Source organism: Streptomyces cyaneofuscatus (genome assembly GCF_033109485.1).
Taxonomy (GTDB): domain Bacteria; phylum Actinomycetota; class Actinomycetes; order Streptomycetales; family Streptomycetaceae; genus Streptomyces; species Streptomyces cyaneofuscatus.
The window spans coordinates 4,158,412-4,271,574 of record NZ_CP137002.1; the positions used below are offsets into that span (position 1 = coordinate 4,158,412).

Annotated in this window: 98 protein-coding genes and 2 pseudogenes (2 of these 100 cut by a window edge); 43 read left to right on the plus strand and 57 right to left on the minus strand. The window is 71.4% G+C overall.

All coding sequences use genetic code 11. The annotated features are described in order from the left end of the window. A protein-coding gene (locus tag R2B67_RS18415) for an acyl-CoA dehydrogenase (RefSeq protein ID WP_018513957.1) crosses the window boundary here: on the minus strand, positions 1 to 1,321 show its 5' portion. It extends 506 nt beyond the left edge of the window; 1,321 of the gene's 1,827 nt are visible here — the first part of the coding sequence; it begins with the start codon at positions 1,319 to 1,321; its stop codon lies off the left edge, out of view. A gap of 195 nt (positions 1,322 to 1,516) precedes the next feature. Between R2B67_RS18415 and R2B67_RS18420 the strand changes: the two genes are divergently transcribed. The 3 genes from R2B67_RS18420 (at position 1,517) to R2B67_RS18430 (ending at position 4,325) form a co-directional block, all read left to right on the plus strand. Beyond that, positions 1,517 to 1,984 (plus strand): SseB family protein, encoded by a 468-nt coding sequence (locus tag R2B67_RS18420; RefSeq protein ID WP_007447855.1) that lies wholly within the window; start codon positions 1,517 to 1,519, stop codon positions 1,982 to 1,984. A 188-nt stretch (positions 1,985 to 2,172) separates the two neighbouring features. Beyond that, positions 2,173 to 3,129 (plus strand): pirin family protein, encoded by a 957-nt coding sequence (locus R2B67_RS18425; protein ID WP_317819580.1) that lies wholly within the window; start codon positions 2,173 to 2,175, stop codon positions 3,127 to 3,129. A 101-nt stretch (positions 3,130 to 3,230) separates the two neighbouring features. Continuing rightward, positions 3,231 to 4,325 carry an AI-2E family transporter gene (locus tag R2B67_RS18430; RefSeq protein ID WP_317819581.1) on the plus strand — a complete coding sequence of 365 codons (1,095 nt, stop codon included), beginning with the start codon at positions 3,231 to 3,233 and terminating at the stop codon, positions 4,323 to 4,325. A 56-nt stretch (positions 4,326 to 4,381) separates the two neighbouring features. Here the strand turns inward: R2B67_RS18430 and R2B67_RS18435 are convergent, their stop codons facing one another. Beyond that, positions 4,382 to 6,490, minus strand: coding sequence for an ATP-binding SpoIIE family protein phosphatase (locus tag R2B67_RS18435; protein ID WP_317819582.1), 2,109 nt, complete (start codon positions 6,488 to 6,490; stop codon positions 4,382 to 4,384). Between the two features lie 163 nt (positions 6,491 to 6,653). Between R2B67_RS18435 and aspS the strand changes: the two genes are divergently transcribed. From aspS to R2B67_RS18450, 3 genes and pseudogenes are all read left to right on the plus strand, one after another. Then, positions 6,654 to 8,468, plus strand: coding sequence for an aspartate--tRNA ligase (gene aspS / locus R2B67_RS18440; RefSeq protein ID WP_018513962.1), 1,815 nt, complete (start codon positions 6,654 to 6,656; stop codon positions 8,466 to 8,468). A 236-nt stretch (positions 8,469 to 8,704) separates the two neighbouring features. After that, a complete protein-coding gene (locus R2B67_RS18445; protein ID WP_317819587.1) occupies positions 8,705 to 9,493 on the plus strand; it encodes a L,D-transpeptidase family protein in 789 nt (262 codons plus the stop codon). A 72-nt stretch (positions 9,494 to 9,565) separates the two neighbouring features. After that, positions 9,566 to 10,132, plus strand: a pseudogene (locus R2B67_RS18450) (Uma2 family endonuclease); the annotation flags it as partial. A gap of 86 nt (positions 10,133 to 10,218) precedes the next feature. On the opposite strand, the gene metG reads toward R2B67_RS18450, so the two are convergent. After that, on the minus strand, positions 10,219 to 11,832 hold the full coding sequence (metG, locus tag R2B67_RS18455) for a methionine--tRNA ligase (RefSeq protein WP_317819589.1): 1,614 nt from the start codon (positions 11,830 to 11,832) through the stop codon (positions 10,219 to 10,221). A 183-nt stretch (positions 11,833 to 12,015) separates the two neighbouring features. On the opposite strand from metG, the gene R2B67_RS18460 reads away from it, so the two are divergent. After that, positions 12,016 to 12,669 (plus strand): response regulator transcription factor, encoded by a 654-nt coding sequence (locus R2B67_RS18460; protein ID WP_026241818.1) that lies wholly within the window; start codon positions 12,016 to 12,018, stop codon positions 12,667 to 12,669. Continuing rightward, complete coding sequence (locus R2B67_RS18465; RefSeq protein ID WP_317819590.1) at positions 12,666 to 13,946, plus strand: sensor histidine kinase; 1,281 nt, start codon at positions 12,666 to 12,668, stop codon at positions 13,944 to 13,946. The genes R2B67_RS18460 and R2B67_RS18465 overlap by 4 nt, the downstream gene beginning before the upstream one ends. Here R2B67_RS18465 and R2B67_RS18470 read toward each other — a convergent pair. Next, positions 13,880 to 15,499 carry a VWA domain-containing protein gene (locus tag R2B67_RS18470; protein WP_317819592.1) on the minus strand — a complete coding sequence of 540 codons (1,620 nt, stop codon included), beginning with the start codon at positions 15,497 to 15,499 and terminating at the stop codon, positions 13,880 to 13,882. The two genes, R2B67_RS18465 and R2B67_RS18470, sit on opposite strands and share 67 nt — an antisense overlap. A 293-nt stretch (positions 15,500 to 15,792) precedes the next feature. Between R2B67_RS18470 and R2B67_RS18475 the strand changes: the two genes are divergently transcribed. Together R2B67_RS18475 and R2B67_RS18480 are read left to right on the plus strand one after the other, a co-directional pair. Continuing rightward, positions 15,793 to 17,862, plus strand: coding sequence for a PhoX family protein (locus R2B67_RS18475; RefSeq protein ID WP_317819594.1), 2,070 nt, complete (start codon positions 15,793 to 15,795; stop codon positions 17,860 to 17,862). A 65-nt stretch (positions 17,863 to 17,927) separates the two neighbouring features. Then, positions 17,928 to 18,329, plus strand: a complete 402-nt coding sequence (locus tag R2B67_RS18480) for an Hsp15 family ribosome-associated heat shock protein (RefSeq protein WP_026241820.1) — start codon at positions 17,928 to 17,930, stop codon at positions 18,327 to 18,329. A 142-nt stretch (positions 18,330 to 18,471) separates the two neighbouring features. On the opposite strand, the gene R2B67_RS18485 is transcribed toward R2B67_RS18480, so the two are convergent. Then, positions 18,472 to 19,395: a hypothetical protein gene (locus tag R2B67_RS18485; protein WP_381074291.1), complete on the minus strand. Its 924-nt coding sequence runs from the start codon at positions 19,393 to 19,395 to the stop codon at positions 18,472 to 18,474. A 131-nt stretch (positions 19,396 to 19,526) separates the two neighbouring features. On the opposite strand from R2B67_RS18485, the gene R2B67_RS18490 reads away from it, so the two are divergent. From R2B67_RS18490 to R2B67_RS18505, 4 genes are all read left to right on the plus strand, one after another. Further along, on the plus strand, positions 19,527 to 19,934 hold the full coding sequence (locus R2B67_RS18490; RefSeq protein WP_109978534.1) for a hypothetical protein: 408 nt from the start codon (positions 19,527 to 19,529) through the stop codon (positions 19,932 to 19,934). Positions 19,935 to 20,077: 143 nt separating this feature from the next. After that, entirely contained in the window at positions 20,078 to 20,686 is a 609-nt protein-coding gene (locus tag R2B67_RS18495) for an NADPH-dependent FMN reductase (RefSeq protein WP_317819597.1), read from the plus strand. 77 nt (positions 20,687 to 20,763) lie between these two features. Next, positions 20,764 to 21,735 (plus strand): efflux ABC transporter ATPase subunit, DrrA-related, encoded by a 972-nt coding sequence (locus R2B67_RS18500; RefSeq protein ID WP_109978533.1) that lies wholly within the window; start codon positions 20,764 to 20,766, stop codon positions 21,733 to 21,735. After that, a complete protein-coding gene (locus tag R2B67_RS18505) occupies positions 21,732 to 22,589 on the plus strand; it encodes an ABC transporter permease (protein WP_018513975.1) in 858 nt (285 codons plus the stop codon). Before R2B67_RS18500 ends, R2B67_RS18505 begins: the two co-directional genes overlap by 4 nt. A 98-nt stretch (positions 22,590 to 22,687) precedes the next feature. Here the strand turns inward: R2B67_RS18505 and R2B67_RS18510 are convergent, their stop codons facing one another. The 5 genes from R2B67_RS18510 to R2B67_RS18530 all read right to left on the minus strand — a co-directional run bounded on the left by R2B67_RS18510 (position 22,688) and on the right by R2B67_RS18530 (position 30,502). Beyond that, positions 22,688 to 26,074: an ATP-binding protein gene (locus R2B67_RS18510; RefSeq protein WP_317819599.1), complete on the minus strand. Its 3,387-nt coding sequence runs from the start codon at positions 26,072 to 26,074 to the stop codon at positions 22,688 to 22,690. A 60-nt stretch (positions 26,075 to 26,134) separates the two neighbouring features. Beyond that, the gene (locus R2B67_RS18515) at positions 26,135 to 26,557 is read right to left on the minus strand and encodes a universal stress protein (protein WP_317819600.1); all 423 of its coding nucleotides are present in this window, start codon (positions 26,555 to 26,557) and stop codon (positions 26,135 to 26,137) included. Between the two features lie 163 nt (positions 26,558 to 26,720). Beyond that, entirely contained in the window at positions 26,721 to 27,380 is a 660-nt protein-coding gene (locus tag R2B67_RS18520; RefSeq protein WP_109978531.1) for an FMN reductase, read from the minus strand. A 5-nt stretch (positions 27,381 to 27,385) separates the two neighbouring features. Then, on the minus strand, positions 27,386 to 28,495 hold the full coding sequence (locus tag R2B67_RS18525) for an LLM class flavin-dependent oxidoreductase (RefSeq protein ID WP_317819601.1): 1,110 nt from the start codon (positions 28,493 to 28,495) through the stop codon (positions 27,386 to 27,388). Positions 28,496 to 28,669: 174 nt separating this feature from the next. Then, positions 28,670 to 30,502: an alkyl/aryl-sulfatase gene (locus tag R2B67_RS18530; RefSeq protein ID WP_317819602.1), complete on the minus strand. Its 1,833-nt coding sequence runs from the start codon at positions 30,500 to 30,502 to the stop codon at positions 28,670 to 28,672. Between the two features lie 306 nt (positions 30,503 to 30,808). Here R2B67_RS18530 and trpS point away from each other — a divergent pair, with 306 nt between their 5' ends. After that, positions 30,809 to 31,864 carry a tryptophan--tRNA ligase gene (gene trpS, locus R2B67_RS18535; RefSeq protein WP_317819604.1) on the plus strand — a complete coding sequence of 352 codons (1,056 nt, stop codon included), beginning with the start codon at positions 30,809 to 30,811 and terminating at the stop codon, positions 31,862 to 31,864. A gap of 64 nt (positions 31,865 to 31,928) precedes the next feature. Here the strand turns inward: trpS and R2B67_RS18540 are convergent, their stop codons facing one another. Further along, positions 31,929 to 33,971: an NAD-binding protein gene (locus tag R2B67_RS18540; RefSeq protein WP_381074287.1), complete on the minus strand. Its 2,043-nt coding sequence runs from the start codon at positions 33,969 to 33,971 to the stop codon at positions 31,929 to 31,931. A gap of 30 nt (positions 33,972 to 34,001) precedes the next feature. Then, positions 34,002 to 34,736 (minus strand): annotated as a pseudogene (locus R2B67_RS18545) (DNA repair ATPase); the annotation flags it as partial. Between the two features lie 456 nt (positions 34,737 to 35,192). On the opposite strand from R2B67_RS18545, the gene R2B67_RS18550 reads away from it, so the two are divergent. Further along, entirely contained in the window at positions 35,193 to 36,266 is a 1,074-nt protein-coding gene (locus R2B67_RS18550) for a PucR family transcriptional regulator (RefSeq protein WP_317819608.1), read from the plus strand. 37 nt (positions 36,267 to 36,303) lie between these two features. Here R2B67_RS18550 and R2B67_RS18555 read toward each other — a convergent pair whose 3' ends face one another. The 5 genes from R2B67_RS18555 to R2B67_RS18575 form a co-directional block, all read right to left on the minus strand. Beyond that, entirely contained in the window at positions 36,304 to 36,759 is a 456-nt protein-coding gene (locus R2B67_RS18555) for a tellurite resistance TerB family protein (protein WP_317819609.1), read from the minus strand. Positions 36,760 to 37,046: 287 nt separating this feature from the next. Continuing rightward, positions 37,047 to 38,315 (minus strand): cation:proton antiporter, encoded by a 1,269-nt coding sequence (locus R2B67_RS18560; RefSeq protein ID WP_161268457.1) that lies wholly within the window; start codon positions 38,313 to 38,315, stop codon positions 37,047 to 37,049. Between the two features lie 2 nt (positions 38,316 to 38,317). Further along, positions 38,318 to 38,788: a cation:proton antiporter regulatory subunit gene (locus R2B67_RS18565; RefSeq protein WP_317819611.1), complete on the minus strand. Its 471-nt coding sequence runs from the start codon at positions 38,786 to 38,788 to the stop codon at positions 38,318 to 38,320. Between the two features lie 214 nt (positions 38,789 to 39,002). Further along, positions 39,003 to 39,638: an ankyrin repeat domain-containing protein gene (locus R2B67_RS18570; protein ID WP_317819613.1), complete on the minus strand. Its 636-nt coding sequence runs from the start codon at positions 39,636 to 39,638 to the stop codon at positions 39,003 to 39,005. Positions 39,639 to 39,660: 22 nt separating this feature from the next. Then, positions 39,661 to 40,218, minus strand: coding sequence for a hypothetical protein (locus tag R2B67_RS18575; protein WP_317819615.1), 558 nt, complete (start codon positions 40,216 to 40,218; stop codon positions 39,661 to 39,663). 1,366 nt (positions 40,219 to 41,584) lie between these two features. Between R2B67_RS18575 and R2B67_RS18580 the strand changes: the two genes are divergently transcribed. Further along, positions 41,585 to 41,794 (plus strand): DUF6199 family natural product biosynthesis protein, encoded by a 210-nt coding sequence (locus tag R2B67_RS18580; protein ID WP_317819616.1) that lies wholly within the window; start codon positions 41,585 to 41,587, stop codon positions 41,792 to 41,794. A 22-nt stretch (positions 41,795 to 41,816) separates the two neighbouring features. Here the strand turns inward: R2B67_RS18580 and R2B67_RS18585 are convergent, their stop codons facing one another. Beyond that, positions 41,817 to 42,659, minus strand: a complete 843-nt coding sequence (locus R2B67_RS18585; RefSeq protein ID WP_317819617.1) for an NAD(P)-dependent oxidoreductase — start codon at positions 42,657 to 42,659, stop codon at positions 41,817 to 41,819. A gap of 233 nt (positions 42,660 to 42,892) precedes the next feature. Between R2B67_RS18585 and R2B67_RS18590 the strand changes: the two genes are divergently transcribed. From R2B67_RS18590 to R2B67_RS18620, 7 genes are all read left to right on the plus strand, one after another. Next, positions 42,893 to 44,122: a helix-turn-helix domain-containing protein gene (locus R2B67_RS18590; RefSeq protein ID WP_317819618.1), complete on the plus strand. Its 1,230-nt coding sequence runs from the start codon at positions 42,893 to 42,895 to the stop codon at positions 44,120 to 44,122. Positions 44,123 to 44,405: 283 nt separating this feature from the next. Further along, the gene (locus R2B67_RS18595; protein ID WP_317819620.1) at positions 44,406 to 44,624 is read left to right on the plus strand and encodes a hypothetical protein; all 219 of its coding nucleotides are present in this window, start codon (positions 44,406 to 44,408) and stop codon (positions 44,622 to 44,624) included. A gap of 302 nt (positions 44,625 to 44,926) precedes the next feature. Beyond that, positions 44,927 to 46,159, plus strand: a complete 1,233-nt coding sequence (locus tag R2B67_RS18600) for an SIR2 family protein (RefSeq protein WP_317819621.1) — start codon at positions 44,927 to 44,929, stop codon at positions 46,157 to 46,159. A gap of 107 nt (positions 46,160 to 46,266) precedes the next feature. Then, the gene (locus tag R2B67_RS18605; RefSeq protein WP_317819622.1) at positions 46,267 to 47,589 is read left to right on the plus strand and encodes a UDP-glucose dehydrogenase family protein; all 1,323 of its coding nucleotides are present in this window, start codon (positions 46,267 to 46,269) and stop codon (positions 47,587 to 47,589) included. Between the two features lie 26 nt (positions 47,590 to 47,615). Then, positions 47,616 to 47,945, plus strand: a complete 330-nt coding sequence (locus tag R2B67_RS18610; RefSeq protein ID WP_317819624.1) for a MazG-like family protein — start codon at positions 47,616 to 47,618, stop codon at positions 47,943 to 47,945. A 362-nt stretch (positions 47,946 to 48,307) separates the two neighbouring features. Further along, positions 48,308 to 49,804, plus strand: a complete 1,497-nt coding sequence (locus R2B67_RS18615) for an nSTAND3 domain-containing NTPase (protein ID WP_317819626.1) — start codon at positions 48,308 to 48,310, stop codon at positions 49,802 to 49,804. 212 nt (positions 49,805 to 50,016) lie between these two features. Further along, the gene (locus tag R2B67_RS18620) at positions 50,017 to 50,757 is read left to right on the plus strand and encodes a hypothetical protein (RefSeq protein WP_317819627.1); all 741 of its coding nucleotides are present in this window, start codon (positions 50,017 to 50,019) and stop codon (positions 50,755 to 50,757) included. A gap of 481 nt (positions 50,758 to 51,238) precedes the next feature. On the opposite strand, the gene R2B67_RS18625 is transcribed toward R2B67_RS18620, so the two are convergent. Beyond that, the gene (locus R2B67_RS18625) at positions 51,239 to 51,679 is read right to left on the minus strand and encodes a pentapeptide repeat-containing protein (protein WP_317819628.1); all 441 of its coding nucleotides are present in this window, start codon (positions 51,677 to 51,679) and stop codon (positions 51,239 to 51,241) included. Between the two features lie 268 nt (positions 51,680 to 51,947). Here R2B67_RS18625 and R2B67_RS18630 point away from each other — a divergent pair, with 268 nt between their 5' ends. After that, a complete protein-coding gene (locus R2B67_RS18630; RefSeq protein WP_317819629.1) occupies positions 51,948 to 53,024 on the plus strand; it encodes a hypothetical protein in 1,077 nt (358 codons plus the stop codon). Between the two features lie 121 nt (positions 53,025 to 53,145). Here the strand turns inward: R2B67_RS18630 and R2B67_RS18635 are convergent, their stop codons facing one another. From R2B67_RS18635 to R2B67_RS18645, 3 genes are all read right to left on the minus strand, one after another. Next, positions 53,146 to 54,606 (minus strand): flotillin family protein, encoded by a 1,461-nt coding sequence (locus R2B67_RS18635; RefSeq protein ID WP_317819631.1) that lies wholly within the window; start codon positions 54,604 to 54,606, stop codon positions 53,146 to 53,148. A 158-nt stretch (positions 54,607 to 54,764) separates the two neighbouring features. Further along, positions 54,765 to 55,274, minus strand: coding sequence for an NfeD C-terminal domain-containing protein (locus R2B67_RS18640; RefSeq protein WP_317819634.1), 510 nt, complete (start codon positions 55,272 to 55,274; stop codon positions 54,765 to 54,767). A 104-nt stretch (positions 55,275 to 55,378) separates the two neighbouring features. Beyond that, the gene (locus tag R2B67_RS18645) at positions 55,379 to 55,879 is read right to left on the minus strand and encodes a peroxiredoxin (protein ID WP_018514004.1); all 501 of its coding nucleotides are present in this window, start codon (positions 55,877 to 55,879) and stop codon (positions 55,379 to 55,381) included. A 167-nt stretch (positions 55,880 to 56,046) separates the two neighbouring features. Between R2B67_RS18645 and R2B67_RS18650 the strand changes: the two genes are divergently transcribed. Further along, on the plus strand, positions 56,047 to 56,787 hold the full coding sequence (locus R2B67_RS18650; RefSeq protein WP_317819635.1) for an alpha/beta fold hydrolase: 741 nt from the start codon (positions 56,047 to 56,049) through the stop codon (positions 56,785 to 56,787). Between the two features lie 135 nt (positions 56,788 to 56,922). Then, positions 56,923 to 58,620 (plus strand): SpoIIE family protein phosphatase, encoded by a 1,698-nt coding sequence (locus tag R2B67_RS18655; RefSeq protein ID WP_317824901.1) that lies wholly within the window; start codon positions 56,923 to 56,925, stop codon positions 58,618 to 58,620. Between the two features lie 21 nt (positions 58,621 to 58,641). On the opposite strand, the gene R2B67_RS18660 is transcribed toward R2B67_RS18655, so the two are convergent. From R2B67_RS18660 to R2B67_RS18670, 3 genes are all read right to left on the minus strand, one after another. Next, positions 58,642 to 59,502 carry a GNAT family N-acetyltransferase gene (locus R2B67_RS18660; RefSeq protein ID WP_317819637.1) on the minus strand — a complete coding sequence of 287 codons (861 nt, stop codon included), beginning with the start codon at positions 59,500 to 59,502 and terminating at the stop codon, positions 58,642 to 58,644. A gap of 85 nt (positions 59,503 to 59,587) precedes the next feature. Further along, positions 59,588 to 59,836, minus strand: coding sequence for a hypothetical protein (locus R2B67_RS18665; RefSeq protein WP_317819639.1), 249 nt, complete (start codon positions 59,834 to 59,836; stop codon positions 59,588 to 59,590). Positions 59,837 to 59,956: 120 nt separating this feature from the next. Continuing rightward, the gene (locus tag R2B67_RS18670) at positions 59,957 to 61,429 is read right to left on the minus strand and encodes a hypothetical protein (RefSeq protein WP_381074272.1); all 1,473 of its coding nucleotides are present in this window, start codon (positions 61,427 to 61,429) and stop codon (positions 59,957 to 59,959) included. 141 nt (positions 61,430 to 61,570) lie between these two features. Between R2B67_RS18670 and R2B67_RS18675 the strand changes: the two genes are divergently transcribed. Beyond that, complete coding sequence (locus R2B67_RS18675; RefSeq protein ID WP_317819640.1) at positions 61,571 to 62,827, plus strand: molybdopterin-dependent oxidoreductase; 1,257 nt, start codon at positions 61,571 to 61,573, stop codon at positions 62,825 to 62,827. Between the two features lie 391 nt (positions 62,828 to 63,218). Here the strand turns inward: R2B67_RS18675 and R2B67_RS18680 are convergent, their stop codons facing one another. The 3 genes from R2B67_RS18680 to R2B67_RS18690 are packed head-to-tail and all read right to left on the minus strand — an operon-like array spanning position 63,219 to position 65,568. Further along, a complete protein-coding gene (locus tag R2B67_RS18680) occupies positions 63,219 to 64,115 on the minus strand; it encodes a class I SAM-dependent methyltransferase (protein WP_317819642.1) in 897 nt (298 codons plus the stop codon). Continuing rightward, entirely contained in the window at positions 64,112 to 64,798 is a 687-nt protein-coding gene (locus R2B67_RS18685; protein ID WP_317819643.1) for a TIGR04282 family arsenosugar biosynthesis glycosyltransferase, read from the minus strand. Before R2B67_RS18685 ends, R2B67_RS18680 begins: the two co-directional genes overlap by 4 nt. Continuing rightward, on the minus strand, positions 64,795 to 65,568 hold the full coding sequence (locus R2B67_RS18690) for a glycosyltransferase family 2 protein (protein WP_381074268.1): 774 nt from the start codon (positions 65,566 to 65,568) through the stop codon (positions 64,795 to 64,797). Before R2B67_RS18690 ends, R2B67_RS18685 begins: the two co-directional genes overlap by 4 nt. Positions 65,569 to 65,806: 238 nt before the next feature. Between R2B67_RS18690 and R2B67_RS18695 the strand changes: the two genes are divergently transcribed. Continuing rightward, complete coding sequence (locus R2B67_RS18695; protein WP_317819647.1) at positions 65,807 to 67,342, plus strand: ParB/Srx family N-terminal domain-containing protein; 1,536 nt, start codon at positions 65,807 to 65,809, stop codon at positions 67,340 to 67,342. 9 nt (positions 67,343 to 67,351) lie between these two features. Here R2B67_RS18695 and R2B67_RS18700 read toward each other — a convergent pair whose 3' ends face one another. The 5 genes from R2B67_RS18700 to R2B67_RS18720 all read right to left on the minus strand — a co-directional run bounded on the left by R2B67_RS18700 (position 67,352) and on the right by R2B67_RS18720 (position 71,796). After that, positions 67,352 to 68,503, minus strand: a complete 1,152-nt coding sequence (locus R2B67_RS18700) for an NAD-dependent epimerase/dehydratase family protein (RefSeq protein ID WP_317819648.1) — start codon at positions 68,501 to 68,503, stop codon at positions 67,352 to 67,354. Positions 68,504 to 68,641: 138 nt separating this feature from the next. Further along, positions 68,642 to 69,238, minus strand: coding sequence for a hypothetical protein (locus R2B67_RS18705; protein WP_317819650.1), 597 nt, complete (start codon positions 69,236 to 69,238; stop codon positions 68,642 to 68,644). Next, the gene (locus R2B67_RS18710; protein WP_317819652.1) at positions 69,235 to 70,542 is read right to left on the minus strand and encodes an MAB_1171c family putative transporter; all 1,308 of its coding nucleotides are present in this window, start codon (positions 70,540 to 70,542) and stop codon (positions 69,235 to 69,237) included. Before R2B67_RS18710 ends, R2B67_RS18705 begins: the two co-directional genes overlap by 4 nt. Beyond that, complete coding sequence (locus R2B67_RS18715; RefSeq protein ID WP_317819654.1) at positions 70,539 to 71,153, minus strand: toxin; 615 nt, start codon at positions 71,151 to 71,153, stop codon at positions 70,539 to 70,541. The genes R2B67_RS18710 and R2B67_RS18715 overlap by 4 nt, the downstream gene beginning before the upstream one ends. Before the next feature lie 10 nt (positions 71,154 to 71,163). After that, positions 71,164 to 71,796, minus strand: a complete 633-nt coding sequence (locus R2B67_RS18720) for a hypothetical protein (RefSeq protein ID WP_317819656.1) — start codon at positions 71,794 to 71,796, stop codon at positions 71,164 to 71,166. A 384-nt stretch (positions 71,797 to 72,180) separates the two neighbouring features. Here R2B67_RS18720 and R2B67_RS18725 point away from each other — a divergent pair, with 384 nt between their 5' ends. The 5 genes from R2B67_RS18725 to R2B67_RS18745 all read left to right on the plus strand — a co-directional run bounded on the left by R2B67_RS18725 (position 72,181) and on the right by R2B67_RS18745 (position 75,537). Beyond that, positions 72,181 to 72,507, plus strand: a complete 327-nt coding sequence (locus tag R2B67_RS18725; protein WP_109978499.1) for a MerR family transcriptional regulator — start codon at positions 72,181 to 72,183, stop codon at positions 72,505 to 72,507. Between the two features lie 297 nt (positions 72,508 to 72,804). After that, a complete protein-coding gene (locus R2B67_RS18730) occupies positions 72,805 to 73,008 on the plus strand; it encodes a cold-shock protein (protein WP_003967653.1) in 204 nt (67 codons plus the stop codon). Positions 73,009 to 73,264: 256 nt separating this feature from the next. After that, positions 73,265 to 74,836: a DEAD/DEAH box helicase gene (locus R2B67_RS18735; RefSeq protein ID WP_317819660.1), complete on the plus strand. Its 1,572-nt coding sequence runs from the start codon at positions 73,265 to 73,267 to the stop codon at positions 74,834 to 74,836. Between the two features lie 91 nt (positions 74,837 to 74,927). Further along, on the plus strand, positions 74,928 to 75,269 hold the full coding sequence (locus tag R2B67_RS18740; RefSeq protein ID WP_018514025.1) for an SCO5918 family protein: 342 nt from the start codon (positions 74,928 to 74,930) through the stop codon (positions 75,267 to 75,269). 64 nt (positions 75,270 to 75,333) lie between these two features. After that, positions 75,334 to 75,537: a hypothetical protein gene (locus tag R2B67_RS18745; RefSeq protein ID WP_317819662.1), complete on the plus strand. Its 204-nt coding sequence runs from the start codon at positions 75,334 to 75,336 to the stop codon at positions 75,535 to 75,537. 50 nt (positions 75,538 to 75,587) lie between these two features. Here the strand turns inward: R2B67_RS18745 and R2B67_RS18750 are convergent, their stop codons facing one another. Both R2B67_RS18750 and R2B67_RS18755 read right to left on the minus strand, forming a co-directional pair. Beyond that, positions 75,588 to 76,703: an acyltransferase family protein gene (locus tag R2B67_RS18750; protein WP_317819664.1), complete on the minus strand. Its 1,116-nt coding sequence runs from the start codon at positions 76,701 to 76,703 to the stop codon at positions 75,588 to 75,590. Between the two features lie 9 nt (positions 76,704 to 76,712). Further along, a complete protein-coding gene (locus R2B67_RS18755; RefSeq protein ID WP_317819666.1) occupies positions 76,713 to 79,022 on the minus strand; it encodes an MMPL family transporter in 2,310 nt (769 codons plus the stop codon). Between the two features lie 205 nt (positions 79,023 to 79,227). Between R2B67_RS18755 and R2B67_RS18760 the strand changes: the two genes are divergently transcribed. After that, entirely contained in the window at positions 79,228 to 80,748 is a 1,521-nt protein-coding gene (locus R2B67_RS18760) for an alpha/beta hydrolase (protein WP_317819667.1), read from the plus strand. A 100-nt stretch (positions 80,749 to 80,848) separates the two neighbouring features. Continuing rightward, positions 80,849 to 82,075 (plus strand): cation:proton antiporter, encoded by a 1,227-nt coding sequence (locus R2B67_RS18765; RefSeq protein WP_317819668.1) that lies wholly within the window; start codon positions 80,849 to 80,851, stop codon positions 82,073 to 82,075. Positions 82,076 to 82,088: 13 nt separating this feature from the next. Here the strand turns inward: R2B67_RS18765 and R2B67_RS18770 are convergent, their stop codons facing one another. Beyond that, a complete protein-coding gene (locus R2B67_RS18770) occupies positions 82,089 to 82,514 on the minus strand; it encodes a universal stress protein (protein WP_018514031.1) in 426 nt (141 codons plus the stop codon). Between the two features lies 1 nt (position 82,515). Continuing rightward, positions 82,516 to 84,054, minus strand: a complete 1,539-nt coding sequence (locus R2B67_RS18775) for an APC family permease (RefSeq protein WP_317819670.1) — start codon at positions 84,052 to 84,054, stop codon at positions 82,516 to 82,518. A gap of 172 nt (positions 84,055 to 84,226) precedes the next feature. Here R2B67_RS18775 and R2B67_RS18780 point away from each other — a divergent pair, with 172 nt between their 5' ends. Further along, a complete protein-coding gene (locus tag R2B67_RS18780) occupies positions 84,227 to 84,997 on the plus strand; it encodes a peptidoglycan recognition protein family protein (protein WP_317819672.1) in 771 nt (256 codons plus the stop codon). Positions 84,998 to 85,020: 23 nt separating this feature from the next. Here R2B67_RS18780 and R2B67_RS18785 read toward each other — a convergent pair whose 3' ends face one another. The 15 genes from R2B67_RS18785 to R2B67_RS18855 all read right to left on the minus strand — a co-directional run bounded on the left by R2B67_RS18785 (position 85,021) and on the right by R2B67_RS18855 (position 100,228). Further along, positions 85,021 to 85,386: a PH domain-containing protein gene (locus R2B67_RS18785; RefSeq protein WP_018514034.1), complete on the minus strand. Its 366-nt coding sequence runs from the start codon at positions 85,384 to 85,386 to the stop codon at positions 85,021 to 85,023. A gap of 121 nt (positions 85,387 to 85,507) precedes the next feature. Further along, positions 85,508 to 87,478 (minus strand): ABC transporter permease, encoded by a 1,971-nt coding sequence (locus R2B67_RS18790; protein ID WP_317819674.1) that lies wholly within the window; start codon positions 87,476 to 87,478, stop codon positions 85,508 to 85,510. A 71-nt stretch (positions 87,479 to 87,549) separates the two neighbouring features. Continuing rightward, entirely contained in the window at positions 87,550 to 88,374 is an 825-nt protein-coding gene (gene modA / locus R2B67_RS18795; protein ID WP_317819676.1) for a molybdate ABC transporter substrate-binding protein, read from the minus strand. 132 nt (positions 88,375 to 88,506) lie between these two features. Beyond that, on the minus strand, positions 88,507 to 88,902 hold the full coding sequence (locus R2B67_RS18800; protein ID WP_026237824.1) for a TOBE domain-containing protein: 396 nt from the start codon (positions 88,900 to 88,902) through the stop codon (positions 88,507 to 88,509). A gap of 117 nt (positions 88,903 to 89,019) precedes the next feature. After that, positions 89,020 to 89,823: a VOC family protein gene (locus R2B67_RS18805; RefSeq protein ID WP_317819682.1), complete on the minus strand. Its 804-nt coding sequence runs from the start codon at positions 89,821 to 89,823 to the stop codon at positions 89,020 to 89,022. A gap of 243 nt (positions 89,824 to 90,066) precedes the next feature. Next, positions 90,067 to 91,053, minus strand: a complete 987-nt coding sequence (locus R2B67_RS18810; protein WP_317819683.1) for a TerC family protein — start codon at positions 91,051 to 91,053, stop codon at positions 90,067 to 90,069. Between the two features lie 24 nt (positions 91,054 to 91,077). After that, positions 91,078 to 91,908 carry an enoyl-CoA hydratase/isomerase family protein gene (locus tag R2B67_RS18815; protein ID WP_317819684.1) on the minus strand — a complete coding sequence of 277 codons (831 nt, stop codon included), beginning with the start codon at positions 91,906 to 91,908 and terminating at the stop codon, positions 91,078 to 91,080. Beyond that, positions 91,905 to 93,035: a cytochrome P450 gene (locus tag R2B67_RS18820; RefSeq protein WP_317824903.1), complete on the minus strand. Its 1,131-nt coding sequence runs from the start codon at positions 93,033 to 93,035 to the stop codon at positions 91,905 to 91,907. The genes R2B67_RS18815 and R2B67_RS18820 overlap by 4 nt, the downstream gene beginning before the upstream one ends. Positions 93,036 to 93,325: 290 nt before the next feature. Beyond that, positions 93,326 to 94,735, minus strand: a complete 1,410-nt coding sequence (locus R2B67_RS18825) for a cytochrome P450 family protein (protein ID WP_317819685.1) — start codon at positions 94,733 to 94,735, stop codon at positions 93,326 to 93,328. A gap of 76 nt (positions 94,736 to 94,811) precedes the next feature. Continuing rightward, the gene (locus R2B67_RS18830) at positions 94,812 to 95,402 is read right to left on the minus strand and encodes a GTP-binding protein (RefSeq protein ID WP_237326738.1); all 591 of its coding nucleotides are present in this window, start codon (positions 95,400 to 95,402) and stop codon (positions 94,812 to 94,814) included. After that, positions 95,377 to 95,751 carry a DUF742 domain-containing protein gene (locus R2B67_RS18835; RefSeq protein ID WP_128847492.1) on the minus strand — a complete coding sequence of 125 codons (375 nt, stop codon included), beginning with the start codon at positions 95,749 to 95,751 and terminating at the stop codon, positions 95,377 to 95,379. Before R2B67_RS18835 ends, R2B67_RS18830 begins: the two co-directional genes overlap by 26 nt. Beyond that, positions 95,748 to 96,152 (minus strand): roadblock/LC7 domain-containing protein, encoded by a 405-nt coding sequence (locus tag R2B67_RS18840; RefSeq protein ID WP_018514044.1) that lies wholly within the window; start codon positions 96,150 to 96,152, stop codon positions 95,748 to 95,750. Before R2B67_RS18840 ends, R2B67_RS18835 begins: the two co-directional genes overlap by 4 nt. Continuing rightward, entirely contained in the window at positions 96,149 to 97,411 is a 1,263-nt protein-coding gene (locus R2B67_RS18845) for an ATP-binding protein (RefSeq protein ID WP_018514045.1), read from the minus strand. Before R2B67_RS18845 ends, R2B67_RS18840 begins: the two co-directional genes overlap by 4 nt. Before the next feature lie 374 nt (positions 97,412 to 97,785). Beyond that, the gene (locus R2B67_RS18850) at positions 97,786 to 99,012 is read right to left on the minus strand and encodes a cytochrome P450 (RefSeq protein WP_317819687.1); all 1,227 of its coding nucleotides are present in this window, start codon (positions 99,010 to 99,012) and stop codon (positions 97,786 to 97,788) included. A 148-nt stretch (positions 99,013 to 99,160) separates the two neighbouring features. Further along, positions 99,161 to 100,228 (minus strand): LacI family DNA-binding transcriptional regulator, encoded by a 1,068-nt coding sequence (locus R2B67_RS18855; protein WP_317819689.1) that lies wholly within the window; start codon positions 100,226 to 100,228, stop codon positions 99,161 to 99,163. A gap of 153 nt (positions 100,229 to 100,381) precedes the next feature. Here R2B67_RS18855 and R2B67_RS18860 point away from each other — a divergent pair, with 153 nt between their 5' ends. Together R2B67_RS18860 and R2B67_RS18865 are read left to right on the plus strand one after the other, a co-directional pair. Beyond that, the gene (locus tag R2B67_RS18860) at positions 100,382 to 101,326 is read left to right on the plus strand and encodes a carbon-nitrogen hydrolase (RefSeq protein WP_317819690.1); all 945 of its coding nucleotides are present in this window, start codon (positions 100,382 to 100,384) and stop codon (positions 101,324 to 101,326) included. Positions 101,327 to 101,459: 133 nt separating this feature from the next. Beyond that, positions 101,460 to 102,401, plus strand: coding sequence for an aldo/keto reductase (locus R2B67_RS18865; protein ID WP_317819691.1), 942 nt, complete (start codon positions 101,460 to 101,462; stop codon positions 102,399 to 102,401). A 38-nt stretch (positions 102,402 to 102,439) separates the two neighbouring features. Here R2B67_RS18865 and R2B67_RS18870 read toward each other — a convergent pair whose 3' ends face one another. Together R2B67_RS18870 and R2B67_RS18875 are read right to left on the minus strand one after the other, a co-directional pair. Further along, on the minus strand, positions 102,440 to 103,159 hold the full coding sequence (locus tag R2B67_RS18870; protein ID WP_317819693.1) for a permease prefix domain 1-containing protein: 720 nt from the start codon (positions 103,157 to 103,159) through the stop codon (positions 102,440 to 102,442). Next, positions 103,156 to 103,509 (minus strand): PadR family transcriptional regulator, encoded by a 354-nt coding sequence (locus R2B67_RS18875; RefSeq protein ID WP_109978481.1) that lies wholly within the window; start codon positions 103,507 to 103,509, stop codon positions 103,156 to 103,158. The genes R2B67_RS18870 and R2B67_RS18875 overlap by 4 nt, the downstream gene beginning before the upstream one ends. Positions 103,510 to 103,661: 152 nt before the next feature. Between R2B67_RS18875 and R2B67_RS18880 the strand changes: the two genes are divergently transcribed. Then, a complete protein-coding gene (locus R2B67_RS18880) occupies positions 103,662 to 104,195 on the plus strand; it encodes a hypothetical protein (protein WP_317819695.1) in 534 nt (177 codons plus the stop codon). 72 nt (positions 104,196 to 104,267) lie between these two features. Here the strand turns inward: R2B67_RS18880 and R2B67_RS18885 are convergent, their stop codons facing one another. The 3 genes from R2B67_RS18885 to R2B67_RS18895 all read right to left on the minus strand — a co-directional run bounded on the left by R2B67_RS18885 (position 104,268) and on the right by R2B67_RS18895 (position 108,354). Continuing rightward, positions 104,268 to 105,521, minus strand: a complete 1,254-nt coding sequence (locus R2B67_RS18885) for an LLM class flavin-dependent oxidoreductase (RefSeq protein WP_317819697.1) — start codon at positions 105,519 to 105,521, stop codon at positions 104,268 to 104,270. Next, positions 105,518 to 106,957 carry an NtaA/DmoA family FMN-dependent monooxygenase gene (locus R2B67_RS18890; RefSeq protein WP_317819698.1) on the minus strand — a complete coding sequence of 480 codons (1,440 nt, stop codon included), beginning with the start codon at positions 106,955 to 106,957 and terminating at the stop codon, positions 105,518 to 105,520. Before R2B67_RS18890 ends, R2B67_RS18885 begins: the two co-directional genes overlap by 4 nt. Before the next feature lie 137 nt (positions 106,958 to 107,094). After that, a complete protein-coding gene (locus R2B67_RS18895) occupies positions 107,095 to 108,354 on the minus strand; it encodes an MFS transporter (protein ID WP_317819699.1) in 1,260 nt (419 codons plus the stop codon). Between the two features lie 116 nt (positions 108,355 to 108,470). Between R2B67_RS18895 and R2B67_RS18900 the strand changes: the two genes are divergently transcribed. The 3 genes from R2B67_RS18900 to cseB form a co-directional block, all read left to right on the plus strand. Beyond that, the gene (locus tag R2B67_RS18900; RefSeq protein WP_317819700.1) at positions 108,471 to 111,926 is read left to right on the plus strand and encodes an AfsR/SARP family transcriptional regulator; all 3,456 of its coding nucleotides are present in this window, start codon (positions 108,471 to 108,473) and stop codon (positions 111,924 to 111,926) included. A 112-nt stretch (positions 111,927 to 112,038) separates the two neighbouring features. Beyond that, on the plus strand, positions 112,039 to 113,061 hold the full coding sequence (locus tag R2B67_RS18905) for an endonuclease/exonuclease/phosphatase family protein (protein ID WP_317819701.1): 1,023 nt from the start codon (positions 112,039 to 112,041) through the stop codon (positions 113,059 to 113,061). An 84-nt stretch (positions 113,062 to 113,145) separates the two neighbouring features. Continuing rightward, positions 113,146 to 113,163, plus strand: partial view of a two-component system response regulator CseB gene (gene cseB / locus R2B67_RS18910; RefSeq protein WP_030571077.1) — the start only. Its footprint extends 693 nt past the window's final position; only the first 18 of its 711 coding nucleotides appear in the window; the start codon lies at positions 113,146 to 113,148; its stop codon lies beyond the right edge, outside the window.

Sequence of the window (113,163 nt, forward strand, 5' to 3'; positions counted from 1 at the left end):
CGATCTTGGCGTCCCGGATGTACTGCTCGACCGGGTACTCCTGGAGGTAACCGGAGCCGCCGAACGTCTGGAGCGACTGCGCCAGCTGCTCGTAGGACTTCTCGGAGCCGTAGCCCTTCACGATCGGCAGCAGCAGGTCGTTGAGGCCGTTCAGCGCCTTGGCGTCCTCGCCCGCGGCCTCCTTCTCCTGGATCGCGTCCTGGACGGTGGCCGTGTACAGCACGAGGGAGCGCATGCCCTCGGCGTACGCCTTCTGCGTCATGAGCGAGCGGCGCACGTCGGGGTGGTGCGTGATGGTGACCTTGGGCGCCGTCTTGTCCATGAACTGCGACAGGTCCGTGCCCTGGACGCGCTCCTTGGCGTACTCCAGCGCGTTCAGGTAGCCCGTGGAGAGGGTGGCGATGGCCTTCGTACCGACCATCATGCGGGCGAACTCGATGATGCGGAACATCTGGCGGATGCCGTCGTGCTTGTCGCCGATGAGCCAGCCCTTGGCCGGGTGGCGGTCGCCGAAGGTCATCTCGCAGGTGTTGGAGGCCTTGAGGCCCATCTTGTGCTCGACGTTCGTCGCGTACGCGCCGTTGCGCTCGCCCAGCTCACCGGTGGTCCAGTCGAAGTGGTACTTCGGGACCAGGAAGAGCGAGAGGCCCTTGGTGCCGGGGCCGGCGCCCTCGGGGCGCGCCAGCACGTAGTGGAGGATGTTCTCGGACATGTCGTGCTCGCCCGAGGTGATGAAGCGCTTCACACCCTCGATGTGCCAGGAGCCGTCCTCCTGCTGCACGGCCTTCGTCCGGCCGGCGCCGACGTCGGAGCCGGCGTCCGGCTCGGTCAGCACCATCGTCGAGCCCCACTGCTTCTCGACGGCGATCTCCGCGACCTTCTTCTGCTCCTCGGTGCCCTCCTCGAAGAGGATGCCCGCGAAGGCGGGACCGGAGGAGTACATCCACACGGCCGGGTTCGCGCCGAGCAGCAGCTCCGCGTAGCCCCAGATCAGGGAGCGCGGGGAGGTGGTGCCGCCGATCTCCTCGGGCAGGCCCAGGCGCCAGTACTCCGAGTCCATGAAGGACTGGTACGACTTCTTGAAGCTCTCCGGGACCGGCGCGGTGTTGGTCTCCGGGTCGAAGACCGGCGGGTTGCGGTCGGCGTCGGCGAAGGAGTCGGCGAGCTCGTTCTCCGCGAGGCGGGCGATCTCCTCCAGGATGCTCTTCGCGGTGTCGACGTCCATTTCCGCGAACGGACCGGTGCCGTACAGCTTGTCGCGCCCGAGGACCTCGAAGAGGTTGAACTCGATGTCGCGGAGATTCGACTTGTAGTGCCCCATGGGAAGGCTCCGTAATCAATAGCAGTGGCGCACAGCGCCCCGGGGAGTGATGCGGGTCGGGCGACAGGCAGGCGGCGGTACAGCGTTCGGTACAGACAGACGCGGGTGTATCAGCTGACCTCTACGATGATGCTACCCGTCAGTAATAAGGCGCAACCCCTCAAGCCGTAGATGTGTCCGATTACTCTTTGCAGCATGTACGGCTACGACCAGAACCCTGGTGCTCAGCAGCAGATGGGTCAGATGGGCCAGATGGGGCAGATGGGTGGCGGCTACGGCGAGCAGCCGCTCTATCCCGAGCCCTCCCCGCCCTCCCTGGCCGACGCGGTACGGGCCTTCACCACCGGCTCCCTCTCCGCCGAGGACTTCCAGCAGATCTTCGCCACGTCGAAGGTCTACTGCCCGCGCGGTGACAACCCCGGTTTCCTGGCGCTGCACAACACGCAGCAGCCGGTGATCCCGATGTTCACCACGCTCAAGGAGCTGCGGCTCTACGCGGGCAAGGAGTCCAAGTACTTCGTGATCACCGGCGCCGAGGTGATCGACCTGCTCCCGACCGGATACGGCTTCGTCCTGGACATGGAGGGCGATCACCGGATGGTCTTCGACGCCAAGGCGGTCGAGCAGATGGTCGACTTCGCGATGCGGCGGATGTACGGGTAGGGGTTCCGGGGCCGTGGGTCGCTGACCTGCGGGTTCATCGTTCGGATCAGGGTCCGCGCCAGGAGTGGCGCGGACCCTTTGCGCTGCGGGGGGCGAGCCGGGGGGCGGGCCGGGAATGCCGCACGCCTTGCAGGATGTTCACCATTCAACTAAATTCATTGCAGAAGACTCGCCCGGAGGTGGCTCCCATGCCCGCAGTGACCGTCGACAACCCGCTGACCCTGCCCAAGGTGGCCGCTTCGGGTGACGCCGTGGCCCGCCCCGTGCTCGCCGTCACCACGGCGCCGAGCGGATTCGAGGGCGAGGGCTTCCCCGTCCGCCGCGCGTTCGCGGGGATCAACTACCAGCACCTCGACCCGTTCATCATGATGGACCAGATGGGTGAGGTGGAGTACGCCGCAGGCGAGCCGAAGGGCACGCCCTGGCACCCGCACCGCGGCTTCGAGACGGTCACCTACCTGATCGACGGCACCTTCATCCACCAGGACTCCAACGGTGGCGGCGGCACCATAGAGAACGGCGACACCCAGTGGATGACCGCCGGATCGGGGCTGCTGCACATCGAGGCGCCGCCCGAGTCGCTCGTGCTGTCCGGCGGGCTCTTCCACGGCCTCCAGCTCTGGGTGAACCTCCCCAAGGCCGACAAGATGATGAACCCGCGCTACCAGGACATCCGCGGCGGCGAGGTGCAGCTCCTCACCACCCCGGACGGCGGTGCGCTGCTCCGGGTCATCGCCGGTGAGCTCGACGGCCACCAGGGCCCCGGCATCACCCACACCCCGATCACGATGATCCACGCCACCGTCCGGCCCGGCGCCGAGGTGACCCTGCCCTGGCGCGAGGACTTCAACGGGCTCGCGTACGTCCTGGCTGGGCGCGGCTCGGTCGGCGAGGAGCGCCGGCCCATCCGCCTCGGGCAGACCGCGGTGTTCGGCAGCGGCTCCTCGCTGACCGTCCGCGCGGACGAGAAGCAGGACGGGAACACCCCGGACCTGGAGATCGTCCTCCTCGGCGGCCGGCCGATCCGGGAGCCGATGGCGCACTACGGGCCGTTCGTGATGAACAGTCAGGCCGAGCTGAAGCAGGCCTTCGAGGACTTCCAGGCCGGCCGCCTCGGCACGGTCCCGGCGGTCCACGGCATGTGACATCGCGGCGTACGGCCCGCCCGGCGTCCTTCATGACGCTCCGTCACCCGTACGGTGGCGGCGGGCGGGCCCGGCCCCGTACACCGTGATCGGGTGGGAGGGTGCCTGCTTCCAAGCCCCTCCTGCCCGACGGCGCCCGGCGTGCGGCCGCCTGGTGCGGTGTCGTCCTGCTGGTCGCGGGGGTGGCCGCCGTCGCGATCTGGCTGGTCGTCGCGCTCAAGACCGCCGTCACACCGGTGCTGCTCGCCCTCCTCGGCACCGCGCTGCTCGGCCCCGTGCACCGCTGGCTCATCGCCCGCCGGCTCAACCGGTCGCTGGCCGCCGGGCTGACCTGCGCGGCGCTCGTCGCGGTGGTGGGCGGCGCCGGGTACATCGTGGTCACCGCCCTCGTCGACTCCGGCGACCAGATCGTCCGCTCCCTGAAGGACGCCGGGCAGTGGGTCGTCGACCACCTCGACATCGGCGGCAACACCGACGTCGACAGCCTCGCCGAGAACGCCAGGAACCTGGTCGAGAAGTTCGGCGCGAGCGCCGCGGGGGGCCTGCTCAGCGGGATCAGCCTGGTCGGCACGCTGGTGGCGACCAGCGTGCTGGCGCTGCTGCTGACCTTCTTCTTCCTGCGCGACTCCGACCGGGCGGTGGACCTCGCGCACGCGGTGGCCCCGCGCGGGACCGGTGACCTGGTGGAGGCGATGGGGCGCCGGGCGTTCGAGGCCGTCGAGGGCTTCATGCGCGGCACCACGTTCATCGCGCTGATCGACGCCGTGTGCATCACGGTGGGCCTGCTGATCCTGGATGTGCCGGGGGCGGTGGGGCTGGGCGCGCTGGTCTTCGTCGGCGCCTACATCCCGTACCTCGGCGCCTTCCTCTCCGGCGCCGTCGCCGTACTGGTCGCGCTGGCCGACCGGGGGTTCGTGATCGCGCTGTGGGCGCTGGGGGTGGTGCTCGCGGTCCAGGTGCTGGAGGGCCATGTGCTCCAGCCGATGATCCAGAGCCGTACGGTGCAGATGCACCCCGCGATGATCATGATCGCGCTGACGGCGGGAGCGAGCGTGGCCGGCCTGATGGGCATGCTGCTGGCGGTCCCGATGTGCGCGGCGGCATTCGGAGTCCTGGGCGAACTACGCCGCCGCCACTCCAGCCCGGACAACCCCAGCCCGTCCGGCGGTGACCATCCCAGCCCGTCCGGCGTTTGAGGACGGAACCCTCACGAGGGAGACCCCGCACGTTTGGAGCCCCGCACCACGACGGGCTAGGCCTCCGCCCCACCCCCCTCGTACAGCTCGAACCAGATCGACTTCCCCTCCCCCCGCGGATCCACCCCCCACGCATCCGCCAGCATCTCCATCAGCACCAGCCCCCGCCCGCTGGACGCCATCTCCCCCGGCCTCCGCTTGTGCGGCAGCTCGTCGCTCGCGTCGGCCACCTCCACCCGCAGCCGCCGCTCCCCCCGCTCCCCGGAGACCTCCGCCGCCATCAGCGCGTCGCCGTCCGTATGGACCAGCACGTTGGTGGCCATCTCCGAGACCATCAGGACCGCCGAGTCGACCTGCTCCGGGTCCTTCCAGTCGTGCAGCAGCTCCCGTACGAGCTGGCGGCCCACCGAGATCCGCTCGGGCTCGGCCTGCGCGATGGTCAGCACGCTGCGGCGCATCGGCGTCTGAGGCACCCGCGCCCTCTCCCGCCGCAGCACCAGCACCGCGATGTCGTCCTCGCGGCGGTCCGCGAGCGGCCCGGTCGTGTAGTGCGAGGTCGGCCCGTGCACGGCCTGGACCAGGGCGTCGGCCATCTCCTCCAGGTCCTCGGTGGGCTCCTCCAGGACCGGGCGCAGCCGGGTCCAGCCGGTGGCCATGTCGTGGCCGCCGGTCTCGATGAGGCCGTCCGTGCAGAACATGATCGTTTCACCGGGTTCCAGGACGACCCGGGTCGTCGGGTAGTCGGAGTCCGTCTCGATGCCCAGCGGCAGCCCGCCCGCCGTCTGGCGGATCACCGCGGTGCCGTCGGCGCTCACCACCACCGGGTCGGGGTGGCCCGCGCGGGCGATGTCCAGGGTCCCGGTCTCCGGGGCCACCTCCGCGTACAGGCAGGTCGCGAAGCGCGGCGCCGAGGGCTCGTCGTCGCCCGCCACACCCTCGTACGCGTCGGTCAGCCCGGCGAGGAAGCGCGAGGCCCGGGCGAGCACCGCGTCCGGGCGGTGCCCCTCGGACGCGTACGCGCGCAGGGCGATGCGGAGCTGGCCCATGAGCCCGGCGGCCCGTACGTCATGGCCCTGGACGTCGCCGATGACCAGGGCGATCCGGCCGTTGGGCAGCGGGATCATGTCGTACCAGTCGCCGCCCACCTGGAGCCCGCCGCCGGTCGGCACGTACCGCGCCGCCACCGTCATGCCCGGGATGTCCGGCCCCAGCGTCGGCATCATCGACCGCTGGAGTCCGAGCGAGAGCTCCCGCTCCGTCTCCGCGACTCCGGCCCGGGCCAGCGCCTGGGCGAGCATCCGGGCGACCGTGGAGAGCACCGCGCGCTCGTCGGGCGAGAACCCCACCGGGTGCTGGAACCCGGCCATCCACGCGCCCATCGTGCGGCCGGAGGAGACCAGCGGGAGGTACGCCCAGGACTGCCGGCCGAAGCGCCGGGCCAACGGCCAGGTGGCGGGGTAGCGGCGGCGGTACTCCTCGGGGGAGGGGAGGTAGATCGCGCGGCCGGTGCGGACGACCTCGGCGGCCGGGTAGTCGGTGTCCAGCGGCATGTCGGTGAACGGGTCCTCCTCGCCCGGGCTCTGCCCGTGGTGGCCGATGATCGTCAGCCGCTCCCCGACCGAGCCGAAGACCGCGAGCCCGTCCGGCGAGAACCCGGGCATGGAGAGGGACGCGGCGACCCGCAGCACCTCCTCCGTGGACCGGGCCTCCGCCAGCGCCCGCCCGGCGTCCAGCAGGAAGGCCTCCCGTGACCTGCGCCAGTCGCCGGTGATCGGCGTGTGGGCGGCGTCCGTGGAGCCCAACTGCGGCTCGGCCACCTCCTGGAGGGTGCCGATGAGCACGTAGTTCTCCCGGTCCCCCGCCGCCGCGACGACCGGCTTGGAGCGGCTGCGTACGGTACGCAGCACCTTCCCCCGCTCGTCCACGATCCGCAGCCGGGCCTCGGCCAGGGTGCCCTCGGCGACGGCCAGGTTCACCACCCCGTAGATCTCGTTCCAGTCGACCGGGTGGAAACGGGAGCGCACCGCTGCCTCCCGGTAGCTGCCGGGCTCGGCGGGCAGCCCGAGCAGCCGGGCCGCCTCCGCGTCGAGCGTGACCGTGCCGGCGGCGTTGTCCCAGCGCCACAGGCCGGTCGCGATCGCGGCCAGGACTTCCTCGGTGCGCATTGCCCCACTTTAGGAAGATGTGCTCTCCGTACGCCACCGAGGGGCGGCCGAGTGCGGGCCCGGGCCCGGAGCGGGCGGGAAAGGGAAATGAAGAGGCCCGGCGCCGGGCGGTAGCCTGGGGAGGCTCAATCCACCCCCAATTGCGAAGACTGGATGAACGACGATGCATCGGTACAGGTCCCACACCTGCGGCGAGCTCCGCGCCTCTGACGTCGGCACCGACGTCCGGCTGAGCGGCTGGCTGCACAATCGCCGAGACCTGGGTGGCATCCTCTTCATCGATCTGCGCGACCACTACGGTCTGGTGCAGCTCGTCGCCCGTCCCGGCACGCCCGGCAACGAGGCCCTGGCGAAGCTGACCAAGGAGACCGTCGTCCGGATCGACGGCAAGGTCTCCGCGCGCGGCGCCGAGAACGTCAACCCGGAGCTGCCGACGGGTGAGATCGAGATCGAGGTCACCGAGGTCGAGGTGCTCGGCGAGGCCGGCCCGCTGCCCTTCACGATCAACACCGAGGACGGCGTCAACGAGGAGCGGCGCCTGGAGTACCGCTTCCTCGACCTGCGCCGCGAGCGCATGCACCGCAACATCCTGCTGCGTTCGGCCGTGATCGCCTCCATCCGCTCCAAGATGGTGGCCCTCGGCTTCAACGAGATGGCGACCCCGATCCTCACCGCGACCTCCCCCGAGGGCGCCCGTGACTTCGTCGTCCCGTCCCGGCTGAACCCCGGCAAGTTCTACGCGCTGCCGCAGGCCCCGCAGCAGTTCAAGCAGCTGCTGATGATCTCGGGCTTCGACCGCTACTTCCAGATCGCGCCCTGCTTCCGCGACGAGGACGCCCGCGCGGACCGCTCGCCGGGCGAGTTCTACCAGCTCGACGTCGAGATGTCGTTCGTCGAGCAGGAGGACGTCTTCCAGCCGATCGAGAAGCTGATGACCGAGCTCTTCACCGAGTTCGGCAACGGCCGCGAGGTCACCTCGCCGTTCCCGCGCATCCCGTTCCGCGAGTCGATGCTGAAGTACGGCAACGACAAGCCGGACCTGCGGGCCAAGCTGGAGCTCGTCGACATCTCGGACGTCTTCGCCGACTCCGGGTTCAAGGCGTTCGCCGGCAAGCACGTCCGCGCACTGCCCGTCCCGGACACCGCGGGCCAGTCCCGCAAGTTCTTCGACGGCCTCGGTGAGTACGCCGTCGAGCACGGCGCCAAGGGCCTGGCCTGGGTGCGCGTGGGCGAGGACGGCACGCTGGCCGGTCCGATCGCCAAGTTCCTCACCGAGACCGACGTCAAGACGCTCACCGAGCGCCTCTCGCTGGTCCCGGGCCACGCCGTCTTCTTCGGCGCGGGCGAGTTCGACGAGGTCTCCAAGATCATGTCGGTCGTCCGGGTCGAGGCCGCCAAGCGCGCCGGCCACTTCGAGGAGGGCGTCTTCCGGTTCTGCTGGATCGTCGACTTCCCGATGTACGAGAAGGACGAGGAGACCGGCAAGATCGACTTCTCGCACAACCCCTTCTCGATGCCCCAGGGCGGCCTGGCCGACCTGGAGGAGAAGGACCCGCTGGACATCCTGGCCTGGCAGTACGACATCGTCTGCAACGGCATCGAGCTGTCCTCGGGCGCCATCCGTAACCACGAGCCCGAGCTGATGCTCAAGGCCTTCGAGATCGCCGGTTACGACCGCGAGACCGTCGAGCACGAGTTCGCGGGCATGCTGCGCGCGTTCCGCCTCGGCGCCCCGCCGCACGGTGGCATCGCCCCGGGCGTCGACCGCATCGTGATGCTGCTGGCGGACGAGCCCAACATCCGCGAGACGATCGCCTTCCCGCTCAACGGCAACGCCCAGGACCTGATGATGGGCGCCCCGACCGAGCTGGACGAGTCCCGGCTGCGCGAGCTGAACATCCAGCTGCGGAAGCCGGTCGCCGCGAAGGGCGCGGGCGCGTCGGAGAAGTCCGCTCAGGAGAAGCCCTCCGCCACGTAGTCCGTACGGTCCGCTCTGCGGATGTTTCACGTGAAACAGCCCCCGATCACCTGATCGGGGGCTGTTTCGTTGCGGGAGCGCGCGAGCCGGTGACCGGCGGGCGACGCGGTACAGCCGGATGGCCCCGGTTCGGATTCGACGGCGCCGGGTGCGGCAAAGACTGGCACCGAGACACCCCTCTCGCGCCGCGTGCCGCCCCGCCACGCCGTCCGCCGTCACCCGAGGAGCCCGCCACCGTGTCCGTCCCGCTCCGCCCGCCCGCCCTGCTCGCCGCACCGCTCCTCGTCCTGGCCCTGCTGCTCACCGGCTGCGCCTCCTCCGGCCCCGTGAAGGCCCCCGTAGGGGCCCCGGGGCAGGGCGCCGCGGGCCCGGAGTCCGACGCCGCCTCCGTACTCCGCTCATCGCCCTCCGCCGAGGCGGTGCCGAGCCCCGCGGAGATCCCGGGCCTCGGGCCGCAGACGCGGGCGGAGATCCCCGAGGACGCCCGGCAGGCGTTCGTCGTCACCGGGGAGGACGAGGACGCCAACCGGTCCAGCGCGGTGCTCTACAGCCGCGAGGACCCCGCGGAGGGATGGGTCGCCGTCGCCGGTCCGTGGGACGCCCACAACGGCATGGAGGGCTGGACCGACCACCACGTGGCGGGTGACCTGAGGTCCCCCAAGGGCGTCTACTCCCTCACCGACGCGGGCGGCCGCCTCCCCGACCCGGGTGCGCTGCTCCCGTACGACGAGCACCCCCGGTTCGCGGTGGACGGCGAGGGGTTCTACGGGGAGCCGCTGGAGGGCTCCTTCGACTACGTCGTAGCGATCAACTACAACCGCACGGAGGGCGTCACCCCCCTGGACCGTACCCGCCCCCTCGGCCTCGAACGCGGCGGCGGCATCTGGATCCACGTCGACCACGGCGGCCCCACTCAGGGCTGCGTCTCCATCCCGGAGGAGCGCATGGAGGACCTCCTGCGCACCCTGGACCCGGAGATGGACCCGGTGATCGTGATGGGGGACGCGGAATCGCTGGGGCGGTGAGCGCCTGTCCGTACGCTGAGGACGTTCCCCGGTGCACGTGACCCGGTGTGCCCCAGCGAGGAGGGGACCGTCGTGAGCAAGGGCAGGGACCGCGTCCTGACGCAGGACGTCTTCGAGGAACTGGCCCGTTACGCACTGCGGATCGAGGAGGCGCCACGGCTGGAGTTCGTGTACGGGAAGCTGGGCGTCAAGGCGCCGGCGGACGGGAATCTCGGACGGATCATCGCCTGGTTGACGCGCCTCTGCACGCAGGCGGACCCGGATCGATGGCTCTACGCCAACCAAGGGCTGCGGATCGAGGCCGACCGTGAGGGCAACGCCCGACCCGATGGCAGCTTCGCCCGCAGCGGCGCCTTCGCAGGCCAAGGCGAATGGGCCAGCCCCGATGACGTCCTCATGGTCGTCGAGGTCACCTCGTACGACGAGGACACCGACCGCCGCGACCGCGTCGAGAAGCCGCGGGCGTACGCCGAGACCGGTATCCCCGTCTACCTGCTGATCGACCGGGACAGCTGCGAGGTGAAGGTCCACTCGCAGCCCGACGGCGTGCGCTACGAGCAGGTCGTGACGGTGCCGTACGGCAAGACCGTCACCCTCCCCGACCCGGTCGGGATCGAGCTGGACCCCGAGCCGCTCAAGACTGGACGCGCTGACCTGACGTCGTATGCGAGGAGCCCGGGACCGTTGTTCGTGGTCCTGGGCTCCTCACGTACGTACGTCTGCGGTTACGCCGGCTTCTCCTCCAGGCGGGGGAACAGCACCGCGCCCTTCGTCACCGTCGCGCCCGCGGGCAGGGTGCCCCACGTGCCCGCGTCCTGGACCTTCTGGTCGGCCAGCGCACCCAGGGACTCCTCGGCGCCGAGGGACTCCCACAGGCTCTGCGAGGTCTCCGGCATCACGGCGTTCAGCAGGACCGCGACCCCGCGCAGCGCCTCGGCGGCCGTGTAGAGGATGGTCGCCAGGCGGGCCTGGCCCTCGGGGGTGGTGTCCTTGGCCACCTTCCACGGCTCCTGCTCCGTGATGTAGCCGTTGACCTGCTTCACGAAGTCGAAGATCGCCAGGATGCCGGACTGGAAGTCCAGCTCCTCGCCGATCTTCTGGTCCGCCGTGGCGACGGCCTTCGCCAGGCCCTCCTGCACGGCCCGCTCGGCGTCACCGGCGGCCGTGGCCTCCGGCAGCGCGCCGCCGAAGTACTTGCCGACCATGGCCGCCACGCGCGAGGCGAGGTTGCCGTAGTCGTTGGCCAGCTCGGAGGTGTAGCGGGCGGTGAAGTCCTCCCAGGAGAACGACCCGTCGCTGCCGTAGGCGATGGCCCGCAGGAAGTACCAGCGGTACGCGTCCACGCCGAAGTGCGAGGTCAGGTCCTGCGGCTTGATGCCGGTCAGGTTCGACTTGGACATCTTCTCGCCGCCGACCATCAGCCAGCCGTTGGCGACGACCTTGCCGGGGAGCGGGAGGCCCTGCGCCATCAGCATCGCGGGCCAGATCACCGTGTGGAAGCGGAGGATGTCCTTGCCGATCAGGTGCACGTCCGCCGGGAACGTACCGTCGAACTTCTCCTGGTTGGCGCCGTAGCCCACGGCCGTCGCGTAGTTCAGGAGCGCGTCGATCCAGACGTAGATGACGTGCTTGTCGTCCCACGGGACCGGGACGCCCCAGTCGAACGTGGAGCGCGAGATCGACAGGTCCTGGAGGCCCTGCTCGACGAAGTTCACGATCTCGTTGCGGGCCGACTCGGGCTGGATGAAGCCCGGGTTCGCCGCGTAGAACTCCAGCAGCTTCGGGCCGTACTCGCTCAGCTTGAAGAAGTAGTTCTCCTCCTTGAGGAGCTCCACCGGCTTCTTGTGGATCGGGCAGAGCTTCTGACCGGCGAACTCGCCCTCGCCGTCGAGCAGATCACCGGGGAGCTTGTACTCCTCGCAGCCCACGCAGTACGGGCCTTCGTACCCGCCCTTGTAGATCTCGCCCTTGTCGTACAGGTCCTGCACGAACTCCTGCACACGGTCGGTGTGCCGCTTCTCCGTCGTCCGGATGAAGTCGTCGTTCGCGATGTTCAGATGCTCCCAGAGGGGCTTCCACGCCTCTTCCACGAGCTTGTCGCACCAAGCCTGCGGAGTGACGTTGTTCGCCTCGGCCGTGCGCATGATCTTCTGACCGTGCTCGTCCGTGCCGGTGAGGTACCACACCTTCTCGCCGCGCTGGCGGTGCCAGCGCGTGAGCACGTCGCCTGCGACGGTCGTGTAGGCGTGGCCCAGGTGAGGAGCGTCGTTGACGTAGTAGATGGGGGTCGAGACGTAGTACGCCGTCGCCCCCTGCTTCTCGGATCCAGTGGCCGCCATGGTCGAAATCCTAACGGTCCGTTGAAGATCCACTCACATCGATAAACGGCGGCTGCGCGCGTAGGCGGAGTGCCGCCCTCCGGTGGAGAGCTTTGCGAAACATCCCTTCCCGTAATGGTTCCCCCAGGAAAGTCGCATCCTGGGAGGGAGCGGACAAGCGTGCACGAGGCAGGGGACATCACCATGCGGGTACTGGTCGCCGAGGACGAGGAGATCCTCGCGGAACTGGTCGCGACCGGGCTGCGCCGGGCCGGCTTCGCGGTCGACACCGTCTACAGCGGGGACGCGGCCCTCGCCTACCTCGGGCTGCACGACTACGACGTCGTCGTCCTCGACCGCGACCTCCCGCGCGTCCACGGCGACGACGTGGCTCGCCGCCTGGTCGCCTCCGGTTCCCGCACCCGGATCCTGATGCTGACCGCCTCCGGCTCCATGGAGGACCGGGTCGCCGGGCTCGATCTGGGCGCCGACGATTACGTCAGCAAACCGTTCGAGTTCCCCGAGCTGGTCTCCCGGGTCCGCGCCCTGCGCCGCCGCAGCGCCAGACCCGTACCGCCCCAGCTGGAACGCCACGGCATCCGGCTCGACACCGTACGGCGCTCCGCGCTCCGCGACGGCCGGGAGCTGGATCTGTCGCCCAAGGAGTTCACCGTGCTGCAACTGCTCCTGGAGGCGGACGGCGGGACGGTCAGCGCGGAGGAGCTGCTGGAGCGGGCCTGGGACGCCAACGCCGATCCGTTCACCGGAGCCGTACGCGTCTGCATGAGCAAACTCCGCGCCAAGCTCGGTGAGCCCGCCCTGATCCGCACCGTTCAGGGCGTCGGGTACGCCCTGTGAAGGGCCGGGTCCGGTTCCGGTTGCGGTCGCGGTTGCGGCGGCTGGTGGAGGCGTCGACGCTGCCGCACTCGACGATCAGGACGCGCATTGCCCTCGTGTACGGAGGGGTCTTCCTCGTCCTCGGCACGGCCCTGCTCGCCACCGTCAATGTGGCCTCCCGTGCCGGTACGGACTCCGAGGCGCGGGCCATCGCCTCCTCCGTCACCGTCGTTCCGCCCGGGTACACCGTCAACGGTCCGTTCATCGCCCGCAGCTCGGTCGGTGCTCCTACGGCCTACGAACTGACCGACCACGTCAGCGACGCGGCGAGCAAGCAGCACATGTACTGGTCCGTCGCCGCACTCCTCGTGATGACGGCGGGCGCGGTCGGCGTGGGCTGGTGGATCGCGGGCCGGGTGCTGCGGCCCGTGCACGCGATGACGGCCAAGGCCCGCCGGCTCTCGGAGCGGACGCTGCACGAGCGGATCGCCTCCAGCGGCCCTGACGACGAGCTGAAGGAGCTGGGCGAGACGCTGGACGCGCTGCTGGCCCGGCTGGAGAAGGCGTTCGACAGCCAGCGCCGGTTCATCGCGAACGCCTCGCACGAGCTGCGGACCCCGCTCGCCACCCAGCGCGCGGCGATCCAGGTGGGGCTGGACGACCCCACCCCCGAGGACCTCGTCCGTACCCGGCAGACGCTGCTGGACACCAACCGGCGCAGCGAGCGACTCATAGAGGGGTTGCTCGTGCTGGCCCGCAGCGAACGGGGGCTGGCCGCCGACGAGCGTGAGGACATCCGGTTCGACCGGGTGGTGGCGGAGGAGACGGCCCGGCGGCCTGGAGCGGACGGCCGTCCTCCGGTGAGCGTCGAGGTGGCGGCCTGTCCGGTGCGCGGCAACCGGCTGCTGCTCTCCCAGCTGGTGTCCAACCTGCTCGCCAACGCGGTCACGTACAACGTGCCGGGCGGCTCGGTGGACGTCTCGCTGACCTGTGACGGCGCCCTGGTGGTGCGTAACACCGGCCCGGTGGTCTCCGAGGCCGACATCGCGGGGTTCTTCGAGCCGTTCCGGCGGGGCGAGGGGCGCGACCGGATGGGCCCGGGATCGGGTCTCGGGCTGTCCATCGTGCGGTCCATCGCGGTGGCCCACGGCGGTACGGTCACGGCGGTACCGGGCCCGGGGGGCGGCGGTCTCGCCGTGACCGTACGGCTGCCGGTCGATCAGCCCGTCGCTCAGCCTTCGGAGCGCTCCTCGCGCGCCGCGATCCAGGCCGGGAGCCCGGCCAGGATCGCGCGGTAGAGCTCGGCGTCCGCGACCTCGCGCGGGGCCGGGCCGGCGTGGAAGAAGGCGGCGTTGGGGGCGTCCAGCTTCCGCAGGAAGTCGAAGCCCTTCCCGTCCTGCTCGCCGAACGCGACGAACTGGAAGAACAGCGGCAGCCGCGCCGCGTCCGCCAGCGCCTGGCGGGCGAGCTGCTTGGCGTCCGGCGGGCCGTCCGTCTGGAAGATCACCAGAGCCGGCCCGGCGTCCTGCGCCTTCTCGTGGTGCGCCACGATCTCCTCGACCGCGCGGTGGTAGTTCGTCCGGCCCAGGCGGCCGAGGCCCGCGTTCAGCTCGTCGACGCGGCCCTCGTGGGCGGCCAGCTCGATCGTGCCGGTGCCGTCGATGTCGGTCGAGAAGAAGACGACGGGCACGGTGGCGTCGGCGTCCAGGTGGGCGGCGAGGGCCACGGCGCGGTCGCCCAGGTGCTGGGCGCTGCCGTCCTTGTAGAACGGCCGCATGGAGCCCGAGCGGTCGAGCACCAGGTAGACGCGGGCGCGGAGGCCGGTCAGCCCGTGCGCCTTGAGCGCCGCCTGCGCCGCCTTGTACGGGGCGACGAGCTGGGGCGCGCGCTGGGTGACCCGGGCGAGGGGGGTGGCGGGCTTGGCTGCGGGGGAGGCCTTGGGGGGCGCGGGGGCGGCGGGGACGGCCGCTGCCGGTTCGGGGGTCGCCTCGGTGGTGGCGGCGGCCTCGTTGACCTCGGTGGGGGCTGCGGCCTTCGGGGCGGCTTCGGCTTCCGGTGCGGGGGCTGCTTCCGCTTCCGGCTTGGCCTCCGGCTCGGCTTCCGGCTTCGGGCCTGCCTGGGCTTCCGGCTCGGCGGCCGGCTCCGGGTCGAGGTCGAAGTCGATCGTGATGGGGGCCGCGACCGGCTCCACGACCGGGGCCGGTGCGGGCTCCTCGGCCTTGACGGGCTCGTCCGCCTCGACGGGCTCCTCGGCCTTCACCGGCTCCGCGGCGGGCTCCTCCACCGTGACCGGCTCGACCACGGGCTCCGGGACGGCCTCAGCGACGGTCTCCGCCTTCGGCTCCGCGACCGGCTCGGTCACGGCCTCCGCCTTCGGCTCGACGTCCGGTTCGGCGGCGGGCTCGGCGACCGGCTCGGCCACGCTCTCCGCGACGGGCTCAGCCACGGGCTCCGCGACCGGCTCCACGACGGGCTCGACGACCGGCTCCGCCTTCCGCTCCGCGACCGGCTCCGCGTCCGGTCCCGAGCCCTGTGCGGGCACGGTCGGCGTGGGAGAGGGCGTCGGGGAGGTGGCCGCCTTGTCGAAGGCCGCGGCCACCAGGTCCGCGGCACCGGCGTCACCGTCGGTGGTCTCCGCGACCGGCGAAGCCGGGGCCGGGATCGACGGCTTCGGCTCCGACGGCTTCGGCTCGGACGCCTTCGTCTCCGACGTGGACCCGGCCGACGAAGTGGTCTCCGGCTCCGGCTCCGTGGACTGAGTGCGCTCGGCCTGGGGCGGGACGGTGGCCGTGGTCGGCTCGTCCTGCTCCGTGCGGCCGAACACCTTACGCAGCAAGCTCCGAATGCCCATGAGCGAGGCCTTTCGCATGAGTTGGGTGCGGGGAATGTCCGACCTGGGCGATTTCATCCCTGGCCAGGACGGATACGTAAGGTTAGCGGCCGGATCCGGCCGTTCGCCGGTCCGGCCCACCCCTGCGCCAACCGAGCCGAAACCGATCCCCGACCGAGTCCGGCGCGGTGTCCGCGTACCGCTTCAAAGGAACAGCGGTGGCCCGGACTTCACCCCCCGTTCACCGGGAGTCCCTCGGACCGCGTGTGGGCGCACCTACCGTCACGCACGACACACCGACGGAGGGAATCCACGTGCGTAATCTGCTGCCGCTCATCAGCTCCCACCCGGGCGGGCGTTCCGCGCTGACCTGCCGCTTCCGCTGCGGGGACGCCTGCTTCCAGGAGATCCCCAACACCAGCGACAACGAGTACGCCGGCGACATCATCGCCCGTGCCGTCTCGCGTCGCTCGATGATGCGCGCAGCCGCCGTCGTGACGGTCGCCGCCGCAGCCGGAACGGCGGCGCTGACCGGCCCGAACGCCCCGCAGGCGGAGGCCGCCGCGCTCGCCGGCCACGGCCACAAACCGCACCCGCCCCACAAACCGGCCCCGTCCGGCGCCCGGGGCCTGCGGTTCTCGCCGGTCGCGCCCAACAAGAACGACAAGGTCACCGTCCCCGACGGGTACGGCCAGAACGTGGTGATCCGCTGGGGCGAGCCGATCCTGCGCGGGGCGCCCGCGTTCAACCCGGAGAAGCAGACCGCCAAGGCGCAGGCGGGCCAGTTCGGTTACAACAACGACTTCCTCTCGCTCCTCCCGCTCCGCGGTGAGCGCGGCCGTCAGGTCCTGGTGGCCAACCATGAGTACACGGACGAGATCCTCATGTTCCGCGGTTACGATCCGGCCAACCCGACGCGCGAGCAGGTGGAGATCGCCTGGGCCGCGCACGGACTCTCCGTGGTCGTCGTCCAGGAGGAGAGCCGCACCGGCAAGCTGGGCGCGGTCAGCCGTCACCCGCTGAACCGCCGGCTCACCGCCACGAGTGAATTCCGGGTCACCGGACCGGCGGCGGGGAGCGATCTGCTGCGTACGTCCGCCGACCGCACCGGCAGCCGGGTGCTCGGCACCCTCAACAACTGTGCGGGCGGCACGACTCCGTGGGGCACCACGCTGCACGGCGAGGAGAACTTCAACCAGTACTTCGCCAACGGCACCACCGCCGAGCACAAGCGCTACGGGATCGGCACCGGCGCCACCGAGCGCAAGTGGGAGCGGTTCGACCGGCGGTTCGACCTGGCGAAGGAGCCCAACGAGGCCAACCGCTTCGGCTGGGTCGTCGAACTCGACCCGTACGACCCGGACTCCACCCCGCGCAAGCGGACCGCGCTGGGCCGGTTCAAGCACGAGGCGGCCGAGCCCCGGCTGACCTCCGACGGCCGCCCGGTCGTCTACATGGGCGACGACGAACGGTTCGACTACCTCTACAAGTTCGTCTCCAGCAAGCGGATGAAGAAGGGCACCTCGCGCGCCGCCCGCGAGCACAACCTGACGCTGCTGGACGAGGGCACGCTGTACGTCGCCAAGCTGACCGGTGACTCCCCGCCCTCCGAGATCGACGGCAGCGGAAAGCTTCCCAATGACGGTGAGTTCGACGGCAGCGGCGTGTGGATTCCGCTGGCCACCGGCACCACCTCGCACGTGCCTGGCATGACCGCCGACGAGGTGTACGTCTACACGCGGCTGGCCGGTGACAAGGTCGGCGCCACCAAGATGGACCGGCCCGAGGACGTGGAGCCCTCGCCGCGCACCGGCCGGGTTTACGTCGCGCTCACCAACAACACCGACCGGGGCAAGGAGGGCAAGGCCCCGGCGGACGAGGCCAACCCGCGCAACCTCAACAAGCACGGGCAGATCCTGGAGCTCGCGGAGAACTGGGACGACCCGACGAGCGACGGGTTCGCCTGGCGCCTCTTCCTCGTCGCGGGCGACCCGAACGACCCGTCGACGTACTTCGCCGGCTTCCCCAAGGACCGCGTCAGCCCCATCTCCTGCCCGGACAACGTGGCGTTCGACGACCACGGCAACCTGTGGATCTCCACGGACGGCAACCAGCTCGGTTCGCACGACGGCCTCTTCGGCGTCGCGACCCACGGTGACCGGCGCGGTGAGCTCAAGCAGTTCCTGACTGTCCCGGCCGGTGCGGAGACCTGCGGCCCGGTCATCCAGGACCGCCGCGTCTTGGTCGCCGTCCAGCACCCGGGCGAGGTCGACGGAGCCTCGGTGGAGAAGCCGGCGAGCACCTGGCCCGACGGACCGGGGAAGATCGTCCGCCCCTCCGTCGTCGCGGTCTGGCGCAAGGACGGACGCGACATAGGGGTGTGAGTCCCGGAAGGTGGGCGGCCTTATTGCCGCCCACCCACCACCCGGTCCGCATTACAGTCGGTCCCATGGTTTCCGGTGACGCGCCGCAGGCGGAGGGAAGCGTCCGGGTCGACGTGTGGATCTGGTCGGTCCGGCTGACGAAGACCCGTGCCCAGGCGGCCGCCGCCTGCCGGGCCGGGCATGTGAAGGTCGGCGGTGAGCGGGCCAAGCCCGCCCAGGCCGTCCGCGTCGGCGACGAGGTACGGCTCCGGCACGCGGGACGGGACCGGGTGGTCGTCGTCTCGAAGATCGTGAAGAAGCGGGTCGGCCCGCCGGTGGCCGTCGAGTGCTTCGTCGACAACAGCCCGCCCCCGCCGCCGCGCGAGCTCGCGATCCAGGTTCCGGTACGGGACCGGGGCGCGGGCCGCCCCACCAAGCGCGACCGCCGTGAGATGGAGCGCCTCCAGGGACGCCCGCCGGAGCTCTGAGCCCATGGGGGCTTTGAGCCCACCGGGGGACTCTGAGCCCGCCGGGGAGCTCTGAGCCGATCGGCGGTCCTTCGTGTGGGTTCTGTCCCGTTGTTTCACGTGAAACGTGCCTACGGGTGTTTCACGTGAAACGTCGGGACGGTCACCCCCGCCGGGCCCTTCGCCGCCCCAGCAGCACCCGGGCCACCACCGCCCCCACCAGCAGCACCGCCCCGACCACCAGCACCACCCACACCGTGGTCCGCAGCGAGGCGGTCAGGGCGTCGATCACCGCGGCCGCCGCGTCCCGGTCGTTGGCCGGCACCTCGTCCAGTGCTCGGCTGCGGCCGACCGCCATCAGGCTCCGTAGCACGATCGCCCCGAGGACGAACCCGGCGCCGACGGCCGCCGTCGCGGTCAGGGCGGCCCGGAGCCCGCCCCGTACCGTCGCGATGCCCACCACCAGCACGAGCATGACCAGCGTGGCGATGGCCGGCCAGATGCTGCAGTAGCGCAGCCAGTGGAACGTGTCCCTCAACGTGTCCGCGCGGTCGGCGCCGATCACCGTGATCTCCGTCCGCTGGACGGGGATCTGGTCCGCGAACGGCACCCCTTGGCTCACCAGATCCTGCTTGACCTGCTGGATCACCGGGGCAAGATCGATGGTGACCGCCTCGCCGCTGTCGCCGTCCAGCGCGGCGGTCACCGCTTCGTGGGCGGTCCGGTTGGCGGTGTCCCAGGCGTTGGCGAAGGCCTCGGTGGTGGTGAAGGACCGCACGGTCTCGTGCAGGAAGTCGCGGACCGTGTCCTGGAGCGGGCCGAGGTCGATCTGCTCCATCGCCTCGTCGGTGATCAGGTCCGTGACCGTGCTCTGCACCACGGGGTCGGAGGAGAGTGGGGAGACGGCGGCGACGTACCGGTCGGTGTCGTCGATCTCCAGGTCGACCCAGGCGGACAGCGCGCTGAACGGCACCAGGACGGCGAGCAGGACGATCAGGGCGGCGGAGAGGGCCGCCGAGACCGCAGAGATCCCCGAAGCCGTCGAAGCAGTCGAGGTCGTCGAAGTCGCCGAGGAAGAGTTCCGCACTTCTCCAGGGAATCCCCTGCGGAGCCGGACCGCTCAGGGCCGTACGCCGTTCGAGTTGCCGGGCCGCGCGGGCGGGTGTGCTCTGGAGGAACGGGGGCGCGCGACGGGGGCGAGGGAAGGAGCTGTCCGCGATGGTCACACACGCAGCCATGCCCGGCCGGAAGGGGGCCCGCGCGCATGCCCGGCCCCGCAGTCTCACGCCGTACGCCGTGGCGGTGCCTCTGGCGCTCGGCATCATCTACGGGTTCTACGCCGCGTTCATCCGCCGCGACGGCGGGCCCAGCACCGGCGGGCAGGTCGTCCTGGGCCTCGTCTCCGGTGCGGCGGTGGCGGCCCTCTGCTTCGCGCTGGGCCGGATCCAGCGCACGCTGCCGCACGGGCCGCGGGCGCTCGCGTACGGCGCTCTGACCGCCTGCGCGATCGGCTTCCTGGTGAGCCTGACGGACACCAGCGTGCTGCGGTCGACCGTGCTGGGGCTGGTGGTCGGCGTGGGTGTCTTCCTGACCACGTTCTACCTCTTCTACTCGCGGGAGCGCTGACCGCGCTGGCCGGTCGCGAGGGCTTTTCCAGCCGTGGACACCGACCGTGGGCGCGGCCGCCAGATCGGATCTGGCGGCCGCGCCGCGGCGTCTGGCGCCCAAGGGGTGAGGGAGCCGGAAGGAAGCGGGAGGAGGAGCGAGCGATGACGGACGCGGGCAGGATGACGGACGAGGGCAGGGAGACCGATGACGGCGGGGACCCGCTGCGGGTCGCGGTGATCATCGGCAGCACGCGCGAAGGGCGCATCGGCGACGCGGTGGGCCGCTGGTTCATGGAGCGTGCTCGTGTCCGGAGCGAGCTCGACCTCGTCGTGCTGGACCTCGCGGAGTTCGACTTCCCCGTGCACTACCCGGAACGGGCGACCGAGCAGATGACGGAGTTCGCCGGGGCGATCGGGAGGGCCGAGGCCTTCGTCGTGGTCACCCCGGAGTACAACCGCTCCTTCCCGGCCTCCCTCAAGCAGGCCATCGACTTCGCGTACGACGAGTGGCAGACCAAGCCGGTCGGCTTCGTGAGCTACGGCCACGGCTCGTCCGGGCTGTACGCGGTGGAACAGCTGCGCTCGGTCTTCACGGAGCTGCACACGGTGACCCTGCGCAACGGGGTCGCCCTCGACTTCCTCCACACACCGCTGGAGGACCGCGCCGGAGCCTGCGCGCGGGACCGGGCGGTGCGGCTGATGCTCGACCAGCTCGGCTGGTGGGGCTGGGCCCTGCGCGAGGCACGGGCGGTCCGCCCCTACGTCTCCTGACACCCCCCTGGCCCGCACCCTCCACCCCGAACCCTCCACCCCCCGAACTTCGACGACGACGCACAAGGAATGGATTCATGAGCACTGAACTGGCCATCGAGACCACGGGGCTGGTGAAGGTCTTCGGTGAGAACCGCGCGGTGGACGGCGTCGACCTCGCGGTCCCGACCGGCACCGTCTATGGGGTCCTCGGACCCAACGGTGCCGGGAAGACCACCACCGTACGGATGCTCGCGACGCTGCTGCGCCCCGACGGCGGCTCCGCCCGGGTGTTCGGCAAGGACGTGGTGAAGGACGCCGACGCGGTCCGCAGCCGGGTCAGTCTCACCGGGCAGTACGCCTCGGTCGACGAGGACCTGACCGGCAACGAGAACCTCGTCCTGCTCGCCCGGCTCCTCGGCCACTCCAAGCCGGCGGCCCGCGACCGGGCGGCCCAACTGCTCGAAGGCTTCGGGCTGTCCGAGGCGGCCGGCAAGCAGGTGAAGAACTACTCGGGAGGCATGCGGCGCCGCATCGACATCGCCGCCTCCATCCTCAACACCCCCGACCTGCTCTTCCTGGACGAGCCGACCACCGGCCTCGACCCGCGCAGCCGCAACCAGGTCTGGGACATCGTGCGCGCGGTCGTCGCGCACGGCACCACGGTCCTGCTGACCACGCAGTATCTGGACGAGGCCGACCAGCTGGCCTCCCGGATCGCGGTCATCGACCACGGCCGGGTGATCGCCGAGGGCACCAAGGGGGAGCTCAAGGCCTCCGTCGGCTCCGGCACCGTCCATCTGCGGTTGCGCGACGCCGCCCAGCGGCCCGAGGCCGAGCGGGTGCTCTCGCTGGCGCTCGACGCCACGGTCCAGCTGGACGCGGACCCGGTGGCGCTGACCGCCCGGGTCGACGCCCACGGTTCCGACCGGGGCGCGGCGGAACAGGCGGCACGGGCCCTGGCCGAGCTGGCCCGGTCCGGCATCACGGTCGACAACTTCTCGCTGGGACAGCCCAGCCTCGACGAGGTCTTCCTCGCCCTCACGGACAAGAAGGGAGTTGCGGCATGAGCACCGCGACCACCAAGACGGAGCTGGAGGACGTCGCGCTCGCCGCGCCGGACCAGGAGCGCCTCTCGGCTCTCCTGGTCGGCCTGGACCGGCCGCCGAGGCCGAGCGCGCTCTCCGCCTCCCTCACCTTCGGCTGGCGCGCCATGCTGAAGATCAAGCATGTGCCGGAGCAGCTCTTCGATGTGACGGCTTTCCCGATCATGCTGGTCCTGATGTACACGTATCTCTTCGGAGGGGCGCTGGCCGGCTCCACGCAGGAGTACATCCAGTTCCTGCTGCCCGGCATCCTGGTGATGAGCGTCGTGATGATCACGATGTACACGGGCATCTCCGTCAACACCGACATCACCAAGGGCGTCTTCGACCGGTTCCGTACGCTGCCGATCTGGCGGCCCGCGCCGATGGTCGGCTATCTGCTCGGCGATGTCCTGCGCTATGTGCTGGCGTCGGTGGTGATGCTCGCCGTCGGCATGATCATCGGCTTCCGGCCGGACGGCGGGGTGCTCGGGATGCTGGCGGGGGTGGCCCTGCTGCTGGTCTTCGCGTTCGCGTTCTCGTGGATCTGGACCATGTTCGGGCTGCTGCTGCGCACCGAGAAGTCGGTGATGGGCGTCAGCATGATGGTGATCTTCCCGCTCACCTTCCTCAGCAACGTCTTCGTCGACCCGAGCACGATGCCGGGCTGGCTGCAGGCCTTCGTGAACAACAGCCCGATCACCCACCTGTCCACGGCGGTGCGCGAGCTGATGGCGGGCAACTGGCCCGCAGCAGACATCGCCTGGTCGCTGGGGTGGGCCGGACTGATCATGGTCGTCTTCGGCACCGTGACGATGCGGCTCTACAACCGGAAGTGACCGGCCACCACCGGAAGTGACCGGCCACCACCGGAAGTGACCGGCCACCACCGGAAGTGACCGACCGTCTGTGACCCGGCGCCGAAACCGGCGCCGGGTCACAGACGCCAGTCCGGGGCGTCGCCGGGGCGGTAGGCGCAGGTGGTGCCCGTGGTCACGGATTCCCGCAGATGCGCCGCCAGTTCGGGGTGCAGGGCGTCCAGCTTGCGCAGGGTGTCGCGGATCCGGGCGGTGACCGTCTTGCGGGCCCGCTCGGTCTCGTCGCCCAGGCGGCGGCTCCGGCCACCGAGCCCCGCCGCGGTGCGCAGCTGGTCGAGGAGGGCCTGCCGCTCCCGGTCGTACGCCTCCACCTGCCGGGTGTCGTCCCGGGCCGCGGCGCGGTCTATCTCGGCGTCCAGCCGGGCCAGATGCTCCTTGTACCGGCGCTTGGCCTCCTCGTCGAGCACCGGGTCGCCGCCCAGTCGGCCGGCGGCGGCCACGACGGCCCCGCCCTCGGGGGCGAGCAGCTGCACGGCCGGGACGTCGGCACCGGGGAGCCCCAGCAGGCTGTGCAGGTCCCGCAGCCCCTTGGCGTCGGGGACGTGCACGGTCCGCCCGTCCCAGCGCAGCTGCCATACGGAGCCGTCGCGGCGGAACTCGGCGGCGGCAGGAGCAGGCGCCCGGTCGTCCGGCGGGACGGCAGCGGCGGCGGGGGTGCCGGGTCCGTGGCCGGCGGCCGGCGGGAGCGTGCGGAGGGCGGGACCCTCGGAGACCAGGTGGTGCAGGCCCAACTCGCCCGCCTCCCGCCCCACTTCGCCGAGGAGCGCGCGGGCCCGGCCGGTGTCGCCCGGCTCGGCGCGAGCGAGGAGGGCGCGGGCCAGGTGCAGCCGGGAGCGTACGGCCCAGGGGCGGGCGCCGAGGCGGTCCGCGGAGGCGGCGGCCTCGGTGAGCGTGGCCACCGCCGTGTCCCGGTCGTCGCGGGCGGCGGCGAGCATCCCGAGCCAGAGGTCGACGGGGCCGCCGATGTCACACCCGTACAGCGAGACGACCCACTGGCCGGTGTACGGCGTGAGCTCGTCCTCGGCGCGGGTGATCAGGCGGCGGTCGCCGGTGGTCGTGGCCGTCTGGGCCAGCAGCCGGAGCCAGAGCGGCATGAACGCCCGCGGGTAGGGGGCCGCGCGGTCCGACTGCTCGGCGATCAGGCGGAGGGCCGGGGCCGCGTCGCCCTGCTCCACCGCGGTGAGCGCCTCCAGCAGCCCGGGGTAGGGGTGCCGGGCGCCCGGCAGCGTGGCGAGGACCTTCTCGGCGGCCGCGAAGTGCCCCCGGAGCAGGTGCAGGGACCAGTGCAGATGGCACCTCATGAAGCCGAACGTCTCGTGGTCCTCGCCCTCCATACCGAGGGCCTCGCCCTTGAGCGCGTCGGCCGCCTCCGTGAACCGGCCCTGGAGGGAGGCGATCAGGCTGCTGTCCACGGCGACGGCCAGCGCGAACCGGGGCAGCTCCGAGCGCTCGGCGGCCCGGATGTATGTGCGGTACTGGTCGATGAAGGTCGGGTCGCCCAGCTCCAGCAGGGCGACCCACCGCATGGAGGTGGCGTGCAGCTCCATGTCCAGGTTCTGGGTGCGCCGGCCGACGACGGCCATCTCGTCGGTCAGCCCGAGCCGCTCCACCGCCGAGCCGAGACCCCATACGGAGTCGTGGCGCGCCCAGAGGGAGAAGGCGAGGGCCTCGTCGTCCGAGCCGTCGCGGGCCAGCGCCATGATGTGGATGGCCAGCTCCTGCGCGAGCCGGTCGGCGGAGAGACTGTCCTGCCCGTCCTTGCCGGTGACCTTGCGGTGCGCCTCGCCGAGGAACGTCACCATGAACGCCTCGCCGCTGCCCAGGGTGCCCCGGCGGTACAGGGTGATCGCCACCCGGGCCAGCAGCTCGGGATCGTCCAGCTCCCGCGCCAGGCCGACCGCCCGGTCGAGCAGGCGGTGCGCCTCGGCACTCTCCCCGGCGTGCAGCAGCTGTTCGCCGAGGTCGAGGCAGATCAGCGCGGTCCGGCGCCGGTCGGGAGCCTGAGCCGGACCTGACGGTCCCGAGCCCCTTTCCGGGTCCGTCTCGCCGCCCGCCTCCGCCGACGCCGCCGCGAGGGCCCGGCGGTAGTGGCCGATGGCCTCCTCGTCGGCGAGGCGTTCCGAGGCGTCCCGGGCGGCGGCGAGCAGCAGATCGACCCGGCGGTCGCGCTCCAGCTCCGCCCCGGCGAGGTGGGCGTGGCGGGCCAGGTCCCCGGGGAGCACCGCGTCGTCGAGGCCGCCGTGCGCGTCCAGCGCCCGTACGGCGGCGGCGTGGCGGCGGCGGGCGTCCGCGTCCCCGAGGGAGGCGTACAGCGTCTCGCGGAGCAGGTCGTGGGCGAAGGCGTAACTCCCGGAGGGGAGCGGGACGACGACCCGGGCGACGATCGCCGACTCCAGCAGCCGCTCCACCTGGGGGACCGGGGAGCCGTGCACCACGGCCAGCACCTGCCGGCGGAACTCCCGGCCGAGCACGGCGGCGGCGGTCAGCAGGGAGACGACGGTGCCCGGCAGCAGGCTCAGCCGCTGCCGGACCGCCTCCCGCACCCCGGGCGGGATGGTGGACACGGGGCTGCCGCTGTGCCAGAGCCGGGCCGTCTGCTCGACGAAGAACGGGTTGCCGCCGGTGCGCCGGTGGACCTCGTCGACCAGGCGCGGCTCGGGCTCGCGGCCCGTCGTCACGGCCATCAGCGCGCCCACCTCGTCGCGGCCCAGGCCGGTCAGCGTGAGGGTGGCGGAGGCGCGCGAGACGAGGGGCAGGATCAGCTGCTGGAGCGGGTGGCCGGGGGCCTCCACCTCGACGTCCCGGTAGGTGCCGATGAGCAGGAGCCGCTCGAACCAGGCGTGCTGGGCGGCGAATTCGAGCAGGCGGAGCGAGGCCGGGTCGGCGCTGTGGAGGTCGTCCAGGACCACCACCAGCGGGCGGCTCTGGGAGAGGGTGACGAGGGCGGTGGTCACCGCGTCGTACAGCCCGAAGGCCTCGGGACCGTCGGAGGAAGCACCGGAGGCACCGGAGGCACCGGACACGCCGCCGGCACCGGACGTCCCGGAATCCCCGGAACCACCGGAAGCGCCGCCCCCGTCCACCTCTCCCGTGGCCGTGCCGTCGCCCGCCGGGTCCCCGGGATCCCCCAGCAGAATCCCGAGTCGCCCGTCCGCCGCGTCCTGGGCCGCCGCCCACTCCGCCGCCGTGGCGGAGCGGCGCAGGCCGCGCAGAACCTGCACCCAGGGCCAGTAGCCGGGGGTGCTGTCGGAGTCCCAGCAGGAGCCGCCGACCACCAGCGCCCCGCGCCGCCGCGCCTCGTGCGCGGCGTCGGTGACGAGGGTGGTCTTCCCGATCCCGGCCTCGCCCGTGACCAGCACGAGCCCGCCGTGGCTCTCCGTCGCCCGGACGATCTCCGACCGGAGGATGCCTGCGGGATGGTCGCGCCCGAACAGAGCAGGGGTCATGACCACACGATAGGAGGACCCACTGACAACGGCCCCCGGATGTACCCGGCGCAGGGCCCCTCAGTCGCGCACCACCGTCACCGGGCACGGCGCGTGCTGCGTGACATGGAGGCTGACCGAGCCGAGCAGCGTCGCCTTGAAGGCGCTGCGGCCGCGGGCGCCCACGACGAGGAGGTTGGCACCCTGGGCACGGTCCAGCAGGGACTGGGCGGGGTTGCCGATCACCACGATCTTGCTGACCGCGGCCGCCCCCGCGGCGCCGAGGGCCTCCTCCAGCGCCTCGTTCAGGGAGACCAGGGCCAGCGCCTGCGGGTCGAAGTCCTCCGGCAGGCCCGGCATCATCGAGGCCCAGCTGGTCGCGGGGTACTCCCAGCTGTTCACGGCCTCCACGGTGTCACCGGTCAGCTCCGCCTGGCGTACGGCCCAGCGCAGTGCCTTGATCGAGGGATCGGACCCGTCCACGCCCACGACGATCCTGCCCATGTCTGCCTCCAGCTCGCTAGCTCGCTCCGGCTCGTTCCGCGTCCGGCTTCTTCGTACAGCGTCCGCCTTCACTGTAGTCAAACCGGACAATCAGGCCGGGCGGGGAGGAGGGCCGGTCGGCTCAGCCCCAGCCGCTCAGCCCCAGCCGCTCAGCCCCAGCCGCTCAGTCCAGCCGCAGGTCCGCGAGCTGCTGCTCGAAGGGGACGACCGCGTCCTCCCCGTCGTCCAGGCCCGGCGCCCGGGAGGCCCCGGAGACCGTGCGGCCCAGGACCGCCGAGGCCAGCTCGCCGCCCGCGCGCCGGATCCGGGACGGCAGGCCCTCGGTGTACTCGTCACCGGAGGAGCCCCAGTCCTCGGAGGCGGCGTAGACGGACGTCGGTACGGTGACGGCCCGCAGGTAGGCGAAGAGCGGCCGCAGCGCGTGCTCCAGGACCAGCGAGTGGCGGGCCGTGCCGCCCGTCGCGGCGATCACGACGGGCTTGCCGGTCAGCGCGGTGTTGTCGATCAGGTCGAAGAACGACTTGAACAGACCGCTGTACGAGGCGGTGAACACCGGCGTCACGGCGATCAGCCCGTCCGCCTCCGTCACCGCGTCGATCGCCTCCCGCAGCGTGGCCGAGGGGAAACCGCTGACCAGGTGGTTCGCGATGTCGACGGCGAGGTCGCGCAGCTCGATGACGCGGACCTCGACGTTGCGGTCCTGGTCCGCCGCGAGGCGCTCACGGGTGGCGGCGGCCAGCCGGTCGGCCAGCAGCCGGGTGGAGGACGGCTGGCTCAGACCGGCCGAGACGGCCACGATGCGCAGAGGGGTGGTGGCGAACATGGAGGTCAGCTCTCCTTTCGAGCGTCGCGGGCGGCACGGGCGTCGCGGGCGGCGGCGACCGCAGGGTGGACGGGTGCGGATTCCGGCACACCGGCCGGCCGCAGGTTGGCGAACTCCTTGCGCAGCACGGGCACGACCTCCTCGCCGAGGATGTCCAGCTGCTCCAGGACCGTCTTGAGCGGGAGCCCCGCGTGGTCCATCAGGAACAGCTGCCGCTGGTAGTCGCCGACCGCGTCCCGGAACGTCAGCGTCCGCTCGATGACCTCCTGCGGGGAGCCCACCGTCAGCGGGGTCTCGCGGGTGAAGTCCTCCAGGGACGGGCCGTGGCCGTAGACCGGCGCGTTGTCGAAGTACGGGCGGAACTCCCGTACTGCGTCCTGCGAGTTCTTCCGCATGAACACCTGGCCGCCGAGCCCGACGATGGCCTGTTCGGCGGTCCCGTGCCCGTAGTGGGCGTAACGGCGCCGGTAGAGGTCCACCATCTTCTTCGTGTGCTCCATGGGCCAGAAGATGTTGTTGTGGAAGAACCCGTCACCGTAATAGGCGGCCTGTTCCGCGATCTCCGGAGAGCGGATGGAGCCGTGCCAGACGAACGGCGGGACGCCGTCCAGCGGGCGCGGGGTGGCGGTGAAGGACTGGAGCGGCGTACGGAACTTGCCCTCCCAGTCCACGACGTCCTCGCGCCAGAGCTGGTGCAGCAGGGCGTAGTTCTCGATGGCCATCGGGATGCCCTGGCGGATGTCCTTGCCGAACCAGGGGTAGACCGGACCGGTGTTGCCCCGGCCCATCATGAGGTCGACGCGGCCGTCCGCGAGGTGCTGGAGGGTGGCGTAGTCCTCGGCGATCTTCACCGGGTCGTTGGTGGTGATCAGGGTGGTGGACGTGGACAGGATCAGGTTCTCGGTGCGGGCGGCGATGTAGCCGAGCGTCGTCGTCGGGGAGGACGGGACGAACGGAGGGTTGTGGTGCTCGCCGGTCGCGAAGACGTCCAGGCCGACCTCCTCGGCCTTCTGCGCGATGGCCAGGGTCGCCTTGATCCGCTCGTTCTCGGTCGGCGTCCGGCCGGTGGTCGGGTCGGTGGTGACGTCTCCGACGGTGAAGATCCCGAACTGCATGGCGTCCGCCTCCTGAGGGTCGCGGGGTGATCCAGAAGTCGTTGAACCAATTTGGTTGAACGTTGAACTACACCCTACAACGGGACGCCCCCGCGACCTATTCCTCCGCGACCTGTTCCCCTGCGGCTTCCTCCGAGGCTTCCTCCTCCGAGGCTTCTTCCTGCGCGGCTTCCTCTATGGCGTCACGATCGGGAACGACGTGTCCGGTTCCACCAGTACGGCGAAGAGCTCGCCGAGCAGGGACGCGTCACCGCTCTGCTCGATCCCGTCGAGGCCGCCGCCCGCCAGCACGGAGAGCAGCTGCGGCTTGGTGAGGGTGAGGGTCAGCCCCGCCGGGGTCCGGGGAGCGCCCGGCCGGTCGGCCGTGCGGTGGGTGAGGGCCCCGTTGTGCAGCGTGAGCCGGTGCCGGGCGGGGGAGGCAGGCCCGTCGGTCACGACGAGGTCGATCACCAGCTCCGTGTCCCAGGCGCGCGGCCCGTCCACCCGTACGGCGAGCGAGTCGACGAGCTGCTCCACGGTCAGCGCCATCGCCATCTCGGGGTTCGTGGTGTCCAGGTCGGTGGCGGCCGCGCCCTCCTCCAGCTCCTTGGCGCCCATCAGGTAGAAGTTGCGCCAGGGCCCGTTCTCCGCGCCGTGCCCCAGCCTGCGGTAGACCCCGGCCAGCTCCGTGCGGGCCGCCGCGTGCGACGCGTCCGCGAAGACGACGTGGTTCAGCAGGGTCGCGGCGAACCGCAGATCGCCCGCCTCCGCGTAGTCACGCGCCTTCGCGACCACGGCGTCGGCGCCGCCCATGCACGCCACGTACCGTTCGGCCGACTCCACCGGCGGATGCTCCCACAGGTGGGCGGGGTTGCCGTCGAACCAGCCCAGATAGCGCTGGTAGACCGCCTTCACGTTGTGGCTGAGCGAACCGTAGTAGCCGCGCACGTGCCAGGACTTCTCCAGCGCGGGCGGCAGCTGGATCGTCTCCGCGATCTCGGGACCGGTCAGCCCGGCGTTGAGCAGGCGGAGGGTCTGGTCGTGGAGGTAGGCGTACAGATCGCGCTGGGTGGTGAGGAAGTCCCGTACGTTCTCCCGGCCCCAGGTGGGCCAGTGGTGTGAAGCGAAGGCGACGTCCGTCGCGTCACCGAACAGCTCGACGGCCTCGTCCAGATAGCGCGCCCAGACGCGCGCGTCGCGGACGACGGCCCCGCGCAGGGTCACGATGTTGTGCATGTTGTGCGTGGCGTTCTCGGCCATGCAGAGCGCCCGGTGGTCCGGGAAGAAGAAGTTCATCTCGGCCGGCGCCTCGGTGCCCGGGGTGAGCTGGAAGACGATCCGTACGCCGTCGATCACCTCCTCCTGGCCCGTGCGCGTGATGTCCACGGTCGGCGGGATCAGCGTGATCGTGCCGGTGGAGGTGGTCATGCCGAGCCCGGCGCCGATCTGCCCGTCGGGGGCCTTGGCGAGCCGGTCGCCGTACATGTACGTCGCCCGCCGCGTCATGGCGTTGCCCGCGTAGACGTTCTCGGTGACCGCGTGCTCCAGGAAACCGGCGGGGGCGAGGACCGGAACGCCCTCCTCCGTCCCCCGGGGCAGCACCCCGCGCGCGCCGCCGAAGTGGTCGCCGTGCGAGTGGGTGTAGATCAGCGCCGTGACGGGCCGGTCGCCGCGGTGGCCGCGGTAGAGCGCCAGCGCGGCGGCGGCGGTCTCGGCCGAGATCAGCGGGTCGATGACGATGATCCCGCGCTCGCCCTCGATCACGGTCATGTTCGACAGATCGAGCCCGCGCACCTGGTAGATGCCCTCGGCGACCTCGTACAGCCCCTGCCGCGCACAGAGCTGGGCCTGGCGCCAGAGGCTCGGGTGGGCGGTGTCGGGGCACTCCGCGTCCAGGAAGGCGTAACTGTCGTTGTCCCAGATCACCCGGCCGTCGTCCGCAGTGATCACGGCGGGGTCGAGCGCGGTGACGAAACCGCGGTCGGCGTTCGCGAAGTCGGTCGTGTCGTCGAACGGAAGTTGGCTCATGAAAAGTCAGTAGAGCCGAAGGTACGGACCGGTGCATGTCGTCACCTTCCGTACGTTGTCGAGGCCGCCCGCCCAAGGTGGTCGCTACACTGACCGCATGACCTCCGTACCGTGCCGAAACTGGTGGCGCTCCTCTTAAGGAGCGGCCGCAGCATCTGTCTGCACGGAACCAGGGCCGTTCACATGGACGGCCCTTTTCGCTGCCTTCTTATAGGCGCGATGTACGGGAACGGGGGCACCGCAGCCCCACTCTCCCCACCACCGGGCCGTCCTCCACGCACCTACCACCCGCGAGGAGACCCCGCTATGACCGCGACCGCGACCATGACCACCCCCGCCGCCCATCGCAGCGCCGAGCTGGAGCACCGCATCACCCAGGACCCCGGCCGCTTCCGGGTCCTCACCGGCGACCGTCCCACCGGCCCCCTCCACCTCGGCCACTACTTCGGCACCCTGCGCAACCGGGTCCGCCTCCAGGACCTCGGCGTGGACGTCTTCGTCCTGATCGCCGACTTCCAGGTCCTCACCGACCGGGACACCGCCGAGCGGCTCCAGGAGTACACCGACGGGCTCCTCCTGGACTATCTGGCCCTCGGTATCGACCCCGCCCGGTCCACCGTCTTCAACCACAGCTCCGTGCCCGCGCTCAACCAGCTCCTGCTGCCCTTCCTCAGCCTCGTCTCCGTCGCGGAGCTGGGCCGCAACCCCACGGTGAAGGACGAGATCGCGCACTCCCGGCAGTCGGCGGTGAGCGGCCTGATGTACACCTACCCGGCCCACCAGGCGGCCGACATCCTCTTCTGCAAGGGCAACGTGGTCCCGGTCGGCCAGGACCAGCTGCCCCACCTCGAACTCACCCGGACGATCGCCCGCCGCTTCAACGAGCGGTACGGGAACGTCTTCCCGGAACCCGACGCCCTGCTCTCCGCCGCACCCCTCCTCCTCGGCACCGACGGCACCAAGATGAGCAAGAGCCGCGCCAACTCCGTCCCCCTCGGCGCCACCGCCGACGAGACGGCCCGCCTCATCAAGGGCGCGACCACGGACGCCGACCGGCACATCACCTACGACCCCGACACCCGCCCCGGCGTCTCCTCGCTCGTCCTGCTGGCCGCCCTCTGCCTGGAGCGGGACCCGCACGAGGTCGCGGCGGAGATCGGCGCCGGCGGGGCGGCAGTGCTCAAGCGGACGGTGACCGACGCGGTCAACAGCCACCTGGCGCCCTACCGGGCCCGGCGGGCGGAGTACGCGGAGGACCTCACGTACGTACGGTCGGTGCTCCGCACCGGTAACGAGCGGGCGAACGCGCTCGCGGAACAGACCCTGGAGGAGGTCCGGGAGGCGATGGGCACGTTCCGGTAGCCGGTTCCGCCCGGCCTTACGGAGGCGATGGGCACGTTCCGGTAGCCCTGCACGAAGACGCGAGCTACTGCTGCGGCGCCACCGTCCGCTGCCGCCGCAGCAGCTCCGCAAGACCCCGCCGGGTGGCCGCGATCACCACCCGGTCCTGGGCACGGAGCATGTACCCCGGGTGCAGGTCCCAGACCAGGCCGGACGGGGTCGGCGGGCCTTGCGGAGGGTACGGGGGGACGGCGGCGAGGTCCGGGTTGCGGTCGGCGGGCGGGGTCGCGTCGATGGCCAGGACCCGCCACGAGCTGGCCTGGAACGCCTGCTCCACCGTGCGGCCCTCCAGCTGCGGATGGCCCGCCACCTCCAGGGCGGCGAAGAGCATCACCTTCCGCTCGACCGGGACCGCGCCCAGGATCTGGCGGCCCATCATGGCGACCGCGAAGGAGGGCGCGGCCAGGTGGGAGACGGACCGGGAGCGGGTCAGGGCCTGGGGGTGCGCGGTGCGCAGGGTGCGGTAGACGGCGGTGGCGAACTCGTCGTCGTACAGCCGCAGCGCCACCCTCAGGTCCGGCTTCACCGACCGCGCGTACAGCGTCGCTTCCAGGTTCGTCGTGTCGATGCTGGTGAGCGCGAGGAGGGCGTGGGCGCGGCGGATCTTGGCGGCTTCGAGGACGCCTTCCTGGGTGACGTCGCCGAGGACGGTCGGTACGTGCATGGAGCGGGCCAGCGGGATGCCGCGCGCCTCGGGGTCCTCCTCGACGACGACCACGGGGATGTCGAGCTCGCGGAGGCGTACGAGGACGCGCGTGCCGATCTTGCCGAGCCCCAGCAGCACCACGTGCCCCGACAGACCGCGCGGCGGGCGGCGCAGCGAGGAGGCGGTGCGCAGGGTGCCGAACGCCTCCAGGACGGCGGCGATCAGCAGCGGGAGCAGGAGGAGCCCGGCGACGCCGGAGAGGAGCTGGATGATCTGGCGGGCCGCCGGCGCGTCCTCCGCCGGGTCGTTCATGCCCAGGAGGTCGAGCAGGGTGAGATAGCTGGAGTGCAGCAGGCTGTCCTCGGTGGTGAGGACCGAGGCGATCACCAGGGCCACGGCCGCGACCGCGACACCGAGGGCCGACCAGCGCAGCCGGCGGGAGAAGACCTGGGCGAGCGGGGCGCCCCTGCCGCCCATCCGGGTCGCGGGGCGGTCCGGGGCGGCGCGGCTGATCGCCTCCAGGACGACGGTCCCGCGACCTTCGGCGGAGGCCACCGTCTGCTCGTCGGGCAGGAGTTGGGGTCCCTCGGCGCCGCTGCTGTCCGAACCCTCGGACCCCGCAGGGTCGTTGGTGGTGGAGGAGAGCAACGCCAGGGTGCACAGCCCCGGGTCGAGGGTCTCGCCGGGGCGCGGTGGCGGGCGTTCGGCGGCGCGCAGGAGCAGCCCCTCGGCCTGGATGACCTTGCTGCTGCCGGTGAGCGCGGTGGCGGCGAGCGCGGGGGCGGCCGTGTCGGCGTCGGAGAGGACGGTGGTGGAGGCGTCGAGCAGCGCCGGGTCGATGCCGGGCATGGCGACGGCGGCCGCCTGGTCGAGCAGCGCCTCAAGGTGCTGGCCGAGCTTGCGGTTGTAGAGCCGGATCACCAGCCGCAGACGGGGGTTGAGGCGGCGGGCGGTGAGGGCGGCGCGGATGTTGCGCTCGTCGTCGTCGTAGACGAGGGCGAGGGCGGCCGCCCGGTCGACGCCCGCCTCCTCCAGTACGTCGTCGGAGGGCTCGGGGGCCTCCATGATGCGGACGGCCTCGACCCCGGCGTTGGTGTCGTTGCCGCCCGTGCTCCCGTTCCCGTTGGCGGCGGTGCGGTTCATCGCCGCCGACATCCGCCCGAACAGGGCTGCCGCACGGCCTCGTTGGGTCAGCGGTGTCTCGGGGCTGTTGGCGTCGCGGCCGGGCGGCAGGAGCAGCGTGACCCGTTCCCCGTAGACGAACCGCAGCTCCACGGCGAGCCGGCGCGCGAGCGCGTCGTCGCCGCAGACGATCATGTGGCCGGTGGACGGCGGGCGTCCTGGCTGCGGGCGTCCTGGCTGCGGGCGCCCTGCTGGCGGACGTCCTGGCTGCTGAGGAAGTGGGGGCACGAAACCCAGCATGCCGTGATCCTTCCGGCTCGGTCTTCCCGGTCACTGTGGAATGTTTGTGATCTTCGCACGGTGGTTCTGAAGCCCTGGCCGGTTCTGATCCCCGGGGGGCTGGTTCACAGCACCCTGGTTCACGGCCCCCGGGTGGTTCGCCGGCCCCGCCAGGAGGTGACGGGGGTCCGCCGCCCGCTGGATCGCCGTCTCCACCGCCGCGATCCGGTCCGCGAGCAGCCCGAGCGCCGCCACCGCCCGGGTCATCGGATCGCCGTCCGGGCCGCCGAGCGCCTGCGTACGCACGTAGGATGCGGTGATCGCCGCCCACCGCTCGGCCTGTTCGGCGGTGAGCGTCCCCCGCAGGGCGGCCAGCTTGAGGAGGTTGGCCTCGGCGCCCGTGGTGAGCGTCTGGGCCTCGCCCGCGTAGTGGTCGTCCACGCCAGCCGACAGCTCGGCGTCGTTCATGACGGGCACGATCCGCTTCGCGATCTTGTTCATGTTGCGGTACGAACCCTGGAGCCGGAACGGCGGCTCCGTGCGCGTCGCGTCCGTCTGCGCGGCCGAGGCGATGTACGCCGCGTTCACCGCGAGGACGGTGTCCCGGGCGGTGAGCAGATGCCGAAGCACCGCCAGTACGGCGTCCAACTCCACCGCTGAGTAAGGGTGTTCCAGGGGCTCCGCCCGGGCCGCCGGATCGCCGCCGCCCGCCAGGCGCACCAGCAGCGCCAGGTCCTCGCGCGAGCGGGCGGCGAGCGGGGCGAGGACCGGGTTGGCGGTCAGCGCTGCGCGCGATCTTCTACCGGTACGGGAGAGTGGCGACGAGCTCACGCGGCCGACAGGCCCGACAGACCCACCAGGCCCGACATGCGCGGCACCCGGTCCGACATGCGCGGCACCCGGTCGGATGCCGGCCGGTGGCGATGACGGCGGGGCCCGGCGCTGCGTCACTGCGAACGGTGCCGCAGCAACCGGGTCGTTCCCCTCAGGTGCTCGCCGTCGAATCCCGAATCCCCCGTGGATCCCCGTGAATCGTCCGGCGAGCCGCCTGATTTCCCCCGTACCCCCCGTGCTCCCCCGTGTGTTCCCCCGTTGTGTTGCTGACCTGATCCTGTCATTCGAACCGCCCCCACCGCATTGCCGGATTCCGGCAATCTTTACGCTGTCCTAATGCCGGGCACCGGCACCGCCCGGCGTGCGTCGGGGAAATGACAGGACTGTTGCAAGGCTGAAGGGGAGTGCGTGGCCGAGCCGAGGATTCCCGAGGAGATGCTGGGAAATTATGCGCAGATTCTGGGTGAAGTCGCCACAACGGGACGCCGTCTGACGCGTAACGAACTGGAGATGCGCCGGGCGTTGGGCCGGGAGGCGGCCGACGCGGGCCATCAGCTGCGCGCGCTGGTGACGATGCACCTGGCCCAGACGCGCGAGGCCTGGCCACGCGAGGCTGCCGGAAACAGCCCTGCCGTGACGGACGCGGTGCTGGCCGCGGTGGAGCAGGCGGTCGACGCGTTCGCCGAGGGGTTCGAGCGGGCGCAGCGGCTCACCGTACGGCGGGAGGAGGCGGCGCGCCGCGAGTTCATCGACGATCTCCTGTACGGGCGGAGCGACTTGGTCCGCCTCGCGGAGCGGGCCACCCGCTTCGGCCTTCGGCTTTCCCGGGCGCACGCGGTCGCGGTGGCGTCGGGCCCGGAGGCGTACACGGAGACGGACGCGGTGCCGCGGAGTGTGGAGGCGGCGCTGCTGGCCCGGTTCAGCGGCCGCAAGATCCTGCTGACGACGAAGGACGGGCGGATCGTCTGCATCGCGCCCGGCAGCCAGCCCGACGTCCTGCGCTACTTCGCCAAGCAGTCGCACGCGGCGACGGACGGCGGCCAGGTCGCGATCGGCCGCCCGCACAAGGGCCCGGGCGGGGTGGTCCACAGTTACGACGAGGCGCTCGAAGCGCTCGACCTGGCGGACCGGATGGGGATGGAGGACCCGGTGCTGTACGCCTCGGATCTCCTGGTCTACCCGGTGCTGACCCGGGACCGGCAGGCGATGGCGGATCTCGTACGCAGCGAGCTGGGCCCGCTCCAGAAGGCGCGGGGCGGCGCGGAGCCGCTGCTGAGGACGCTGGCGGTCTACTTCGACGCGGGCTGCGTGGCGGCCGAGACGGCCCGCCGCCTGGCGCTGAGCGTACGGGCGTTGACGTACCGCCTGGAACGCATCCACCAGCTCACCGGCTCGGACCCGGCGGACCCGATGCACCGCTACAGCCTGCAGACGGCGGTGATCGGCGCGCGCCTGCTGGACTGGCCGGCCAAGGAGCTGTGAGGCTCCCGGCCGGCCCGTGCTACGCGGGTACGTACCCCTACAGGTCGAACTCGTGCGGCGGCAGGTCCAGGGCGAAACACGCCTCACGCACGACGGCCTGCTCCGTCTTGTCGAAGTCGCCGTCGGCGCCGCCGATGACGATGCCGATCTGGATGACGGCACGCGCCTCGGCGGGCTTCTTCTTCGCCTTGGCGATCTCCTGGAGCACGCTGACCTTGCCGAAGGCGAAGTCGGCGGTGAGCTTGTTGACGTAGTCGTTGAAGCGCCGCTGCAGGTCGTCCGCGGGGAAGTTCTGCAGGACGTCGTTGCTGGCGATGAGCGCGGCGACGCGCTGGCGCTCGGACGGGTCGATGGAGCCGTCGGCGGCGGCGACCAGAGCGCACATGGCCATGCTCGCGTCCCGGAACGCCCCCGACTTCAGGTCGTTCTTCTTCGCTTCCAGCTGCGTCTGCATAGACGAAGCGGATTCCTTGATCCGATCCCACAGGGCCATGACATCTCCATACGTTGCGGTGCAATGCCGGAACAAAAGAAAACTCTACAGACGTGTAGAAGCTAGCAGGGAGGGCGGCCCCCCGCCCCGGGTTCACGGGGTCGGCTCGACGCGCGGGGGCGAGTTCCGGACAGCACAACGGCCGGTCCGGACAGCGCAATGACCGGCCTGGACAGCAACAACGACCGGCCCGGACAGCGCTCCGGCCGGCCCGGACAGCACAACGGCCGCTCCGGACAGCCGTGGTGACGGCGTCCCGGACCGGCCGGAGCAAGACGTACGTAGGGTCAGTCGCCGCGCGCCTCGCCCGCGGGTTCCGGAGTGAGCTCGTCGTGGTCGCCGAGCCGGCGCTCGGGAGCGGCCTTCGGGGGCGCTTCCACCGCCGGGCCACCGGGCTTCACACCGCGCGCGGCCTGGATCTTCTCTGCGAGGGGCTGCGTCCACCGGGCGGTGAGCGGACCGACGATGACGAGGATGAGCACGTACGCGGTGGCCAGCGGCCCGATGCGCGGCTCGGTGGCCACGGCGAGACCGGCGATGACGATGGAGAACTCACCGCGCGCCACGAGCGTGCCGCCCGCCCGCCAGCGCCCGCGCGAACCGATGCCGGCGCGGCGGGCCGCGTACCAGCCGGTGGCGATCTTGGTGAGGACCGTGACGACGGCGAGGATGGCGGCGGGCAGCAGCACCGGCGGGATGTCGGCCGGGTTGGTGGAGAGCCCGAAGAAGACGAAGAACACGGCGGCGAACAGGTCACGCAGCGGCGTAAGAAGCTTACGAGCCCCCTCCGCGACCTCGCCGGAGAGCGCGATGCCGACGAGGAACGCGCCGACAGCGGCGGACACTTGGAGCTGCTGGGCGACGCCGGCGACGAGCACGGTGAGGCCGAGGACGACCAGGAGCAGCATCTCCGGGTTGTCGGAGGAGACCGCGCGGCTGATGAGCCGCCCGTGCCGCAGGGCCAGGTACAGCACGAACCCGACGGTGCCGAGCGCGATGACGAGGGCGAGGCTGCCACCGGCCAGGCTGACCCCGGCGAGCATGGCGGTGAGCAGCGGCAGGTAGACCGCCATCGCCAGGTCCTCCATGACGAGGACGCCGAGGATGACGGGGGTTTCGCGGTTGCCGAGCCGCCCGAGGTCGGTCATCACCTTCGCGATCACGCCGGACGACGAGATCCAGGTGACCCCGGCGAGCGCGACGGCGCCGACGGGCCCCCAGCCGAGGATCAGCGCAGCCACAGCACCGGGCGTCGCGTTGAGCACGAAGTCGACGGCCCCGGAGGGATACTGCGTCTTGAGACTGGTGACCAACTCCGAGGCGCTGTACTCCAACCCCAGCAGGAGGAGCAGCAGGATGACACCGATCTCGGCACCGACCATGGTGAACTCTTCGCTGGCGTCGAGCGGGATGAGCCCGCCGTGGCCGAAAGCGAGCCCTGCGAGCAGGTACAGCGGGATCGGCGAGAGCCCTATCCGCCCGGCGACCCGCCCGATGAGCCCGAGCCCGAGGATGACGGCGCCCAGTTCCACCAGCAGTGCAGTCGTGTCATGCACGGTCAGCCCTCCGCAATGATCTCGGAGAGCGCGTCGACGCCCTCACGCGTACCGACGGCGACGAGCGTGTCCCCGATGGCGAGTCGAAAGTCCGGTTCCGGCGAGGGGTGCGCGCTGTGCGTACGGAGTACGGCCACGATGGACGCCCCGGTCCGGGTACGCGCCCGGGTCTCCCCCAACAGCCGCCCACCGTAAGGGGATCGGGACCCGAGCGGGATGTGCTCGGTCACGAGGTCGATGCCCTCGGTCCGTACGGCGTCGATGGGCGCGGGGTCGATGAGGTGGGCCAGCGCGGTGGCCTCGGCGGGCGTCAGGGGCACCGACAACCGGCACGAATCGGGGTCGTCCTGTTCGTAGAACCCGATGAACCGCCGCCCGTCGTGGTGGACGACGACGGAGATGTGCTGCCCGGACTCGGTGGTGAAGTCGTACTGCGCACCCACTCCGGGCAAGGACGTGCGACGGGTTCCCATGACTGCCTCCCGAGGCGTGCGTCGGAGTCTCGGCGCACCTGGTGATCTCTTTATCCGGCCCATACCTTATCGGCAGGCCTGAAACCGTTCACCGTACGCAAACGGGCGACTGGACGTTCGTTCGACGACTCACCGGGGCCTCCGAACCCGGCCCCCCGGCCGACGACGGAGGACGGGAACAGAGAAGGGAACAGAGAAGGGAACAGAGGGGGGCTCAGCCCACGACACCGGCATCCCGCAGAGCGGCGACGACGAGCGCGTACGCCTCCCGCGTCTCCTGCCGCCGCTGCTCGTCCCGCACGGCCTTCGAGGCCCGCTCGGCGCCCGCGTTGGCCTCGCTCACCGCCTTCGCGGTCGGCGTCGCGCCCCGGGCGAGCAGGTGGTGCACCATGCGTACGTTCCCGAAGGCGGCGGCCCACTCCAGGGAGGTCCGGTCCTTCCTCACCTCGCCGATGTCCGCTCCACGCCGCAGGAGCAGATCCACCATCCGCGGATGCCCGTGCTCCGTGGAGGTCGCCGCTAGCACCAGCGGCGGAAAGTTCAGCCGGCCCTGCGCGCCGGTGGTGGCCCCGGCATCGAGCAGGAGCTCGGCCACGGCGACGTACCCGTACATCGCCGCCAGACCCAGCGGCGTCACCTCGCCGTACGCGCCCGCCCTCTGCCGCGGGTCCGCACCGGCATCGAGGAGCACCCGGACCACGTCCACATGCCCGGCATGCACGGCGAGGTCCAGCGCGGAACGCTTGTCTCCACCGAGGCCGTCCACCTCGGCACCATCACCCAGCAGCCGCGCCACCGCCGCAACGTCCCCGTCCTCTGCGGCGCGCGCGAGCCGATCCGTCACGTCCATCCCCGACCCGACCGAGGACGGATCAGTACTTCCCGTCGACCGGAATCCAGCCGGACCACGACTCGGGCTGGTAGAACTTCCCGGTGTCGCCGTCGTAGCGCAGGACCCGCAGGCGTACGTTCCCGGTCTCGCGGTAGTCCTTGTCGCAGGTCGCCCAGGTGTTGACGCCGAGCTTGTTGATGCAGACCTCGGCGGCGCGCCCGTAGTCGGTGTAGACGCCGACGGCCGCCGACATGCCGTCCTTCTTCGTGTCGCCCGCCCAGACGATGTCGCCGTTGTGCTGGAAGCAGCCCGTGACGCCGTAGGCGGCGGTCGAGCCGAGGCAGGTGTTCGCCCCAGGAGCCGCCTTGGCCGCCGCCGCTGCGGAGAAGGGGGCATCCGCCGTGGGCTCCAGGGAGGGGACATCGGCCCCCGCTGCCGGAGCGAACCCTTCGACGATCTTCACGCCCGCCGGCATCTGCACTTCCTGCAGATCCTCCACAGTTTCGTCGGCCACCGCGGGCACCGCAGTGAGAGCCGAGAACGCGAGTGCTGACGCACCAGCGAGAACGCTCACCTTTATGCGCCAGTTTTCACGCATTTTTCACTACCCCCGCACCTGACTCCTGTTTAGAAGTCGCCCATTGTTGAATGTGAACAGGATGTGAGGCTAAGGGATCTCTGCACGCGGGGGAAGTTACCGAAGTTTTCGTACACAGAGCAGGAGGGGCAGGCACCCACGGGTGCCTGCCCCTCCTGCTGGTCTACTGCGGTGCGGGACTTCCTGTACGGGACCTCCCTAAGCGGCCCCTACTGAGCGGGCCCTACTGAGCGTCGGGCACGTCGCCGGCCGACTCCCCGACGCTGATCTCGCCAAACGAGGGATCGACCGCACACTCCGCCGGAATCTCCTCGACCGGAACTGCACACTCCGAGGGCCCCACCACACTCTGCCCGTCCAAGGTGGGCACTCCCGCCCGCTTCCCCGTCTCGATCCGCCCCGCCATGCCTTCCAACCCTTCCACCGGCGCGGACTCCACCGAGGCGGCGGGCCCGGCGGGGGGCTGGGGAGTCTCGGCAGCACCCGAGGAGGACGAGCAGGCGGCCGCACCTGTCATGGCGAATAAGACGAGGGCGGCGGAGGCCGCGACCGTACGAAAGCGCATGAAGATCCCCCTACACGGACGCTGAAACGCCCGAATGGTCAGTTGATCTACGATGCCACAGCGCGCGACGAGGAAGGCGCGGAAACTGTGAAGAATCGGCGCTGGTGCGCGCCGTGCCGATCATGCCAACTCGCCCCATCCCAGCAGCCGGTGAGGCAACTGAGTCGGCATTCCACCTCGCGGACATCCTCGTTCTGTCGGCAAGCTGATGCGAAGTCCCCTTTGGGGCACAGAATGATCGCGTGCTTCCTCCCCGACTGCTGTGGTGCGATCCTCGGCCCACCCCCCGTTTGTCTGTTCAGGAACCAGTAACACTGATCGTCCGGGATCCCGAACTCCACGAGCCGTCCGCCGAGGACGACTGCACGGTGTTCTCGTACGTCTGCCAGGCGCATGGCCGTTTCTACCAGCGCGAGGCGTGCGGCGAGGGACCGCATCTCGTGGTGCTGCACTGCGAGAACCACGGTCCCGAAAACATGTGGCCTCAGCCCCTCATGCTCCTGTTCCCCGAAGGGTTTGAGCCCCCGCTCAGTAAGACGCAACTCAGCTGGCCGCAAGCTGAGTGGGACGCTGCCTGAGCAAGACCCGGAAGAGACGGCCCAGGACGCCGACGGGAACGCCTGCTAGCGCTGTGCCCGAAGCCTGCGGCCGGACCGGAGACGAGGGAAAAGCGGACCGGACTCTTCCGTGAAGCCGAGGGCACACGGGAGGGCATGACCCGAGCCGGTGAGCCCGGCACCAGAAGTGCGTGTCCTTTCCAGCACCTGCGGCGTCGCCCGCATGATCGAAAGGTCGGCAGTGATGATAGCGATCCTGTGCTTTTTCATCGTCATGGCGCTCGTCCAGGTCGTGAAACCGCAGTTGCTCTGGAAGATCAACCGCCCCTTGCAGAAGCCGTTCGTCAAGGACTACGACGCGACCGAACCCACGGATGCCGGATACATGGTGAGCCGCGCCGTGGGGGCGGTGGTCCTCGTGGCTTCGGTGACCATGCTGATCAACACCCTCTGACGTCCCGGGTCTTGCCTGTGGATCAGCGGCGTTCTCCTGACCGGAGATGGGAGAGGGCAAGCATGACCGGTAGGTCGTACTGGTCCCTGTCCTGCTCCCAGTAGGCGAGCACCCGAGCCGTGGCCTCGGCCATGTCCGTGGGCAGGTCAGCCGCGCGGAGAGTGTCGGCGACCTCTTCCATCTCGGTCGCCCAGCGCCAGGCTCGGGCCGCAACACTCGGCAGATAGTCCGGATCGGAGAGGATCGTAGAGATCATGACTTCGGCCTCGGCTGTGAGCTGATCACTGACCCCATGGGCGTCGGCGAGCGCGTGAGCGACACCGGCGAGGGTACGAGCGGCCTTCTGGTAACTGGCAAAGGCCATCTTCAGCGCGGAAGCGGAACCGGGTGTGTCACCGACCCGGCAGACGTGCAGCGCAGAGTCCGTGAACAGGGACGCCACCAGCTCGACGGCAGAGTCGGCCCCTGCGAGATAAAGCCGTGCCGTACGCCCCTCGCCTGGCGGCTGACCGAACACGGCACCGTCGACGACTGCGGAGCCGGGGCGGATCTCCTCGGAGATGCGCCGTACACGTTGAGGGCTGATGGCGTTGACATCGACGTACAGCCCCGCGAAGCCATGTGCGGCCACTGCCGCCGCGACGGCCCCCGCCGCCTGCGGTGGGCAGACCGAGAGAACGATCGCGGTACGGGACAGCGCTTCGGCAAGCGAGTCGCAGGCCGTGGCACCGACCTCCCTCGCGTGGCGCCACGTGTTCTCACTGCGGCCCTTGGGCACCCACAATGCCTCATTGCCGCCGGCGACGATCTCGGCGGTGATTGCCGCGCCCATGGTTCCAGGGTGGAGGACGGTCACGGTGGTCATAGGCGTCCTCCAGCGAGATACGACGTGGTGTGTTCCTCGTCCACATGATCCGCTGTCGCCCGCCAGCAACGGTGAAGGGCTCGACACCAAAGGGCCGAACACGGCTGCGGCACTCCCTGCCCCGGCAGCTCGCCTCACACTGCGGCCGCGTCATGGGTACCGTGCTGGAGACGAACTCTGTACGGACAGACCGGCGGTCGCGTCGGATCGTCCGGCGGCCGGGAGGTGTCCTGATGCTGGAAGAAGCCGAGGAGATCGGCAAGCGCGCTCGCAGGGCAAGGCTGCGGTTGGGCATACCGCAGGCCGACCTGGCAACAGCCCTGGGGAAGTCGCAGGGCTGGGTGTCGAAGATGGAACGTGGCCTGATCGAGCTGGACCGGGTCGGGCTGCTCAACCAGGTGGCCGCGGAGCTGCACGTCCATCCCAACGACCTGATCGGACGCCCGTACAGCAGTTCCCCCGACAACAGCCAGTGGCAGATCGCCGCCTCGTCGATCTTGCGCGAGCTGCGCCGCTACGACCTCGTCCCCGTCTTTGATGGGGCTCCCCGACCGGCATCACAGCTATGGCGTGAGGTGACCCGGCTGCACCGCCTGCGGGACACCGCCTCCAACGTCGCGATCCTCCGAGTTCTCCCGGATCTGTTCCGGGAGGCGCGCGCTCTGGCAGAGGACTCGGACGGGCACGAGCGGGAGGAGGCGTACGCCGTCTACGCCGTGTGCTGCAAGTTCGCGCACACCGCCGCGCACGCCCTCGGACACCCCGAGCTGGTGGCCATGGCGTGCGAACGGGCCGCGTGGTCAGCCAGGTTGTCGGGAGATCCGGTGCTGCCTGCCGTCGCCGACTGGATGCGCGTCTGGGACATGTGGGCGACGGCTGACTGGGCCGACGCTCTGACCCTCTCGGACAAGGCGATCGCCTCGGTGCAACAGCCGTACGAGCATGGTGATCCGCTGGCCGTACGGGCTTGGGGCACGCTTCAGCTTCGGGCGGCCATCTCCGCCGCTCGGGCCAACCGCCCCTCGGAAGCGGAGGACCGGATCGGACACGCGAAGGACGCGGCGGAACGCATGGACGGCTACGTCGGCGCACCGGTGTATGACCGGCATTCGCTGACGTTCTCCGCCGGGAACGTGCAGATCCACGCGATCAGCGTGGCCCTGGAAATGGGCAAGCAGGGCAAAGCTCTGGAGATAAACCGCCGCACCAGCCCGAGCCTGGTCGGGGCACTGCCCAACTCCCGTCAGGGACACCACCACATGGACGTTGCACGAGCCTGGCTGTGGGACGGAAACCGGGCAAAGGCGCTCACCGAGCTGGAGACGGCTGAACGCATCGCGCCGCAGCTCGTACGTAACCACCCCATCGCCCGTTCAACGCTCCGCAGCATCGTCTACGCCGAACGAGCAGCCACAAGGGAAAAGCTGCGGCACATGTCCGACCGCTTTCACCTGGACGGATAGGGGTCGTATTCCTCCCGCTCATATTCGAGGCTCGTCCTGTCCCTAACTTCGAGGCATGACGCGACGACGCTCTTCTCATCTACCCTCGCAGGGGACCGAGTTAGGTACGGCAGCACCCTTCGTTCCACGACTCGGCGACCTCGCCACGGACAGCGCTCGCGACGGCCGTGTCGGGGTCGTGGTCGCCCTCCCCGGTGAGGGCTCCGCCACGACGTACCACCTGCGTCCGCCCGGGGGCGGGGCCCCCTGGTCCGCGCCCGCCGACGGAACGACGCTCAGTCCCGTGCCGGTGAGGGCAACCCACGCCACGCTCTCGGCCGGACGGGACGCGGTCTACGACCCGCGGGCCAGGCAGGGATCCATTCCCATAGAGCTCCACCTGGATGACGGCTCGACCCTCGACGGCGCACTCATCCTCACCTCTGCCGAGCTGGAGCGGCTGCACCAGCAGACCAGCCGCCTCGTCGACGCACACGGACGGGCCCTCGGCGGCACCCCGTGACCGGGCCTCGGCGACGCCACGCCCGAAAGGCCGCGCCGCGCTCCGTACGCCCCGAAGGCGGAGGCATCGCGCTCACGCTTCTGGCGGTCGCCGGCCTGGCAGGCCCGGCCTGGGCACTGCGTGAGCAGGCCGCCCCGCTCCTCAACAGGCTCGGTCACCAGCCCGCCGCTGTCTCACTGGACGCGAGCCCGCCCTCCGACCACTGACTCCGCTCCGCTGTCCGGGCCGCTCGCCCACGTTCCCGGCCAATGGAGCCTGCCATGCACCCGAAACATCCAGGCGTGATTTTCCAGGGAGAGATTATGGACATCCCGTACATCGTCGTCGACCAGCTCACCCCCGACCAACAGCAGGTCTGGAAGACCTACTTCGGCGACGCCGACCGACCCCGCTACATCGAGGAAGGCATCTGGCGCCGTACGCAGGAGAAGGCCACGGCCGAACAGAGCGGCTGGACGGCCGCCGACGACGCCCGGCGGCGGATCATCCACTACCGCTACCGGTACGGCCTGGTCCCCACCACCGCCGCGCCGGCCATCGGCCTGACCGACCTGTACCTCTTCCACTCCTCTACCGCTCCAGCGGACGAGATCGACGCGCATCACGACGCCCTGTGGGACTCGCTCGCCACCGGCGGCTGGAAGGAGGCTCCCGGTGGATTCTTATGGACACGTCGGGATCTGAAGTGCCGGATCACCGAGCACGACGCCCACCCCCAGGACGCGGCGGCGGGCCGTACCCTACCCGTCGGCTACCGGAGCCTGGACGTGCAGATCGCCTCGGTGTCCTACGCACCGCCGCCCGCTGTCCGGCAGGTGCCGTGGAACGTCCTCTCCACCGGGATCAGGTGCAAGGACCGCCCCGGTACGCCGACCCGCGTCCCAGACCTGTCCGTCCTCGCGGACCTGCTGCCGTTCCAGGCGGAGATCGGCTGCGGTACGTCGGTCGAGGCGGGTATCCCGCCCCTGCACCGGCTCCACGAGATCTACCGGGTGACCGACCGCCAGGGCCACGAGCCTCGGGAACACCGCTTCACCCTCTCCCCGACAGCGGACACGCTCCTCCACGAGGTGCTGACGGAGCCGGAGGAGAAGACGGCGGAGTTCGTGGAGATGTTCCGCGCCTGCTTCCTGGCCGAACCGACTCCGGCCATGTGGGCGCTGAAGGAACTGAAGGACGCCGGTCACCTCGTCGGCCCGGTCATCACCAACAACTTCGACGTGCTCGCGGCGCGCGCCGGGCTCGACGAGTGCTTCATGCGCCGCTACGACCAGGCCGTACCCGACGTCGAGTGGGTGGACGGCGCCAAGGCCCTCCTCGTCGTCGGCCTGCACGCCGACCGACGCAAGGTCCAGGCACGCGCCCGCGCTCGCGGCATGCAGGTCGTCTACCTGGACCCGGAGGGCTTCTGGCGCGGCGGCCAGTTCATGCCGTACCCGCTGGAAGGCCCCCAGGACGGCGACCTGGTGTGCCGGGCGACCGCCGCCGAGGCCCTGCCCGCCCTCGTCAACCTGCTCAGACAGCACGCTGGTTGATCCACCTGCACGAAGAGGGCCGCGCCGGGTGTTGGCGCTAGCGTGACGCACCCGGCCGGCCCGGACTCCCCTGGGCGGGCGAGGGATAAGGAAAGGAGCGTCGACCCATGCGCGTATCCGTCATCGGCTGTGGTCATCTGGGCATCCCCCACGCCGCTGCCATGGCCGAGATCGGCCACGAGGTCATCGGCGTGGACCTGGACCAGGCGAAGATCGACCGCCTCAACGTCGGCGAGTGCCCCATCTACGAGGACGGCCTGCCCGAACTCCTCAGCACCCACACCGCCACTGGACGCCTGCGGTTCACTACCAGCCTCGCAGAGGCGGCCGAGTTCGCCGACATCCACTTCCTCGCCGTGGGCACGCCCATCGACGCGGACGGACGGAGCTACGACACCGGGCAGGTCTTCGGCGCCGCCCGCGCCCTTGCCCCGCACCTGACGCGCCCGACCGTCATTGTCGGGAAGTCCACGGTCACCGTCGGCACCTCCCGCGACCTCGGTGCTCTGCTCGCCCGTCTCTCCCCGGCCGGTGAGGACGTGGAGGTCGTCTGGAACCCCGAGTTCCTGCGCGAGGGCCACGCCATCGACGACACCCTGCGCCCCGACCGCATCGTCGTGGGCGTTCCCTCTGCCCGCGCCGAGGACGCGGTACGCGAGGTCTACGCCCCGCTCCTGGCGAACGGCATCCCGCTGTTCGTGACCGACCCCGCCACAGCCGAACTCATCAAGGGTGCCGCCAACGCCTACCTCGGCATGAAGATCTCCTTCATCAACGGCGTCGCCGACATGTGCACCGCCGCCGGAGCCGACGTCCAGCAGCTCACCGAGGCCATCGGCCTGGACCCCCGCATCGGCCGCGGCGGCCTGAACGCCGGCCCCGGCTACGGTGGCGGCTGCCTCCCGAAGGACGTCCGCGCCTTCACCGCCTCCGCCCGCACCCTGGGCGCCGCCGAGGCAGCGACCATGCTGCGCGCGGCAGAGGAGGTCAACGAATCTCGACCCACGGCCGCGCTGAAGCTCATCGAGCAGACGCTCGGCCGCCCCGTCGACGGCGTACGCATCACCGTCTGGGGCGCTTCCTTCAAGGCCGGTACCGACGACGTCCGCGAATCCCCGGCCCTGGCGATCGCCGCACTCATGCACCAGCGCGGCGCGACCGTCACCGTCCACGACCCGCACGCCGTACCCACCGCACTGCGCCGCCACCCCGAACTCGACTACTGCGAGGACCTCGAAGGCTCCGTCGAGGCGGCCGAGCTGATCGTCCTGGCCACCGAATGGCCCCACTTCCGCGAGGCCGACCCCAAGGCACTCGCCCCACTGGTCGCAAACCAGGTCCTCGTCGACCTCCGCAACCTCATCGACGCCGACGCGTGGCGCATGGCCGGATGGACCGTACGCCAGCTCGGACGACCCGCACAGGAATAGCCGAACCCATCGATCGGAGGTCCGACGTGGACACCCTGTGGGACAACATCGAGAAGCTCTCCGCCGTCTGCCGAGCGGCTGGCGCCCACCTCCCCGACGAGGAGCTCAAAGCCCTCCAGGTCGGCAAGGTCGCCGAGGAAGCCGGCGAGGCCATGCACGCCCTCCACGGCCTGAAGGACCTCACCACCTGCGGCGACGACCACACCTGGTCCGAGGTCCAGAACGACCTGGTAGGCGCAGTCATCGCAGCCCTCCTGGCCATGCACTACATCGACCCCACAGGCGCCCGGGCCACCTTCGACGAGATCCTCCACCGCCGCACGCGCAGGGGCCGAGAGTCCGCTGTGGCGGCCTGACAACCCCAGACTGCCGCTGGCCGCGCCCCACAGGGCGCGGCCAGCGGACAGTCAAAGTCATGTGCCGTGACGAGCACCTGACCCAAGCGCGGTCGAACCTTGACAATTTGACTTAACTGGGCGCTGTCGATCCACCCTCAGCTACAGGAAGCACTTCGGAGTGCAAGATTGCCACCGCTACGTCCCTCGGCTGGCCTCTTGTGCTTGCCCCAGAGCTTTGCGCTCCCCTGCGTGGTTGCCCCTTGGCTCACCCGAACTTCTGCTTGGTGGCAACACCTCGGCGTTCCGCTCCAGAGCGGTTGGCAAGTTACTTCATACCGCGGTGCCGGTCATCGATGGCGCACCAATGGCATAGTACTGCTATGCCTCGCAACTACACGGATCTCTCTCCTCACGATTTTGAAATTCTCACGAGAGACCTTCTTCAGGCAGAATTTGGCGTACTGATGGAGTCATTCCCGAAAGGGCCAGACGGGGGTGTCGATATCAGACTTCACCGAAATGGAGAAGAGTCGGTAGTAGTCCAATGCAAACACAGCCCCGGCAAGACGTTTTCGCAGATCAAGGGTCAACTAGAGTCCGAGGCGAGGAAGATTGCTGGACGTTTTTCGGCGCGATACATTTTGGTCACGTCAGCCTCAATTACACGAGCCAATAAGGCTGAAATTGCAACGATGTTCTCCGGGGTGATGCTAAACGAAGAGGATATCCTGGGCGTCGATGACATTGAGAATCTCCTGAGGCGCCATCCCGAGGTGGAGACTCGGAATTTTAAACTATGGATCACGTCGAGTGCAATTCTCGATTTTTTGGTTAATTCCGAGCTCCACAGAAGAAGCATCAGGCTGGTCGAGAAGATCGTAAGTCGCCGCAGGTTGTACGTTCACAGCGAGGCATTTCCGGCGGCCTTGCAGATCCTAGAACAACACCACGTGTGTGTCATTTCGGGTGAGCCGGGGATAGGTAAAACAACCCTTGCCGAAACCCTCCTGGTCAAGTTGATGGCCGACCATGATTGGCAACCACACATCGCCTCCGAAGATATATCGGACATCGAGCGGGTATGGAACCCGGGTAAACGCCAAGTGTTTCTCTATGATGATTTTCTAGGCCAAAATTCCCTGCTCGATAATCTGAACAAAAACGAGGATAGCCGATTGGCTCAAGTGGTCGAACGAGTTCGTAATTCGGACAACAAGCTATTGATTATGACGACGAGAGAGTACATTCTCCGTCGGGCGCAACAAGTGTACGAACCCCTCCACCGAATTCCCTCCCTCGGCGAGGGAAAGATCATTCTCAACCTTGCCTATTATACGCGTGAGCAGAAGGCGAGAATATTCTACAACCACGTTTACTTTGCGGAGCTGTCGAGCGGGTCACACTACTCGATTCTGGCCGAGAAACGGTATCGGAATATCGTAGATCATCCGAATTTCAACCCCAGGCTGATTGAGCTCGTTACGTCGAACTTTAAAAGATCCGGCGTGACGTCTGTCGGGTTCTACGACTACGTCATAAGCGCCCTAGATGACCCGAGTGATCTATGGGAGAAAATATTCCAAAGTCAGCTGTCTGAACCTGAGCGCAGCTTGCTCCTTGTCTTGGCAACGGTGCGAGGGCAATTGGAGTTCGGGGACCTTCTGCGGGCCCTCAATTTTTACCAGGATTCCTCTCAAGTCTCACGTACCAGTCGGCATCAACTTCGCCTGATCCTGAAGAAGCTACACGGAACATTCCTGAATATTAGTTCAGACGTAAGGCTGGATGACCAGCATAATGGGCTGCATCCTAAAATCCCTCTACATTCATCGGTTTCGCGAATCCCTCATTTGTGGACTATATATCTAAATATTTAGCTTCGCATCCTGATGAAATATTTCAGATGGCGCGAGGTTGCCGCTACTTCGAGCAGGCCGAAACTTTGGTGACCTGGGAAACCGGCCCTGAGTCGCCTCGATGGCCATTTGAAGACATCATTTCTATATTTTTCGGAGGAGGTTCCAAGGGGCAGCGGCGACGTCATCACGTGGAACCTCCTCGTCTAGCGCCAGGGCAACAGAATGTCCTCATGGAGGCCATGATCCGGCTCGCGAAAAGCGAGTCTTGCTATTGGGTAAAAGGGGCCGGTGAAGGGCTTCGGAGAGGATTTATATCGATTCGTAATCGGCATCTTGCGATGTTGCGCCTCAATAGCAAGTACGGAGAAAGTCTACTGCCTCAGCACCAGCTGGCTCATGTAGCGCGTGAAGCACTGGAGAGGGTGCTGTCAGGTTCTCTGAAAGATGTTACTGACGAGGTGGTGCTAATTGAGCGCCTAGTGGGCTACTCTGCCATCAGTGAAATTGTCGTGAGCCTCAGGGATGCTGCTGCTATGAGGCTCATGGAGTCATTGGGGTCACCGGTCGAATTTCGGAATACGCTGTCACTGCTCACGGAGCTTGATATCCAAGCTTCTCTGAAATCGGAACAAGCAGAGGTTGAGCTTAGGGATCGATTCTGGGATTTCGCTGAAGAGTGGGACCGTGAGGAAGCTCTTCGAGTTAATGACGTCCCGGCCTGTGAGGAGGCTATCTCGGATCTCGGCGAGACGTTGCGGGAATTCGCTCTCGATGGGTTGCTGGGTACGCCGAAATTGGAGGAGCGGCTTGTTCTCTTGCAGGAGGAGCTCGCCGAGGATTCGGAAGTTGAAGAGGATCGAGATTACCACTCGCCCTCCTTTGATTCTTTGGGAGACAAAAGGAGTACTTCGGTTGTTCAAAGTGGCCAGCCGGGTGACCCGATAGATGATCTCTTCAGTACCCTTTCTTGATGAGTCGCGAGCAAATTAGCGGAGGTCGGCGGGGCGGCTCTGTCCGGTGTCTTACTGGGTTTGGGGGCGAACATGATCAGGGGAGCCAGAGACGCCGTCGTCCTGACGTCCGGGTGATCGGAGGGGCGCAGGCCCCGGCCGGGTCCGCTGTCCTCTTTCTAAGTCTGCGGCTGCCAGGTCTGCATCATCACTCTTTGCCGCTCCAGCCCACCCGGAGCATGCACATCGGCACGTTCTGTTGTACTCCCGCCGCCCGTGCCCCATCCGCGCGCAGCGGAGCGGACAACAGCGGTCAGATACGGCTCCCAGGGACCACAGTCAGTCATCCCGTCCAACGAAAAAGAACAGGTCAGAGCACCTTCTATAGCCTATGCACCGCTGATCCCCAAGCTCAGGGCTTTTGGGGCTGGAAGCCTTCGTGTCTCCAGGCCGCGTCGGTCGGACCGCCCGTCAGCGTTTAGGTTCGAGGGGGTGGTCCGCCTCAGGCGTGCTCGCTGCGCGTTGGGGGCGGGGGCCAGCCGACCACCGCGTCGGCTTGGACGTTGCGCAGGGACGTTCCCTCGAAGCGGGCGCCTGTGATGTCTGTGGGGCCCAGGCGGGGGATGCCTGTGTTGACGCTGCTCAGTCTGGCGCCCGTCAGGTCCGTGTCGCGGAGGTCGGCGTCGCGGAGGTTGCAGCCGGCCAGGACCGCGCCTCGTAGGGAGGCTCCGCGGAGGTCGGCGCCGGTGAAGTCGCAGAACTTGAACCAGCAGCCTTCGAGGGTTGCGTGGCGCAGGTCCGCGCCTGCGAACGAGCAGCGGGCGAAGCGCAGTTGGTTCGTGTGGGTTGACGCCAGGTTCTGGTGCGTGAAGTCCTCGCCGCTTACGGCCGCGTAGCGGTGGAGCTCGGAAAGGCGTTGGCGCGCGGTCAGTGGCGTGGTCATGGAGACCAGCGTCTCAGCCGGGGTGGGGGGCGCCGTCGAGATTTCGTCAAATTGACCGTTCAACAGACAGGGCTGTGGGGGGTGATCTTGTCGCTCTGTAGGGGGACTTGGGGCCGTCTCGCGTTAGTTTGGGCGTCGGCGTTGCCTGGGCTGCTGTACGGTGATCGTGTCATCACGCTCTGTGTGTACGCATGGGGCGGCCCCCGGTGGTGTTACAGCACCTAGCCGAGGGCCTTCACCCAACTAGTGGAACCAGGAGTCCACCGGGATGCTTTGGCATGCTATCGCGCCTGTTCGGCGCTACACGAAGGTCTCGCACGACGTCATGCGTCATCCGCGTCTGAACAGCGACGCGAAGGTCTTGATCTCTTACGTTCAGGGGTTGCCCGAGGGGGAGCAGAGCGACCGCGCTCTGTCCGAGCATGCTCGTGAGGTCGGGATCAAGGGGCGGCGGTACCAGACGGCCAAGGAGCAGTTGGTCGTGAACGGGTTCGTGCATGAGCACAAAGCGCCCGGGGCGCGTGGGTTGTGGGCTACCCATCAGCTCTTCTCCAATGTGCCGTTGAGCGATGCCGATGCCCTTGTGGTGTGGCGGGAGGCTGGGGTGGGTGCCGGCGCCGGTGGGGGAACTGAAGCGGCTCCGAGTGCGCAGGTTCCGACCGTCGGTCAGCCGAGGGCTCGGAGCGTCGGTCATCAACTACCGGTAGACGAAGAACTGGGGGAGAACTCTTTCCGCCCACCCACCCAAGCGGCTGACAGTGAAGCTGCGTTGGAGGAGCTTTCGCCTGAAGAGGTGGAGGTGGAGCGGGTGTTGCTGTCCCTCCGGGAGTGTCGGCGTGATCTGCGGCTCGGTGTCGCCGAGGCGCGTTCGCTGATCGCGCCGGCCGTGGAGTGGTTACGGCGCGGGGTGTCCGGGGCGGAGCTTCGGGAGGTGCTGAGCAGTGGGCTGCCGACCGGGCGGGTGCGGTCCGCTGTCGGGTTCCTGCGGCATCGGCTCGTACAGAAGATGCCCGAGGCGCCCGCGCCTGCGCCCGTGTCTGAGCCTGCGCCTCCTGCTCTGCCTGATGTGCCTCCTGTTCCTCCGCGCGTTGCGCCTCTCGTGACCTGTGAGGGGCCCGGGAACGAGCATGTGTTCCGGGCTTATGGCGGGGCGACCTTGTGTCCCGACTGCCAGCAGGCTGCCGCCTGGGCGCGGTGGGCCGAGCGGCGTGCTGCCGATCTGGGGGTTGATCTTGCCGAGGATGCCGCCAAGGCCGTGGAGGCCGGGCGGGATCCGGATGGGTGGCGGTCTCGGCTCGCTGCCGCTGCCGCCGTGGCCACAGCGGAGGGTGTCGGCGAGCAGTAGGCCCCCGCGCGCAGTTGGCCGATTTCCGTCTCGGGGAGTGACAGGGCGGACGTGCCTGTGCCCGGCGGCGTGATGGATCCACGTCGCCGGGCACAGGGGGCGGAGCTGATGCGGGAAAGCGTCAGTCCGTGATCTCGATCTGGTCCTTGTTCTTGTTCTTGTCCTGGGTGTTCTTCTCCGGTGCGGAGGGGGAGGACGTGTCTGTCGGGGTGCTCGTGCGGCTCTTGAGGTTCTGGAGCAGCTGGGCCACGTCCACGCCCGTCGTGGAGCTGAGCAGCTCCATGCCCTGCGAGACGTTGTCGGTGACCGTACGGGCCAGCTGGCTGGCGCCGTCCGTCGAGATCACCGTCATCTTGTCGATGGCGCTCAGCGGCTCGGACGCCTTCGCGACGACCTGCGGGAGCACCTCGACCAGCATCTGGAGGACGGCCGCGTCGCCGTACTGCGCGAACGCGTCGGCCTTCTTCTGCATGGCCTCCGCCTCCGCCGCACCCTTCGCGGCGATCGACGCGGCCTCGGCCTCACCCTCGATGCGCACCGCGTCGGCCAGTGCCGAACGGTGGAGCTTCTCACCCTGACCGGTCAGGCGCGAGCGCTCCGCGTCCGCCTCGGCCTCCTTGACCTGGGCGATGCGGCGGGCCTCCGCCTCCTGCTCGGCCTGGTAGCGGGCGGCGTCGGCGGGCTTACGGACCTTGGTGTCCAGCTCGCGGTCGGTCAGGGCCGCCTGGCGCTCGGCGACCTTCTCCTGCTCCTGGAGCACTTCCTGCTGGCGGGCGGCTTCGGCGAGCGGGCCGGCGGCGTTGGCCTTGGCGGCCGCCGCTTCCGTCTCGGCCTTGATCTCGGCCTGCTTCAGGTAGTACGTCCGCTCGGCGATGGCGATCTCCTCGGCCGCCTTCAGCCGGGCCTGCTCCGAGGCGCGCTTGGCGATCGCCTCGGCGATGTCCGCCTCCTGCTTGGCGCGGGCGGCCTCCGGACGGCCGAGGTCCTCCAGGTAGGAGCCCTCGGTGGTGATGTCCTGGATCTGGAAGGCGTCCAGGATCAGGCCCTGGCCGGAGAGGCTGGTCTCGGCCTCCTCCGCGACCTGCCCGGCGAACGCGGCCCGGTCGCGGATGATGTCCTCGACCGACATACGGCCGACGATCGCGCGGAGCGCTCCGGAGAGCACCTCCTGGGTGAAGCCGACGATGCCGTCCTGCTGCTGGAGGAAGCGCTGGGCGGCGGCGCGGATCGCGTCCTCGCCACCCCCGACCTTGACGATCGCGACGCCTTCGAGGTTCGACTTCACGCCGCGCAGGGTGACCGCGCCGCGGACGGCGATCGGGATGTGCCGGCTGGAGAGGTCCAGCGTGAACTTCTGCTGGACGAACGGCACGACGAAGACGCCGCCACCGACGACGACCTTCTGGCCGCTGTTGTCGACGCTGACGAGGCCGGTGACCGGATCGGTCGACTTCTTGCCGCGGCGGCCGGTGATGATGAAGGCCTCGCTGGGCCCGGCGACCTTGTACCGCGTGATGACGACCAGGCCGAGCAGGACGAGAAGTACGACGATGCCGATGACGGCGAGAGCTACTGGACTCATGAGAGGTGTCCCCCCTGCCTCCCGGGTGGGGGACGGCAGATTGTTGTGGTGCGAGGTGCTGGTGGGGTGTCGGTGAGCGTGTCAGTGGGTGAGTGAGTGGGCGGGGCGGTGAGCGGAGGAGGTGGTGAGGGCGGTGGGAGCGGTGCCCGGTCGCGTGGTCAGCGCTCTACCGGGCGGACCGCGACCGACGTCGTCGACAGCTCCGCCTCCACCCAGATCTCCGTGCCCCGGACGACCGGCGTCGGGCACTTGGCCGCGTACTTGACGGGCTGGCCCGCCAGCCGCAGCATCACCTCGCCGTAGCCGTCGGCCGGGATGGCCGTCACGACCGTCCCGGACGTGCCGACGAGGTCGCCGCCGCGCGGCGTGGAGGAGGTCTGGTCGCGCATCAGGGCCTGGCTCAGTTTCCAGGTCAGCCAGCCCGCGACCAGACCGGCCGCGACGCCGGCGACGGTGGCCAGGAGCGGCCCGGCACCCGTGGTGCCGAGCACGATCGCCCCGCCGAAGCCGAGCATCGAGACGAAGCCGGCGATCACCGGGAGCGAGAGCAGTCCGTCGAAGAGCCCGTCGAGTACGCCGTCGAGCATCCCTTCGAGGACGCCGCCGAAGATGAGAGAAAGGGCCAGCAGGACGATTCCCGCAATGCCGAGACCGAGAAAGAAGGTCACCTGATCACTCCCTGTTCTTCGACTTCCCCCGAGATATTTCCGTCGAACTGGCTGGATGGTCCCATAGGGGGTTGGTTCGGGTCACTGCCGGATCCCGGCAATCTTTACGCGGTTTTGATGCCGGACAACTGATCCGCCAGGGTGGAAAGTGACTGGAAGGTGGCACCCAGCAACGCGACGTGCTTCCAGCGCAGGACGCCGTCCGGGCCGATGAGGAAGACCGCCCGCCGTACGCCGATGCCGGGGGCGGCGACCCCGTACGCCTTGGCGATCTCGCGGCCCTCGTCCGCCAGCAGCGGCATGCGGAGTCCGTAGGTCCGGGCGAACGACTCGTGGCTGTCCACACCCTGTGGACTGATGCCCCAGACCTCCGCGTCGAGCCCCTCGAAGGTCTCCATGCCCGAGGAGTACGAGCAGAGCTGCTTCGTGCAGACGCTCGTGTTGTCCCCGGGGTAGAAGGCCAGCACCAGAGCCCGGCCGCGGGCGGCGGAGAGGGTGTAGTCGCCGCGTTCGAAGGTGTCCCCGGGCACGGACGGACCGGACAGGACACCGCCGGGGAGCGTGAAGTCCGGTGCCGGGGTGCCGAGGGGAGGTCCTGCCGCCATGACGACTCCTTCTTATGCGTTCGTGGTACGTACATGGATGGGGGCGTGCCCGTACAGTGAACGGCACTTTCCGCTCGTTGACACGTTCGGCCCAATCCGGAACCGGGTCCGCACCGAATACGGAGGGAGCGGGGCATCGGCGCCCGCACACGGATCTGGAGGTACGCGTGGACCGACGGCCGCCGTCAGCAGCGGTTCTCGTCCTGCACGGGGGCCACGAGAACGGCACCGAGCCGCCGCCCTGGGGCCCTCTCAACCTCCCCGGCGTCCGTATGCGCCCCTTCGTCCGCGCCCTGCGCCGGGCCACCCGCGCCCGCCAGGACGGTACGGAGGTCCTCGTACGGCAGGTGCGGTACGTCCACCGGGGGTGGAACGGCCCCCGCGCCGACGCCCTCCGCGACGCCCTGGCCGCGCTCGACGCCCTCGGCGAGGAGGCCGGGGACGACATGCCGGTGATCCTCCTCGGCCACTCCATGGGCGCCCGCGCCGCCCTGCGCGCCGCCGGCCACCCCCTCGTACGCGGCGTCGTCGGCCTCGCCCCCTGGTGCCCGCCCGGCGACCCCGTGACCCAGCTCGCGGGCCGCGACGTCGTCCTCGTCCACAGCAGCCGGGACCGGATCACCAGCCCCCAGGCCACCCAGTCCCTCACCGCCCGGGCCCGCCGGGCCGGCGCCCGTACCTGCATGGTCACCGTCCGGGGCGGCGACCACGCCATGATCCGCCGCGCCCCCGCCTGGCACCGGCTCACCACCACCCTGGTCACCGGGTTGCTGGGAACCGGCAGTCTCCCGGAACCCGTCACCACCGCCCTCGGCCTGCCGCCGACCGCCGAGCCCACGGAGGGCACCCTCGATCTCGACCGGCTGCGCGCCCAGCGGGGACCGGCCGGGCTCCTGCCGAGTTCCTGACCCGTTCCGGGAGCACGGCTTCGGCGGCGCTGCGGATGCGGTGCCGGGAGCCGCCGCCCACGATGGAGGTCCGGAGGCCGATCTACGGCGGAGGAGACCCCCTTGCAGGCCGAAGCCGAAGCGTGCGGCGACGGAATGCCGTCGTCCTTCGACCCCCCGACCGTGGCCGCCCTGCTCGACGGGAACCCCGCCGGAGTCGCCGTACTCGACGCGAACCTCCGCTACACCTACGTCAACCCGGCCCTCGAACGGCTCAACGGCCTCCGCGCCGGCGCGCACATCGGCCACACGTTCTCCGAGGTGCTCCCCGAGCTCCGCGGCCAGGCCGCCGTCCTGCGCGGCGTCCTGCGCGACGGCGAACCCCGCGAACAGACGATCCGCGGCCGCACCTGGGCCGCGTCCTCCGCCGAACCCCGGTTCTGGCGCGCCACCTACCACCGGCTGGAGACGGGCGGGTCCGTCTGCGGGCTGATGGTGATCGTCGTCGAGATCAGCGACGTCGCCCGCCAGCGGGCCGAGCTCGAAGAGGCCCGCGGCCATGTGGCGCTGCTCTCCACGGCCGCCGTCCGGATCGGCACCACCCTCGACATGGACACCACCTGCCGGGAGCTCGCCGAGTTCGTCGTGCCCGCCTTCGCCGACGTGGCCGCCGTCGACGTCTTCCCGCCCGAGGTAGGCCACCCCGTACGCCGTGCCGAGCCCGGGGTCCTGCGGCTGCGGCGGGCCGCGCTGCGGGGCGCGGGGCCGCTGGACGAGCAGGTGCAGCGGTTCGGACACCCGGGGGAGTACGTCGATTTCGCGGCGGACTCCGCCGTCACCCGCTGCCTGGCCGAGAACGAGCCGGTCCTCGACGACTGGGAGGACCACCGGCGCGGCCGCTCCGCCTTCACCTCGGAGCGGATCGCCGCCTCCCAGGCCCTCGGCCTGCGCGAGGCGCTCGTCGTCCCACTCACCGCCCGGGGCGCCCAGATCGGCTCACTCAGCCTGGTCCGGGCCGACGGCTCGCCCGCCTTCACCGACCAGGACGTGCTCGTCGCCCGGGAACTCGCGGGCCGGGCCGCCGTCGACCTCGACCATGCCCGCCGCTACGACCGCGAGCACAGCATCGCCCTGGAGCTCCAGGGCTCCCTGCTCTCCGAGCCCCGCGGCCCCCACCCGCACGTGGAGATCGCCACCCGGTACCTCCCGGCCGAGCGGGGCGTCCTGGTGGGCGGCGACTGGTTCGACGTCGTACCGCTGCGGGACGGCCGCCACCTCAAGGCCATGGGCGACGTGATGGGCCACGGCGTGGAGGCGGCCGTGGCGATGAGCCACTACCGCTCGCTGCTGCGGCTGCTCGCGGGCGACGATCTGCCGCCGCACCTGATCCTGGAGCAGCTCGACGCGATGGTGGAGCGGTCGGGTCTCGACCGGGCGGCGACCTGCCTGCTCGCCGTCGTGGACCGGTTCGGCGGGGTGTGCGAGGTGGCCAGTGCGGGCCATCTGCCGCCCGTGTTCATCGACCCGGGGGAGGCCGGGGCGCGCATCGTCCCGGTGGAGTCCGGGCCGCCGCTCGGCACCGGCTTCGGCGGCTACCGGACCACCACGGTGCCGTGCGGGCCGGGGACGGTGCTGTTCATGTACACGGACGGTCTGGTGGAGCGCCGGGGCGAGGACATCGACGTGTCCGTGGGGCGGCTGGCCTCGCTCACCCTGCCCCGCACCGGGGGTCTTGAGGTCCTGCTCGACCAGGTGCTGGACCGGTTCGGCGGGGACGCTGAGGACGACATCGCGGTGCTGGCCTCCCGGATCCGGGAGGGGCCGCCGGTGCTGCGGAGGCCGGACGCGACGTGAGGACCCTGGCCAATCGGGTGTTCAGCCCAGCTCCAGGCTCGTGATGCCGTAGTACCCGGCCCGGTCGATCACCGGCTCCGGGCCCGTGTACATCCGCGCCGTGTCGAACGACGGCGTCAGCTCCAGCTCGCCCGCGAGCCGTACGGCCGCCGGGTTGACGTCCGGGACGTCGACGGCCACCGTCCCTTCCGGCAGCGTCGCCGCCAGCGCGCTCACCAGGGCCGCCGCCACCTGCGGGGAGGCGGCGTAGAGCGGGCCGATCCGGGAGGCCGCCCGGCAGTCCCGTACGACTCCGAGACCCTGGAGCTCCCCGTCGCGGACCGCCGCCAGCGCGGTCCGGCCCGGTGCGGTGATCCAGGCCGCCAGGAAGCCGTCCCGGGGCGCCGGGAAGAACCGCCGGTCGTACGCGGCGAGCTGCGCGAACGGCACGGCCCGGGCGTCGACGAGCGAGGTGCCGGGCGGCGGGGCGATGTCCGGCGGCGGGGTGCCCTCGTACCGGGCGTTGCTCCAGCAGGTACGGAAGCCCGAGCGGCGGTAGTTGTCCTGCTGGGCCGGCACCCCGTCCAGCCCGATGTTGCGGCCGGTGAGCCGGGCCGTCCCGGCCTGCCAGGTGCGCAGCCCGTAGCCCTGGCCGCGCAGGTGGGGGCGGGTCAGGTAGAAGCCCAGGAAGCCGTGGTCGGGGCCGTACCGCACGACGGAGACGGAGGTGACCGGCGCACCGCCGAGGCGGCCGATCAGGAAGCCGCCGGGGTCGGTCGGGAAGAAGACCCCGCCGTCGGTGAGGCCGGGGTTCCAGCCCTCCTCATGGGCCCAGGCGCCCAGCGTCACGATGTCCTCGGCGCTGGCCGCGGTGATCTCGAAGTCCTCGACAGGGTTCGGCACGGCACAGTCGTACCCAGGGCGGGGGCCGTTCAGTGATCGGTGGTTACGCCGTTGGGGTGATGGCTGGCGGGGTGATCGGGGGGCCTTATGCCGCTTCCGGGTTCTCGTGGCGCCGGCCGCGCAGCTGCCGCAGGATCAGGGCGGCCGAGGTGATCAGCGGCAGCATGCCCGCCACCGCGTCGGCGGTGTTCAGCTTGTCGTGCGAACCCCTGGCCCGGCGCACCTGCTTGGACGCCCTGATGACGGCGAGCGCGCTGCTGCCCAGGCTCAGCGCCAGCCCCACCTTGCTGCCGCGCAGCCCCTTGGCGGGTGCGGAGCGGTTCTTCTTCGCCATCGGAGGTACCTCCACGGGGTGCGGTGCGGGGTGTTCCGGACTCGCCCGTTCCACGTAACCGGGTCCGCCCCGCCCCCGCAAACGGACCCGTCCTCCCTGACCGGCCGTTCACCAGGTCGCTTACCAGCCCGTCCAGAGCAGGTGGTTGATCAGCAGCGCCGGGACCACCGACGCGACCAGCCAGTACCGGGCCGTCCGGGCGGGCAGCAGGGCGGCGGCGGGCAGCAGCCACAGCAGGAACGGCTGCCAGATGCGCTCGGTCTCCGCCTTGCTCATCCCGGAGAGGTCGGCGGCGAGCAGCGCCACCAGCGCGGCCAGGACGAGCAGCGCCAGCCGCTGGGCCGGAGCCGTTGTGCCCGTACGAAGGGTCCGTACGGCCCCGGGGGCGTACGACGCGCTCCGGCGCACTCCGGCGACCGCCGCAAGGCCCGCCGTGAGGACGGCGCAGGCGAGGTTGGCCCAGACCCAGTACGCGTACGGGCGTACGCCCCCCGCGCCCTGGTAGTACCGCTCGACCAGCAGGTGGTACGCGGTCCACCAGTTGAAGCCGGCGAGCGTGAAGGCGGCCGGGACCACCAGCGCGCCGAGCAGGAACGGGACCACCGGGCGGGCCGTCCGGGCGAGCACCAGGACCGCGAGCAGGACCGCCGCCATCAGCCCCAGCCCGTAACTCAGGTAGCAGGTCCACCCGAACAGCAGGCCCCCGCCCACCGCCGCCGCCCCCGGGAAGCGAACCCGGCGCGTCGCCCCCAGCGCGAGCAGCGCCACCGACCAGGCGGCGACGGCGGCGAAGTACCCGTCGGCGGACACGCCCGCCCACACGGCCGCCGGGGCGAGGACCACGAAGGGCGCCGCCCGCCGGGCCAGGTGCTCACCGGCCAGGACGCGCACGGTGATCAGGGCGGCCAGCACCGCCGAACTCCCCACGACGACACACCAGACGGCGGCCCACGCCCCGCCGCCGAGCCCGATCCGGTCCAGCCAGACGAAGGTCAGCGTCGCGCCCGGCGGGTGGCCGGCGACATGGGCGGGCCAGTTGCCGGGCTTGCCGATCACGATGTGGTTGGTGAAGTCGCGCAGGGTGGCGGGGATGTCGTCGAAGCGGTCGATGACCCGCAGGTACTCGTGCTTGGTGGTGAGGCGCCGCTCGACACCCCGGTACCAGCCGTCGATCAGCGCCATCGAGAAGACCCAGGCCGTCGACCCGGCCCAGGCCGCCGCGAGAAGCCCGCGCCAGGGCAGCCGGGCGGCGAGCGGCGGGCCGTACGCGACCACGAGGACGGCCATCGTCAGCGCGGCGGGGGTGCCGGGGCCGAGGTGGGGGTCCCAGGAGGCCAGGAGGGGCGGCCACTGGACCTGGAGGGCGCCGGTCCGGTTCTGCACGTACCGGCCGATGAGGATCGCGGCGGTGACGAGCAGGACCGCGAGGGCGGCGGCGGTGAGGTCGTGGCGCCGGGCGCGGGCGTCCTCTTCCGGCGGTGCGGCCTGGTCCGTGGCCTCGGTGTCGGCGGTGCCGGCGGGTCTGTCGGTGCTCCCGGCGGTCCCGGTGTGCTGGGTGCTCTCGGTGTCCTCAGTGGTGTCCTCGGTCTTCACGCTGGCACGCTATGCACGCCCGGCCGCGTTCCGGCGGTACGACAGGGCCCGCGCCCGGCCACTGGGCCGTACGGGCGGCGCGGGCGCGGGGCCGGGGGCGCGCCCGCGCCCGTACGCGCTCCGGCGCCTAGCGTCGGGATCATGCCCCTGCCCGGCCTCCGCCGCCCGCGCGACACCCGCCCGCGCCTGCCCTTCGACCCCGCCTTCTGGCGCAGTCCGGTGCGCGGGGTGCGGTTCACGGCGGTGCTGGGGCTCGTCCTGCTCGTCGGGCTGACCGTGGTGGCCGGTACCGGGCTGCTCTCGTACGCCGCCTACAACCCGGACCTGAACGCGGCCAACGACTCGACGCCGGACAAGGGGTGGCTCGGCTTCTACCTGTTCGCCTGGCCGACCGGGCCGCACTGGCTCTACCGGCTGACGCAGGGGGTGCACGTCACGCTGGGGATCGTGCTGGTCCCGGTCCTGCTCGCGAAGCTCTGGTCGGTGATTCCGGCCTTCTTCGCGCTGCCGCCCGTACGGTCCGTGGCGCACGCCCTGGAGCGGCTCTCGCTGCTGCTCCTGGTGGGCGGGGCGCTGTTCCAGTTCCTCACCGGGCTGCTCAACATCCAGCTGGACTACCTGTTCCCGGGGTCCTTCTACCGGCTGCACTTCTACGGGGCGTGGGTGTTCCTGGCCGGGTTCGTGGCGCATACGGTCCTCAAACTGCCGCGTGCGGTACGGGTGTTGAGGCGCGGGACTCCGTCAGGGGCGGCCGACGGGCTGGCCTCCCCCGATCCGCTGCCGCCGACCCTCTCCCGGCGCGGGGCCTTCGCGATGGTCGGGGCCGGGTCGCTGCTCCTGCTGCTCACCTCGGCCGGGCGGAGCTTCGACGGGCCGCTGCGCCGGAGTGCGCTGCTCACCCCGCGCGGCGGTACGGAACCCGGGCCCGGCGGCTTCCAGATCAACAAGACGGCCGCCGCCGTCCGGATCACCGCGGCGGACCGGGGCGAGGCGTGGCGGCTGAGAGTACGTGGACCCGCCGGTGAATTCCGCTTCTCGCGCCAGGAGTTGCTGGCCATGGAGCTGCACACCGCCGCGCTCCCGATCGCCTGCGTGGAGGGGTGGTCGACCTCGGACCAGCTCTGGCGCGGGGTGCGGCTGCGCGATCTGGCGGCGATCGCCGGGTATCCGGAGGCGCCGCCGGGCGTGTTCGTGGAGTCGATCCAGCGCCGGGGACCGTTCCGTAAGGCCGCCCTGCGCGACAACCAGGTGCGCGACGGCCGGTCGCTGCTCGCGCTGGAGGTCAACGGCGCCCCCCTGACCGTCGATCACGGCCACCCGGCCCGGATCATCGTGCCGGCGGCGCCCGGGGTGCTGAACACCAAGTGGGTCGGGTCGCTGACGTTCGGGGAGCTGTGATGTCCACGGGAGGGTCCACAAGAGCGGTACGGGTGCGGCGCGCGCGGTTCTCCGTACGCCGGTGGTACGGCGAGGGGCCCCTGCACCTGCTTCTGCTGGCGGCCACCTTCTGCCTGGCCGGATACGCGGGCGTACGCCTCCTGGACGGCGACACTCTCGCCATCCTGCTCTGGTTCGCCGGATCGGCGGTGCTGCACGATCTGGTGCTGCTCCCGGTGTACGCGGGGGCCGACCGGGCCCTGCGCGCGGCGCTGGGGCCACGGCGGGACCTGGTCAACTTCGTCCGCGTACCGGTGTTCCTCTCCGTACTGCTCCTGCTGGTCTGGTTCCCGCTGATCACCCGGCGGACCGCCCGGCGGTACGAGGCCGCCTCCGGCACCACGCCGGACGTCTACCTCTCCAACTGGCTGCTGATCACGGGTGTGCTGTTCGCGCTCTCCGCGCTCTGGCTGCTGGTCCGCGCGCTCCGGTCCCGTACGCGCGGGCGGCGCAGGGAGACGAAGGCCCGGCCCTCCGCGCTCCACTGATCGGCCGGACGCCAGCCGCACGCCCCGGCGTACCGCAGCAGCGCCGGGGTGCCGATCCGTGCCCACGGGAACGGGCGGTCCGCCGGGCCGGACTTCTCCGCGGGCGCGCGCCGGCCGTCGTCCAGACGAACCTGGACGCGTTCGTCGATGTCGAGCGGTGACGTCTCCGCGATGAGCAGCCCGCCGGTGGAGAGGAGGTCGGCCGCCCGGTCCAGCAGGGCGGCCGGGTCGCCGCCGATGCCGATGTTGCCGTCGACGAGGAGCAGGGTGCCCCAACGGCCCTCCCCCGGCAGCGGATCGAAGACGCTGCGGAGCAGGGCGGAGCCGCCGATGCGCCGGGTCCGGGCGACGGCCGCCTCGCTGACGTCGATGCCGAGCGCCCGGTGGCCCAGCGCGGTCAGCTCCGCGACCAGTCGCCCGGGTCCGCAGCCGATGTCCAGCACGGGGCCCTCGCAGCGGTGGAGCGCGGAGAGGTCGGCGGCGCCCGCCTCGGAGCACCAGCGCTCGACCTCCAGGGGCAGCAGCCAGCCGTCGCTGCGGCGGAGGAAGAGCGGGCCGCGGCCGTTGCGCAGGGCGTTGGCGTACGGGTCGGTGCCCCAGGGGGCGGTACGGGCTTCGGCGCCGCGGGGGTCGGTGGCAGCGGTGGACCGGGTGGCCTCGGACGCTTCGGCGGTCTCCCGGGGCTCCTGGGCCGGGGCCGTGGCCGTTGCCGGAGCCGTGGCCGTACCGGACGATGACGACGGCGGCAGCATCGTGCTCATCGCACCCCCGCCCCCGCCCCGGTCAGCCGGCCGAGCGCCGCGGCGAACCGGCCGCCAGGGGCGTCGGCCGCCACCCGGTGCGCGTCGGACGCGGTGTCGACGTCGAGGAGGACCGGCAGGTCCCGTACCGCGAGGCCGGCCTCCACCAGCCGGCGCCGCTGCACCGCACCGGTCTCCGGGACGGACATGGGCACCCCCAGGAGCAGGGCGGGATCGGGTTGTGCGAGGCCCAGCGCCCAGAAGCCGCCGTCCTCGGCGGGGCCGAACAAGGCGTCGCAGCCCTCCCAGGCGTCCGGGGCGAGCGCGGGGGCGAGCAGGGCCGGGGTGATCTGCGGGGTGTCCATGCCGACCAGGAGGGCCGGCCCGGTACACCTCCCGAAGGCCGCCGCGAGCCGCTCGTCCAGCCCGCCCGCGCTCTGCGGGACCACCTCGACGCCCGGCGGCACCCAGGGGCCCGGCCGCCCGTCGAGGACGAGGACGCGCCGCCGGGCGGGGAGGGCGAGCACGGTCTCCAGGGTGTCGGCGAGCGCGGCGGCGGCCAGCTCGGCGGCCTCGGCGGGGGAGAAGGGCGGACAGAGCCGGGTCTTGACCCGGCCGGGCACCGGCTCCTTCGCGATGACCAGCAGCTCCGTGGGGCCGGTGGGTCCGTACGGGGTGGTGCCGGCGGTTCCGTACGCGCTCATCGAACGGCCTCCGTCTCCGTGCGCGCGGGCCGGTCCGGTACGCGGTCCGCCGGTGGCTCGCGCAGTACGCCGCGCATGTCGCGTACCGCGTGCCAGGTGCCGCGCCAGGTGCCGGTCACCTTCGACTTTCCGGTACGCGGCCGGTACGGGACATCGGTCTCGGCGACCCGCAGCCCGGCGCCCGAGGCCCGGACCACCATCTGGAGCGGGTAGCCGCTGCGCCGGTCGGTGAGGTCCAGGGCCAGCAGGTCGGCGCGGCGGGCCGCCCGCAGCGGGCCGAGGTCGTGCAGGCGCAGCCCCGTACGGCGGCGGAGCATCCGGGCGAGCGCCAGGTTGCCCGCGCGGGCGTGCGGCGGCCAGGCGCCCCGGCCCTCGGGGCGGCGGCGGCCCAGCAGCAGATCGCACTCGCCGTCCGCGATCCGCCGGACGAACCCGGCCAGCAACGCGGGGTCCAGCGAGCCGTCGCAGTCGCAGAAGCAGACGAACTCGGCCTCGGCGGCGAGCAGTCCGGCGTGGCAGGCGGCGCCGAACCCGCGCCGCTCCTCCGTGACGACGTGCGCGCCGAGGGAGCGGGCGAGCCCGGCCGAACCGTCGGTCGACCCGTTGTCGACGACGATCGCCCGCCAGCCGTCGGGAATCCGGTCGAGCACCCAGGGCAGGGCGGCGGCCTCGTCCAGGCAGGGCAGGACGATATCGGCCCTCGGGACGGCTCTCCGGGAGGCCGTGGGCGGGACGGTGGCATCGGGAAGGGCGGCAGAGGAATCGGTCACCCGCCTCACCCTACGGAGACAACTCCGGCATTTCGGCCCATAGGTTCTTTCGGGGCATCAGCGTCGGCCGGATGGCGGTGGGGTGGGTGCGCCCCGCGCGGCCGGTCCCGCCGTGGCATGCCGACGTCATCGCCCGTTCACGCCCCGTCCGTACGGGCGTCGCCGCGCCTTGCGATCGTCCCCACGGGAAGAACGCGCGTACGGACGCGCGGAACTGACACGTGTACGGAGAGGCTCCATGAACAGATCGAGTACCGGCCTGCCCCGGCGCGGGGCCCGGCTGCTGGCCGGAGTGCTGGCGGCGGGCACGGTCGTCGTCGGCGCCTCCACCGGGGCGGTCGCGGCGGGGCCCGTCAGCGCGGGGGGCGCGGGCGGTGCGGGGAGTGCGGGGGCGTGCGCCGGGAGCGGGCCGCTGCCGCGCGCCTGTGCCCAGCCGGGCGATCTGATCGACGTCACCCTCGGCGAACTCCACCCGACCCAGGCCGTACTCGGCTTCGACCAGGTCTTCTACAAGCTCGGACGGTACGGCAGCGACCGGGACGAGGCGGCGGGCGGCTTCAACAAGCGGTTCGACGACTGGTGCGAGACCAACGGCCAGGGCGAGGCGGCCTCGGTGCGCCCCGGCGCCCGGCTGGACGACCCGGCGAGCTTCTCCTGCACGGTGCCGCTCGGCCAGGAGACCGAGAAGTCGATCGCGCCGATGAAGACGGCCGTCATCGGGCCCGGCGGGAAGCTGTACCTCACCGACGGGCACCACACGCTGACGTCCTTCCTGGAGGGCCCCGACGGCTCCACCCGGCTGCCGGTCCGCCTCCGCGTGACGGACAACTTCAGCTCCCTCTCCACCACCGCCTTCTGGCAGCGCATGACCGCCGAGAAGAAGGTCTGGCTGCGCGACGAGAGCAATAAGCCGCTGGCTGTGGACCAGTTGCCCGACCGGCTGGGGATCACCCACTTCCGCGACGACCCGTACCGCAGCCTCGTCTACTTCACGCGCGACATCGGTTACGAAGTCCCGGACGGAGCAACGGAGTTCCTGGAGTTCTCGTGGGGCTCCTGGCTGCGCGGGAAGCACGACACGGCCGCGTACGACCTCACCTCCCCCGGTCCGTACCTCGACCTGGTCAAGAGCGCCTCGAAGTCCATGGCCGCGCTCGCCCCGGACGCGGTCGTCGACGACGGGAAGACCGCCGCCCAGCTGGGCCGGATCGCGGAGTGGAACGGCGGCAAGAAGGAGACGGGCGGGGAGTTCGCCAAGCTGAGCAAGCCCCTGACGGACGCCAAGCCGGGCAAGCTCGCCGAGGCGCTGGACTACAAGGGCCGGGTGGTGCGCGCGCCGGCGTGCACCTCCACGATCACCGGCGTACGCAACGGCCCGCTCACCGTCACGAGCGGCGTCACCTGCGCCGACCGCGCCGCCCTGCGCGGCCCGGTCACCGTCCGCGCCGGCGCCGCCCTCGTGCTGACCGGCTCCACGCTTCAGGGGCCGCTCCAGTCCGACCGCGCCGCCGCGATCCACGTGTGCGGGTCGGGCGTCACCGGGCCGCTGGCCATCAGCCGTACGGCCGGACCCGTCCGGCTGGGCGGCCCGGGCTGCACCGCCAACGCGGTGACCGGGGCCGTCGTCCTGACCGGCAACACCGGGGGCGTCCTGCTCGCCGCCAACAAGGTCACCGGCCCCGTGGCGTGCTCCGGCAACCTTCCGGCGCCGGACACCACGGGCCGGGCCAACGAGGTCCACGGCCCGCGCACGGGGCAGTGCGCCGGGGTGTGAGCCGAGGCGTCACCCTCCCGCACGCCGGGGTGTGAGCCGGGGCTGGTCGCTGTTCACGGCGCCTCGGGCCCCCACGGGCTGGGGCGCCGCCGCAATCCGAGAGGCTTCGGCCCCCCGCAGCTCCGCCCGCGCGAACTCCGCCATCCCCGCCGCGAAGCCGACCTCCGGCCGCCACCCCAGCTCCTCGCGCAGCCGCCGCGAGTCCGCCGTGACATGGCGTACGTCGCCGAGGCGGTACTCCCCGGTCACCACCGGCTCAGGCCCACCGTGCGCGGCCGCCAGTGCCGTGGCCATCTCGCCGATGGTGTGCGGGTCGCCGCTGCCGCAGTTGTACGCGGTGAAGGAGGCGGCCCGGCGCTCCCGTACCGCCTCCAGGGCCACCGCGTCGGCGGCCGCGACATCGCGGACGTGGACGAAGTCGCGGCGCTGGCGGCCGTCCTCGTAGACCCGGGGCGCCTCGCCGCGCGCCAGGGCCGAGCGGAAGAACGAGGCGACCCCGGCGTACGGGGTGTCGCGCGGCATCCCCGGCCCGTACACGTTGTGGTAGCGCAGCGACACCGCCCGGCCGCCCGTCGCCCGGGCCCATGCGGCGGCCAGGTGCTCCTGGGCGAGCTTGGTGGCGGCGTACACGTTGCGCGGGTCGGCGGGCGCGTCCTCGGAGACCAGGCCCGGCACCAACTCCGTACCGCAGTGCGGGCAGTGGGGCTCGAAGCTCCCCGCCCGCAGCCCGGCCTCGGGGCGCGGGCCGGGGCGGACCGTGCCGTGGTGCGGGCAGTCGTAGCGGCCCTCGCCGTAGACCACCATCGACCCGGCCAGGACGAGGTCCCGCACTCCGGCGGCGGCCATCTCGGCCAGCAGCACCGCCGTACCCAGGTCGTTGCACCCCACGTACAGCGGCGCGTCCGCGAAGTCCTTGCCCAGGCCCACCATCGCCGCCTGGTGGCAGACCGCGTCGACCCCGTCGAGCGCCCCCGCCACCGCCTCCCGGTCCCGGACATCCCCGACGACCAGCCGCGCCCCGGGGATCTCGGGGGCCGTGGCGCCGGGATGGGCCGAGGGGAGCAGGGCGTCCAGCACCACGCTCTCGTGCCCGGCCGCGGCGAGTGCGGCGACGACATGTGACCCGATGAACCCGGCTCCGCCGGTGACCAGTACGCGCATGGCGGCCACGCTAGGGGCGGGCGCCGGGACGGCGGGGGCGCGGCGCACCGGCGGGGTAGCGAGGCCGCCCGAACGAGTACGCGGCCCGCGTGATCCCTCGTCAGCCCCGGACGCGTACCCGGCCCCCGTGACCGCTCGTCAGCCCCCGAACGCGTACGCCACCGTCGTCGCCGCCCCCAGTGCCGCGCCGGCCACGGTCTGCGCGACCGTGTGGTAGCCGAGGGCCACCCGTGACCAGCAGACGGCGACCGTCAGCGCGTACGCGGCCAGCCACCACGGGGAGTGCACGACCGCGAGCAGGGCCACCACCGCCGAGGCCACCGCCGAGTCGACCGAGATCTTCCACACCGTGTTGACGGCCAGCAGCCCGATCGTCATCACCCAGAGCGCGAGCATCGCGACGAGGATGCCGCCCGGCGCGTTCCCGAGGACCATCACCACCGAACCCGCCCCGATCGAGCCGAGGATGACGAAGAAGATCGGCGCCCGCTTCGTACGGTCCACGACATGGCGGTCGCCCCAGGTGCCGCGCCCGCGCTCCCACTCGATGTACCCGGCCGGGATCAGCCCGGCGCAGAGCGCCCCGAGGAACCCCCAGAGCAGCCCGGTCCAGTCGCCCGCCGCGGCGAGCCCGATGCCGAGCATCCCGGCCAGCAGGGCGTTGCGGGGCTGGAGCACGTCGGTGACGGTCCGCGCGAGGGTGGTCGTCCCGGCCGTGGTGGTCGTGGTGCTCATGAGGTCTGCTCCGTCGTCTCCGCTGTACGGGCGGTCGCCGATGTACGTGTCGTCTCCGCTGTACGGGCCGTCGCCGCCCCGAGCACCTCGCGGGCGCGCTCCACCGTGACCGTCTTGTACGCGGCGGCGACCCGCTCCAGCCGGGCCACCTCGCCGTCCTGGTCGGCGGCCTGCTGGGCGGCGACCGCGGCGGCGGGGCCCGCGGGCGCGCCGGACTCCTTGGCGAGCAGGGCGGCCCGGATCCAGTACGCGTCGCCGAGCGCCGCCGCCCGGCCGGTGTCGGCGGTGTCCCGGGCGGCGGCCTCCTCGGACGCGGCCACCAGCTCGTCGGGGACGTAATGGCGCAGCTTCTCCACCGCGTCCGCGATGTCGGCGGCCCACCGGTCGACGCGCAGGTCGGCCGGGGCGCTGAACCGGGTGAGCTCCCGGGGCAGGGAGGCGGGCGGGTCGAAGGGCTGGTCGGGGAAGGACGCCATCAGCTCGTACCAGAGGGCGTGCAGCCGGACCTGGGCCCGCCACAGCCGCACCCGGCGTGCGCCGGTGCTGAAGGCGGGGACGGACGCGCCGAGGGCGAAGAAGGCGAAGAGGACCAGCTGCGCCGCCTCGGTCACCTGGTCGAAGCGGAGGGCGAACGCCTCGCTGGGCTCGTCCACCACGCTGACCCAGAGGAACAGGGTCCGGCTGACGGTGTAGCCGACGCCGATGAACATCGCGAACGTCATCATCCCGAGCCCGATGCGCAGATGGCGGCGGTGCGCGTCGGCGGTGGCCAGCGCCCACTGGAAGGCGCAGACGGCGGAGGCGGCGCCGAGGTAGAGGTAGAAGACGCTCATGTAGAGCGTGGCGCCCCACTCGCCGGCGTGGTCGGAGACGAAGCGGTCGGAGGGGACCGAGCGGTCGACCACGGTGAAGAAGAGGACGGTCAGCAGGATCAGCGTGGCCACGGAGGCCTTCGCCGCGACCTGCTGGACGAGCCGGGCGAACCGAACGTGGCGGGGGACGGCGCCCGCCTCCGGGTAGCTGCCGTAGATGGCGACGATGTAGCTGAGGATGGCCAGAATCGCCACCGTCGCGGTGTAGTGCTTGATGAGGACGGCGAGGTCGGTGACGGCACTGTTGTTGAGTCCGGTGCGCACGGCCTCGGTCTTCGTCCACAGGGCGATCGCGAATCCGGCGTAGCAGCCCCACAGGGCCCGCCGTCTGCGGTCCTCCTCGTCTCCCCACAGGGCAGCGGGCATACGCCACAGGGCAACGGCTGTCATCAGGCCGGCTATCAGGTAGCCGGCGAGATCGAGGGGGGTCACAGCGGTTTCCGGGGGGTCTTGGGGATCCGGCGGATCCGGGAGATCAGGGGGAACGGTCCGCGTCGGCGGTGGGCCACCGGGCGGGACAGGGAGTCGGTCAGCCGCCCCACCATGTCATCGGTGGTGAGGTCCCGCGCCATCCGGGGGATCAGGGAGGCACCGAATTCGGCCATGCGTTCGTCGTGGGTGGCGTACTGCGCGCGGGCCTGCACGGTGGAGCCGCCGGAGGCGAAGGACGCGGCGGCCTCGGGGGAGATCATCCGGGCGATCAGCGAGGTGTCGAAGACCGGGAGCAGCGTGCGCAGTTGCTCGGCGTCGAGGGTCGTCCCGTGATCGAACCACTCGTGGCAGAGCTCGTGCAGGATGACGTGCTCGGTCTGGTACGCGGTCGGCCTGCGGCGGTAGAGGACGAGGCTGGTGTTCCCGGCCTTCAGGCGCAGTCCGCAGGCGGCGTTGACGCGGGCGAGCCGGTCGGGCATCTCGTGCAGCCGGATGGTGCGGCCGCGCGCCGCCTCCATGTTGGCGACCAGGCCGGTCAGCGAGAACGGGGCCGGGATGGGCAGGTCGGCGAGCTGTGCCTCGCACTCTTTGCGCAGCTTCCGCAGGGACATGACACCGACGCTACGTGCCGTGCGGGCGGTTCGGCGACCTCGCCCCCGAGCTCTCGCCCGCTCGCCCCTGCGGGCTGTTGTGCTGACTGTCGTGCGGGCTGCTGTGCGGGCTGCCGTGCGGGGTGTCCTGCCGCGAGCTGTCCCGCGCCGCGTCCTCCAGCAGGGAGAGCGCGAACTGCAGCAGCTCCGGCGGGAGCCCCTCGTCGTCCAGCCCCCGGCCCGCCACCCCGCTGATCTCCCCGGTCCGCCGCTTGGCCAGGAACTGGAGCCCCGCCACGACGTCGTCGACGACCTCGGACTCCTCCTTGAAGAAGCGCCAGTCGACGCCGAACCCCAGCCCCAAGGCCTTGAGGATCTCCTCCGACGGCTGGGTGACCTTGCCGGCGAGGATGTTGGAGAAGTAGCTGTGCGAGAGTGATCCGCCGCGCTCCCGCACCAGCTCCGCGAAGACCCGGCCCGAGATCTTCTGGCCGGGGAAGGTCTTCTCGACCATGTACTCGACTTTTTCCCGCAGCGAGTTCAGCGGGGGCGGGCAGCCGGACGGCTCGGGCGGTTCGTTCCGTTCCGTACCGGGTTCGTCACCGTCGACCGTGGTCATCCGGGCCTCCATGCTCACCTCGGAGTCGGAACTGAGCTTGCGCAAACACTCTACGTCACTGTTAACTCGAAAAAACACGGGCAGGGGACCACGAGGGGAGTCCCTTGCCCGTGATGACCGACGCCCCCGGCAACCGTCTCCGGACAGGGGTGTAGCCCTTCACGACGGGGGATGCGTGAAGGGCTACGCCTGCATTATGGCCCCGCGGTCCGCCCGACGACAACTGACCAGTCGGTCAGTTCCACCGGCATGTCGGCCATCGCCCCGCCGCCGGTGGCCGAAACCTGTTCCGGCCGCGATAGACATGTCCTTCCCGGGCGATTAGGGTTTCTTGTGCAGTCAGGTGAAACAGCGGTACGCAGCAGAGGGGCACCCCGCAGGCGTACGGCGCCCCCGGGCCCTCGGTCATGCGTGACAGAAGAGGTGCAGATGCCCCCGGAGACCCCCTCGCACGCCATCGACCGGCTCGACGACGACGACTACCCCGCCTACACGATGGGGCGCGCCGCCGAGATGATCGGGGCGACGCCGGGTTTCCTGCGGGCGATCGGTGAGGCCCGGCTGATCACGCCGCTGCGGTCCGAGGGCGGCCACCGCCGTTACTCCCGCTACCAGTTGCGCATCGCCGCCCGCGCCCGCGAGCTGGTCGACGCCGGCACGCCCGTCGAGGCCGCCTGCCGCATCGTCATCCTGGAGGACCAGCTCGAAGAGGCGCTCCGCCTCAACGAAGAGCTGCGCGGCTCCACCGAGCGCTGAGCCGTCCCGCCGAGCGCTGAGCGCGCGCCCGCGAACATATCTGCATTCGGCGCCGCAGAATTTCACTCAATGCGCGGTGAGGCTTTTTGCCCCGCCCAATTTGTTCCCCCATCCGGCGTGATATTGATCCGGCCTCTCCCGGTGCCGCCGTGCTACTGTTGATCTCAGTTGCAGTTGTGGTTCCCAAAAACTTAGCAAGTTTTCCGGTGCTCTTCCGGACGGGGTAATCATCGCGGCGACGTGGGGTCCGCAGAGTGTGGGCCCGCGGGCACTGCCCCTCCCCTAAGGAGATATGACATGGCTACTGGCACCGTGAAGTGGTTCAACTCGGAAAAGGGCTTCGGCTTCATCGAGCAGGACGGCGGCGGCGCTGACGTCTTCGCCCACTACTCCAACATCGCCGCCTCCGGCTTCCGCGAGCTGCAGGAGGGCCAGAAGGTGAACTTCGACGTCACGCAGGGCCAGAAGGGCCCGCAGGCCGAGAACATCACCCCCGCCTGATCGCTCAGGTAGTTCTGCGCAGCTGGGGCCCGCACCTTGGGGTGCGGGCCCCAGCTCGTTGCTGTTTCCGGGGCCCGCGGAGCGCGCCCCCTGCCGAAGCCGCCTCCGGTGCACGTATTCCCGGCGGCCGGGCTTCGCTCTCACGCTTTGTCATTTCATCGGCTCGTTCTTGCGATTCTGGGTGCCGTTCACGGTCGCTTCCCGAAAAAGAATCCCTCGATACGTGCCAACGTGCCCCATCGAGGAAAGGTTCTGCATGAACCGCGAACGCACCCCCCGCTCCAACGACCGATTCGGCCGCGGCCGCTCCGGCTCCCCCTCCGGTGGCCGCAGCGGCGGCGCCCCCCGCTACTCCGGCGGTGGCGAGCGCCGCGCCGCCGGGTTCGGTGGCGGCCCGAAGCGCTCCGGTGGCTCCAGCCGTCGCAGCTCGGCGCTGAAGGGCGAGTTCGCCCTGCCGGTGACCATCACCCCGGCGCTGCCCGCCGCCGAGACCTTCGACGAGCTGGAGATGCCCGCCACGCTCAAGGCGGCGCTCGTCGCCGAGGGCATGACCGTCCCGTTCCCGATCCAGGCGGCCACCCTGCCGAACTCGCTGGCCGGCCGTGACGTGCTCGGCCGTGGCCGCACCGGCTCGGGCAAGACCCTCGCCTTCGGCCTCGCCCTGCTGGCCCGTACCGAGGGCCGCCGCGCCGACGCCAAGCGCCCGCTCGCCCTCGTGCTCGTCCCCACGCGGGAGCTGGCCCAGCAGGTCACCGACGCGCTCACCCCGTACGCCCGGTCGCTCAAGCTCCGCATCGCCACCGTCGTGGGCGGCATGTCCATCGGCCGCCAGGCCAGCGCGCTGCGCGGCGGCGCCGAAGTCGTCGTCGCGACGCCGGGCCGGCTCAAGGACCTCATCGAGCGTGGCGACTGCCGGCTGGACCGGGTCACCATCACCGTCCTCGACGAGGCCGACCAGATGGCCGACATGGGCTTCATGCCGCAGGTCACCGAGCTGCTCGACCAGGTGAACCCGGAGGGGCAGCGGATGCTCTTCTCCGCGACGCTCGACCGCAACGTCGACCTGCTCGTCAAGCGCTACCTCAACGACCCGGTCGTCCACTCCGTCGACCCGGCCGCCGGTGCCGTCACGACGATGGAGCACCACGTGCTCTACGTCCAGGGCGCCGACAAGTACGCCACCACCACGGAGATCGCCGCCCGCGACGGGCGCGTGATCATGTTCCTGGACACCAAGCACGCGGTGGACAAGCTCACCGACCACCTGCTGCACAGCGGGGTCCGGGCGGCCGCGCTGCACGGCGGCAAGTCCCAGCCGCAGCGCACCCGCACCCTGGAGCGGTTCAAGACCGGGCACGTCACGGTCCTCGTCGCCACGAACGTCGCGGCGCGCGGCATCCACGTCGACAACCTCGACCTCGTCGTCAACGTGGACCCGCCGAGCGACCACAAGGACTACCTGCACCGCGGCGGCCGTACCGCCCGGGCCGGGGAGTCCGGCAGCGTCGTCACGCTGGTGCTGCCGAACCAGCGCCGCGAGATGACCCGCCTGATGATGGACGCCGGGATCACCCCGCAGATCGCCCAGGTCCGCTCCGGCGAGGCCGAGCTGAGCCGGATCACCGGTGCGCAGGCGCCCTCGGGCGTCCCGGTGGTCATCACCTCCCCGCCCAAGGAGCGCTCCGGTCGCAGCGGCGGTGGCGCGTTCATGGGGCGCGGCACCAAGCGCGGCGGCGGGGCCCCGGCCCGTCGCGGCCGTGGCCCGGCCGTGCCGACGCCGGAGGCGCGTGCGGCCGCCGCGCAGCGCCGGGCCAACCGCGCCGCGTAGCCGGCGCGGGGTGGCGGCGCGCGTGCGCCGCCACCCTCCCCGTACGGCTCCGCCGTGCGGCCCCCCAGCCACTCGACCCTGTTGAGGACCCATGCGCTGTGTCATCGCCCGCTTCCCCTTCGACCTGTACAAGGACGAGGTGGAGAACTCGATGAAGGGCATCAAGCCCGAACCCGTCACCGGGGACGCGGTGGTCATCAGCCGCCGTGTCTACCCGGTCAAGCAGGTCGGCGAGGTGATCACCCGGCAGGACCGGCGTGACTTCTCCTCCGCCGAGGTCGTCCGGGCGCTCTCCAAGCTCGGCTTCACCTGCCGTACCGCCGAGACGGCCGCTGCCGCCGCCCCGGCCACTGCTCCGACCCCGCTGGAGACGGCGTCCGCGCTGCTGGGGACCCCGGCGGCCACCGACGAGCGCTCAGGCGACTCTCTGTAACAAGTGGCCGCGCGCCCGGCGTCGGTCCCCGCCGAGGTGCCCGGAGCGGGCGAAGATCAACAGCATGAAGAGGAAGCTGACCGCGTTAGGCGTGACGGTGGTGGCGGCTGTACTGCCCGCCACGACCGCTCACGCCGACGAGACGCACACGGACTCCCACAACGGCCCTCAGGTGGCCCTGATCGCGACGGGCCAGATCGACGATCCGCTGGAGGACGTCCTGGAGCACGTCACGGTCATCGGCCGGACCGTCATCATGGACCACTGACCCCCTCGCAGCCCGTGCCCCCGGCCCTTCGCCGCCCGCCCCTCGGCCCGTCAAGGCGTCCGAGCGGCCGGCGGCTTCTGCTTGGCCCACTCCAGGCGGGGCTCCAGCAGCGGCCGCAGCAGGCTCCGTACGTACGGGGTGCACAGCGCGGTCACCATGACGGCCGCGCCGGCGGTGACGGTGACCGTGCCCAGCGTGGTGTCGAAGAACGGCTGCTCGTAGAAGCCCCCGTTGCGCAGGCCCCGGACGACGAAGCCGTGCAGCAGGTACCCGTACAGCGTGCAGGTGCCGAGCGCCGTCATCCAGCTGCGCCCCTTGGGCACCCAGGCCAGGAAGCACGCGCCCAGCACGACGGCCGCCGCGAACAGCAGGAGCGTGGCCATCGGCCCGGCCCACCCGACGGTGTCCATCTCCTGGGCGCTGTTCTTCCGGAAGAACCACGACGTCGACGTGCGGGGCACCAGCCAGTACGCGAGCAGCAGCCCGAGCGCGAAGACCGGTACGGAGACGACCCGTACCCACGTACGCCGCAGAGCCGCGAAGTGCTCCGGACCCAGCCGCAGCCCCAGCACGTAGAACGGCATGAACTGCAGGATGCGCTGGAGGGGCAGGGCCCCGTCGGCGGCGGGTGACACGGTCGCCACGGCGGCGACGGCGAGCGAGACCAGCACCGGGGCGCGGACCGCCTGCCAGATGGGGGTGGAGAGCCGCCAGAAGAACAGCGCGGGCAGGAACCACAGCAGCCAGTAGGGCTCCAGCAGCGAGAGGGGGAGCTGCGGGTCGCGGGTGAGGCGGTGGAAGGCCGTGTAGAGGAGCTCGAAGATCAGATACGGCACCAGCAGGCTGGTGATCAGCTTCCACACCCGGTCCGGCCGCAGCTCGAAACCGCGCGAGAAGTACCCCGCGATCAGGATGAACACCGGCATGTGGAAGGTGTAGATCAGGGTGTACGCGGCTTCCACCAGCCGCCCGCTCGGCAGCGGCTCCCACGCGTGCCCGACCGCCACCAGGACGATCGCCAGGTATTTCGCGTTGTCGAAGAAGTGGTCGCGGCCGTCGTCGGGCGGCTTTCCGGTCGCCGGGGTTCCGGTCTTCGGCTTTCCGGTCTCCGGGGTTCCGGCGGCGGCGGTGGGGCGCGGCTGCTCGGAGGTGAGGGGGGAGGGCATCCTGACACCCTAGGAGCGGCTCCCTCCGCCCGTCATGTCCTTCACTCCCCCCGGTGACTGTTCGGACTCCTGAGCGCCTCCCTCCGCGTCCAGATGCGGAAGGATCCGGTCCAGCGGGCCCGGGATCCACCAGGCGGACCGGCCCAGCAGGGTCATCACCGCCGGGACCAGCAGCAGCCGTACGACGGTGGCGTCGATGAGCACGCTGGCGGCGAGCCCCAGGCCCAGCATCTTCACCACGATGTTGTCGCTGATGATGAACGCGGCGAAGACGCTCACCATGATCAGCGCCGCGCAGGTGATGACCCGGGCGGTGATCTCCAGCGCGTGCGCCACGCTCGCCCGCGCGTCCCCGGTGCGCACCCAGGCCTCGTGGATACGGGAGAGCAGGAAGATCTCGTAGTCCATGCTCAGGCCGAAGACGATGGCGAACATCATCATCGGCACGTAGCTCTCGATCGGCACCTTCCCCGATACGCCCAGCGCCGGGCCGCCCCAGCCCCACTGGAAGACCGCCACCACGACCCCGTACGAGGCGGCGATCGACAGGACGTTGAGCACGGCCGCCTTCACCGCGACGAGCAGGCCCCGGAAGACGGCCAGGATCACCAGGAAGGCCAGGGCCACGACGACCGCGATGATCAGCGGCAGCCGACTGGAGACGATGTCCAGGAAGTCGACCTGGGCGGCGGTCGTGCCGGTGACGTAGGTGTCGGCGGCGGTGCCGGAGACGGCCTGCGGCAGGACGTCGTCGGTGAGCCGGTTCGTCAGGGAGGTGGTCCGCTCGTCCTGCGGGGAGGCCACCGAGTAGGCGGTGGCGGTCAGCACATCGCCGTCCGATGTGGCGGTGAGCGGGGTGATCACGGCCGCGTCCGGCACGTTCGTGAGGGCCTTCTGTGCCTGGTCGGCGAGGGCGGAACGGTCGGAGGACGGCACCTTGCTCTGGTCGATGACCAGGGTCAGCGGGCCGTTGGAGCCGGGGCCGAAGGCGCTCGACATCAGGTCGAAGGCGCGCCGGTCGGTGAACGACTTCGGGTCGGCGCCGTCGCCGATGTGGCCGAGCTGGATGAAGAAGACCGGGAAGGACAGCACGGCCAGCAGCACCACCCCGCCGGCCAGGAACCACCACGGCCGCCGCTCAACCCGCTGCGCGTACCGGTGCCAGCCGCCCGCCTCCGAGCCGTCCTGCGCCGGTACGGTCTCGGCGACCGGCTTCCGTACGCGTACCCGGTCGATGTGGCGGCCGATGAGACCGAGGATCGCCGGTACGAGGGTGAGGGCGCCGAGCACCGCCGTGACCACGGTGACCGCGGCGGCCAGGCCCAGCTTGCCGATGAACCCGATGCCGGAGACCCACAGCCCCGACAGCGCGATGATCACCGTGCAGCCGGAGAGCAGCACCGCGTGCCCGCTGGTGGCGGTGGCGTTCCCGGCGGCGGTCACCGGGTCCTGGCCGTCGATCAGGTTCTGCCGGTGCCGGGTGACCAGGAAGAGGGCGTAGTCGATGCCGACGCCGATGCCGATCATCGTGGCGAGCGTGGGGGAGACGGTCGCGAAGGTCGCGGCGGCGGCCAGCAGGCCGAGCAGCGCGAGGCCGCACAGCGCGCAGACCAGGGCGGTGACCAGCGGCAGCACGGCGGCCAGCAGGCTGCCGAAGCCGATCAGCAGGACGATGACCGCCACCCCGAAGCCGATCGCCTCGCTGGTGCGGTCGCTCGGTTCGGGCCGGGCCAGTTCGCCGAGCGGTCCGCCGTACTCCACCTCCACCCCGGCCGAGCGCAGCGGCTTCACCGCCGCGTCGACCCCGTCGAGGTAGGACGCGCCCAGGGTGGAGGGCTGCACGCTGAAACGGACGGTGATGTAGGCGGTCTTCTGGTCGGTGGAGAGCGGCCCGGTGTTCGGGTCGGGCGGCGGGGGCGGGGTGGAGCCGGACGACGGCAGCGGGTTCTGCGCGGAGAGCACGTCGGGCAGCTTCTCCAGGTCCGCGACGGCCGTGGCGACCTGGTCGGAGACCGAGGTGAGCGGCTTGTCGGCGTCGTGCAGCACCACTTGGGCGCTGTACCCGCCGGCCTGCGGCGCGTGCGCCTTCAGGACGTCGAGGCCGTCCTGCGACTGGGTGCCGGGGAGCGAGAAGTCGTCGGAGTAGTCGCCGCCGTAGGCGTGCTGGAGGACCTGGAGCCCGGCGAGCGCGGCGACCCACAGCACGAGGACGGTGAGGAAGTGCCGGGCGCACCACTCGCCGGTGCGGCGCAGCGCGCCCCGGCGGTGCGGGGCGGCCTCCCGGCCGGCGCGGGCCTGTGAGGCCGGTGACGACGGCATGCGGCTCCCTGTCCTGTGCTGGCCCGTTCCCGGAGGCCCGGTGTTGCCCTGTTCCGCATTCAACGGCCCCCTCCGGCCCCCGGCACTCCGGCGCGGGGGAACGGGTGACGGGTGCGTGCCGCAGGGTGGTGCGGGGGGTGGTCCCACCGGGAGTCCACCGGCCTTCCGGATGGGCTGCGGGCCCTGGGCCGACCAGGCTTGGGGCATGAAGAACTGGACCCGTAAGGCCTTACTCCTCACCGTCTCCGCCGCCGCTGCGGCCGGCACGCTGGCCGCCGCCGGCGCGCCCGTGGCGCACAGCCGCCCGGCGGGCCCCGCCACGCCCCGGCTCAGCTGGGGTCCCTGTGACCCGGTCCCAGGGACGGTGGTTCCCGCCGGGCAGCAGTGCGCGACGCTCCGTGTGCCCCTGGACCACCGCGTCCCCGGCGGGCCCACCGTCGATGTGGCGGTCACCCGGCTGCCCACCGACCGGCCCGAGGCCCGGCGCGGCACCCTGCTGGTGCTCCCCGGAGGTCCCGGCGGCTCGGGGGTGCGGCGCCTGGCGCAGAAGGGCGAGGCGTTGCGGGCGGCGACCGAGGGAGCGTACGACCTGGTCAGCCTGGACCCGCGCGGGGTCGGCTCCTCCACCCGGGCCGGCTGCGGGATACCCGAGGCGGACCGGCATCTGGTGACACTGCGGTCCTGGCCCGCGGCGGACGGCTCGATCTCGGCGAACGTCGACCGCGCCCGCCGCACCGCGGCCGCCTGCGCCCGCGACGGCGGCCCGGTGGTGCGGTCCTTCAGCACGCGGAACCAGGCCCGCGACATGGACCGGCTGCGCGCCGCGCTGGGCGAGCGGAAGCTGTCCGTCTGGGGCCACTCGTACGGCAGTTACGCCGCGGCCGTGTATGCGCAGGAGCACCCGGGCCGCGTCGACCGGCTGGTCCTGGACAGCACCGGCGACCCGGACCCGGCGCGGGTGGGGTACGGCTGGATGGTGAACGCGGGCCCGGCCGTCGCCCTCCGCTTCCCCGACTTCGCGGCCTGGGCGGCGGACCCCGCCCGGGAGGCCGAGGGGCTGCGGCTGGCCCGGCGCGCCGAGGACGTGGAGCCGCTCTTCCTCGCGTCGGCCCGGGAGCTGGACCGGGAGCCCAAGGAGTCGGACGTGCCCGGCGTCCCGCTGACCGGGAACGGGCTGCGGCAGGCGCTCCAGAACGCGCTGCAGAGCGACCAGGCGTTCGCGCCGCTGGCCCGGCTGATCCGGTCGGCGCAGGGCGCCGAGGGCCGCCCGGTGCTGCCGCCGGAGCTCGCGGGCGCGCTGCCGGACGAGGACGCGGCGCTGACCATGGCGGTGGTCTGCAACGACGTGCGCTGGCCGGGACCGGCCTCCGGGTACGCCGGGCGGGTCGCCGCCGACCGGGCGCGCTATCCGCTGACGGCCGGGATGCCGGTGAACATCAGCCCGTGCGCCTTCTGGACGTACGACGAGGAGCCGAGGCCCACCCGGATAACCGACGAGGGCCCGTCGAACATTTTGATGATCCAGAGCCTGCGCGACCCGGCCACCCCGTTGGCCGGGGCCCTGAAGATGCGGGCGGCGCTCGGGGAGCGGGCCCGGATGGTGACCGTCGAGCGGGGCGGGCACGGGATGTATCTGGGCAACGGCAACGCCTGCGGGGACCGGGTGGTCAGCGACTTCCTGGTGACCGGGAAGCGGCCCGCCCGGGACACCCACTGCCCGAACTGACCGGGTGGTGCTGACCGGGGGGATGGGGGTCGGTGATGCGGTGTCGGTGACGGGGTGTCATAGCGGCTGATTCCGGGGCGTTCCTTGCTATACACGAGCGATGGAGCACCCCGGGACCCTCGTCCTGATCATGGCCCTGGCGGTTCTCGCCCCCCTGCTCGGCTATGCGACCGGGCGGTGGCTGTCGGTCCCCGTCGTCATCTTCGAGATCGTGCTCGGCATCCTGGTGGGGCCCGATGTGCTCGGCTGGGCCCACCACGACCAGGTCATCGACACCCTGTCCGACCTCGGGCTCTCGATGCTGATCTTCCTGGCGGGGTACGAGATCCGGTTCGCCGAGGTCCGCGGCTCCACCCTCCGCCGGGCCGGCGGGGCCTGGGTGGTCTCGCTCGCCGCCGGGCTCGGGATCGCCCTGCTGCTCAGCGGCGCGGATGTGGCCAAGAGCCTGGTGATCGGCACCGCGCTCACCAGTACGGCGCTGGGTGCGGTGCTGCCGATCCTGCGGGACTCGGGGCGGCTGGAGGGGAGGTTCGGGTCGGTGGTGATGGCGTTCGGGGCGGTTGGCGAGTTCGGGCCGATCGTGGCGATGGCCCTGCTGTTCAGCGGCCGGAGTCCGGGGGCGGCGAGCGCGGTGCTGGCGGTGTTCGCGGTGATCACGGTGGGCGCGGTGTTCTGGGCGATGTGGCCGAGGCCCCCGTGGTTCGCCCGGATCATCGCGATGACCCTGCACAGCAGCGGCCAGTTCGCGGTCCGGTTCGTGATGCTGCTGCTCGCCGGGATGCTGGGGCTGGCCCATGTCTTCGGCCTGGACACGCTGCTCGGCGCGTTCGCCGCCGGGATGCTGACCCGGCTGGTCCTCCAGGGGGCGGTGCCCGAGCGCAGCGGGGAGATCCTGGGGAAGATCGAGGCCATCGGCTTCGGCTTCCTGGTGCCGTTCTTCTACGTCGTCACGGGCATCGACTTCGATCTCCGGGCGCTCCTGGACGGCGGCCGCCCGCTGCTGCTCCTGCCGGTCTTCCTGCTGCTGTTCCTGCTGGTGCGGGGCGTACCGGCGTACCTCCTGGCCCCGCGCGACCTGAAGGGGCGCGCTCCCCGGTCCGCGCTCGCGCTGTTCGCGTCCACGTGTCTGCCGCTGGTGGTGGCGATCACCGCGATCGGGCTGGACGAGAAGGTGATCGGTGCGGGGGAGGCCGCCGCGCTGGTGGCCGCGGCGATGGTGTCGGTGCTGACGTTCCCGCTGCTGGCGTTCCGGCTGCTGGGGAAGGAGGAGGGCGGTGCGGGGCGGGACGCGCCGAGCCGGGCGGCGGAGAGCGGGGAGGCGTGGTGAGGGCCCGCGCCTTTCAGGGCGCGTCCTCCGTCGGGACGCACAGCACGGGGATCTTGGACATGTGCAGCAGCTTGTGCGGGGTCGAGCCGAGCAGGGCCCCGCGCATCGGGCTCTCGCCCCAGGTGCCGACCACGATGACCCGGGCCCCGTGCCGGTCGGCCGCCTCCAGGAGCGCCTGCGGGGGGCTCTCGTCCAGCACCTCCACCCGCGCCGGTACGCCGGCCTCCTCGGCGGCCGCCAAGGCGTGCTCCAGGCCGGTGCGGCCGGCCTGCCGGATGGCGTCGTAGTGGCTGCGGTACTCGGCCCCGTCGCGCAGGCCCGGGGCGGCGGCGCCGTAGACGAGGACCAGCTCCTCGCCGTACGCGGCCGCCACCTCGATCGCGATGCGCAGGGCGCGGGCGGCGCCGGGGGACTCGTCGTAACCGAGGACGACCGACATCTCAGCGCTCCTTCCCGTCGGTGGACTTCGTGGTCGTGGCGTGCACCAGCTCCGGGTCGGCGACCCCGGGCCGCTCCTGCCAGAACACCGCGTCGCGCAGCCGCCACACCACCATGAGGATCACGCCGACCAGGGAGATCACGATGCCGATGACGAGCGGCGGGCCGAGCCCGAACCAGGAGGTGCCGCTGTAGGAGTTGGCCGGGTCGGACATGTCCATCACCGATCGGACCAGCAGCCAGGTCAGCAGCCCGGCACCGACCACCGGCCCCAGGCCGATGAGGACGAAGTTGCGCACGCTCTCGGTGAGATGGCGCCGGTAGTAGACGGCGCAGGCCACCCCGGTGAGCGCGTAGTAGAAGGCGATCAGGAGGGAGAGGGCGGTGAGCGAGTCGAAGAGGGCGGTGGTGGAGATCTGGTTGACCACCAGGTACCAGGCGATGGCGATCCCGGCGACCCACCACGTACTGACGTCCGGGGTACGGAACCGGGGGCTGATGTGCCCGAAGTGGCGCGGCAGCGCCTGACGGCGGGCCATCGACAGGGCGGTCCGGGAGGCCGGGATGATCGTGGTCTGGGTGGAGGCGATCGCGGAGGTGGCGACGGCCAGCAGCAGGATCCAGTCCCAGCCGCCCAGCACGTCCCCGGCGAGCTGGGCGAAGATGAACTCCTCCTCGCCCGCGTTCTCCGCCAGGAACGCCGTCCCCGCGAAGGCGACGACCGCGAAGGCGACCGACAGGTAGGTCACCAGGAGCACCACCGTGGACCACAGGCCCGCCTTGCCCGGGGCGCTCGCCGAGTCCTCCGTCTCCTCGGTGAGGTTGACCGCGGACTCCCAGCCCCAGTAGATGAACACCCCGAGCAGCAGCCCGCCGGTCAGCGCGGCGCCACCCGCGCCGAAGGGGTCGAGCCAGCTCGCGGACGGCTCGATGGAGTCGAAGCCGGTGGTGCCCGCGTACACCCGGTAGAGCGCCACCACGACGAAGACCAGCAGGAACGCGATCTGGAGGAGGATCAGGACGTTCTGCACCTTGGCCGACAGCTCGGTGCCGATGACGCAGAGTCCGGTCATCACGATGATCAGCAGCACGGTGAGGAACTGGCGCGCGAAGTCGTTCTCGACCCAGCCGTCGAGGCCCACCGCCAGCAGGGTGAAGCTCACCGCCACATCGGCCAGCGAACCGACGACCAGCACGCCGGTCATGGTGATCGCCCAGCCGCCGAGCCACCCGGCCCACGGGCCCATCGCCCGGGTCACCCAGGAGAACGTCGTACCGCAGTCCTGGTCGACCTTGTTGAGGTAGTAGAACGCCGAGGCGATCAGCAGCATCGGCACGAAGGAGGCGAACATGACGCCCGGGGCGTAGATCCCCACGAGGGCCACGATCGGGCCGATCACGGCGGCCAGCGAGTAGGCGGGGGAGGTCGCGTTGAGGCCGATGACGAGGGCGTCGACGAACCCGATGGCGTTCGGCTTGAGGCTGACCGCCGAGCCGTCGCGCCGCCCGCCTTCCCCGTCCTGCACAGCGTCGTGGGCCATGGTTCCTCGATCCGGCCGGGCTCGCCGCAGGGCGCGGCGGGTGATCCGGATCTCATCGTAAGAACACACCCTCACCGGCGCATTCCGGATGAAATGCCCTCACCGGGCAGGGGTCACCCGAACGGCCTGCCCCTCGGCGACACGCCCCAGGTCAGCGCGCAGGGTGGAGTCCATGTGGTCCCGCCGAATCGTCCTGGGCACCCTGCTGCTGCTCCTGGTCGTCCTGGTGTTCCAGGACGGCCCGACGCCGGATGAGCAGCGGCGGGAGACGGCCGCCGGGCCGCGGCCGCCGCGCGGGCTTCCGCAGCCGGCCGTCGTCAGCCGCCAGGAGTGGCACGCGGACGAGGGCCTGGTCCGGGAGGGCCCGCAGTACACGGGCGCGGCGAAGGCGGTCTTCGTCCACCACACCGGCAACCCCAACGACTACGCCTGCGAGGACGCCCCCGAGCTGATCCGGGCCGTGCAGACCGATCACGTGGAGAAGGACGGCTGGGACGACATCGGCTACAACTTCCTCGTCGACCGCTGCGGCACCATCTACGAGGGCCGGGCGGGCGGCGTCGGACGGTCGGTGCTCGGCGCCCACACCAAGGGGTTCAACGCCGACACGGTCGGCATCGCGGCCATCGGCAACTTCGGGGCGGGCGCGGAGGTGCCGAAGCCGATGATGGACGCGCTGGTGGAGCTCGCGGCCTGGAAGCTGGCGCCCGGCGTCGACCCGCTCGCCACGGTCGAGCTGGTCTCGACGAACGCCGAGAGCCGCTTCGACGAGGGCCAGGTGGCCCGGCTGAACGTCATCTCCGGCCACCGCGACAGCTACGAGACCCGCTGCCCGGGCGATGTGCTGTACGGGCTGCTGCCGCAGATGCGCGAGCGCGTGGCCCGGCTGCGGGACTCCGCCCCGGGGAGCGCGGCGAACCCGCGGCTGCGCCCGTATTTCTGAACCACCGCTGCCGAGCCGCTGAGCTACCGCGCGACGAACTGCGTGAGTATCGCCTGCACCTCGTAGATGTCGACGCCCTTCGTGAACGTCTTCTGGAGCGGGGTGGGGTTGCCCGAGATCCAGATCTTCAGCTCCGCGTCCAGGTCGAACGTCCCGGCCGTCTCCACCGCGAAGTGCGTGATGCTGCGGTACGGCACGGAGTGGTACTCGGTCTTCTTGCCGGTGATGCCCTGCTTGTCGACGAGGATCAGCCGGCGGTCCGTGAACAGGATCGTGTCGCGGATCAGCAGGAACGCGGCGTGCACCTGCTCGCCCTGGCCGAGGAGCCGTTCGTAGTCCTGCTGGGCGGTGGCCGGGTTGATGGTGTGCGCGTTGCCGAACAGTGCCATGGGTGCCCCGTCTCTCGGATCTCTCGGACCTGTCGTACATGAGTACGTGTACGGCAGTTGTCTGGTTCCCGTCTCCTCGTTCCCGCCGGGGCGCGCGCCATGCTTTCGTGACCTGGCCGGGTCAGAGCGGGACCACTGTCACCTCGGTCGCCTTCACGCCCGTCCAGACCTCCGTGCCGTCCGCGATGCGTAGCTCGGCCGCCGCCTGCGGGGTGATCTCCGCGACCAGGTCCGGCGCCCGGTCGGAGGTGATGAGGAGGCGGAGCCGGCTGCCGCCCGAGGTGATCTCGCGGACCGTGCCGGGCCAGACGTTGCGGGGGGAGCCGGTGGGCTTCTCGCGGTGTACGGAGACGGCTTCGGGGGCGATGACCGCGAGGGCCTCCGTGCCCGGGGTGAGGGGTTCGGCGACGACGAGGTGGCCGCCGCCCGCCAGGTCCAGGCCGTCGGCGGTGGCGGTGCCGGGCCAGGCGTTGCGGCCGAGCATCCGGGCCACCCAGGGGGAGCGGGGGTGGCGGGTTACCTCGGCGGGCGGCTCGTCCTGGAGGACCCGGCCGTCGTCCAGGACGAGGACCCGGTCGGCCAGGGAGACCGCCTCGACCGGGTCGTGCGTGACGATCAGGCAGACCCCGCCGAAGTCGGCGAGGTGCCGGCGCAGGGTGTGGCGGACGTGGGCCCGGGTCGTCTGGTCGAGGGCGGCGAGCGGCTCGTCCAGCAGCAGGAGGCGCGGCCGGGCCGCCAACGCGCGGGCGAGAGCGACGCGTTGGGCCTGGCCGCCGGAGAGCTGGCCGGGCTTGCGGTGGGCCAGGTGGCCGACGCCGAGCCGGTCCAGCCAGGACTGCGCCTCGCGCCGGGCCTCCGCGCGGGGGACGCCATGGGTGCGGAGCCCGTACGCCGTGTTGGTCAGGGCGCTCAGGTGCGGGAAGAGCGCACCGTCCTGGGGGACCCAGGCGACGCCCCGGCGGTGCGGGGGGAGCGCCGTCACATCGCTGTCGCCCAGGCGCAGTTGGGCGTGGGCGCGGGGGGTGAGGCCGAGGAGGGCGCGCAGGAGGGTCGTCTTGCCCGCACCGTTGGGGCCGACGACCGCGAGGGTGGTGCCGGGGGCCGCGTCCAGGGTGAGGCGGGTGAAGCCGGTGACCTCGGCGTGCAGGGGCCAGCGCTCCTGGGGGGCCGGCTCACGTACGTACTCGGGGGCCTTCTCCCGTACGTACGAGAGTGGTTCGGGCAGGACATCCCCGGTCGTCGGCTCCTCCGGGCGCGGGGCGGACCGTTCGCGCTGGTGGTCGCCCGGGGTGCCCGTCCACCGGCCGCGCAGCGCGATGAGCACGATCATGGCGATGGCCAGGAGCAGCAGCGAGACCGAGGTGGCGGCCTCCGGGGACTCCTGGAGCAGCAGATAGACCTGGAGCGGGAGGGTCTGCGTGGTGCCGGGGAGGTTCCCGGCGAAGGTGATGGTGGCGCCGAACTCACCGAGCGCCCGCGCCCAGGTGAGGGCCGCTCCGGCGATCAGCCCGGGGGCGACCATCGGCAGGGTCACGGTGAGGAACACCCGTACCGGCGAGGCTCCGAGGGACGCGGCGGTCTCCTCGTACCGGGGGCGCAGACCACCCAGGGCGCCCTCCAGCGAGATGACCAGGAACGGCATCGCGACGAACGTCGCCGCCACCACCGCCCCCGAGGTGTGGAAGGGCAGCGTGACGCCGAAGGTGTCCTCCAGCCACGGGCCGAGCAGCCCGCGCCGGCCGAACGCCAGCAGCAGCGCGACCCCGCCGACCGTGGGCGGCAGCACCATCGGCAGCAGCACCAGCGAGCGCACGAAGGCCTTGCCGGGGAACGGCACCCGGGCCAGCAGCCAGGCCAGCGGCACCCCGAACAGCAGCGAGAGGCCCAGCGACCAGAGCGAGACGAGGAGGGAGAGGCGGAGCGCCTGCGTGGTCGGCTCGGCGGTGAGGTGCGCGCCGAGCTCGCCCCAGGAGGTACGGGCCAGGATGCCGACCAGCGGCAGCATCAGGAACGCCACGGCCAGCAGCGCGGGCACCGTCAGCAGGAGCGGGGCGCGCGCCCCCGGCGTACGGCGGAGTTCCGGTCGTTTCATGGTGACCTCGGCTGCTGGAGGTGAGGGGCCCGCAGGACGGTACGGGCCCCTCGGTGGGTACGGCGGTGCGGTTACGGCTGCTGGAAGCCCGCGCCCTGGAGGATCTTCTGCGCGGTGGGCGTCGAGAGCCAGGCGACGAACGCGGCGGCGGCCTCGCTGTGCTTCGACCCCTTCAGTGTGGCGGCCGGGTAGGAGGCCACGGCGTTCTCCGCGTCCGGGATGTCGATCGCGTCGACCTTGTCGGGCGCGGTCTCGGCGTCCGTCTTGTAGACGAGCCCGGCGTCCGCCTCGCCCAGCTCGACCTTGCTGAGGACCGCGCGGACGTTGGGCTCCTGGGAGACCGGCTTCACCGCGATCTTCTGCGCGTCGAGGATCTGCTGGCTGTAGCGGCCCACCGGCACCTCGGGGGCGGCCAGGACGACCTTCAGCTTGGTGTCGGAGAGGTCCTTCAGGTTCTCGACCTTCTCCGGGTTGCCCTCGCCGACGGCGATGACCAGGCGGTTCTTGGCGATGACGGTCGGGGTGCCGGTCTCGCCGGAGAGGCCGTCCATCGTCTTGGTGTCGGCGGTGACCAGGGCGTCGGCGGGGGCGCCCTGCTTGACCTGGGCGGCCAGCTCCTGGGAGCCCGCGAAGGAGAACGTCACCTTCGTGCCCGGGTTCTCCTTCTCGTACGCCGCTCCCGCCTCCTTGAAGACATCGGTCAGCGAGGAGGCGGCCAGCACGGTCAGGTCGGCCTTGGGGGCGCCCGACGCGGCGTCGGAGGGCGTGGCGCTGGAACCGCTGTCCTTGGCCTTGTCCGTGCCCGAGTCGTCGTTGCCGCAGGCGGCGAGCGGGACGAGGAGGGCGGCGGTCAGGACGGCGGCGGCGGTGCGGCGGCGGGTGAGCAGGAGGGACATGAGGGCGGGGCTCCTTGGCTGCGAGCCCGGTCGGCGGGGTGCCGGTCCGGGCGGGGACGAGTTCGCGCGGGGCGCGGAGAAGGGTGGTGCGGGCAGCACTCGGCGCCCGGCCGCCGGTCGCTCCGGCCGGGTTCAGGTGCGGTCGATGTGCACGCTGGTCGACTTCACGCGGGCGGTCGCCTGCATGCCGACCTCAAGACCCAGCTCCTCGACCGCCTCCCGGGTCAGGAGGGAGACGAGCCGGTGCGGGCCTGCCTGGATCTCGACCTGGGCCGCGACATCGCCGAGCTTCACGGCGGTGACGATGCCCGGGAAGGCGTTGCGCGCCGAGGTGTACGGGGTCTCCTCCTCGCCCGCGGCGCCCTGGCCGACCTCGATCGAGAAGGCGGCCAGCGCACGGCCGTCGATCAGCCGGCGGCCGGTCTCGTCGCGATGGGTCGCGACCCGGCCGGCGTCCGCCCAGCGTCGGGCGGTGTCGGGGCTGACTCCGAGAAGGCGTGCTGCCTGACCGATTGTGTAGGACTGCATGCGCGACACGCTAGGCCAATCAGGCTCGCATTTACCATTCTCCGGACGATTGTCCATCGCAGATGCGAGCTACTCGGAGAATCGTACGGAGCCCTCGCGGGCGTCCTCAGGCAGTGCTCAGGTCGCCGGCCGCGTCGTCGGCATCTCGCCCTCGGTCTTCGTCACGTCGATCACGGAGAACGTGGCGCCCTGCGGGTCGGTGATGGCCGCGAACCGGCCGAAGGGGCTGTCCATCGGGCCGAACTGCAACTGCGCGCCCCGCCCGGTCGCCTTCGCCACCGCCGCGTCGCAGTCCGGGACGGTGAAGTACACCATCACGAAGGAGCCCATCTCGGGCGGGAAGTCCTCGCCCATCGCCATCCGGCCGAGCACCGACTCGCCCTGGACGTCGTACATCCCGAAGTCCATCGACGGGTCTTCGAGCTTCCGGACCGCGTACGGGAACACGGCGGGGAAGAAGGCGTCCGCCGCCTTCGCGTCGCGGGTGAAGACCTCGCTCCAGCAGTAGCCGCCGGGGGCGCCCATCTCCGTCTCGAACCCGTCGTGGGTGTCGGCCTGCCAGACGCCGAAGACCGCGCCGCCGGGGTCGCCGGCCAGCACCATCGTGCCGAACGCGCCGACCTGCATGGGCTCCATGAGCACCTGGCCGCCGGCCGCGCGGACCTTCTCACCGGTGGCGGCGGCGTCCGGCGAGGCCAGGTAGAGGCACCACGCGGACGGGCCCTGTTCGCTGCCCGGCATCGGCGGGGCCACGGCGGCCGCCCGCTTGCCGTCCGTGTACGCCGTCGTGTAGCCGCCGAACTCCGGCGAACCCTCGCCGAACGTCCAGCCGAGCACATCACCGTAGAAGCTCTTCGCGCCCTCCAGGTCGGCGAACGAGGCGTCCGCCCAACATGGGGTGCCTTCGGGTTGCACAGCCATGGCACTGACCCTCTTCCGGTCCTGGTCGCTCCGCGTCACTCCGCCCGGGGAGTCCTGGAGCCCTCTACCGGCCACGCTAGCCAGCCGTCCCCGGGTCCGCGCGCCGGAAGAACCGGGGCTGCGACGACTACGAGGCCCGCTGCTGGGTCTCACGCCTTTTTACTGGCCATTTACGCACGATAGGCCGGGCATTGCGAGAGGGAAACTCTTTCCCTTCGCTTTGCCCGGCCATTACCCCGTGGGTTACTCCGACGGCTTATCGTCGGATGACTTCACCGCGTTCTCCCCGGATTCCTTGTCCGGCGGTGGGCGCCGGATGCTGAGAATGACCGAAGCCGTCAGGATGACCACGATCACCGCCAGGCTGATCGGCGAGGGAATCTCCGGAATGGAGGTGCTGATCATCTTGTGCGATGCCTGGAGAACGAGCTTGACCGCGATGAAGGCCAGAATGATCGCGAGACCCGTGCTCAGGTAGTGGAAGCGGTCCAGCAGTCCCGCCAGCAGGAAGTAGAGCGCTCGCAGTCCGAGGATGGCGAACGCGTTGCTGGTGTAGACGATGAACGCGTCGTCGCTGACCGCCAGCACGGCGGGCACGCTGTCGACGGCGAAGAGCAGGTCGGCCGCCTCGATCGCGGCGACCACCGCGAGCAGCGGTGTGGCGACCCGCTTCCCCTCCTCCTTGATGACGAAGTGCGTCCCCGCGTACTCGTCCCGGACCGGCATGATCTTCCGCAGCATCCGCACCGCGAAACTCTGCCCCGGGTCGAAGCTGTCCTCCTCGTCCTTGAGGATCTTCCAGGCGCTCCAGAAAAGGATCGCGGCGAAGAGGAAGAGGACGAAGGTGAAGCGGTTTACCACCGCGACGCCGGCGGTCAGGAAGATGGCGCGGAACACCAGAGCGCCGATGACACCGTAGAACAGCACGCGGTGCTGATATTCGCGCGGAACCTTGAAATAGGCGAAAATCAGCGCGAAGACGAACAAGTTGTCGACGGACAGGCTCTTCTCCAGCAGCCATGCCGTTGTGTACTCCGTACCGGCGGTCGTGCCGAGTACGAAGAAGACGACCACGCCGAAGATGAGCGCGAGGCTCACCCAGAGCGCACTCCACCAGGCTGCTTCCTTGAACCCGATGACATGCGCGTTGCGGTGGGCCAGCAGGTCGACTGCGAGCGAGACGACCACCGTTACGGCGAACGCTGCCCAGAGCCAGAACGGTACATCCACGCCCGGGACCTCCCCTGTTGATTGTTACGAGTGTGACTGGTCGGGCCCAGGAGTGCGAGGGGGTGTGCGCCGACCGGCTGCCGCGACCGAGGCCATCAGCTCCGCGTCCAGGAACGAGGGATCGGCCATCCGGGTGGCGGCCGCATACGAGTTGAGCAGGGCTTTCGTCACCCGGAGGGCCGCTTCGGGGCGGCGTACGACGGGCTTCGCCCAGGCCTCGACAGCCTGATCCAATTCATTTTCCGGAACGACCCGCTGGAGTACGGAGAGCGCTTGCGCCTCGGCGGCGTCGAACGCCCGTCCGGTCAGAATCAGTTCGCGGACCCGGGCCGCGCCGACCTCGTGGATCAGCCGGGGCAGCAGCCCGCCCCAGGCGGTGGGGAGCCCGAGCGCCAGCTCCGGCAGCCGGAAGGAGGCGTTCTCCGCGCCGACCCGCAGATCGCAGGCGAGGGCGAGCGCGAGGCCCGCGCCGATGGCCTTGCCCTGGACCCGGGCGATGGTGACGGCCCGGTTGCCGGAGATCGCCTCGCAGACCCGGCGGGCCTTCTCCCCGGCGACCCGGATGCCCCGGCCGGCCGGGTCCTCCTCCAGCCAGTCGGCGAACTCGGCACGGTCGCCGCCCAGGCAGAAGTCGTCCCCGGCACCGCTGAGCACCACCACCCGCACCTCGGGGCCGGGTGCGGTGACGGCCTCCAGCAGCTCGTCCAGCATCGCCTCGGTGACCGCGTTGCCGGTCTCGGCGGCGTACAGCTCCACGTGCAGGACGGGGCCCTCGCGCCGGGTGCGTACCGTCGCGGGCTCCTCGTGCGAGGAGGAGGGGGAGGAGGTCAGGAAGTCGGGCAGCGAGAGCTTCACAGCGCCACGCCCAGCGAGGTGATGCGTCTGAAGACCATCCGGGGGGCGTACACGGGTGGGGAGGCGGACCGCAGGGTGGGGAAACGATCCAGCATGCGGGCCAGCAGCGTCCGCGCCTCCAGCTTGGCGAGGGCCGCGCCCAGGCAGTAGTGCACCCCGCCGCCGAAGGTGAGGTGGCTGCCGCCGCGCAGGATGTCGAAGGCGCCGGGGTCGGGGTTGCGCCGGGGGTCGTGGTTGGCGGCGCCGTACAGGACGTGGACCATGCTGTCCTTCTTGATCGGGACACCGGCCAGGACGGTGTCCTCGGCGGCGATCCGGGTATTGATGTGGATGGGCGGGTCGTAGCGCAGCACCTCGTCGACGGCGGCGTCGATGTGCTCGGGGCGGTCCAGCAGCCACTGCCACCGGCCGGGGTCGGCCAGCAGCAGGGAGGTCATCGACGTCAGCAGCGTCGCCGTGGTCTCCAGCGAGGCGATGGTGACGAACATGGTGAGCCGGTAGAGGATCTCGTCCGCCCGCTCCCGGTCCGGCTCCATCGCGTCCCAGGTGTGGATCCACCCGGTCAGCACGTCGTGGCGGGGCTCGGCCCGACGGCGGGCGACGAGGTCGGTGAAGTACGCGCGCAGCTGCACGGTCGCCTCGGCGGAGACCGCCAGTTGGCTCTTGGTGGGCAGCAACTCCTGCGCGAACACCTGGTTGTGGGTGATCTCCAGGATGTGGGGATAGTCCTCGGGCGGCAGCCCCAGCCAGGAGCCGACCGTGTGGATCGGCAGCTGCTCGCTGACCGTGGAGACGAAGTCCGCCTCACCCCAGCGGAGCTTGTCGGCCAGCTCGTCCAGGAGCCGGTCGGCGTCGCGCTCGACGTCGGGGGTGAGGCGTTCGATGGTGGAGCGGTCGAAGAGGTTGCCGAAGGAGCGGCGCTGGCAGGTGTGTTCGGGGGCGTTCAACCGGGCGAGCGTGCCGGTCATCTCCCGGGTCGCGATCGCGTCCCACTGCTTGGAGTCGTCCTGCCGCTCCTGCCAGGCGAAGTCGGGGGCGAGCCAGGTGCGGCCGCGCAGCACCTGGCTGCAGGTGTCGAAACCGGTGACGAAATAACCGTTCCAGGGAGCGCGGACGACGTCACCCATCGTCCGCAGCTCCGCGAGTATTCCGTAAGGCTCGGCCTGTCCTTCGGGTGAATTGAGCCGTCGGAGCAAGCCGATGACCGCGCGCCGTCCGTCGGGGGTCCTGGTTGTACCGCCAGTGATGCTCACGCAGAGTTCCTTGACCTAGGCCCGTGGTTACCGACCAGAACCTACCCTTCCGGATAGCTGCGCCAAGCATCGTTCTCTGTTGCCCCCGTCACATGCAATCGTCACAAATGCCCGTTGTCATATGCGAATTGTCGGTCCGTGAGGGAAACGCGGACGACGGTGCGTCAGACCCGGAAAACGTCCAGGAACGAACTCCACCAGCCCTTCTGCTTCTTGGCCGGCTCCGCAGCGTGACGACCGGCGGGGGCCTGCTGGGGCGCCGCGTTGCGGTACGGGTCGGGCAGCTGCGCCGAGGTCGGCGCCGGCGGCTGGGTGCCGGTCGCGGTGCGGCGGGCGGCGGTCGGGGTGAACCGTACGGGCAGGGAGATCAGGGCCCGGTGGAAGGGGCCGGGACGCCAGCCGACGCCCGAGGCCGGGACGGCCAGCGAGAGGTCGGGCACGGTGTTGAGGATCTTCTCGATCGCGGTCAGCGCGATGAGGGTGGCGGGCGACTTGGCGGGGCAGACGTGCGGGCCCGCGCCCCAGGCCAGGTGGGCCCCCTTGCTCAGGGTCTGGCGGGCGTCGGTGAGGGACGGGTCGCTGTTCGCGGCGGCGAAGCTGATCAGGACCGGGGTCTCCGCCTTCAGCACCACCCCGTCCAGCTCGATGTCCCGCACCGGGTAGTGCGTCGCGTAGTTGGCGATCGGCGGGTTGTTCCACAGGACGTCGTCCAGCGCGTCCTCCACGAGCATCCCCGAACCGCGCCGCTCGGGCCCGCCCGGCTGGTCACCGGCGAGCATCAGCAGCAGCGCGTTGGCGATGAGGTTGCGCTCCGGCTCCACCCCGGCGCCCATCAGCATCACCAGCTGGTCCTTCAGCTCCTCGTCCCGCAGCCCCGCCGGGTGCTGGATCAGCCAGGAGGTGATGTCCTCACCGGGCTGGCGCCGCTTCAGCGCGACCAGCTCCATCAGACACTCCGTCAGCTCCCCGTTGGCGCGCAGCACGTCCTCGCCGTCGAAGATGGCGGACATCGACCGGGTCAGCCGGTCACCGATGTCGCCGGGGCAGCCGAAGAGCTGGTTGAACAGCAGCAGCGGCAGGAGCTTGGCGTACTCGTTGAGCAGGTCGGCGGTGCCGCGCTCGATGAACTGGTCGATCAGGTAGTCGGCGATCCGCTCGACGTCCCGGCTCAGCCGGCTGCTGTTGAGCCGGGCCAGCGACTCGGTGACCGCCTTGCGCAGCCGCAGATGCTCGGCGCCGTCGGTGAACAGGCAGTTGGGCCGGTACATCATCATCGGCAGCACCGGGCTGTCCATCGGTACGGCGCCTTCGCGCAGCGCCGCCCAGCGCCGGGAGTCCCGGGCGAACAGCGCCGGGTTCTGGAGCACCCGCAGCGCCGCCTCGTGCTGCACGATCAGCGTGGCGTCCACCCCGGGCGCCAGCTCGATCGGGGCGGCGGGGCCGTGCGCCCGGAACGCGTCGTACGCGCGGTGCGGGTCGGCGGCGAACTCCGGCCCGTACAGCGAGGTCTGCTGCTGGCTCATGGGGCACCCGGCGGGGGCGCTGTACGGGGTGGCTCCCGGCGACGGGTCCATGTTCGGCTTCCTCGGTGTGATCGCGGGGACCGGTCGGCCCCGGCTTCGGTTGGGGGTGTGCGGGGGACGGCGGGGCTCAGGCCGCGTGCGCGAGGAGGTGACGTACGAGCGTGATCAGGGCCTGCGCGGAGGACTTCTGGTCCCGGGCGTCGCAGTAGACGACCGGGGTGGACGGCAGCAGGTCGAGCGCCTCGCGCAGCTCGGCCTCGGCGTGCTGCGAGTACGGGTCGAAGCTGTTGACGGCGACCGCGTACTCCAGCCCGTACGTCTCGACCAGGTCGATCACCGGGAAGGTGTCGGCCAGCCGCGCCGGGTCGACCAGGAGGAGCGCGCCCAGCGAACCGCGCGCCATGTCCTCCCACAGCTCCACGAACCGCTGCTGCCCCGGCGTACCGAACAGGTACAGCACCAGCTCGTCGCTGAGGGTCAGGCGCCCGAAGTCCAGGGCGACCGTGGTCGTCTTCTTGTCGGGCGCCCCGCGCAGGTCGTCGACCTGGGCCGCGGCCTGGGTCATCCGCTCCTCGGTGCGCAGCGGGGTGATCTCGGAGAGCGTGCCGATCAGGGTCGTCTTGCCCACGGCGAAGTGCCCGACGACGAGGATCTTCGCCGCGCGCTGGACCGCGTCCGGCACATAGATGCTCTCAGCCGAACCGGACTTGGAGTCCATGCAACACCTCTTCGAGGATCTTTCTGTCGACGAGCTGGGCCGGTGGCGGCGCCTTGCGGCGCAGCAGGTGTCCCTGCTGGTTTAAGTCCTGGAGCAGCAGCCGGGCCACCCCGACCGGCAGCCCCAGGTGGCCGGCTACCTCGGCCACCGACAGATAGCCGCCGGAACACAGCTCCCAGATCGCCTTGACCTCGGGGCTCGGGTTGGGCGGCGGCTGCCGGTCGGGGGCGAGGGTGACCAGGGTGACGAGGGAGAGGTCCTCCGCGTCCGGCAGCCCCCGTCCCCCGGTGATGACGTAGGACCGGACGAACCCGCTGCTGACGCTGGACTCCTCGCCCGGCGCGCTCATATCTCGCTGCCTGCGTTCTGGCGGGGCGGCGTGGTCATCGCCTTCCCCAGCGCGGTGACCTGCTGCTGCATCCGGAAGGACATCGCCTCCATGTCCACATCGGCGGCGGCGGTGGCGGCGAGGTAGGCGCCGGTGCCGGCGGCGATGAGGAAGATCCAGCCGTCCTCGTACTCCAGGAGCGTCTGCCGCCAGCGGCCCGGGTTGCGGGTGCCGATGAAGGGGGCGACGGCCCGGCTGAGGGACTGCATGGAGCTCATGGCGGCGGCGACGGTCTCCGCGTCGTCCCGGCCGATCTCGCTGGAGTTGGCGAGCAGCAAGCCGTCGGCGGATACCAGGATCGCGTGCCGGGCTCCGGGTACCTGGAGCACATCGTTGAGTACCCAGGACAGATCGGGGTTCACTGGATCTCGGATCCTTCCGTGGTCGTCGTCGTGTCCCGCCCGGAGCGGGTACCGCGCTGGAACGCACCCAGGCGGGAGGCGGTCTCCTCGTTGCTGCGCAGCGGCTGGGGCTCGGCCGGGGGCACGGCGGAGACCGGGCTCTTGCGACGACGCTTGGGCAGCCCGCCGGAGGTGGTGGTGATCTGGGCGAGCTGCTGGGTCGCGGTGTCCTGGCGCCGGTCCGCCGGCGGGAAGAGCGGGGTGGGCGCGGGGGCCTGCTGCCACTGGTCGGGCTGCGGGGCGGCCTGCGGCTGCTGCTGGGTCCCGTAGGGGTCGTACGCCTCCGGGGCCTCGGCGGGTGCGGCGGACTGCGGCACCTCCGTGGTGAGCAGTTCGTCGGGGATCAGTACCACCGCGCGTACGCCTCCATAGGGGGAAACGGAGTCCACCGAGACCCGGAAGCCGTAGCGGGCGGCGAGCATCCCGGAGACGGCGAACCCGAACTGCGGCGGGATGCCCAGGCTGGAGACGCTGATCGCCGCCTGGGGGGAGAGGAGGGCCGCCGCGCGGTCCTTCTCCTCCTGGCCCATGCCGAGACCGGCGTCGTCGACGATGAGGCAGACGCCCGTCGGCACGGCCTGGATGTTGATCTCCACCGGGGTGCCGGGGGCGGAGTAGTTGGTGGCGTTGGCGAGCAGCTCGGCGAGGACCACCGCGACCGGTTCGACGGCCCGGCTGACGACCGAGAAGTTCACCTGGCCGTTGACCCGGACCCGGTCGAAGTGGCGGATACGGCCCTGGGCGCTGCGGGCCACGTCGAAGACGGAGGCCACGGTCTCGCGCCGGCCGAGCCAGCCGCCGCAGAGCACCGCGATGCCCTGGGCGCGCCGCCCGAACTGGCTGTTGGCGTGGTCCATGGCCATCAGGTCGGCGAGGATCCCGGGGTCGTCGCCGTACTTGCGCTGGGCCTTCTCGATCACGACCTGCTGCTCGTCGGCGAGTCCCTGGAGGGTGCGGACGGCCGCCTTGAGGACCGCCTTGGTCTCCTCCTCGGCGTCCTTGCGGACCTCGGCGAGCTCGGAGGCCTGCCGCTGGAGGAGCCCGTTGTGGACGACGTGGAGCTCGTCCCGCTGACGCAGGAGCGTGTCGCGCTCCGCGCTCAGCTCGGCGTTGCCTCTGCGCAGTTTGATGTTGGTCGCGCGAGCCCGCAGAACGGCACCCACGGCGACCAGTGCTACGACAACCAGCGCCCAGATGACGGGGCCCTGTGGAAATGTCATGAGACTCACTTCAAGTGCCATGGCTGGAAACGGCTTGACACCCCGTCATGCGGCACGCAGCCAGGGCTCGTTCGCCACGACCGTGCGCCGCTTCGGGAGGTGCCCCTCCGAAGGTGGGGCCGAGGAATTCATCCCTCCCGGAATGCCCCCATACGCCATCAGCCCACTGGAAGTAAGATGATCTTATCACCGGCCGCACGACGAAATGTCAAGCTCGCCACGCCAGTTGCCACTCGACGCAGAACGTTCACATTGCGGAGACGTGGAGGAGGCCGTTCCGGCCGGATTCCCTTCATGGGGCGGGATGTTGGGAGCGGACGGTCCCGTGCTCCATCGCATACGAAGGTCGCCGGGTGAGCGGGGGCAGGCGTCTGTCAGCCGGACACCGGGGTGAAGCGGAGCGGGAGGGCCTTCGGGCCGCGGGTGAAGACGCCGTGCTCCACCGGGTCGAAGCCGTCGGCGACGCGCAGGTCGGGCATGGCGTCGAGGAGGTGGCCGACGCCGGTCTCGACCTCGGCCTTGGCCAGCAGGGCGCCGACGCAGAAGTGGCGGCCGAGCGCGAAGGCGAGATGGTCGGCCGCCGCCGAGAAGGCGGTCGTGGTGGTCAGGTCGGTGCGGAAGATGTCGAAGGTGCCGGGGTCGCGGTAGCGGCTCTCGTCGCGGTTGGCGGCGCCGATCAGGCAGGTGACGGTGGCTCCGGCGGGTACGGTGCCGCCGCTGAGCTCCACGTCCGTCGCCGCCTGCCGCATGATCATGTGGACCGGCGGGGTGTAGCGGAGCGTCTCGGCGAACGCCTGCGGGATCAGGGAGCGATCGGCGCGGACCGCCTCCAGCTGCTCGGGGTGGCGGAGCAGGTTGGCGAAGATCCCCGCGATCGCCTTGTCGGTGGTCTCGCCGCCGGCGGCGAGCAGCAGGCTGCAGAACGCCTTGACGTCCTCGTCGCTCATCCGGACACCGTCGACCTCGGCGGTGCACAGCGTGGACAGCAGATCGTCGCCCGGATTCGTCCGCCGCTCCCGGATGATCGGCAGCATGTACTCGGCGAACTCGACACGCGTCCGCTCACCGGCCGCGGCGACCTCCGGATCGCCCGACAGATTGCCGAGAAAGGCGATGACGGCCGTGTACCAGCCCTGGAATCGCGCGTGGTCGGCCGTGTCGAGGCCCAGCATGTCCGCGATGACGTCGACCGGGAAACGGCTCGCGTAATCGGCGACCAGGTCGACCGAGCCGGAGGCGCGGAAACCGTCGATCAGCGTGCGCGAATTCCGCTCGATGACGGGCAGGAACTTCTCCCGCAGGTCGCTGCCCCGGAAGGCCGGAGCCACCAGGGCCCGGCGCACGGCGTGCTCGCCTCCGCTGAGCTGGAGGATCGTCCGCCCGTGGACGGGTTCGATCTGCCAGTCGTAGTTCTCGGTGGTGAACTCGCCCTTCCTGTCCTTGAAGACGTACGCGACGTCGTCGTAGCGCGAGATCACATAACTGCCGGTGGCCTCGTGTTTGAAGAGGGGGAACTCGTCGCGCATCAGGCGGTACGCCTGATAGGGGTTCGCCTCGAAGCCGGGCGACAGGATGTCGGGCACCTGCGGTGCGGTGGACATGCACACTCCCTCGCGAAGGACGCTTCTTCGGGTGGGCGCGGGCGGGCGACCTGGGGCTCGGTCCGCGCCCGACATACGTCGGGAAGCGTATGCCTGATACATGCATGCCGCAACGGGCTTGGTGGGGTGGTGAGTTGGGCGGTGCTGCTCAGGCGGGCCCGGCCGTGGTGGAGGCCCGTGTCTCCAGCGCCCAGGCGTGGCGGCGGGCGGTGTCGGGGGGTGTGCGGCCCGCGAGGATGTCGCAGAGCAGCTCGGCGCAGGCGCGCCCGTACGCGGCGGGGCGCAGGTCGACCGCGGTGACGGGCGGCTCGGCGGAGCGGGTGGCGGTGCCGTCGACGCAGGAGGCTACGAGGAGGGGGGTGGGGGCCTTACGGTTGTGCGTCGTCGCCGCTGGTGGTGCGCCGGGCCCCACCGGCCGGCCCAGGGTCGCCGCCGCCCGGAGCACGCCCGGGGCCGCGCCGTCCGGGGCGCAGATCACCGCGTCCACCGCCGGGTCCGCCCGCAGCAGGGCCAGCGTCGTCTCCTCGGCCTCGCCCGGGGTGGCGGCGAACGGCACGGTCCGCAGCGCCACGTCCACCCCGTGCTCCTGCCCCCAGGAGGCGGCGGTGGCCCGCAGGGCGGTGGCCCAGGCGGAGGTGCCGGCGGGGGCCAGGACGGCGGGGCGGCGGGCGCCGCGTTCGGTGACGTGGTCCAGGAGTGCGGTGAGGGAGGCGGCGTTGTCGCAGATCACGGCGCCGGTGGGGGCGGCGGTGGGCCCGAGATAGCGCTCCCCGGTCACCACCGGAACGCCCGCGTCCAGCAGCCCCGGTACGGCGCTGTCGCCCACCTCGGGGTCGATCACCAGCAGCCCGTCGACCCGCGAGGCGACCGGCCCGCTCGCGCCGCCCGTGCCGCCCGTGGTGCTCGCCGGGGCGAGCAGCACCACGTCGAACCCGTCCTCCTGGGCGCGTGCCACGGCCCCGAAGGCGAGGTTCATGTAGTAGTCCAGCCGGGTCGCGGTCTGCGGCAGGTGCAGCCCGATCGCTCCGGTGCTGGAGCGGCGGAGCCGCCGGGCCGCGCTGTTGGGCCGGTAGCCCAGCTCCTCCGCCACCGCGCGGACCCGGTCCCGGGTCGCCTCCGCGACGCGGCCCGAGCCCTGGAGGGCGTCGGACGCGGTGCTCTTGGAGACCCCGGCGGTGCGGGCTACGTCGAGCAGGGTCACGGTCCGGGAGGTCACGGAGGTGAAGTCTAGACGGTGGCGATCGTACGAGGTGGAGGGTTGCCGGAACGTTCCGGCAGAGTTAGATTCGGTCCCTGCCGGAACGTTCCGGCAGAACTCCTCCTCACCCCGTGCCCGCCCCCCGGCCCCTCCCCCCCCCTGGAACTGGTCATGCGCCTGATCACCGCGTACAACCCGCCCGCCTCCCCGACCCGGACCCGCCCCGCCGAGCGCGCCCCCCTGCGCGTCGCGGCCGTCCAGCAGCGGTGGCACCGCGACCCCGCCGAGCACCGCGCCGCCCTGCGGGAGGGCATCCGCCTCGCCGCGGCCGAGGGGGCGCGGGTGGTCTGCCTCCAGGAGCTGACGCTCTCGCCGTACTTCGCGGTCGTCCGCCGCGCCGACCACCCCGCACCGGCCGAGCCGGAGGAGCTGCTGACCGGCCCCACCTTCACCTTCGCCGCCGAGGCCGCCCGCGAGTACGGCGTGTACGTCCACGCCTCCCTGTACGAGAAGGCCCCGGCGCCCGGCGGCGAGGACGACGGCCTCGGCTACAACACGGCGATCCTCGTCGCCCCCGACGGCACCCTCGCCCAGCGCACCCGTAAGACCCACATCCCGGTCACCGAGGGGTACTACGAGGACGACTGGTTCCGGGCCGGCCCGGCGGGCGACGACGCGTTTCCGCTGGTCACGGTGGACGAGGCCCGCTTCGGCCTGCCGACCTGCTGGGACCAGTGGTTCCCCGAGCTGGCGCGCGCCTACTCGCTGGCCGGCGCCGACGTCCTCGTCTACCCGACCGCCATCGGCTCCGAGCCCGGCTTCCCCGGCTTCGACTCCCAGCCGCTCTGGCAGAAGGTGATCACCGGCAACGCGATCGCCAACGCGACCTTCATGATCGTGCCCAACCGGATCGGCGCCGAGAACGGGCTCACCTTCTACGGCAGCTCCTTCATCGTCGACCCGTACGGCCGTGTCCTGGCCCAGGCCCCGCGCGACGAGCCCGCCGTCCTGGTCGCGGACCTCGACCTCGACGCCCGCCGCGACTGGCTGGAGCTGTTCCCGTTCCTGACCACCCGCCGCCCGGACGCGTACGGCCCGCTCACGGTGACGGACTGACGGACCGACGGACCGACGTTGTAGTTCGGCGGGCCCTGGGGGCTTCCTCAGGTCCGGGGGTCGGCGGTCCTCAGGGCCGATCGGCGGGATAACCCCATGGCCCGGAGGCACGGCGAACGGAGATCATTCCGATATGACTTCCACGAGCTCCGCCAGCACGACGCCAACCACCGTCACCGCGGCCGCGTCCGGCCGTTGGACCCTCGGCGATCTGCCGGTCAACCGCATCGGCTTCGGCACGATGCGGTTGCCGCAGACCGGCGGGGCGCTCGTGCCCGACGCCGTCCCCCGCGACCGCGATGCCGCCCTCGCCGTCCTGCGCCGGGCCGTCGACCTCGGTGTGAACCACATCGACACCGCCGCCTTCTACTTCTCCCCGCTGCGCTCGGCCAACGAGCTGATCAACAGCGCCCTCGCTCCGTACGCGGACGACCTCGTGATCACCACCAAGGTCGGCCCGGCCCGGGACCTCACGGGGCAGTGGGCGGCCCACGCCCGCACCCCCGAGGCGCTGCGCGGCCAGGTCGAGGAGAACCTCCGCCAGCTCGGCCGCGACCACCTCGACGTGGTGAACCTGAGGACCGTCGGTACGGACTCGATAGCCGAGCGCTTCGGTGCCCTGGCCGAGCTGCGCCAGGCCGGGCTCATCCGCCACCTGGGCCTCTCCAACGTCACCCCCGCCCACCTCGCCGAGGCCCAGGCCATCGCCCCGGTGGTCTGCGTACAGAACCGGTACGGGCTCGGCATGCGGTCCAAGGACGACGCGTTCGTCCAGGACTGCGGGGCGCAGGGGATCGCCTTCGTCCCGTACTACGCGATAGCCGCGGCCGGCGGCGAGGCCGGCGCGACCGGGGCCGAGCCCGCCGAGGTGCTGGCCGTCGCGCAGGCGCACGGGGTGGGCCCGGCGGAGATCCGGCTGGCGTGGACCCTGCACCAGGGCCCGCATGTGCTGGCCATCCCCGGCACGGGCGATCCCGGCCACCTCGCGGCCAACGTGGCGGCCGGAGCCCTGAGCCTCTCCGAGGACGAGCTGAAGCTCCTGGACGGCCTGCACCGGAGCGCCACGACCGGCTGACCTCACGGTCCGTACGTTCGTCTGACACGCACGGGTCCTTAAAGGGTGACGGGCTCTCCCGACGGCAGCTGTGCGCACCGGCGGCAGGCGCGGGCCGAACCGGCGACGACGGCGTGGGAGGCGGCGGCCAGCGCGCAGGCCGCCGCCGTCAGCGGCCAGTTCTCGGCGAGGACCGATGCGGTGGCGAGGGCCAGAGTGGCCACGGCCATGGAGATGCTCGCCGTGGTGCCCGTCCAGGCGACCGTGAGCGGCAGCCGGTGCGGTACGGGGAGATGCCGGGCCAGGGTGCCGGTGGCGGCCAGGGTGGCCGCGGCCAGGAGCACCGCCACACCGGCGACCGTGGCCAGGTGGGTCGCGAGCAGGTGCGCAGTGCGCGGAACCACCGCATCCTGCGGGCCGCCGACGCGCTGCACCAGGAACCAGCACGCGAGGAGGAAGGGGGCACTGAGGGCGACGGCGCGAGCGGTGTGCCGGGCCTGGGCGATGGTCAGTTCGCGCTGGAAGCTCTCGGCCAGCTCCCGGGCCGACCCGAACTCCGCCACCGCCCGGCGGACCGCCCGCTCGTACGGCTCGCCTTCGCGGGTGTGGGCCGCCACGGTCTCCGTGAGCCCGTCGCGCGCCTCCTCGATCAGGCGGGACTTGGCCCGGGCGGGTCCGCGCAGGAGGGCGTCCAGCTCGCTGACGTACGCCTCCACGAGGTCACCGCCACGGCCGTCACCGAGGCCACGGCCGTCGCGCGGGAGGCCGCCGGTCGTCATGCGCCCTGTCCGTGCGGGTGAGGGTGCGGGGCGACCGGGTTGAGGACCGAGCCGATCGCGGCGGTGAAGTCCTGCCAGGCCGTGCGTTCGTCCGCCAGGAAGCGCGCTCCCGCCTCCGTCAACGCGTAACACCGCCGCTTGCGCCCACCCTCCGACTCCCAGGTGCTGCGCAGCAGGCCGAGCCGCTCCAGCCGGTTCAGCGCCGGGTAGATGGTGCCGGTCCGCAGTTCGAGCGCACCGCCGCTGCGCTGCTGGACCGCGGTGATGATCGCGTATCCGTGCAGCGGGGCCGGTTCGAGAACCGCCAGGAGGAGACCGTCCAGATGTCCGCGTACCGCATCCTGCCTCATGCGTAGGCAGGCTACAGATGGGCGGGCGGGAAGGCCAGCGATCCGGCCCAATATGTTGGCGGCCTACCTATTGAGGCCCGAGTCGTGCTATCCCTGGGGTGGTCGCCCATGCATTGGCAGCCAACGCAACAACACCTCGAAGGGACCCCTCTGTGACCAAGCTGCTGCTCTCGCTGCACGTTCTGGCGTCGATCCTGGCGGTCGGGCCGATCACGGTCGCCGCCTCGATGTTCCCGCGCTATGCCAAGCCGCCCGCGCCCGGCGACGACGGACCGCACGACCATGACCTCCGGACGGCCGCCTTCCTGCACAAGATCTGCCGGGGGTACGCGGTGGTCGGCATCGCCGTGCCCGTCCTCGGCCTCGCCACCGGGGCCCAGATGGGGGTGCTGGGCGATGCCTGGCTGGTGGCGTCGATCGTGCTGACGACGATCGCCGCCGCTCTGCTGATGTCCATGGTCCTGCCCGGGCAACGCGAGTTGCTGGAGGAGGAGGGGGAGGACCTTCCCGGTGCGGGGGCGGGAGAGGGCGCCGTCGGTACGGGGGCGGGCTCGGGCGCTCTCACGGTGGCCGCGCGGCGGTCGGCGGCGGCGCGGCTCGCCATGACCACCGGGATATTCAACCTGCTCTGGGCGACGGTCGTCGTGCTGATGATCGTCCGTCCGGGGTCGACGACGGGGGCCTGACCTCGGGGCCTGACCCGGGGGGTCTGACCACGGGCCGGGCCCCCGGCCCCCGGACCTCCGTACCGTCGTGCGTCAACCCGCCTTCGCGTAGCGGCTGGTGGGGCGGGCCAGGCCGAGGTGGCCGCGCAAGGTGGTGGACGCGTACTCCGTACGGAACACTCCGCGCCGCTGCAACTCCGGGACCAGGCCCCGGGTGATCCCCGTGAGGTCGTGCGGCAGGGCGCCCGGGCGGAGGCGGAAGCCGTCCAGGCCGGTGGAGTGCCGGTCGAGGAGGAGGTCGGCCAGTTCGGCGGGGGTGCCGGTGAAGATCTCGGCGTCCGAGGCGAGTTCGGCCCCGGCCACCTCGTCCAGGCGGGCCTTGCGGCGTGCTGCGGCGCCCGGTTCGTCGTCCAGGAAGACGATGAGGTCCGCGAAGGTGCGCAGCGGCCGGTCCGCCAGGTCCCGGCCGGTGCGCTCGACCGCCTCGGCCACCTGGGCGAGGATCGCCGCCGTGCCCGCCCGGTCGTGGGGTGTGACGGCGACGACGTCGGAGCTGAGCGCGGCGAACTCGTACGGCGTGGTGGCATGCGCGAGGCTCACCACCAGCGGCTGGCCCTGGGGGGTGCGCGGGGTGATGGACGGGCCCTTCACGCTGAAGTTCGTGCCCTGGAAGTCGATGTGGTGGACCTTGTCGCGGTCCAGGAAGCGGCCCGTCGCCACGTCCCGTATCTCCGCTCCGTCCTCCCAGCTGTCCCAGAGCTGACGTGCCGCCTCCACCACCTCGGCGCCTTCCGCGAAGAGGGCGCGCAGCGGCTGGGAGATCAGCTCCGAGTCGGTCACGTCGTCCACGGTGAGCTGGGGGGTGGCGCGGCGGCCGAAGTGGGCGGAGTCGGCCGCGCGGGACGCGATCTGCGGGCGCCAGCCGGCCCGGCCCCGGCTCGCGTGGTCGAGCGTGGCGATGCCGATGGCGAGGTGGAACGGTTCGGTGTGGGTGACGTTGGTGGTCGGGACCAGGCCGATGTGCGTGGTGAGAGGAGCGAGGTGGGCGGCGAGCAGCACCGCGTCGATGCTGCCCCTGACCTGGTCGGTGCGGTCGTCGGGCCGGTGGAAGGCGGCGGACTGGAGGCCGAGGGCGTCCTCGAAGGTGACGAAGTCGAGCAGGCCCCGCTCGGCCTCGGTGACGAGGTCGGCCCAGTAGGCGGCGTCGAGCAGCTCGCCGGGCCGGGCGCCCTCCTCGCGCCAGGCCGCCGGATGCCAGCCCGCCCCGTCGAGCGCGACGGCCAGGTGGAGGGGGGCGGCGGGGGCGCGCTCTCCGGGGGCGCCGGGGACGCCGGTCGTGCCGGTCATGCGGAGGTCTCCTCATGGTCGTCATGGGCGTCGTGGTGGTCGTCGTCGTGGTCGCGTCCGGTGCGCAGGGGCTGACCGGGGCCGCCCCAGCCGGCCGGGCGGGGTGCGGCGGACAGGCCCAGGTGGTCCCGGAGCGTGGTGCCGGTGTAGTCGTCGCGGTGGACGCCCTTCTCCTGGAGGATCGGCACCACCCGGTCCACGAAGTCGTCCAGGCCGCCGGGGGTCAGATGGGGGACGAGGACGAAGCCGTCGGCGCCCCCGGTCTGGACGTAGTCGTCGATGGCGTCCGCGACCGTCTGCGGGCTGCCGACGAACGTCTGCCGCCCGCCGACCTCGATGACCAGCTCCCGGATGGAGAAGTTCCGCTCCTCGGCGAGCTTGCGCCACTGCCGGGCCGTCTCCGCCCGGCCCTTGCGGAAGACGGAGTGCCCCTTCAGGAAGTGGGCGTCGTCCTCGGGCTCGATGCCGGGCAGCGGCCCGTCCGGGTCGTACGCGGACAGGTCGCGGCCCCAGACCGCCTCCAGGTGGGCGATCGCGGTCTGCGGGCTGACCAGTTCGCGGCTGATCTCCGCCGCGTAGGCCGCCGCCTCCTCGTCGGTGTCCGCGACGACCGCGTTGGCGGTGGGGAGGATCAGCAGGTCGTCGGGGCTCCGGCCGTACGTGGCCAGGCGCCGCTTCACATCCCGGTAGAAGTCCCGGGCCACGTCGATCCGGTTGTGCTTGCTGAAGATGACCTCGGCGTCGGACGCGGCGAACTCGCGGCCCGCGTCGGACTCGCCGGACTGGATGATCACCGGGTGGCCCTGCGGTCCCGGCGGGGTGGTGAACCGGCCGGAGATGTCGAAGTGCTGCCCCCGGTGGGCGAAGCGTCCGGTCCCGGCGGCGATGAACTCCCCCGTCGCCGCGTCGGCCTTCAGATCCCCGTCCGACCAGCTGTCCCACAACTCCCGTGCGGTGGTGAGGAATTCGGCGGCCCGGGTGTAACGGTCGGCCTCCGGGAGGAAGCCGCCCCGGCGGAAGTTCTCGCCGGTGAAGGCGTCGTAGCTGGTGACCACGTTCCAGGCGGCCCTCCCGCCGCTGAGCCGGTCCAGGGTGGCGAACCGGCGCGCCACCTCGTACGGCTCGTTGAACGTGGCGTTGACCGTGGCGGCGAGGCCCAGGTGTGTGGTGACGGCGGCCAGGGCGCTCAGCACGGTCAGGTTCTCCGGGCGTCCCGCGATGTCCAGGTCGTAGACCTGCCCCTTGTGCTCGCGCAGCCGTAGCCCCTCGGCGAGGAAGAAGAAGTCGAACTTGCCGCGCTCGACGGTCTGCGCGAGCCGGATGAAGGAGTCGATGGATATCTGGCTCTCGGAGCGCGGGTCCGACCAGACGGTCACATTGTGGATGCCGGGCAGCTGCGCTGCGAGATGCACCTGTCTCTTGGTGGTGGCGGGCACGGTGCGGTCTCCTCCTGCGAAGTCCGGCGGCGGGGAAGGGGTGGTCGGCGGGAAACGGGAATGAGGGGGTGGCTCTCCGAGCGTGCCTGTGCGGGAAGGGGTCCGCACAGGTCAACCGGCCCTGCTTCACGAGGTGTTCATGCCTGGGCGACGGGCGCCGGGGCCTCCGCCACCGGCCGGTGGGCGGGGAAACCGGCCTTCCGGGCGTGGAGCACGACCGCGAGCACCGGCAGCAGGAGCAGCAGGACCGTCCACGGGAAGGACGTGCTGCCGAGGGTGTCGAGCAGGATGCCCCCGGCGATGCCGCCGCCCGCCATCGCGACGTTCCAGAGCGTGACGAGCATCGCCTGCGCCGCGTCGGCGGACTCGCCGCCCGCGTCACCGACGGCCGTCTGGAGGAGGGTGGGCACACCGCCCCAGCCGAGCCCCCACAGCACGGCGGCCCCATAGACGAGGGCGGTGGTGTCGGAGAGGACGGCCAGGAGCAGCGAGGCGACGGCGACGAGCAGGGCGCCGCCGACGGTGAGGCCGCGCAGCCGACGGTTGATCTGCGCGCCGACGATCCAGATGCTCGCCAGCGAGGCCGCGCCGAAGACCAGCAGGATCAGACCGGTGTGCCCGTCCAGGCCAAGGTCCTTCAGGTACGTGGCGATGTACGCGTACAGGATGGTGTGCGCCAGCACGAAGACCAGCGTGACGAAGAGGACCGGGGAGACCCCCGGGATGGTCAGGGTGCGCAGCAGCTTCGGCCGCTCGCCGCGCTCCTGGCCGGCGAAGTCGGGTACGCCCGCGAAGATCCACACCAGGAGCACGACCGTGAGCACGGTCATCGACAGGAACGCCACGCGCCAGCCGAGCCAGTCGCCGAGGAAGGTTCCCGCGGGCACGCCGAGGGAGAGCGCGACGGGGATACCGGCCATGGCGATGGCCATCGCTTTGCCCTGGAGGTGTACGGGGGCCAGGCGGCGGGCGTACCCGGCGAGCAGGGCCCAGGCGAGACCGGCCGCCACCCCGGCGACGAACCGCGCCACCATCGTCAGCTCGTAGACGGACGACAGGGCCGTCACGGTGTTGGCGAGGGCGAACCCGGCCATCGCCGTGAGCAGCAGCTTCCTGCGCCGCCAGCCCGCGGTGGCCGCGGTGAGCGGGATCGCGGTCAGGGCGGTGCCGATCGCGTAGACCGTGACCGTCTGGCCGGTCGCGGACTGGCTGACCCGCAGGTCCTCGCTCATGGCGGGCAGCAGACCGGCGGGGAGGGTCTCGGTGAGGCAGGTGATGAAGACGGCGGTGGCGAGGGCGAGCAGGGCGAAGAGCGGAAGCTTCTGCCGCTCCTCACCCCCGCCCTGGGGGCCCGGTACCGAGGTGGCGGCGGGCGCCGTGTCGGGTGTGGTGCTCATGGGGTGTGCTCCAGGTTTCCGGAGGGGGAGGGGAACGACACTGCGCCCGGCCGCTTCGGGGAACCTTCGGGAAACCTTCGGGGGGGCCGGTTCCCGGCACCTGTACGGTGGCGGCCATGCGGTTTGGGGTGCTCGGGCCACTGGTGGTGTGGGACGGCGAGGGACGGGAAGTCAGGGTCCCCGAGGCCAAGGTCCGGGCCCTGCTGGCGGATCTGCTCGCCGACGACGGGGGACCGGTCTCCGCCGACCGCCTCATCCACGACCTGTGGGGCGACGCGCCCCCGGGCAGGCCCACGGGCGCCCTCCAGGCCAAGGTCTCCCAGCTGCGCCGGGCCATCGGCCGCGACCGGGTGGTGCGCCAGCCCCCGGGCTACCGGCTGCGGTTCGACGACGGCGGCGACGAGGTGGACGCCGTACGCTTCCGGGCCCTGGTGACACGGGCCCGCCCCGTCCAGGACCCGCGCGCCCGGGCCGCGCTGCTCACCGAGGCCCTGGAGCTGTGGCGTGGACCGGCGTACGCGGACTTCGCCGACGCCCCCTTCGTACGGGCGGCCGCCCAGCGCCTCGCGGAGCAACGGCTCTCCGTGCTGGAGGAGCAGGCGCAGGCGCGCCTGGAGGCCGGGGACCACGCGCTCCTTGCCGGGGAGCTCGCCGACCTCGTGGCGCTCCACCCGCTGCGGGAGCGCCTGGTCGGCGTCCGGATGAGGGCCCTGTACGCGACGGGCCGCCAGAGCGAGGCGCTCGCGTCGTACGAGGACCTGCGCGCCCGGCTGGCCCGGGAGCTGGGGATCGACCCGAGCCCTGAACTGGCCGCGCTGCACGGGGCGGTGCTGCGACAGGAGCCGGGGCTGAGCGCGGAGCCGTACGGACACGGATACGGGCACGGGTACGGGTACGGGTTCAGGGCGTCGACTCAAGCACACGCCGCCACACCCGCGACCCACGCAGTGAACACCGCACCCACCACACCCGCGACCCACGCCGTGAACACCGCACCCACCACACCCGCGACCCACGCGCCGAGCACCGCACCCACCCCCACCCCCACCGCCCCGCCCTCCCACTCCAACCTCCCCGTCCCCCTCACCCCCCTCGTAGGTCGCCGCCAAGCGCTCGCCGACCTCTCCCAACTCCTGGCGAGCACACGGCTGGTGACCCTCACCGGCCCCGGCGGCGTCGGCAAGACCCGGCTCGCCGTCGCGGCGGCCACCGCCGAGCGGGACAGCGCGTCGCAGGCCGGCGAACTGGCCGACGGTGTCTGGCTGGTGGAGTTCTCCGGCATCCGCACCGGCACCCCCGCCGACCTCGCCCAGGTGGTCGCCGCCACCCTCGGCATCCGCGACGACGCGCCCCGCTCCCTGCCCGGCACCGGCACCAGCCCCTCCACGACCACGACCACGCCCTCCCTCCCGCACCGCCTGGCCGCCGCGCTGCGCGACCGCCGCACCCTGCTCGTCCTGGACAACTGCGAGCACGTCGTCGACGCCGCCGCCGAACTCACCGACCTCCTCCTGCGCACCGCACCCGGCCTGCGGGTCCTGGCCACCGGGCAGGAGCCGCTGGGCCTCGCGGGCGAGGCGATGTTCCTGGTCGAACCGCTGCAACCTGCCGACGCGGTCAGGCTGTTCATGGAACGGGCCGCCGCATCCACCCCCGGCTTCCCGCGCGACCCGGGCGCCCCGGACGAGCCCGAGCGCCGGGCGGTCGCCGAGATCTGCCGCCGCCTCGACGGGATCCCGCTCGCACTGGAGCTCGCCGCCACCCGCGTACGGGCTCTGGGGGTAAGGGAGTTGGCGGTACGGCTCCACGACCGCTTCCGGGTCCTGACCTTCGGGCAGCGCGGCGCCCCGGCCCGCCAGCAGACGCTGCGCGCGGTGATCGACTGGAGCTGGGAGCTGCTCGGCGCCCCCGAACGCACCGTCCTGCGCCGCCTCGCCGCCCACACCGACGGCTGCGACCTGGCCGCCGCCGAGGCGGTCTGCGCGGGGGAGGGTGTGGCCCGGGACGAGGTGCTGGACCTGGTCACCCGGCTGGTCGACCGGTCGTTGGTGGTGGTGGCGGCCGGGCCCGCCGGCCCCCGCTACCGGCTTCTGGAGTCCGTCGCGGCGTACGCGACCGAGCGGCTCCACGAGATGGAGGACCCCACCGCCGTACGGGACCGGCACCTCCTCCACTACCGGGCGCTGGCCGAACAGGCCGAGCCCCGCCTGCGCGGCGCCGGGCAGCGGCCCTGGCTGGCCAGGCTGGACGCGGAGGCGGGCAACCTGCGGACGGCCCTGGACGAGGCGGTGCGCAGGGCGGAGGCGGGCGAGCCGGAGGAGGCCGTCCGGCTGGCCACGGCCCTCGCCTGGTGGTGGCTGCTGCGCGGGCGCCTGACTGAGGCCCGCCGCAGCCTGGGCGCGGTGCTGGCCGTGACGGACGGCCCGCCCGAACTCTCCCTCCTCCACGCCGCGTTCGCGCTCCTCACCGGGGACCCGGCCGCAGCCGCCACGCCGAATGACGCCCAGGGCCCCGCCCCCGCGCCCGAGGCGATCCCCGACCCCGTACGCCGGGGCCGCGCGCTCTGGCTCTGCGCGTACGGCCTGTTCAGCGCGGGCGACGTGACCGGCAGCGGCGAGCTGAACACCCGTGCCCTCACCCTGTTCACCACCGCCGAGGACCGATGGGGCACCGCCGCCGCACTCGGCCTGCGCGCGACGCTCGCCCTGGTCGGCGGCGACCTCAGCGGCCTAGGCCGGGACGGCACGCGCAGCGCCCAGATCTTCCGCGAACTGGGCGATCGATGGGGCGAGTTGCAGACGGTCTCCCCGCTCGCCGCGCTGGCCGAGATCAAGGGCGCGTACGAGGGCGCCGAACGCCGCCAGCACGAAGGGCTGCGCATGGCCCGGGAGTTGGGTCTGGAGGCGGAGGTGTCGGCCCGGCTCTCCGGGCTCGGCCGGCTCGCGCTGCTCGCCCGCGACTTCGGCCGCGCCCGCGACCTGCACGAACAGGCGCGCCGGATCGCCGCCGAACAGGGCTACAAGTACGGGGAGATCCACTCCGAGATGGGCCTCGCCCTCGGCGCCCGCCGCTCGGGCGACCTCGACGGCGCCGAGGCGCACCTGCTCCACATCCGCGACGGCTACGCCGACGTCTCCTCCCCGGCGGGCGACCACCTGCTCCTGGCCGAGCTCGGCTTCGTCGCCGAGCTGCGCGGCGACGCGCACACTGCGGCGGCCCACCACCTGGCGGGCCTGGAGATCGCCCGCACCCTCGCCGAGCCCCGCGCCCTGGCCCTCTCCCTGGAGGGCCTGGCCGGTGCGGCCGCCCTGCCCGGCGATGCTGCCGCCGCCACCCGGGCGGCCACCCTCCTGGGCGCGGCGGCGGCCGCCCGCCACCGGGCCGGGGCCCCGCTGCCGCCCGCCGAACGCGCCGACGTCGACCGCATCAGCGTGGCGGCGCGGGCCGCGCTGGGGGCGGCGGCGTTCTCGGAGGCGTACGAGAGGGGCGCGCGGCTGGACCCGGCGGAGGCGGGCCGCCAGGCCCGTACGGCACCAACGGCACCAGGGGGTGTCCGGCCGATACGCAGCTGAAACAGACCCGCGCGGTCCCCGAAGCACGCCCCTGACCGCCCGGAAGCGCGGACCCCGGACGCTGGGGGCGTACCCGACCTCCGGTGTACGCGACCGTAGGGAGACCCGTGCCGTGCTGACCACCGAGGAGGAGCCGAGCACCGGGGCCGACGCGCCCACCCCGATCAAGGCGGCCCCCACCCCCACCCCCACCCCGCCCCAGCGGGCCCCCGGCCGCCTCCTCGCCCTCGTCGCCCTGCTCTCCGCCGCCCTCATGGCCCTGCACGCACACCTCCCCAACACCGCCCTCAACCTCGGCAGCCTCTTCCAGACCCTGCTGCCCTGGACCGGCCTGGTCGTCCCCGCCCTCCTCGCCCTGGCAGCCGTGCGGCGCTCCCGGCTCGCCGCCATCGCCGTACTCGCCCCCGCCCTGGTCTGGGCGACCCTCTTCGGCCCCACCCTCACCGACAAAGGCAAAGACAAAGGCACGGGCACGGGCGCCACCGGCCACGGCCTCACCGTCCTCAGCCACAACGTCGACGAGGCCAACCCCGACCCGGCCGGCACCGCCCGCGCCCTCGCCGGGGCCAAGGCCGACGTCCTGGCCCTGGTGGAGCTGTCCGAGGAGTCCACGCCCGTCTACGAGCGCGAGCTGGCCGCCGCCTACCCGCACCACGCGGTGCTCGGCGGCGTCGGCCTCTGGAGCAGGCACCGGCTCACGGCGGTCGCGGAGGTGGAGATCATGCCGTGGACCCGGGCGATGCGGGCCACGGCGGCCACCCCCGAGGGCCCCGTCGCCGTCTATGCGGCCCACCTCGCCTCCGTACGCGTGTCGGGCGCGGGCTTCACCACGGCCCGCCGTAACGAGGCGGCCCGCGCCCTGGCCTCCGCCGTACGGGCGGAGCCCGCGCCCCGGGTGGTGGTGCTGGGCGACTTCAACGGCACGTACCAGGACAGGGCCCTGGCCCCGGTCACCTCGCAGCTGCGCTCGGCCCAGCGGGAGGCGGGGGACGGCTTCGGGTTCACGTACCCCGCCGGGTTCCCGGTGGTCCGCATCGACGACGTCCTCGTGAAGGGGATGGATCCGCGCGCGTCCTGGACCCTGCCCGCCACGGGCAGCGACCACCGCCCGGTGGGGGCGACGCTGAGGTTCTGACCTGAGACGGCAGGCGGCCTACGATGCGCAAAGCACCCCATTACTCCCACCCCACGATCACTCCCCCACGACCAGGCAGGAACCGTGCCGGAACCCCGGGTC

What these genes read in the sequence shown, in the direction of transcription:
- R2B67_RS18420 (WP_007447855.1), top strand. Translation starts at nt 1,517, where the DNA reads ATGTACGGCTACGACCAGAACCCTGGTGCTCAGCAGCAGATGGGTCAG.
- R2B67_RS18425 (WP_317819580.1), top strand. Translation starts at nt 2,173, where the DNA reads ATGCCCGCAGTGACCGTCGACAACCCGCTGACCCTGCCCAAGGTGGCC.
- R2B67_RS18435 (WP_317819582.1), bottom strand. Translation starts at nt 6,490, where the DNA reads ATGCGCACCGAGGAAGTCCTGGCCGCGATCGCGACCGGCCTGTGGCGC.
- aspS (WP_018513962.1), top strand. Translation starts at nt 6,654, where the DNA reads ATGCATCGGTACAGGTCCCACACCTGCGGCGAGCTCCGCGCCTCTGAC.
- metG (WP_317819589.1), bottom strand. Translation starts at nt 11,832, where the DNA reads ATGGCGGCCACTGGATCCGAGAAGCAGGGGGCGACGGCGTACTACGTC.
- R2B67_RS18460 (WP_026241818.1), top strand. Translation starts at nt 12,016, where the DNA reads ATGCGGGTACTGGTCGCCGAGGACGAGGAGATCCTCGCGGAACTGGTC.
- R2B67_RS18470 (WP_317819592.1), bottom strand. Translation starts at nt 15,499, where the DNA reads ATGGGCATTCGGAGCTTGCTGCGTAAGGTGTTCGGCCGCACGGAGCAG.
- R2B67_RS18480 (WP_026241820.1), top strand. Translation starts at nt 17,928, where the DNA reads ATGGTTTCCGGTGACGCGCCGCAGGCGGAGGGAAGCGTCCGGGTCGAC.
- R2B67_RS18490 (WP_109978534.1), top strand. Translation starts at nt 19,527, where the DNA reads ATGGTCACACACGCAGCCATGCCCGGCCGGAAGGGGGCCCGCGCGCAT.
- R2B67_RS18495 (WP_317819597.1), top strand. Translation starts at nt 20,078, where the DNA reads ATGACGGACGCGGGCAGGATGACGGACGAGGGCAGGGAGACCGATGAC.
- R2B67_RS18500 (WP_109978533.1), top strand. Translation starts at nt 20,764, where the DNA reads ATGAGCACTGAACTGGCCATCGAGACCACGGGGCTGGTGAAGGTCTTC.
- R2B67_RS18505 (WP_018513975.1), top strand. Translation starts at nt 21,732, where the DNA reads ATGAGCACCGCGACCACCAAGACGGAGCTGGAGGACGTCGCGCTCGCC.
- R2B67_RS18510 (WP_317819599.1), bottom strand. Translation starts at nt 26,074, where the DNA reads ATGACCCCTGCTCTGTTCGGGCGCGACCATCCCGCAGGCATCCTCCGG.
- R2B67_RS18515 (WP_317819600.1), bottom strand. Translation starts at nt 26,557, where the DNA reads ATGGGCAGGATCGTCGTGGGCGTGGACGGGTCCGATCCCTCGATCAAG.
- R2B67_RS18520 (WP_109978531.1), bottom strand. Translation starts at nt 27,380, where the DNA reads ATGTTCGCCACCACCCCTCTGCGCATCGTGGCCGTCTCGGCCGGTCTG.
- R2B67_RS18525 (WP_317819601.1), bottom strand. Translation starts at nt 28,495, where the DNA reads ATGCAGTTCGGGATCTTCACCGTCGGAGACGTCACCACCGACCCGACC.
- R2B67_RS18530 (WP_317819602.1), bottom strand. Translation starts at nt 30,502, where the DNA reads ATGAGCCAACTTCCGTTCGACGACACGACCGACTTCGCGAACGCCGAC.
- trpS (WP_317819604.1), top strand. Translation starts at nt 30,809, where the DNA reads ATGACCGCGACCGCGACCATGACCACCCCCGCCGCCCATCGCAGCGCC.
- R2B67_RS18540 (WP_381074287.1), bottom strand. Translation starts at nt 33,971, where the DNA reads ATGCTGGGTTTCGTGCCCCCACTTCCTCAGCAGCCAGGACGTCCGCCA.
- R2B67_RS18555 (WP_317819609.1), bottom strand. Translation starts at nt 36,759, where the DNA reads ATGGCCCTGTGGGATCGGATCAAGGAATCCGCTTCGTCTATGCAGACG.
- R2B67_RS18565 (WP_317819611.1), bottom strand. Translation starts at nt 38,788, where the DNA reads ATGGGAACCCGTCGCACGTCCTTGCCCGGAGTGGGTGCGCAGTACGAC.
- R2B67_RS18570 (WP_317819613.1), bottom strand. Translation starts at nt 39,638, where the DNA reads ATGGACGTGACGGATCGGCTCGCGCGCGCCGCAGAGGACGGGGACGTT.
- R2B67_RS18575 (WP_317819615.1), bottom strand. Translation starts at nt 40,218, where the DNA reads ATGCGTGAAAACTGGCGCATAAAGGTGAGCGTTCTCGCTGGTGCGTCA.
- R2B67_RS18580 (WP_317819616.1), top strand. Translation starts at nt 41,585, where the DNA reads ATGATAGCGATCCTGTGCTTTTTCATCGTCATGGCGCTCGTCCAGGTC.
- R2B67_RS18585 (WP_317819617.1), bottom strand. Translation starts at nt 42,659, where the DNA reads ATGACCACCGTGACCGTCCTCCACCCTGGAACCATGGGCGCGGCAATC.
- R2B67_RS18590 (WP_317819618.1), top strand. Translation starts at nt 42,893, where the DNA reads ATGCTGGAAGAAGCCGAGGAGATCGGCAAGCGCGCTCGCAGGGCAAGG.
- R2B67_RS18600 (WP_317819621.1), top strand. Translation starts at nt 44,927, where the DNA reads ATGGACATCCCGTACATCGTCGTCGACCAGCTCACCCCCGACCAACAG.
- R2B67_RS18605 (WP_317819622.1), top strand. Translation starts at nt 46,267, where the DNA reads ATGCGCGTATCCGTCATCGGCTGTGGTCATCTGGGCATCCCCCACGCC.
- R2B67_RS18615 (WP_317819626.1), top strand. Translation starts at nt 48,308, where the DNA reads ATGCCTCGCAACTACACGGATCTCTCTCCTCACGATTTTGAAATTCTC.
- R2B67_RS18620 (WP_317819627.1), top strand. Translation starts at nt 50,017, where the DNA reads ATGGAGGCCATGATCCGGCTCGCGAAAAGCGAGTCTTGCTATTGGGTA.
- R2B67_RS18625 (WP_317819628.1), bottom strand. Translation starts at nt 51,679, where the DNA reads ATGACCACGCCACTGACCGCGCGCCAACGCCTTTCCGAGCTCCACCGC.
- R2B67_RS18630 (WP_317819629.1), top strand. Translation starts at nt 51,948, where the DNA reads ATGCTTTGGCATGCTATCGCGCCTGTTCGGCGCTACACGAAGGTCTCG.
- R2B67_RS18635 (WP_317819631.1), bottom strand. Translation starts at nt 54,606, where the DNA reads ATGAGTCCAGTAGCTCTCGCCGTCATCGGCATCGTCGTACTTCTCGTC.
- R2B67_RS18645 (WP_018514004.1), bottom strand. Translation starts at nt 55,879, where the DNA reads ATGGCGGCAGGACCTCCCCTCGGCACCCCGGCACCGGACTTCACGCTC.
- R2B67_RS18655 (WP_317824901.1), top strand. Translation starts at nt 56,923, where the DNA reads ATGCCGTCGTCCTTCGACCCCCCGACCGTGGCCGCCCTGCTCGACGGG.
- R2B67_RS18665 (WP_317819639.1), bottom strand. Translation starts at nt 59,836, where the DNA reads ATGGCGAAGAAGAACCGCTCCGCACCCGCCAAGGGGCTGCGCGGCAGC.
- R2B67_RS18675 (WP_317819640.1), top strand. Translation starts at nt 61,571, where the DNA reads ATGCCCCTGCCCGGCCTCCGCCGCCCGCGCGACACCCGCCCGCGCCTG.
- R2B67_RS18680 (WP_317819642.1), bottom strand. Translation starts at nt 64,115, where the DNA reads ATGAGCACGATGCTGCCGCCGTCGTCATCGTCCGGTACGGCCACGGCT.
- R2B67_RS18685 (WP_317819643.1), bottom strand. Translation starts at nt 64,798, where the DNA reads ATGAGCGCGTACGGAACCGCCGGCACCACCCCGTACGGACCCACCGGC.
- R2B67_RS18695 (WP_317819647.1), top strand. Translation starts at nt 65,807, where the DNA reads ATGAACAGATCGAGTACCGGCCTGCCCCGGCGCGGGGCCCGGCTGCTG.
- R2B67_RS18700 (WP_317819648.1), bottom strand. Translation starts at nt 68,503, where the DNA reads ATGCGCGTACTGGTCACCGGCGGAGCCGGGTTCATCGGGTCACATGTC.
- R2B67_RS18705 (WP_317819650.1), bottom strand. Translation starts at nt 69,238, where the DNA reads ATGAGCACCACGACCACCACGGCCGGGACGACCACCCTCGCGCGGACC.
- R2B67_RS18715 (WP_317819654.1), bottom strand. Translation starts at nt 71,153, where the DNA reads ATGTCCCTGCGGAAGCTGCGCAAAGAGTGCGAGGCACAGCTCGCCGAC.
- R2B67_RS18725 (WP_109978499.1), top strand. Translation starts at nt 72,181, where the DNA reads ATGCCCCCGGAGACCCCCTCGCACGCCATCGACCGGCTCGACGACGAC.
- R2B67_RS18730 (WP_003967653.1), top strand. Translation starts at nt 72,805, where the DNA reads ATGGCTACTGGCACCGTGAAGTGGTTCAACTCGGAAAAGGGCTTCGGC.
- R2B67_RS18735 (WP_317819660.1), top strand. Translation starts at nt 73,265, where the DNA reads ATGAACCGCGAACGCACCCCCCGCTCCAACGACCGATTCGGCCGCGGC.
- R2B67_RS18740 (WP_018514025.1), top strand. Translation starts at nt 74,928, where the DNA reads ATGCGCTGTGTCATCGCCCGCTTCCCCTTCGACCTGTACAAGGACGAG.
- R2B67_RS18745 (WP_317819662.1), top strand. Translation starts at nt 75,334, where the DNA reads ATGAAGAGGAAGCTGACCGCGTTAGGCGTGACGGTGGTGGCGGCTGTA.
- R2B67_RS18750 (WP_317819664.1), bottom strand. Translation starts at nt 76,703, where the DNA reads ATGCCCTCCCCCCTCACCTCCGAGCAGCCGCGCCCCACCGCCGCCGCC.
- R2B67_RS18755 (WP_317819666.1), bottom strand. Translation starts at nt 79,022, where the DNA reads ATGCCGTCGTCACCGGCCTCACAGGCCCGCGCCGGCCGGGAGGCCGCC.
- R2B67_RS18760 (WP_317819667.1), top strand. Translation starts at nt 79,228, where the DNA reads ATGAAGAACTGGACCCGTAAGGCCTTACTCCTCACCGTCTCCGCCGCC.
- R2B67_RS18765 (WP_317819668.1), top strand. Translation starts at nt 80,849, where the DNA reads ATGGAGCACCCCGGGACCCTCGTCCTGATCATGGCCCTGGCGGTTCTC.
- R2B67_RS18770 (WP_018514031.1), bottom strand. Translation starts at nt 82,514, where the DNA reads ATGTCGGTCGTCCTCGGTTACGACGAGTCCCCCGGCGCCGCCCGCGCC.
- R2B67_RS18775 (WP_317819670.1), bottom strand. Translation starts at nt 84,054, where the DNA reads ATGGCCCACGACGCTGTGCAGGACGGGGAAGGCGGGCGGCGCGACGGC.
- R2B67_RS18780 (WP_317819672.1), top strand. Translation starts at nt 84,227, where the DNA reads ATGTGGTCCCGCCGAATCGTCCTGGGCACCCTGCTGCTGCTCCTGGTC.
- R2B67_RS18785 (WP_018514034.1), bottom strand. Translation starts at nt 85,386, where the DNA reads ATGGCACTGTTCGGCAACGCGCACACCATCAACCCGGCCACCGCCCAG.
- R2B67_RS18790 (WP_317819674.1), bottom strand. Translation starts at nt 87,478, where the DNA reads ATGAAACGACCGGAACTCCGCCGTACGCCGGGGGCGCGCGCCCCGCTC.
- modA (WP_317819676.1), bottom strand. Translation starts at nt 88,374, where the DNA reads ATGTCCCTCCTGCTCACCCGCCGCCGCACCGCCGCCGCCGTCCTGACC.
- R2B67_RS18800 (WP_026237824.1), bottom strand. Translation starts at nt 88,902, where the DNA reads ATGCAGTCCTACACAATCGGTCAGGCAGCACGCCTTCTCGGAGTCAGC.
- R2B67_RS18805 (WP_317819682.1), bottom strand. Translation starts at nt 89,823, where the DNA reads ATGGCTGTGCAACCCGAAGGCACCCCATGTTGGGCGGACGCCTCGTTC.
- R2B67_RS18820 (WP_317824903.1), bottom strand. Translation starts at nt 93,035, where the DNA reads ATGGGTGACGTCGTCCGCGCTCCCTGGAACGGTTATTTCGTCACCGGT.
- R2B67_RS18825 (WP_317819685.1), bottom strand. Translation starts at nt 94,735, where the DNA reads ATGGACCCGTCGCCGGGAGCCACCCCGTACAGCGCCCCCGCCGGGTGC.
- R2B67_RS18830 (WP_237326738.1), bottom strand. Translation starts at nt 95,402, where the DNA reads ATGGACTCCAAGTCCGGTTCGGCTGAGAGCATCTATGTGCCGGACGCG.
- R2B67_RS18835 (WP_128847492.1), bottom strand. Translation starts at nt 95,751, where the DNA reads ATGAGCGCGCCGGGCGAGGAGTCCAGCGTCAGCAGCGGGTTCGTCCGG.
- R2B67_RS18845 (WP_018514045.1), bottom strand. Translation starts at nt 97,411, where the DNA reads ATGACATTTCCACAGGGCCCCGTCATCTGGGCGCTGGTTGTCGTAGCA.
- R2B67_RS18850 (WP_317819687.1), bottom strand. Translation starts at nt 99,012, where the DNA reads ATGTCCACCGCACCGCAGGTGCCCGACATCCTGTCGCCCGGCTTCGAG.
- R2B67_RS18860 (WP_317819690.1), top strand. Translation starts at nt 100,382, where the DNA reads ATGCGCCTGATCACCGCGTACAACCCGCCCGCCTCCCCGACCCGGACC.
- R2B67_RS18865 (WP_317819691.1), top strand. Translation starts at nt 101,460, where the DNA reads ATGACTTCCACGAGCTCCGCCAGCACGACGCCAACCACCGTCACCGCG.
- R2B67_RS18870 (WP_317819693.1), bottom strand. Translation starts at nt 103,159, where the DNA reads ATGACGACCGGCGGCCTCCCGCGCGACGGCCGTGGCCTCGGTGACGGC.
- R2B67_RS18875 (WP_109978481.1), bottom strand. Translation starts at nt 103,509, where the DNA reads ATGAGGCAGGATGCGGTACGCGGACATCTGGACGGTCTCCTCCTGGCG.
- R2B67_RS18885 (WP_317819697.1), bottom strand. Translation starts at nt 105,521, where the DNA reads ATGACCGGCACGACCGGCGTCCCCGGCGCCCCCGGAGAGCGCGCCCCC.
- R2B67_RS18895 (WP_317819699.1), bottom strand. Translation starts at nt 108,354, where the DNA reads ATGAGCACCACACCCGACACGGCGCCCGCCGCCACCTCGGTACCGGGC.
- R2B67_RS18900 (WP_317819700.1), top strand. Translation starts at nt 108,471, where the DNA reads ATGCGGTTTGGGGTGCTCGGGCCACTGGTGGTGTGGGACGGCGAGGGA.